General features: G+C 64.1%; 101 protein-coding genes and 1 riboswitch (1 of these 102 cut by a window edge). Of the genes, 49 read left to right on the forward strand and 52 right to left on the reverse strand.

Translation table 11 applies throughout. The annotated features are described in order from the left end of the window. Positions 1 to 83: 83 nt before the first annotated feature. The gene (locus tag ACX1DW_RS18665; RefSeq protein ID WP_458992115.1) at positions 84 to 488 is read left to right on the forward strand and encodes a ribonucleotide reductase subunit alpha; all 405 of its coding nucleotides are present in this window, start codon (positions 84 to 86) and stop codon (positions 486 to 488) included. A gap of 11 nt (positions 489 to 499) precedes the next feature. Here the strand turns inward: ACX1DW_RS18665 and rsmD are convergent, their stop codons facing one another. Genes rsmD through ACX1DW_RS18680 form a run of 3 tightly spaced genes read right to left on the reverse strand, consistent with a single transcriptional unit; the run spans position 500 to position 3,982 of the window. Continuing rightward, on the reverse strand, positions 500 to 1,102 hold the full coding sequence (rsmD, locus tag ACX1DW_RS18670) for a 16S rRNA (guanine(966)-N(2))-methyltransferase RsmD (protein ID WP_458992116.1): 603 nt from the start codon (positions 1,100 to 1,102) through the stop codon (positions 500 to 502). Then, entirely contained in the window at positions 1,102 to 2,634 is a 1,533-nt protein-coding gene (locus tag ACX1DW_RS18675; RefSeq protein WP_458992117.1) for a M16 family metallopeptidase, read from the reverse strand. The genes rsmD and ACX1DW_RS18675 overlap by 1 nt, the downstream gene beginning before the upstream one ends. Beyond that, a complete protein-coding gene (locus tag ACX1DW_RS18680; RefSeq protein WP_458992118.1) occupies positions 2,627 to 3,982 on the reverse strand; it encodes a M16 family metallopeptidase in 1,356 nt (451 codons plus the stop codon). Before ACX1DW_RS18680 ends, ACX1DW_RS18675 begins: the two co-directional genes overlap by 8 nt. 228 nt (positions 3,983 to 4,210) lie before the next feature. On the opposite strand from ACX1DW_RS18680, the gene ftsY reads away from it, so the two are divergent. The 4 genes from ftsY to rpoH all read left to right on the forward strand — a co-directional run bounded on the left by ftsY (position 4,211) and on the right by rpoH (position 8,117). Next, complete coding sequence (ftsY, locus tag ACX1DW_RS18685) at positions 4,211 to 5,467, forward strand: signal recognition particle-docking protein FtsY (RefSeq protein WP_458992119.1); 1,257 nt, start codon at positions 4,211 to 4,213, stop codon at positions 5,465 to 5,467. Then, a complete protein-coding gene (gene ftsE / locus ACX1DW_RS18690) occupies positions 5,464 to 6,135 on the forward strand; it encodes a cell division ATP-binding protein FtsE (RefSeq protein WP_045665759.1) in 672 nt (223 codons plus the stop codon). The genes ftsY and ftsE overlap by 4 nt, the downstream gene beginning before the upstream one ends. Then, a complete protein-coding gene (ftsX, locus tag ACX1DW_RS18695; RefSeq protein ID WP_102838920.1) occupies positions 6,132 to 7,151 on the forward strand; it encodes a permease-like cell division protein FtsX in 1,020 nt (339 codons plus the stop codon). Before ftsE ends, ftsX begins: the two co-directional genes overlap by 4 nt. A gap of 111 nt (positions 7,152 to 7,262) precedes the next feature. Continuing rightward, complete coding sequence (gene rpoH, locus ACX1DW_RS18700) at positions 7,263 to 8,117, forward strand: RNA polymerase sigma factor RpoH (protein WP_003297176.1); 855 nt, start codon at positions 7,263 to 7,265, stop codon at positions 8,115 to 8,117. 81 nt (positions 8,118 to 8,198) lie between these two features. Here rpoH and ACX1DW_RS18705 read toward each other — a convergent pair whose 3' ends face one another. The 3 genes from ACX1DW_RS18705 to mtgA form a co-directional block, all read right to left on the reverse strand. Further along, on the reverse strand, positions 8,199 to 10,769 hold the full coding sequence (locus ACX1DW_RS18705) for a hybrid sensor histidine kinase/response regulator (protein WP_458993418.1): 2,571 nt from the start codon (positions 10,767 to 10,769) through the stop codon (positions 8,199 to 8,201). 187 nt (positions 10,770 to 10,956) lie between these two features. Next, complete coding sequence (gene dibA / locus ACX1DW_RS18710; protein ID WP_458992120.1) at positions 10,957 to 12,885, reverse strand: phosphodiesterase DibA; 1,929 nt, start codon at positions 12,883 to 12,885, stop codon at positions 10,957 to 10,959. Positions 12,886 to 13,008: 123 nt separating this feature from the next. Continuing rightward, the gene (gene mtgA, locus ACX1DW_RS18715) at positions 13,009 to 13,737 is read right to left on the reverse strand and encodes a monofunctional biosynthetic peptidoglycan transglycosylase (RefSeq protein WP_458992121.1); all 729 of its coding nucleotides are present in this window, start codon (positions 13,735 to 13,737) and stop codon (positions 13,009 to 13,011) included. Positions 13,738 to 13,805: 68 nt separating this feature from the next. On the opposite strand from mtgA, the gene ACX1DW_RS18720 reads away from it, so the two are divergent. The 5 genes from ACX1DW_RS18720 to ACX1DW_RS18740 all read left to right on the forward strand — a co-directional run bounded on the left by ACX1DW_RS18720 (position 13,806) and on the right by ACX1DW_RS18740 (position 17,679). Further along, positions 13,806 to 14,180 (forward strand): DUF423 domain-containing protein, encoded by a 375-nt coding sequence (locus tag ACX1DW_RS18720; RefSeq protein ID WP_110778811.1) that lies wholly within the window; start codon positions 13,806 to 13,808, stop codon positions 14,178 to 14,180. An 87-nt stretch (positions 14,181 to 14,267) separates the two neighbouring features. Further along, positions 14,268 to 14,468 carry a sulfur carrier protein ThiS gene (thiS, locus tag ACX1DW_RS18725; RefSeq protein WP_063540920.1) on the forward strand — a complete coding sequence of 67 codons (201 nt, stop codon included), beginning with the start codon at positions 14,268 to 14,270 and terminating at the stop codon, positions 14,466 to 14,468. 76 nt (positions 14,469 to 14,544) lie between these two features. Further along, positions 14,545 to 15,339, forward strand: coding sequence for a thiazole synthase (locus ACX1DW_RS18730; protein WP_125867235.1), 795 nt, complete (start codon positions 14,545 to 14,547; stop codon positions 15,337 to 15,339). Positions 15,340 to 15,403: 64 nt separating this feature from the next. After that, complete coding sequence (gene trmB / locus ACX1DW_RS18735; RefSeq protein ID WP_102838915.1) at positions 15,404 to 16,120, forward strand: tRNA (guanosine(46)-N7)-methyltransferase TrmB; 717 nt, start codon at positions 15,404 to 15,406, stop codon at positions 16,118 to 16,120. A gap of 221 nt (positions 16,121 to 16,341) precedes the next feature. After that, on the forward strand, positions 16,342 to 17,679 hold the full coding sequence (locus ACX1DW_RS18740) for a DUF1329 domain-containing protein (RefSeq protein ID WP_200597321.1): 1,338 nt from the start codon (positions 16,342 to 16,344) through the stop codon (positions 17,677 to 17,679). A 39-nt stretch (positions 17,680 to 17,718) separates the two neighbouring features. On the opposite strand, the gene arcC is transcribed toward ACX1DW_RS18740, so the two are convergent. From arcC to arcD, 4 genes are all read right to left on the reverse strand, one after another. After that, positions 17,719 to 18,648, reverse strand: a complete 930-nt coding sequence (gene arcC, locus ACX1DW_RS18745; RefSeq protein WP_458992122.1) for a carbamate kinase — start codon at positions 18,646 to 18,648, stop codon at positions 17,719 to 17,721. A gap of 40 nt (positions 18,649 to 18,688) precedes the next feature. Beyond that, the gene (locus ACX1DW_RS18750; RefSeq protein WP_102838912.1) at positions 18,689 to 19,699 is read right to left on the reverse strand and encodes an ornithine carbamoyltransferase; all 1,011 of its coding nucleotides are present in this window, start codon (positions 19,697 to 19,699) and stop codon (positions 18,689 to 18,691) included. Positions 19,700 to 19,748: 49 nt separating this feature from the next. After that, complete coding sequence (gene arcA / locus ACX1DW_RS18755) at positions 19,749 to 21,005, reverse strand: arginine deiminase (protein WP_125867232.1); 1,257 nt, start codon at positions 21,003 to 21,005, stop codon at positions 19,749 to 19,751. Positions 21,006 to 21,095: 90 nt separating this feature from the next. Next, entirely contained in the window at positions 21,096 to 22,523 is a 1,428-nt protein-coding gene (arcD, locus tag ACX1DW_RS18760) for an arginine-ornithine antiporter (protein WP_458992123.1), read from the reverse strand. Between the two features lie 207 nt (positions 22,524 to 22,730). On the opposite strand from arcD, the gene ACX1DW_RS18765 reads away from it, so the two are divergent. Beyond that, complete coding sequence (locus tag ACX1DW_RS18765; RefSeq protein ID WP_102838910.1) at positions 22,731 to 23,075, forward strand: DUF5064 family protein; 345 nt, start codon at positions 22,731 to 22,733, stop codon at positions 23,073 to 23,075. 6 nt (positions 23,076 to 23,081) lie between these two features. On the opposite strand, the gene ACX1DW_RS18770 is transcribed toward ACX1DW_RS18765, so the two are convergent. From ACX1DW_RS18770 to ACX1DW_RS18815, 10 genes are all read right to left on the reverse strand, one after another. Beyond that, complete coding sequence (locus ACX1DW_RS18770) at positions 23,082 to 23,405, reverse strand: DUF3392 domain-containing protein (protein WP_003303164.1); 324 nt, start codon at positions 23,403 to 23,405, stop codon at positions 23,082 to 23,084. Between the two features lie 9 nt (positions 23,406 to 23,414). Next, positions 23,415 to 24,593, reverse strand: a complete 1,179-nt coding sequence (gene hemW, locus ACX1DW_RS18775) for a radical SAM family heme chaperone HemW (protein ID WP_458992124.1) — start codon at positions 24,591 to 24,593, stop codon at positions 23,415 to 23,417. Then, positions 24,590 to 25,183, reverse strand: a complete 594-nt coding sequence (rdgB, locus tag ACX1DW_RS18780; protein ID WP_458992125.1) for an RdgB/HAM1 family non-canonical purine NTP pyrophosphatase — start codon at positions 25,181 to 25,183, stop codon at positions 24,590 to 24,592. The genes hemW and rdgB overlap by 4 nt, the downstream gene beginning before the upstream one ends. Beyond that, positions 25,180 to 25,602 carry a DUF4426 domain-containing protein gene (locus ACX1DW_RS18785; RefSeq protein ID WP_102838907.1) on the reverse strand — a complete coding sequence of 141 codons (423 nt, stop codon included), beginning with the start codon at positions 25,600 to 25,602 and terminating at the stop codon, positions 25,180 to 25,182. Before ACX1DW_RS18785 ends, rdgB begins: the two co-directional genes overlap by 4 nt. 25 nt (positions 25,603 to 25,627) lie before the next feature. After that, positions 25,628 to 26,227 (reverse strand): methionine biosynthesis protein MetW, encoded by a 600-nt coding sequence (metW, locus tag ACX1DW_RS18790; protein ID WP_102838906.1) that lies wholly within the window; start codon positions 26,225 to 26,227, stop codon positions 25,628 to 25,630. Between the two features lie 9 nt (positions 26,228 to 26,236). Continuing rightward, positions 26,237 to 27,376, reverse strand: coding sequence for a homoserine O-succinyltransferase MetX (metX, locus tag ACX1DW_RS18795; protein WP_458992126.1), 1,140 nt, complete (start codon positions 27,374 to 27,376; stop codon positions 26,237 to 26,239). Between the two features lie 128 nt (positions 27,377 to 27,504). Then, a complete protein-coding gene (locus tag ACX1DW_RS18800) occupies positions 27,505 to 29,472 on the reverse strand; it encodes a dynamin-like GTPase family protein (RefSeq protein ID WP_133455380.1) in 1,968 nt (655 codons plus the stop codon). Positions 29,473 to 29,743: 271 nt separating this feature from the next. Continuing rightward, positions 29,744 to 30,334: a YggT family protein gene (locus tag ACX1DW_RS18805; protein ID WP_017245439.1), complete on the reverse strand. Its 591-nt coding sequence runs from the start codon at positions 30,332 to 30,334 to the stop codon at positions 29,744 to 29,746. 9 nt (positions 30,335 to 30,343) lie between these two features. After that, on the reverse strand, positions 30,344 to 31,168 hold the full coding sequence (gene proC / locus ACX1DW_RS18810) for a pyrroline-5-carboxylate reductase (protein ID WP_458992127.1): 825 nt from the start codon (positions 31,166 to 31,168) through the stop codon (positions 30,344 to 30,346). A gap of 10 nt (positions 31,169 to 31,178) precedes the next feature. Beyond that, positions 31,179 to 31,868, reverse strand: a complete 690-nt coding sequence (locus ACX1DW_RS18815) for a YggS family pyridoxal phosphate-dependent enzyme (RefSeq protein WP_458992128.1) — start codon at positions 31,866 to 31,868, stop codon at positions 31,179 to 31,181. A gap of 66 nt (positions 31,869 to 31,934) precedes the next feature. Here ACX1DW_RS18815 and pilT point away from each other — a divergent pair, with 66 nt between their 5' ends. Then, positions 31,935 to 32,969 (forward strand): type IV pilus twitching motility protein PilT, encoded by a 1,035-nt coding sequence (pilT, locus tag ACX1DW_RS18820; protein ID WP_017245436.1) that lies wholly within the window; start codon positions 31,935 to 31,937, stop codon positions 32,967 to 32,969. 60 nt (positions 32,970 to 33,029) lie between these two features. Continuing rightward, positions 33,030 to 34,175, forward strand: a complete 1,146-nt coding sequence (locus ACX1DW_RS18825) for a PilT/PilU family type 4a pilus ATPase (RefSeq protein WP_026006585.1) — start codon at positions 33,030 to 33,032, stop codon at positions 34,173 to 34,175. Positions 34,176 to 34,181: 6 nt separating this feature from the next. On the opposite strand, the gene ACX1DW_RS18830 is transcribed toward ACX1DW_RS18825, so the two are convergent. Together ACX1DW_RS18830 and ACX1DW_RS18835 are read right to left on the reverse strand one after the other, a co-directional pair. Further along, complete coding sequence (locus ACX1DW_RS18830) at positions 34,182 to 35,006, reverse strand: TIGR03915 family putative DNA repair protein (protein ID WP_133455383.1); 825 nt, start codon at positions 35,004 to 35,006, stop codon at positions 34,182 to 34,184. Further along, the gene (locus ACX1DW_RS18835; RefSeq protein ID WP_200597338.1) at positions 35,006 to 36,220 is read right to left on the reverse strand and encodes a putative DNA modification/repair radical SAM protein; all 1,215 of its coding nucleotides are present in this window, start codon (positions 36,218 to 36,220) and stop codon (positions 35,006 to 35,008) included. The genes ACX1DW_RS18830 and ACX1DW_RS18835 overlap by 1 nt, the downstream gene beginning before the upstream one ends. Positions 36,221 to 36,352: 132 nt before the next feature. Between ACX1DW_RS18835 and ACX1DW_RS18840 the strand changes: the two genes are divergently transcribed. Continuing rightward, positions 36,353 to 36,748: an NINE protein gene (locus ACX1DW_RS18840; RefSeq protein WP_017245432.1), complete on the forward strand. Its 396-nt coding sequence runs from the start codon at positions 36,353 to 36,355 to the stop codon at positions 36,746 to 36,748. A 57-nt stretch (positions 36,749 to 36,805) separates the two neighbouring features. On the opposite strand, the gene ACX1DW_RS18845 is transcribed toward ACX1DW_RS18840, so the two are convergent. From ACX1DW_RS18845 to gshB, 7 genes are all read right to left on the reverse strand, one after another. Beyond that, positions 36,806 to 38,080 (reverse strand): dihydroorotase, encoded by a 1,275-nt coding sequence (locus tag ACX1DW_RS18845; RefSeq protein ID WP_102838899.1) that lies wholly within the window; start codon positions 38,078 to 38,080, stop codon positions 36,806 to 36,808. After that, on the reverse strand, positions 38,080 to 39,096 hold the full coding sequence (locus ACX1DW_RS18850) for an aspartate carbamoyltransferase catalytic subunit (protein ID WP_458992129.1): 1,017 nt from the start codon (positions 39,094 to 39,096) through the stop codon (positions 38,080 to 38,082). The genes ACX1DW_RS18845 and ACX1DW_RS18850 overlap by 1 nt, the downstream gene beginning before the upstream one ends. A 58-nt stretch (positions 39,097 to 39,154) precedes the next feature. Continuing rightward, complete coding sequence (gene pyrR / locus ACX1DW_RS18855) at positions 39,155 to 39,670, reverse strand: bifunctional pyr operon transcriptional regulator/uracil phosphoribosyltransferase PyrR (protein WP_017245429.1); 516 nt, start codon at positions 39,668 to 39,670, stop codon at positions 39,155 to 39,157. Positions 39,671 to 39,691: 21 nt separating this feature from the next. Next, positions 39,692 to 40,120: a Holliday junction resolvase RuvX gene (ruvX, locus tag ACX1DW_RS18860; protein ID WP_017245428.1), complete on the reverse strand. Its 429-nt coding sequence runs from the start codon at positions 40,118 to 40,120 to the stop codon at positions 39,692 to 39,694. Further along, the gene (locus ACX1DW_RS18865) at positions 40,117 to 40,686 is read right to left on the reverse strand and encodes a YqgE/AlgH family protein (RefSeq protein WP_017245427.1); all 570 of its coding nucleotides are present in this window, start codon (positions 40,684 to 40,686) and stop codon (positions 40,117 to 40,119) included. Before ACX1DW_RS18865 ends, ruvX begins: the two co-directional genes overlap by 4 nt. Before the next feature lie 144 nt (positions 40,687 to 40,830). After that, entirely contained in the window at positions 40,831 to 41,724 is an 894-nt protein-coding gene (locus tag ACX1DW_RS18870; RefSeq protein ID WP_458992130.1) for an energy transducer TonB, read from the reverse strand. Between the two features lie 87 nt (positions 41,725 to 41,811). After that, the gene (gshB, locus tag ACX1DW_RS18875) at positions 41,812 to 42,762 is read right to left on the reverse strand and encodes a glutathione synthase (protein WP_017245425.1); all 951 of its coding nucleotides are present in this window, start codon (positions 42,760 to 42,762) and stop codon (positions 41,812 to 41,814) included. A gap of 235 nt (positions 42,763 to 42,997) precedes the next feature. On the opposite strand from gshB, the gene pilG reads away from it, so the two are divergent. From pilG to ACX1DW_RS18915, 8 genes are all read left to right on the forward strand, one after another. Continuing rightward, positions 42,998 to 43,405, forward strand: a complete 408-nt coding sequence (gene pilG, locus ACX1DW_RS18880; protein ID WP_003282729.1) for a twitching motility response regulator PilG — start codon at positions 42,998 to 43,000, stop codon at positions 43,403 to 43,405. Positions 43,406 to 43,448: 43 nt separating this feature from the next. After that, on the forward strand, positions 43,449 to 43,814 hold the full coding sequence (pilH, locus tag ACX1DW_RS18885; protein ID WP_003297216.1) for a twitching motility response regulator PilH: 366 nt from the start codon (positions 43,449 to 43,451) through the stop codon (positions 43,812 to 43,814). A gap of 41 nt (positions 43,815 to 43,855) precedes the next feature. Beyond that, positions 43,856 to 44,392, forward strand: coding sequence for a chemotaxis protein CheW (locus tag ACX1DW_RS18890; protein WP_017245424.1), 537 nt, complete (start codon positions 43,856 to 43,858; stop codon positions 44,390 to 44,392). 76 nt (positions 44,393 to 44,468) lie between these two features. Further along, positions 44,469 to 46,517 (forward strand): methyl-accepting chemotaxis protein, encoded by a 2,049-nt coding sequence (locus ACX1DW_RS18895; protein ID WP_063540694.1) that lies wholly within the window; start codon positions 44,469 to 44,471, stop codon positions 46,515 to 46,517. Between the two features lie 61 nt (positions 46,518 to 46,578). Continuing rightward, positions 46,579 to 47,445 (forward strand): CheR family methyltransferase, encoded by an 867-nt coding sequence (locus ACX1DW_RS18900; RefSeq protein WP_270054189.1) that lies wholly within the window; start codon positions 46,579 to 46,581, stop codon positions 47,443 to 47,445. Between the two features lie 11 nt (positions 47,446 to 47,456). Continuing rightward, on the forward strand, positions 47,457 to 54,638 hold the full coding sequence (locus ACX1DW_RS18905; RefSeq protein WP_458993419.1) for an Hpt domain-containing protein: 7,182 nt from the start codon (positions 47,457 to 47,459) through the stop codon (positions 54,636 to 54,638). Then, positions 54,631 to 55,683: a chemotaxis protein CheB gene (locus ACX1DW_RS18910; RefSeq protein WP_458992131.1), complete on the forward strand. Its 1,053-nt coding sequence runs from the start codon at positions 54,631 to 54,633 to the stop codon at positions 55,681 to 55,683. Before ACX1DW_RS18905 ends, ACX1DW_RS18910 begins: the two co-directional genes overlap by 8 nt. Then, the gene (locus ACX1DW_RS18915) at positions 55,680 to 56,150 is read left to right on the forward strand and encodes a chemotaxis protein CheW (RefSeq protein ID WP_110778840.1); all 471 of its coding nucleotides are present in this window, start codon (positions 55,680 to 55,682) and stop codon (positions 56,148 to 56,150) included. The genes ACX1DW_RS18910 and ACX1DW_RS18915 overlap by 4 nt, the downstream gene beginning before the upstream one ends. Positions 56,151 to 56,163: 13 nt before the next feature. Here ACX1DW_RS18915 and ACX1DW_RS18920 read toward each other — a convergent pair whose 3' ends face one another. Both ACX1DW_RS18920 and ACX1DW_RS18925 read right to left on the reverse strand, forming a co-directional pair. Beyond that, entirely contained in the window at positions 56,164 to 56,880 is a 717-nt protein-coding gene (locus ACX1DW_RS18920) for a 16S rRNA (uracil(1498)-N(3))-methyltransferase (RefSeq protein ID WP_458992132.1), read from the reverse strand. An 86-nt stretch (positions 56,881 to 56,966) separates the two neighbouring features. Beyond that, a complete protein-coding gene (locus ACX1DW_RS18925) occupies positions 56,967 to 58,373 on the reverse strand; it encodes an adenosylmethionine--8-amino-7-oxononanoate transaminase (RefSeq protein WP_458992133.1) in 1,407 nt (468 codons plus the stop codon). Positions 58,374 to 58,534: 161 nt separating this feature from the next. Between ACX1DW_RS18925 and ACX1DW_RS18930 the strand changes: the two genes are divergently transcribed. The 5 genes from ACX1DW_RS18930 to adeC all read left to right on the forward strand — a co-directional run bounded on the left by ACX1DW_RS18930 (position 58,535) and on the right by adeC (position 65,651). Next, positions 58,535 to 59,089, forward strand: a complete 555-nt coding sequence (locus ACX1DW_RS18930) for a cytochrome b (protein ID WP_458992134.1) — start codon at positions 58,535 to 58,537, stop codon at positions 59,087 to 59,089. 24 nt (positions 59,090 to 59,113) lie between these two features. Next, positions 59,114 to 59,689, forward strand: coding sequence for a YceI family protein (locus tag ACX1DW_RS18935; RefSeq protein ID WP_102838886.1), 576 nt, complete (start codon positions 59,114 to 59,116; stop codon positions 59,687 to 59,689). A gap of 249 nt (positions 59,690 to 59,938) precedes the next feature. Next, entirely contained in the window at positions 59,939 to 61,078 is a 1,140-nt protein-coding gene (locus ACX1DW_RS18940; RefSeq protein WP_102838885.1) for an efflux RND transporter periplasmic adaptor subunit, read from the forward strand. A gap of 14 nt (positions 61,079 to 61,092) precedes the next feature. Beyond that, positions 61,093 to 64,230, forward strand: a complete 3,138-nt coding sequence (locus ACX1DW_RS18945) for an efflux RND transporter permease subunit (protein ID WP_458992135.1) — start codon at positions 61,093 to 61,095, stop codon at positions 64,228 to 64,230. Then, complete coding sequence (gene adeC / locus ACX1DW_RS18950; RefSeq protein WP_458992136.1) at positions 64,227 to 65,651, forward strand: AdeC/AdeK/OprM family multidrug efflux complex outer membrane factor; 1,425 nt, start codon at positions 64,227 to 64,229, stop codon at positions 65,649 to 65,651. Before ACX1DW_RS18945 ends, adeC begins: the two co-directional genes overlap by 4 nt. An 82-nt stretch (positions 65,652 to 65,733) precedes the next feature. Here the strand turns inward: adeC and ACX1DW_RS18955 are convergent, their stop codons facing one another. From ACX1DW_RS18955 to ACX1DW_RS18970, 4 genes are all read right to left on the reverse strand, one after another. Continuing rightward, the gene (locus ACX1DW_RS18955; RefSeq protein WP_458992137.1) at positions 65,734 to 67,554 is read right to left on the reverse strand and encodes a DEAD/DEAH box helicase; all 1,821 of its coding nucleotides are present in this window, start codon (positions 67,552 to 67,554) and stop codon (positions 65,734 to 65,736) included. A 232-nt stretch (positions 67,555 to 67,786) separates the two neighbouring features. Beyond that, on the reverse strand, positions 67,787 to 68,638 hold the full coding sequence (gene metF / locus ACX1DW_RS18960; protein ID WP_458992138.1) for a methylenetetrahydrofolate reductase [NAD(P)H]: 852 nt from the start codon (positions 68,636 to 68,638) through the stop codon (positions 67,787 to 67,789). A gap of 69 nt (positions 68,639 to 68,707) precedes the next feature. Beyond that, positions 68,708 to 70,114 (reverse strand): adenosylhomocysteinase, encoded by a 1,407-nt coding sequence (ahcY, locus tag ACX1DW_RS18965; protein ID WP_458992139.1) that lies wholly within the window; start codon positions 70,112 to 70,114, stop codon positions 68,708 to 68,710. A gap of 24 nt (positions 70,115 to 70,138) precedes the next feature. Further along, positions 70,139 to 70,237, reverse strand: a riboswitch (S-adenosyl-L-homocysteine riboswitch). 82 nt (positions 70,238 to 70,319) lie between these two features. Further along, positions 70,320 to 71,573, reverse strand: a complete 1,254-nt coding sequence (locus ACX1DW_RS18970; RefSeq protein ID WP_270054183.1) for a cation:proton antiporter — start codon at positions 71,571 to 71,573, stop codon at positions 70,320 to 70,322. 174 nt (positions 71,574 to 71,747) lie between these two features. Between ACX1DW_RS18970 and ACX1DW_RS18975 the strand changes: the two genes are divergently transcribed. After that, entirely contained in the window at positions 71,748 to 72,185 is a 438-nt protein-coding gene (locus ACX1DW_RS18975) for a hypothetical protein (protein ID WP_102838879.1), read from the forward strand. A 103-nt stretch (positions 72,186 to 72,288) separates the two neighbouring features. Then, positions 72,289 to 72,735, forward strand: a complete 447-nt coding sequence (locus ACX1DW_RS18980) for a c-type cytochrome (RefSeq protein WP_200630340.1) — start codon at positions 72,289 to 72,291, stop codon at positions 72,733 to 72,735. Positions 72,736 to 72,741: 6 nt separating this feature from the next. Here ACX1DW_RS18980 and ACX1DW_RS18985 read toward each other — a convergent pair whose 3' ends face one another. From ACX1DW_RS18985 to ACX1DW_RS18995, 3 genes are all read right to left on the reverse strand, one after another. Further along, positions 72,742 to 73,122, reverse strand: a complete 381-nt coding sequence (locus ACX1DW_RS18985) for a DUF1090 domain-containing protein (RefSeq protein WP_200630341.1) — start codon at positions 73,120 to 73,122, stop codon at positions 72,742 to 72,744. A 59-nt stretch (positions 73,123 to 73,181) separates the two neighbouring features. Then, entirely contained in the window at positions 73,182 to 74,843 is a 1,662-nt protein-coding gene (ligB, locus tag ACX1DW_RS18990; RefSeq protein WP_458992140.1) for an NAD-dependent DNA ligase LigB, read from the reverse strand. Between the two features lie 95 nt (positions 74,844 to 74,938). Next, a complete protein-coding gene (locus ACX1DW_RS18995; protein WP_458992141.1) occupies positions 74,939 to 76,267 on the reverse strand; it encodes a ferredoxin reductase family protein in 1,329 nt (442 codons plus the stop codon). A 172-nt stretch (positions 76,268 to 76,439) separates the two neighbouring features. Here ACX1DW_RS18995 and ACX1DW_RS19000 point away from each other — a divergent pair, with 172 nt between their 5' ends. Both ACX1DW_RS19000 and ACX1DW_RS19005 read left to right on the forward strand, forming a co-directional pair. Then, positions 76,440 to 77,363 carry an ABC transporter ATP-binding protein gene (locus tag ACX1DW_RS19000; protein ID WP_102838874.1) on the forward strand — a complete coding sequence of 308 codons (924 nt, stop codon included), beginning with the start codon at positions 76,440 to 76,442 and terminating at the stop codon, positions 77,361 to 77,363. 12 nt (positions 77,364 to 77,375) lie between these two features. Beyond that, the gene (locus ACX1DW_RS19005) at positions 77,376 to 78,137 is read left to right on the forward strand and encodes an ABC transporter permease (RefSeq protein WP_102838873.1); all 762 of its coding nucleotides are present in this window, start codon (positions 77,376 to 77,378) and stop codon (positions 78,135 to 78,137) included. A gap of 90 nt (positions 78,138 to 78,227) precedes the next feature. Here the strand turns inward: ACX1DW_RS19005 and metK are convergent, their stop codons facing one another. From metK to ACX1DW_RS19025, 4 genes are all read right to left on the reverse strand, one after another. Continuing rightward, complete coding sequence (gene metK, locus ACX1DW_RS19010; protein WP_125872061.1) at positions 78,228 to 79,418, reverse strand: methionine adenosyltransferase; 1,191 nt, start codon at positions 79,416 to 79,418, stop codon at positions 78,228 to 78,230. Between the two features lie 14 nt (positions 79,419 to 79,432). Continuing rightward, positions 79,433 to 80,434 carry an ArsR/SmtB family transcription factor gene (locus tag ACX1DW_RS19015; protein WP_458992142.1) on the reverse strand — a complete coding sequence of 334 codons (1,002 nt, stop codon included), beginning with the start codon at positions 80,432 to 80,434 and terminating at the stop codon, positions 79,433 to 79,435. 82 nt (positions 80,435 to 80,516) lie between these two features. After that, positions 80,517 to 81,119 (reverse strand): LysE family translocator, encoded by a 603-nt coding sequence (locus ACX1DW_RS19020; protein ID WP_133455407.1) that lies wholly within the window; start codon positions 81,117 to 81,119, stop codon positions 80,517 to 80,519. After that, the gene (locus ACX1DW_RS19025; RefSeq protein WP_110778856.1) at positions 81,116 to 82,012 is read right to left on the reverse strand and encodes a TauD/TfdA family dioxygenase; all 897 of its coding nucleotides are present in this window, start codon (positions 82,010 to 82,012) and stop codon (positions 81,116 to 81,118) included. Before ACX1DW_RS19025 ends, ACX1DW_RS19020 begins: the two co-directional genes overlap by 4 nt. Positions 82,013 to 82,155: 143 nt before the next feature. Between ACX1DW_RS19025 and ACX1DW_RS19030 the strand changes: the two genes are divergently transcribed. The 7 genes from ACX1DW_RS19030 (at position 82,156) to fba (ending at position 89,453) form a co-directional block, all read left to right on the forward strand. After that, positions 82,156 to 83,094 carry a LysR substrate-binding domain-containing protein gene (locus ACX1DW_RS19030; RefSeq protein ID WP_011914928.1) on the forward strand — a complete coding sequence of 313 codons (939 nt, stop codon included), beginning with the start codon at positions 82,156 to 82,158 and terminating at the stop codon, positions 83,092 to 83,094. 96 nt (positions 83,095 to 83,190) lie between these two features. Beyond that, on the forward strand, positions 83,191 to 85,188 hold the full coding sequence (tkt, locus tag ACX1DW_RS19035) for a transketolase (RefSeq protein ID WP_208216937.1): 1,998 nt from the start codon (positions 83,191 to 83,193) through the stop codon (positions 85,186 to 85,188). A 106-nt stretch (positions 85,189 to 85,294) separates the two neighbouring features. Continuing rightward, on the forward strand, positions 85,295 to 86,341 hold the full coding sequence (gene epd, locus ACX1DW_RS19040; protein WP_133455409.1) for an erythrose-4-phosphate dehydrogenase: 1,047 nt from the start codon (positions 85,295 to 85,297) through the stop codon (positions 86,339 to 86,341). 49 nt (positions 86,342 to 86,390) lie between these two features. Beyond that, a complete protein-coding gene (locus ACX1DW_RS19045) occupies positions 86,391 to 87,551 on the forward strand; it encodes a phosphoglycerate kinase (protein ID WP_102838867.1) in 1,161 nt (386 codons plus the stop codon). A 115-nt stretch (positions 87,552 to 87,666) separates the two neighbouring features. Further along, on the forward strand, positions 87,667 to 87,861 hold the full coding sequence (locus ACX1DW_RS19050; RefSeq protein ID WP_458992143.1) for a hypothetical protein: 195 nt from the start codon (positions 87,667 to 87,669) through the stop codon (positions 87,859 to 87,861). 16 nt (positions 87,862 to 87,877) lie between these two features. After that, positions 87,878 to 88,213 carry an MliC family protein gene (locus ACX1DW_RS19055; protein WP_133455412.1) on the forward strand — a complete coding sequence of 112 codons (336 nt, stop codon included), beginning with the start codon at positions 87,878 to 87,880 and terminating at the stop codon, positions 88,211 to 88,213. A 175-nt stretch (positions 88,214 to 88,388) separates the two neighbouring features. After that, the gene (gene fba, locus ACX1DW_RS19060; protein ID WP_133455413.1) at positions 88,389 to 89,453 is read left to right on the forward strand and encodes a class II fructose-bisphosphate aldolase; all 1,065 of its coding nucleotides are present in this window, start codon (positions 88,389 to 88,391) and stop codon (positions 89,451 to 89,453) included. 61 nt (positions 89,454 to 89,514) lie between these two features. Here the strand turns inward: fba and ACX1DW_RS19065 are convergent, their stop codons facing one another. Beyond that, positions 89,515 to 89,895 carry a response regulator gene (locus ACX1DW_RS19065; protein WP_063540730.1) on the reverse strand — a complete coding sequence of 127 codons (381 nt, stop codon included), beginning with the start codon at positions 89,893 to 89,895 and terminating at the stop codon, positions 89,515 to 89,517. A 294-nt stretch (positions 89,896 to 90,189) separates the two neighbouring features. Here ACX1DW_RS19065 and ACX1DW_RS19070 point away from each other — a divergent pair, with 294 nt between their 5' ends. From ACX1DW_RS19070 to ACX1DW_RS19095, 6 genes are all read left to right on the forward strand, one after another. After that, entirely contained in the window at positions 90,190 to 90,804 is a 615-nt protein-coding gene (locus tag ACX1DW_RS19070) for a class I SAM-dependent methyltransferase (protein WP_458992144.1), read from the forward strand. Positions 90,805 to 90,981: 177 nt separating this feature from the next. Next, positions 90,982 to 91,260 (forward strand): DUF3509 domain-containing protein, encoded by a 279-nt coding sequence (locus ACX1DW_RS19075; protein ID WP_063540732.1) that lies wholly within the window; start codon positions 90,982 to 90,984, stop codon positions 91,258 to 91,260. A gap of 88 nt (positions 91,261 to 91,348) precedes the next feature. Next, entirely contained in the window at positions 91,349 to 91,822 is a 474-nt protein-coding gene (locus tag ACX1DW_RS19080; RefSeq protein WP_063540733.1) for a hemerythrin domain-containing protein, read from the forward strand. 215 nt (positions 91,823 to 92,037) lie between these two features. After that, complete coding sequence (locus tag ACX1DW_RS19085) at positions 92,038 to 94,284, forward strand: putative bifunctional diguanylate cyclase/phosphodiesterase (protein ID WP_458992145.1); 2,247 nt, start codon at positions 92,038 to 92,040, stop codon at positions 94,282 to 94,284. Positions 94,285 to 94,415: 131 nt separating this feature from the next. After that, entirely contained in the window at positions 94,416 to 94,733 is a 318-nt protein-coding gene (locus tag ACX1DW_RS19090; protein ID WP_125867196.1) for a hypothetical protein, read from the forward strand. Positions 94,734 to 94,795: 62 nt separating this feature from the next. Further along, on the forward strand, positions 94,796 to 94,978 hold the full coding sequence (locus ACX1DW_RS19095; RefSeq protein WP_102838861.1) for a hypothetical protein: 183 nt from the start codon (positions 94,796 to 94,798) through the stop codon (positions 94,976 to 94,978). A gap of 28 nt (positions 94,979 to 95,006) precedes the next feature. Here the strand turns inward: ACX1DW_RS19095 and ACX1DW_RS19100 are convergent, their stop codons facing one another. Then, positions 95,007 to 96,191, reverse strand: coding sequence for a BaiN/RdsA family NAD(P)/FAD-dependent oxidoreductase (locus tag ACX1DW_RS19100; RefSeq protein WP_458992146.1), 1,185 nt, complete (start codon positions 96,189 to 96,191; stop codon positions 95,007 to 95,009). Between the two features lie 135 nt (positions 96,192 to 96,326). Between ACX1DW_RS19100 and ACX1DW_RS19105 the strand changes: the two genes are divergently transcribed. Then, a complete protein-coding gene (locus tag ACX1DW_RS19105; protein ID WP_458992147.1) occupies positions 96,327 to 97,091 on the forward strand; it encodes a substrate-binding periplasmic protein in 765 nt (254 codons plus the stop codon). On the opposite strand, the gene yccS is transcribed toward ACX1DW_RS19105, so the two are convergent. Next, entirely contained in the window at positions 97,088 to 99,271 is a 2,184-nt protein-coding gene (gene yccS, locus ACX1DW_RS19110) for a YccS family putative transporter (RefSeq protein ID WP_458992148.1), read from the reverse strand. The two genes, ACX1DW_RS19105 and yccS, sit on opposite strands and share 4 nt — an antisense overlap. Before the next feature lie 137 nt (positions 99,272 to 99,408). Continuing rightward, on the reverse strand, positions 99,409 to 100,788 hold the full coding sequence (gene dbpA, locus ACX1DW_RS19115; RefSeq protein ID WP_458992149.1) for an ATP-dependent RNA helicase DbpA: 1,380 nt from the start codon (positions 100,786 to 100,788) through the stop codon (positions 99,409 to 99,411). Positions 100,789 to 100,931: 143 nt separating this feature from the next. Between dbpA and rloA2 the strand changes: the two genes are divergently transcribed. From rloA2 to ACX1DW_RS19135, 4 genes are all read left to right on the forward strand, one after another. Next, positions 100,932 to 101,441: a retropepsin-like aspartic peptidase RloA2 gene (rloA2, locus tag ACX1DW_RS19120; RefSeq protein ID WP_133455421.1), complete on the forward strand. Its 510-nt coding sequence runs from the start codon at positions 100,932 to 100,934 to the stop codon at positions 101,439 to 101,441. 660 nt (positions 101,442 to 102,101) lie between these two features. Further along, on the forward strand, positions 102,102 to 102,365 hold the full coding sequence (locus tag ACX1DW_RS19125; protein WP_063540741.1) for a DUF4212 domain-containing protein: 264 nt from the start codon (positions 102,102 to 102,104) through the stop codon (positions 102,363 to 102,365). A gap of 3 nt (positions 102,366 to 102,368) precedes the next feature. Further along, entirely contained in the window at positions 102,369 to 104,138 is a 1,770-nt protein-coding gene (locus ACX1DW_RS19130; protein ID WP_458992150.1) for a sodium:solute symporter family protein, read from the forward strand. 97 nt (positions 104,139 to 104,235) lie between these two features. Further along, positions 104,236 to 104,754, forward strand: a complete 519-nt coding sequence (locus tag ACX1DW_RS19135) for a hypothetical protein (RefSeq protein WP_200630351.1) — start codon at positions 104,236 to 104,238, stop codon at positions 104,752 to 104,754. 138 nt (positions 104,755 to 104,892) lie between these two features. Here the strand turns inward: ACX1DW_RS19135 and ACX1DW_RS19140 are convergent, their stop codons facing one another. The 6 genes from ACX1DW_RS19140 to ACX1DW_RS19165 all read right to left on the reverse strand — a co-directional run. Next, a complete protein-coding gene (locus ACX1DW_RS19140) occupies positions 104,893 to 105,600 on the reverse strand; it encodes a 3'-5' exonuclease (protein ID WP_200630352.1) in 708 nt (235 codons plus the stop codon). Beyond that, positions 105,597 to 107,531 carry a putative nucleotidyltransferase substrate binding domain-containing protein gene (locus tag ACX1DW_RS19145; RefSeq protein WP_063540745.1) on the reverse strand — a complete coding sequence of 645 codons (1,935 nt, stop codon included), beginning with the start codon at positions 107,529 to 107,531 and terminating at the stop codon, positions 105,597 to 105,599. Before ACX1DW_RS19145 ends, ACX1DW_RS19140 begins: the two co-directional genes overlap by 4 nt. Positions 107,532 to 107,716: 185 nt before the next feature. Beyond that, entirely contained in the window at positions 107,717 to 108,121 is a 405-nt protein-coding gene (locus ACX1DW_RS19150) for a phosphate ABC transporter substrate-binding protein (RefSeq protein WP_394375089.1), read from the reverse strand. 11 nt (positions 108,122 to 108,132) lie between these two features. After that, positions 108,133 to 109,302 (reverse strand): hypothetical protein, encoded by a 1,170-nt coding sequence (locus ACX1DW_RS19155; RefSeq protein WP_458992151.1) that lies wholly within the window; start codon positions 109,300 to 109,302, stop codon positions 108,133 to 108,135. 19 nt (positions 109,303 to 109,321) lie between these two features. Further along, positions 109,322 to 110,944 (reverse strand): methyl-accepting chemotaxis protein, encoded by a 1,623-nt coding sequence (locus tag ACX1DW_RS19160; protein ID WP_458992152.1) that lies wholly within the window; start codon positions 110,942 to 110,944, stop codon positions 109,322 to 109,324. Positions 110,945 to 111,148: 204 nt separating this feature from the next. Continuing rightward, positions 111,149 to 112,525, reverse strand: partial view of a malate synthase G gene (locus ACX1DW_RS19165; protein WP_458992153.1) — the 3' portion only. The gene runs 804 nt beyond the window's last position; 1,377 of the gene's 2,181 nt are visible here — the last part of the coding sequence; its start codon lies beyond the right edge, outside the window; its stop codon occupies positions 111,149 to 111,151.

The raw sequence follows: 112,525 nt of genomic DNA on the forward strand, positions 1-112,525 counted from the left end.
CGGCGACTTACGCCTTTGGGGATATGGTCAGCGCCGCCCAAGGGGTGGAGAGTGACGCGATAGTCTTATCCGGAACCCTGCCCATGACGCCTACCCCCTTCGACCAACTGCTCGGCGCCGCACGCCAGGAGCGCGAGCCCCAGCGCCTGCTGTTCGTCTTTGTCAGTGCTGAACTGCCCGAGGACGCCACCGAGGCCGAGCGCCAGCGCTTCGAGGAAAATGCCGGTGGCTCATTGAAACCGGTGCTCTGCGTCGACAAGCTGCCCGAGGAACTGAGCGACTTCGCCGCGCTGCGTGAAGAATCCGAGCGCACCGGCGTGGCCTGGCACCTGCTGTTCGCCGCGGCGCTGCCTGGCCAGGCCGGCATGACGCCGAACGCCGATGAGGCCGAGCAGCCACTGAAGATGATGGTCAGCGCCATCGAGACCGGCAACGTCGGCCGCTTCCTGGCCTTCGATCGCAACGGCCAGACCGTCGACTTCTACTGAAGTCGCCGACTTCAAGCGGCGGGTGCGTGGCGCTCCCAGAGCGCGTAGTGCACCTTGCCGGCCTGCTTCTCCCGATGCAGTCGCCAGTTCCCCGGCAGGCCGAGGCTGGACGGCAGTGCCTCGCTTTCGGTGTAGACCCAGGCGTGTTCGGCCAGCCAACCCTTGTTCTCCAGCAGCTCGCAGGCCGGTTGCAGCAGATTCTTGTTGAACGGCGGGTCGAGGAATACCAGGTCGAAGGCGGTCGGCGTCTGGGTTTCCAGATAGCGCAGGGCGTCGCTCTGCAGCAGCTGGCCGTGGCCGCAGTTGAGCGTGTCGAGATGCTTGCGCAGGCTGGCGATGGCGTTGGCGTTCACGTCCAGCGCCAGGGCCATGCTGGCGCCGCGCGACAGGGCTTCCAGATAGATCGCGCCGCTGCCGGTGAACGGATCGAGCACCCGCGCGCCGGACAGGTAGGGTGCCAGCCAGTTGAACAGGGTTTCGCGCACCCGGTCCGGCGTGGGGCGCAAGCCTTCGGCATCGGGGAAGCTGAAGCGGCGCGAGCGCCACTCGCCGCCGATGATGCGCAACTGGCCCTGGCCGCCGTGGGCGCTAGGGCGAATGGGTGGATTGGCCATCAGTGCTCCGGAACGCCGCTGGGCTGTTCGACTGGTTTATCGGTGGGCGGCGGCAGCGGTTGCTGCTCGACGCTGGGGCCGGCGGTGACGATGACGAAGGCGTCTTCCTGCAGATGCTTGTTCATCGCCGTCTTGACCTGTTCGACTGTCAGCGCCTGCACCTCGCCCATGAAATCCTCCAGGTAGGTCAGCGGCAGGTCGTAGAAGCCGATGCTGCCCAGCTGACCGACGATGTCGGCATTGCTTGCGGTAGACAGCGGGAAACTGCCGGCGATCTCGCGCTTGCTGCGCTCCAGCTCGGCCTCGGTCGGCCCTTCGGCGAGATAGTCGCGGACCAGCTGCTGCACCAGATCCAATGCGCCATCGGTGAGTTCGGCGCGGGTCTGCATGCTGATCATGAACGGCCCCTCGGCACGCATCGGGCTGAAGCCGGAATAGATGCCGTAGGTCAGGCCGCGCTTTTCGCGCACCTCTTCCATCAGCCGCGTGCCGAAACCGCCGCCGCCGAGGATTTGGTTGCCCAGATAGAGCGCCGCGTAGTCCGGATGGCCACGAGGGATGCCGAGTTGGGCCAGCATCAGGTGACTCTGGTTGGAGGGGAAGTCGATGTGGTGCTTGCCGGCAACCGGAGCCTTGGGTGTCGGCGTCGTTGGCAGCGCCGGGCCTTCCGGCAGGGCGGCGGAGACGTCGGCGGCCAAGGCTTCGGCCTCTTCGCGGGAGAGGTCGCCGACCAGCGCGATCACCGCATTGCCTGCCGCATAGGCGCGGGCGTGGAAGTCGCGCAGCTGCTCGACGCTGATAGCCGGAATCGACTCGGGGGTGCCTTCGCTGGGGTGGGCGTAGGGGTGATCGCCATAGAGCTGCTCGAACAGCTCGAGGCTGGCCAGCTTGCCGGGGTTCTGCTTCTGGAATTCGAAGCCGGCCAGCAGCTGATTCTTGATCCGTTGCAGCGAGTCCTCGGGGAAGGTCGGCTGGCCGATGACCTGGTTGAACAGCGCCAGGGCCGGCTCGCGCTTGTCCGGCGCACTGAGGCTGCGCAGGCTGACCACCGCCATGTCACGGTAGGAACCGTTGCCGAAATCCGCACCGAGGCCTTCGAAACCACGGGCGATGGCGCTGACGTCCTTGCCCGCGACGCCCTCGTTGAGCATGGCATTGGTCAGCAGCGCCAGGCCGGGTATGTCGCCGTCCTGGCTGCTGCCGGCGGAGAAGGTCAGGCGCAGGTCGAACATCGGCAACTCGCGGGCTTCGACGAACAGTACCTTGGCGCCTTCGGCGGTCTGCCAGCTCTGGATATCCAGCTTGCGCCGGGCCAGGGGTTGATCGCCCAGCTCGGTGAGGGACTCCAAGTGCGGCTTTTCGGGCGTTGCGGTCGTCACGGCAGGCTGGGTCGCCTCGCGGGCGACATCCTGCTCCGCCGGCTGGCCGGGCTGTGGCAGGGCGGAGGAGCCTTCGTCGCAGCCCGCCAGGCCGAAACCGGCTGCCAGCAGCAGGCCGAACAGGCCGTTGCGCAGCGCTTTGCAATCACTCATCACGGGCTTCCTCGGGCAGAACATGGGCGACGCTCAGGCGGGAGCGGGTGAAATAGGTGCTGGCGGCCTGCTGAATGTCCTCGGGCGTAACCGCTTCCAGCGCGCTCAGCTCCTCGTCCATCAGGCGCCAGGACAGGCCGACGGTTTCCAGCTTGCCGATGGTGGTGGCCTGCTGGGTGATGGAGTCGCGCTCGTAGACCAGGCCGGCGATGACCTGCGCACGCACGCGCTCGAGTTCGTCCGCCGAGGGTGGCGTCTCCTTGAGCGCGTCCAGCTCCCGCCAGAGCCCGGCTTCGACTTCTTCCAGGGTGCGGCCCTTCTGCAAGTTCGGCGCGGCGCTCAAGACGAACAGGCTGTCGCCACGGGCGTAGGCGTCGTACCAGGCCGAGGCGCTGGTCACCAGTTCCTCTCCGCGCTCCAGCCGTTCCGGCAGGCGCGCGCTGTAGCCGCCGTCGAGCAGGGCGGAGATCAACCGCAGGGCATGCACCTGGCGAGCGTTCTCCTCGGTCGCCAGGCTCGGTGCATTGAAGGCCATGAGCAGCGTCGGCAGCTGGGTCTTCACGTGTAGCTGGAGGCGGCGCTCGCCCGGTTCGTCCAGCTCAAGCGGCCGCTTGGCCGCCGGCACCTCGCGTTTCTCGATGCCGCCGAAGAAGCGTTCTGCCAGCCCGCGGACCTCGTCGGCGGTCACGTCGCCGACCACCACCAGGGTGGCGTTGTTCGGTGCGTACCACTGCTCGTACCAGGCACGCAGCTCGTCGGCCTGCATGCGGTTGAGATCGGCCATCCAGCCGATGGTCGGGTTGCGGTAGCCGCTGGCGGGATAGGTGATGGTCTTGAAGCGCTCGTAGGCCAGCGAGCTGGGCTTGTCGTCGGTGCGCAGGCGGCGTTCTTCCTTGATCACTTCGATCTCGCGGGCGAACTCCTCGGGCGGCAGCCTGAGGCTGGCCAGGCGGTCGGCTTCGAGTTCGAACGCAACGGCCAGGCGGTCGCGTGCCAGAACCTGGTAATAGGCCGTGTAGTCGTCGCTGGTGAAGGCGTTTTCCTCGGCGCCCAGCTCACGCAGGATGCGCGAGGCTTCGCCGGCATCGAGCTTGCGGCTGCCCTTGAACATCATGTGTTCGAGCGCGTGAGAGAGGCCGGTCTGGCCGGCTGTCTCGTAGCTGGAGCCAACCTTGTACCAGAGCTGGGAAACCACCACCGGCGCACGATGATCCTCGCGCACGATCACCTTCAGGCCGTTGTCGAGGAAGAACTCGTGGGTGGGCTGGCTGTCTGCTGCTGTTGCCAGCATGGGCAGATAGAACGCTCCGAGCAGCAGGGCGGCGGCGCGGCGTAACATCAGAGGCATAGTCGGGACTCGTCCAGGTTGGTGCCCGCCACGGCAGATGGCAGGACGGCGACACGGCAGCCATGGTAATGGCCCGCGCGGGTCAGGCAAAGCCGGGGTATCCGCACAGTCTGCTCGGCCGCAGTGCCCGCGCTTAGCGCACCTGCCTGGCGAGGTGCTAGGATAGGGCCCATTTTTGGGCCGGAAGCCAGGCTGCCGGCGTTTCGCATCCTTGAGAATACCTTCTCCATGTTTGGTTCCAACGACGACAAGAAGACGCCGGCCGAGCCCGGTGAAAAGAAAGGCCTGTTCGGCTGGCTGCGCAAGAAGCCGCAGCCCGCGCCGGCAGAGCAGCCCGCCGCCGAACAGCCGGACAGCGAATCGGTCGAGCAGACCGGGGCGCCTGTCGAATCGCCTGTCGCTACACCTCAGGAAGAGCAGCCGGCGCGCGTGGTCGAGGCCGATATGCAGCCGGCTGAGGAGATAGAGCCGGTGCTGCTGCACCCCGAACCCGAACCCGATCCGGAGCCGGTACCTGCCCCGGTCGTAGCGCCCGCGCCGGAGGCCCCAACCAAGCTCGGCTTCTTCGCTCGCCTGCGCCAGGGGCTGTCGAAAACCAGCGCCAGCATTGGCGAAGGCATGGCCAGCCTGTTCCTCGGCAAGAAGGCCATCGACGACGATCTGCTCGACGAACTGGAAACCCGCCTGCTGACCGCCGACGTCGGCGTCGAGGCGACCACCGCGATCATGCAGAATCTCACCCGGCGCGTCTCGCGCAAGGAGCTGGCCGACAGCGGCGCGCTCTACACCGCACTGCAGGAAGAACTCGTTGGCCTGCTCAAGCCGGTCGAGCAGCCGCTGGCGATCGATGCTGGCAAGCGCCCGTATGTGATCCTGGTGGTCGGCGTGAACGGCGTCGGCAAGACCACCACCATCGGCAAGCTGGCCAAGAAGCTGCAGCTCGACGGCAAGAAGGTCATGCTCGCCGCCGGCGACACCTTCCGCGCCGCGGCGGTGGAGCAGCTGCAGGTCTGGGGCGAGCGCAACGGCATCCCGGTGGTCGCCCAGCACACCGGCGCCGACTCCGCCTCGGTGATCTTCGATGCGGTGCAGGCGGCCAAGGCGCGCGGCATCGATGTGCTGATTGCCGACACCGCGGGCCGTCTTCATACCAAGGACAACCTGATGGAAGAGCTGAAGAAAGTCCGTCGGGTGATGGGCAAGCTCGACGAGTCGGCTCCCCACGAAGTCCTGCTGGTACTCGACGCCGGCACTGGCCAGAACGCCATCAACCAGACCAAGCAGTTCAACCAGGCGGTCGAGCTGACCGGGCTGGCACTGACCAAGCTTGACGGCACCGCCAAGGGCGGTGTGATCTTCGCCCTGGCCAAGCAGTTCGGCACGCCGATTCGTTACATCGGCGTCGGCGAAGGAATCGACGATCTGCGCACGTTCGAGGCCGATGCGTTCGTCAAGGCGCTTTTTGCCCAGCGGGACGGCGCATGATTCGTTTCGAACAGGTCGGCAAACGCTACCCCAACGGCCACGTCGGGTTGCACGAGCTTTCCTTTCAGGTGCGGCGTGGCGAGTTCCTCTTCGTTACCGGCCATTCTGGTGCTGGCAAGAGCACGCTGCTGCGCCTGCTTCTGGCGATGGAGCGCCCCACCAGCGGCAAGCTGCTGCTGGCCGGGCAGGACCTGTCGCGCATCACCAACGCGCAGATTCCTTTCCTGCGCCGACAGATCGGCGTGGTGTTCCAGAACCACCAGCTGCTGTTCGATCGCACCGTATTCGACAACGTCGCCCTGCCGTTACAGATCCTCGGGCTGAACAAGCGCGAGATCGGTCAGCGGGTAATGACCGCGCTGGAGCGCGTCAGCCTCAAGGACAAGGCGCTGCAGTATCCGGCGGACCTGTCCACCGGCCAGCAGCAGCGTGTCGGCATCGCCCGCGCAGTCGTGCATCGGCCGGCCCTGCTTCTCGCCGATGAACCGACCGGTAACCTCGACCCGCGACTCGCTGCGGAGATCATGGGCGTGTTCGAAGACATCAATCGCCTGGGGACCACCGTGCTGATCGCCAGCCACGACCTGGCGCTGATCGCGCGGATGCGCCATCGCATGCTGACCCTGCAACGTGGTCGCCTGATCGGCGATGGGGAGGCCAGCCGATGAGCAGCGAACGCAATCCCAAGACCAACCCGAGCACGGCCGAGCGCGTCGGCGGTTCGGTGAAGAAGCCGGAGCAGCCACGCGGCGACGAGCCGGACTTCAAGACGCTGTTCCACGCCTGGCTGGAAAGTCACCGCGCCAGCCTGGTGGACAGCGTCGGGCGCCTGATCAAGCAGCCGATCGGCAGCTTCTTCACCTGCCTGGTGATGGCCGTGGCGTTGAGCCTGCCCATGGGCCTGGCGCTGCTGCTGGACAACGTCGAGCGACTCGGTGGCTCCTGGCAGCGCGCCGCGCAGATCTCGCTGTTCATGGACCTCGAGGTGGATAGCGCCGCCGGTGAGCGCCTGCGTGACGAGGTTGCGGCCATGCCCGATGTGGCAGCGGCGGACTGGGTCAGCCGCGAGCAGGCGCTGGACGAGTTTCAGCAGTTGTCCGGGCTTGGCGAAGCGCTCAAGGAATTGCCGGAAAATCCGCTGCCCGGCGTGATCATCGTGACACCCGAAGAGGTGGACAAGGACAAGCTCGAAGCGCTGCGCCAGCAGCTGGCCGAGTTGCCGGGCGTACAGCTGGCGCAGCTGGATCTGCTCTGGGTCGAGCGGCTGACCGCCATCCTCAAGCTTGGCGACCGTTTCGTCTTTGGCCTGACATTGCTGCTGGTGGCGACGTTGCTGCTGGTGATTGGCAACACCATCCGCCTGCACATCGAGAACCGCCGCACCGAGATCGAGGTGGTCAAGCTGGTAGGCGGCACCGATGGCTACGTCCGCCGTCCGTTTCTCTACATGGGTGCCATCTACGGCCTGGGTGCCGGCCTGATCGCCTGGCTGCTGCTGGTCTACGGTCTGGGCTGGCTGAACGAAGCCGTGGTCAACCTCGCGGGCCTCTACGGCAGCGATTTCGGCCTGGGTGGCGTTCCGGCGGGCGATGCGTTATCGCTGGTGATCGGCGCGGTGCTGCTCGGCTACATCGGTGCCTGGCTGGCTGTCGCAAGGCATCTGAGCGAACTCGCTCCGCGTTAAAATTCCGTTTAAAAACAATGGCTTGATGGTTGTGTCAGGGAACTTTTCCACAGGCTTGCAGTCTCATGCGGCAATGCTAAACTGCTGCAGCTTCGTCATTGGAGGTACTGCATGACAACTACTCTGCAACCTGTTCAAGCGCTAGTCCCGGGAGCGAATCTCGAGGCCTACGTGCAGACCGTGAACAGCCTCCCGCTGCTCACCGTCGAGCAGGAGCGCGAGCTGGCCGGGCGCCTCTTCTATCATCAAGATCTCGAAGCGGCTCGGCAGATGGTGCTGGCGCACCTGCGTTTCGTCGTTCACATCGCCCGCAGCTATTCCGGCTACGGGCTGGCCCAGGCCGACCTGATCCAAGAAGGCAATGTCGGCCTGATGAAGGCGGTCAAGCGTTTCAATCCGGAAATGGGTGTGCGGTTGGTGTCCTTCGCCGTGCACTGGATTCGCGCCGAAATTCACGAGTTCATCCTGCGCAACTGGCGCATCGTCAAGGTCGCTACCACCAAGGCGCAGCGCAAGCTGTTCTTCAACCTGCGCAGCCAGAAGAAACGTCTGGCCTGGCTGAACAACGATGAAGTCACCGCCGTGGCCGACAGCCTGGGCGTCGAGCCGCATGAAGTGCGCGAGATGGAAAGCCGCCTGACCGGTCATGACATGGCCTTCGACCCGGCCGCCGATGCCGACGACGACAGCGCCTACCAGTCGCCTGCACATTACCTGGAAGATCATCGCTACGATCCGGCGCGTCAGCTGGAAGATGCCGACTGGAGTGACAGCTCCACCTCCAGCCTGCACGCCGCGCTCGAGGGGCTCGACGAGCGCAGCCGGGACATTCTCCAGCAGCGCTGGCTGAACGAGGACAAGGCGACCCTGCACGACCTGGCGGCCAAGTACAACGTGTCGGCCGAGCGCATTCGTCAGCTGGAAAAGAACGCGATGAACAAGCTGAAGGGCTCGATCCAGGCCTGACGCCCTTTAGCAGGAACGAATCGCGGGATGCCGATGGCCCCCGCGATTTTTTTTGCCGAACGTCCGGCTCTCAGGCATTAGTTATCGCTGTTCGTCGCCCTGATGAAGCGTGTTTCGTCGCGCCTGGTCTATCGCGGCCAACAGCTGCGCATTGGTGATCGGCTTGTGCAGCCAGACGATCCGGTCCGGGAATTTCGCCTCGTCGAACTGGTGCGCTGCGGAAATCACGACGATCGGCAATTCGTGTATGGCCGGCCGTGCGCGCAGTTCGTCAATCAACTGTGCCCCGCTGCCATCGGGTAGGTGCAGGTCCAGCGTCATGGCCTCGTAGCACCCGGTGGCGAGTTTCTCCCGTGCCTGATGCAGGCTCTGCACGCGATCCACCGCGTATCCTCCCTCGCGCAGCATCATGTGCAGCAGGCGCCCGGTATCCGGCTCGTCTTCGACGACCAGTATCCGCGGCAGGCCTTCCCGGTTGTCTGCCTCGCTTGTCGGCGTCTGGATCGGCAGCTCGCACCAGAAGGTGGTGCCAGCGCCGGGCTGGCAATCGAAGCCGACTGTGCCGCCCATGCGCTCGATGAGCTCCTTGGTGATCGCCAGGCCCAGGCCGGTGCCCGACTTCTGCCGACTGTCAGAGGCATCGGCTTGGGCGAACTTCTCGAATACCCGTGAGCGGAAGGCGTCCGGTATGCCCGGCCCCTGATCGGTCACGCTGATGCGTACCCGCGCGCCGCGAACGCTGGTGTGCAGGCTGATCTCTCCGCCTTCGGGAGTGAACTTCACGGCATTGGAAAGAAAATTGCCGAGCACCTGCTGTAGGCGCAGGCTGTCGACCCAGACCAGGACGTCCTGTGGATGGTGCAGCGTGCAGCGCACGCCATGCTGGCCGCACAGTGGCTGATTGCTTGCAAGCGATTCCTCCAGCAGCTTGCCAAGCGAATGCTCGCGCAGTTCAAAGGCCATCTTGCCGGCAGCGATCTTCTCCATGTCCAGTAGGTCGTTGATCAGATGACCCAGGCGCAGGCTGTTGCGGTAGGCGATCTCTAGCATCTGCTGCATGGCTGGCGGCGCCGCACCGAGCGCGCCGCCGACGATCAGGCCGAGCGCACCGCTGATGGAGGTCAAGGGCGTGCGCAGTTCATGGCTCACGGTCGAGACGAAGTCATTCTTCATCTGCTCGATGCGCTTGCGCTCGGTCAGGTCCATCAGGGTACCGCTGATGCGCTGGGCCATTCCTTGCGGGTCGCGCTGGATATAGCCACGCAGCAGAACGGGTACGACATGGCCGTGCTTGTGTTGCAGGCGCAGTTCGCTCGTAAAGTGATCGAGATTGGACAGCATGGTTTGCGCCAGCTTGGCTTTCTGCTGCGTCAGGTCCTCGGGTACGGTCAGGCGTTCCCATAGCTTGAGGTCGCAAGACAACTCGTCCGGCCGGTAGCCGAGCATTTCCCAGGCGCGTGGCGAGGCATACATGCTGCCTGCTTCCAAATCGAGATCCCAGAGGCCATCGTTGCTGCCCTTGAGCGCCAGCGAGAGCCGCTCCTCGCTCACCTTCAGGTCATTCTTGCTTTGGCGGATGCGCTGGGTCATCTCTTCCGCCAGGGCTTGGATGTGGCTATGGCGCAGGGCAAGCGAGGAGGTGAGGAAGAACACCAGCAGGCTCAGGCCGAGGCCCAGGGCGAGCATCAGGCTTTCGTTGCCATGGAAGCGCCCGTCGAACTCCGGCCGGCTATCCATGCGCAGGGTCCAGGTCTGGCCGTACAGGTGCAGTTGCTGCAATCGGCTGTAGCGAGCGTCGCCGGGCTGTGGCGCATCGGGCGAGGCATAGAGCAGTTGCTCTGGGTCTTCGTCGTCGCTGGCGTAGATATGCAGCGCCAGCGGCAGGTCGGCAGCGCGCAGGATGCCCTGCATCAGATCATCGAGGCGATAGGGGCTGTAGACGAAGCCGATGAGCGCCTGCATGCGCTGCGCGGGTGTGTCGGTCGGCTCGCCTTGCCGGTATACCGGCACGTAAAGCAGTACGCCGGCCTGGACCTTGCCGTGGGTCTCCTGCATCAGCGTCACCTTCGCCGTGATGCTGGTCTCGCCCAGGCGCGCAGCCCGCAGCATGGCCCGGCGGCGGGTCGGCTCGGAGTACATGTCGAAGCCGAAAGCGGCCAGGTTGCGCCCGACGAAGGGCTCGAGAAAAACGATCGAGGTATAGAGGTCGCGCTCACCAGGCGGATGGATGTCGTACTCCGGGAAGCCTTCGGCTCGAATCCGTGCGATATGCGCGTCCCGCTCGTCCGGCGCGATGGCCTGGCTGAAGCCTACGCCCTGGATGCCCGGATAGCGGTCTGGCAGCAGCAGGCGCTGAACATACAGACGCCATTGCGCGCGGCTGACGTGGTCGACGGCGTCGAACAGGCCGGCGCCCCCGAGGAGAATCTGCTCGTGGTCGCGTAGCCGCTTGCGGATGGCTTCGGTGACTTTCTCGCTGAGTAGCTGGAACTGCTGTTCGGCCGCCCGGTCCTCGTTGGCGCGCAGGTTCTGCCAGGCCGCCAGCTGTACCAGCAGGGTGAACAACAGCATCGCCCAGGCAATACCGTTCTGCCGGGTGAACAACTGTCGCAGGGCCTGGAACTGGCTGGCGGGTTGGGCTGGGTCGCTCATCATCTTCGCTGCAGTGCGCATGTCTGAATCGATTTGGATGCCCCGCGGGTCAGAATGTGCGTCAGCCCGCCGGTAGCCGATCGGTTCAGTATGCCGCAAGCGCTGAGGCGGAAACTGGAATGGATCGGCGACTCCGGGAACTCGGTCAGCTTACCCTTCGTACTGGCCGTTTGATATACGCGTCCGCTCAGGCGCGCGACGAGTGGCAGTGCTGCCCATAATCGAGTGCCGTAGGGCTCCACTCGATCGATTCTGCTGGCAGCGGCCGGGCGAAGCCGTAGCCCTGCCCGTAATCGCAGCTTTGTCCGAGCAGGAAGGCCGCCTGCTCCGCGGTTTCGATGCCCTCGGCCACCACTTTCAAACCGAGGTTGTGTGCCAGGCCGATGACGGATCGGGTAATGGCGGCGTCATCATGGTCGTTCGGCAGCCCGCGAACGAACCCTTGATCGATCTTGAGCTTGTGTACGTTCATCCGCTTGAGCCGCTGCAATGACGAGTAGCCGGTACCGAAATCGTCGATCGCCAGCTGCACCCCGAGTGCGCGCAGGCGCTGCAGTAGCTGGACGGCGGCATCCGGGTCCTGCATCACTGCGCTTTCGGTGATCTCCAGCTCGAGATGGCGCGCGTCGAGCCCGGATCTGGCGAGGATCGTGGCGACCTGCAGATCGAGTTCGCCGTTACCGAACAACCTGCTGGAAATATTCACGGCGATGAAGCCGAGCGGCCGATTCTGGGCCAGCCACTCCTGCGCCTGGTGGCAAGCCTGCTCCAGTACCCAGCGGTCGATGGCGCTGATCAAGCCGGTTTCTTCGGCGATGGGAATGAAAATGCCCGGTGCGATCAGCCCTTTCTCCGGATGGAGCCAGCGTACCAGCGCCTCGAAGCCGGTGATGGTGCCGTGGCGCAGATCGTAGATCGGTTGGTAATGCAGACGCAGCTGGCCCTGCTCCAGCGCCTGGCGCAGCGCGGTGACCAGTTCGACGCGCTGACGGGCCTGGCTGGTCAACTCCTGGGAATAGAAGGCGTAGGTGGAGCGGCCGCTGCTCTTGGCCTTGAACAGCGCCGAGTCGGCATTGCGCATCAGTTGCTCGACATTCTGTACGTCGGTGGGGTACGGGTAGAGCACGATGCCAATGCTGGCACTGCTGAACAGCTCGCGGTCGTCCAGGTGATAAGGCTCGTTCAGCCGATCCAGCAGGCGCAACGCCAGTGCGGTCGCCTTTTCCGCGCCGTGGTCCTCGCAGAGCAGGGCAAACTCATCGCCGCCCAGCCGGCCGAGGGTCATGCCGTTCTCCAGCTGTTCGCTCAGTCGGGCGCTGACGGCCTGGAGCAGGGCGTCGCCCAGGCTGTGCCCGAGGCTCTCGTTGATGTCCTTGAAGTGGTCCAGGTCGATCAGCAGCAACGCGCCGCTGCGTTTGTTCGCCCGGGCGCGCTCGAGGTCCTGCTTGGCACGCTCGGTGAACAGCAAGCGATTCGGCAGATTGACCAGCGGGTCATAGTGAGCGAGCTGATCGAGTTCTTCGCGTGAACGCTTCAGCGCCGAGAGATCGGAAAATACCGCGACATAATGGCTGAGCTGGCCCTGATCGTCGTAGATGCAGCGCAGATTCTGCCACTGTGGATAGACGTCGCCGTTCTTGCGCCGATTCCAGATCTCGCCGCTCCAGGACCCGTGCTCGCGCAGTGCATGCCACATCTCCTGATAGAAGGCTGCATCGTGCTTGCCGGAGGCGAACAGTTTCGGCGTCTGGCCGAGCACTTCCTCCGTGCTGTAGCCGGTGATGCGGCTGAATGCCGGGTTGACATGCACGATGTGCTGATGCGGATCGGTGACCAGTACGCCTTCCTGGGTGCTGTCGAAGACCGCAGCGGCCTGCTTCAGACTGGTCTTCTGCAGATGCTGGGCGCGCTGCTGCTCATCGAAGCGACGGAAGTGCTGTCGACCAAGCAGAAAGATCAGGCCGCTGGTGAGCGTCACGAACAGCGCGCCCTTGCCCATGTGCCAGGCCTGGTCGTCGCCTGCCACCAGACGGCTGACCAGGGTGTCGCCAAGAAGGATCCACAACATCGCCAGGCAGAAGTAGCCCAGACTCAGCCGGACGAGGTAGGTGTTCATCGTTGCTCTTGGGTCCGATCAAATACTGCATAGTCAAACCCCATCGCACTGGGCGAGCGGGAGATACGTCATAAAGCACCGGTGGTGCTGCTTCCTGCTGCGCCGGTTGTCTTGCATGCTGGCCTAAAGCCAGCTTGGCCACCAGTCCCGGCGGTCGGGTTTGATGCGCTGCAGGTAGTGGCTGCCGCCGAGCTGGCGCATCTGCTGCCGGATCCAGGCGGCCCGATTGTTCACATGGCCGCTGGGTTTGCCAGCGCTCCATTGTCGCGGGTTCGGCAACACGGCGGCCAGCAGGCTGGCCTGACGGCTCGACAGATAGGGCGCGCCAATGCCGAAGTGATGACGCGCGGCCGCCTCGGCACCGAAGATTCCGTCGGCCCATTCCACGCTGTTGAGGTACACCTCGAGAATGCGCTGCTTGGGCCACAGCAGCTCGATCAGCGCAGTGAACCAGGCCTCCAGTCCCTTGCGCGGCCAGCTGCGGCCGGACCATAGGAAAAGGTTCTTCGCCACCTGCTGACTCAATGTGCTGGCACCGCGCAGTGAGCCACCGCGTTCATTGTGGCTGAGGGCGGCGCGAATTGCAGCGATGTCGAAGCCCCAGTGGTCGGCGAACTTCTGGTCCTCGGCGGCGATCACTGCCACCTTCAGGTCGTCTGGCAGCTCTTTCCAGGGCCGCCACTTGCGGGTCAGGTCGATAGCTTCGCCTGTGTGCCAGGACTCGATCTTGCGCTCGATCATCAAAGCGGTGAACGGCGGGGGCACCCAGCGAAACAGCAGCACCAGCAGCACCGAGAGGCCGATCAGCCAGAGCAGCAGTTTGGACAGGCGCAGCAGGAGGTTCCGCAACATGGCACTTGGTCGTGGGCGAAAAGAGCGGGCATTATAGCGGCCGCTAAGGCTATCGACCGGAAATGGCAATGATTCGTGCTTATATCGTCCTTGCCGCGTTGTTCGGCTTTACCGGCGTTGCGCTGGGTGCCTTCGCTTCCCATGCCCTCAAAAGCCAGTTGAGCGCTGCCTATCTCGCGGTGTTTCAGACGGGCGTGCAGTACCAGATGCTCCATGCACTGGCGCTGCTGGGCGTCGCGCTGCTTTCACTGCATCGGCCCGGCCGCCTGCTGACTGTGGCAGGCGCCTTGTTCGTCGTCGGTATCCTGCTGTTCTCCGGCAGCCTCTACCTGCTCACCCTGAGCGGCGTCGGCAGGCTCGGCATGATCACGCCGATCGGGGGCATGTCATTCCTGGCCGGCTGGTTGTGCCTGGGACTGGCTGGTTGGCGCCTGCGCGGCTGAGCGGGACGAACGGCCGCGGCCTTCGCCTTGGTGCACCGGGTGGTTCGGGCTAGAATGCCGTCCCCTTTGCGCAATGCGGCGAACAGCATGCAGATTCAGTTGAACGGCGAACCCTACGAGCTGCCAGCCGGCGAGACGGTGGCTGACCTGCTGGCGCGTCTGGAACTGACCGGCCGCCGTCTGGCCGTCGAGCTCAACCGCGATATCGTGCCGCGCAGCGCGCACGCCAGCACCGCGCTCAGCGAAGGCGACCAGGTCGAAGTGGTGCACGCCATCGGTGGCGGCTAGCCGCCGCCCGCTCATTCGAATGACGCCGCCTCTGCGGCGCCCAGCCCGCAGCAACACGTCCGAACGAGGATTTCTCATGCCCCCAGTTCCGAACGACAAGCCTTTCACCCTGGCCGGTCGCACCTATCAATCGCGCCTGCTGGTCGGCACCGGCAAGTACAAGGATCTCGAGGAAACGCGCACGGCCATCGAGGCCTCGGGTGCCGAGATCGTCACCGTCGCGGTGCGCCGCACCAACATCGGCCAGAATCCGGGCGAGCCGAACCTGCTCGACGTGATCAGCCCCGAGCGCTACACCATCCTGCCGAACACCGCCGGCTGTTTTACCGCCGAGGACGCGGTACGTACCTGCCGCCTGGCACGTGAACTGCTCGATGGCCACAAGCTGGTCAAGCTGGAAGTACTGGCCGATCAGAAGACCCTGTTCCCCAACGTGATCGAGACCCTAAAAGCCGCCGAAGTGCTGATCAAGGACGGCTTCGACGTCATGGTTTACACCAGTGACGACCCGATCATTGCTCGCCAGCTGGCCGAAATGGGCTGCATCGCGGTGATGCCGCTGGCCGGCCTGATCGGCACCGGCCTGGGCATCTGCAACCCGTACAACCTGCGCATCATCCTCGAGGAAGCGACCGTGCCCGTGCTGGTCGACGCCGGTGTCGGCACCGCTTCGGATGCCACCATCGCCATGGAGTTGGGCTGCGAAGCGGTGCTGATGAACAGCGCCATCGCCCATGCGCAGAATCCGGTGCTGATGGCCGAGGCGATGAAGTACGCCATCGAGGCCGGGCGCCTGGCGTACCTGGCCGGGCGCATGCCGAAGAAGCTCTACGCCAGCGCCTCGTCGCCGCTGGATGGGCTGATTCGCTGAAACGATTCGTGGCCGGCCTCGACCGTGGTCGGGGCCGGCCTTTTTTATGTCTTGCAGGTAGACCATGACTGAGCAGAACCCCGCGGCCGAAGAGCAACAGAGCGCGCCTCGCCGCACCATCAAGAGTTTCGTCATGCGCGCCGGGCGCATGACCGAAGGCCAGCAGCGCGGCCTGGAGCAGGGCTGGCCACTGTTCGGTCTTGAGCTGGCGGATGGTCTGCGCGACTTCGACGCCGTCTTTGGCCGCAGTGCGCCGCGCACCTTCGAGATCGGCTTCGGCATGGGTCATTCGACCCTGGAGATGGCTGCTGCGGCGCCGGAGCAGGACTTCATCGGCGTCGAAGTGCATAAACCGGGCGTCGGCGCGCTGCTGAGCGGACTTGTGTCACAGAAATTGAGCAACGTCCGGGTCTACAGTTGCGACGCTCTGGAGGTGCTGCGCGATTGCGTACCCGACGCCAGCCTCGACCGCGTGCTGCTGTTCTTTCCAGACCCCTGGCACAAGAGCCGTCATCACAAGCGTCGCATCGTTCAGCCGGCCTTCGCCGAGCTGGTACGCAGCAAGCTGAAGATCGGCGGCGTGCTGCACATGGCCACCGACTGGGAGCCCTATGCCGAACACATGCTCGAGGTGATGAGCGTCGCCCCGGGCTACCGCAATCTGGCCGAGGATGGCCGCTATGTACCGCGACCCGCTGAGCGTCCGGTGACCAAGTTCGAACGCCGCGGTGAGCGGCTCGGGCATGGCGTCTGGGACTTGAAATTCCAGCGCGTCGACTGAGTGACAGCGTAATAACGGCAGCCTGTGCTGCTGCCGCCGTACCGCCCGCGGGCGGTGCCAGGCCAGCCACGCTGGCCGCATCCAATCGAAGAGCCGCAACAGCGGCCAGGGACGAATGCCGGCCAGGAAGGCATGCCTGCCCACACCGATAACAATGCAACGCCGATGATCGGGCATGCCTGGCAGCGCCCTGACATCGTGCGCAATTGGGGGAGTAGACGATGTACGCGAAGATTGGAGCCTTGATGCTGGCCACCTGTGCCGCACTGCCGGTACAGGCCAAGGTCGACAGTACGCAGGCCGCCCGGCTCGGGCAGGACCTGACGCCGCTGGGTGCCGAACGGTCGGCGAATGCGGCCGGCACCATTCCCGCCTGGACTGGAGGCGTCGCGCCGCCAGCCGGCTACGAACGTGGCATGCACCACCCGGATCCCTTTGCCGCCGACGCGATGCTCTATCGGGTCGATGGCACTAACCTGGCCGAGCACAGCGAACAGCTATCCGCGGGCATGAAGGCGTTGCTCGAGCGCAATCCTGACTATTACCTGCGCGTGTTCCCGACCCGCCGCAGCGCGGCGGTACCGCAGCGCATCTACGACGCCACTCGCTTCAACGCCGTCAGCGCCGAACTGATCGCCAACGGCAACGGCATCCAGGGCGCGGCGGCCGGGATTCCCTTCCCGATTCCGCAAAGCGGTATCGAGGTCATCTGGAACCACATCCTGCATTACAAGGGTGACCAGAGCCACATGATCAACAACCAGGCAGTGGTGATCGGCGGCCGGGCCAACTACATCAAGCGCGATCGCCACGTGTACTACGTCTATAACCGCGAAGGCATGACCTACGCGGATCTGGACAATACCGTGCTGTACTACAAGTACCGCGTCACCGCGCCGGCCAAGCTTTCCGGCACGGCGCTGGTGGTGCAGGACCCGATTGATCAGGTGCTCACCACCCGCAAGGCCTGGCGCTACAGTGCGGACGACCGCCGTGTGCGTCGTCTGCCCTCGCTGGCCTACGATTCGTTGCAACCGGACACCAGCGGCCTGGCCACGGCTGATGTGGTCGATTCGTTCAATGGCGCACCGGATCGTTACGAGTGGGAGCTGCTCGGCAAGCGCGAAATGCTGGTGCCCTACAACAGCTACGCCCTGCATCAGAAGGGCATTGCCTACGACACCATCGTCCAGCCGCGCACGCTCAATCCCGACCTGCTGCGCTACGAGCTGCACCGCGTGTGGGTGGTCGACGCCACGCTGCGCAAGGGCTTCAGCCATCTCTACGACAAGCGCCGCTTCTACATCGACGAGGACAGCTGGGCGATTCTGGCCGTCGATCTGTATGACGAGAACGGGCAGCTGATCGGCCTGCAGGAAAGCCATCCGATCAGCTACTACGAGGTGCCGATGTTCAACAGCACGCTGGAGACGCTCTACCACCTCAAGGACGGCAACTACTTCGTCGATGGCCTGGATAACAACGAGCCGATGTACGACTTCGACGTGAAACTCGGCCCGCGTGACTTCTCGCCGCAGGCGCTGCGTCGCGGCAATTGAGGTTCACCTGCTAAACGAAGGGCGCCGCTGGCGCCCTTTTTATGCGTGGTGCAGGCCAGTTGCCGCCAGGCTGACGTGTGTGCCGGCTTCGCCGCGGACGATGGCCTCGATCTGTTCGAGCGAGCCGATCACCGCGACCTTGCCGGTATGACGGGCGAACTGACAGGCTGCCTCGACCTTTGGGCCCATGGACCCCGCGGCGAAGCCAAGGCGTTCCAGTTGCTCGGGATGGGCTTCGACGATCCGCCGCTGCTGCGCGGTGCCCCAATCCAGGTAGGCGCCGTCTACATCGGTCGCGATCACCAGCAGATCGGCGCCGAGCTGCTCGGCCAGCAGCGCCGAACACAGGTCCTTGTCGATCACCGCCTCAACCCCTTGTAGCCGCCCCTGCTGGTCGTAGACGGTCGGAATGCCACCGCCGCCGGCGCAGATCACCACGCAGCCCTTCTCCAGGAGCCAGCTGATCGGCCTGATCTCGAAGATCCGCTTCGGCCGCGGGCTGGGCACCACGCGGCGGAAATGGTCGCCGTCGGGCGCAATGCTCCAGCCCCGTTGTTCGGCCAGACGCTGTGCCTCTTCGCGGCCGTAGACCGGGCCGATCGGTTTGCTCGGCGCCTGGAAGGCCGGATCCTGCGGATCCACTTCGACCTGGGTCAGCAGCGTCGCGAAGGGCACCTCGAATGGCAGCACATTGCCCAGCTCCTGCTCGATGATGTAGCCGATCATGCCCTCGGTTTCGGCCCCCAAGACGTCCAACGGATAGCTGGGTACCTCCTTGTAGGCGGCCCCCTGCAGGGCCAGCAGCCCGACCTGCGGGCCGTTGCCGTGCGCCACCACCAGTTCGTTGCCCGGTGCGACCCGCGCGATCTGTGCGCAGGCGCGGCGGATGTTCTCTCGCTGATTCTCGGCGCTCAGCGGCTCCCCTCGGCGAAGCAGGGCATTGCCGCCCAGCGCGATGACGATGCGCATGTCGGTTCCTCCAGCGCGCCCGTCACGGGCGCCGGTCACGTCAGATGTCGGCGAGGGTGGAGACCAGGATCGCCTTGATGGTGTGCATGCGGTTCTCCGCCTGCTCGAAGGCAATGCAGGCCGGGGATTCGAACACCTCCTCGGTGACCTCGATACCGTTGGCCAGGTGCGGATAGCGCGTGGCGATCTCCCTGCCGACCTTGGTCTCGCTGTTGTGGAACGCCGGCAGGCAGTGCATGAACTTCACCCGCGGATTGTTGCTCGCCTGCATCAGCGCCGCGTTCACCTGGTAGGGCAGCAGCTGCTGGATGCGCTCGGCCCAGGCGTCCATCGGCTCGCCCATCGAGACCCAGACGTCGGTGTGGATGAAGTCGACGCCCTGCACCGCCGCCTGCGTATCCTCGGTGAGCAGCAGGCGCGCACCGCTCTGCGCGGCGAATTCCTCGCAGGCCTTGACGTGCTGCTCGCTGGGCCAAAGGGCGCGCGGTGCGGCGATGCGGACGTCCATGCCCAGCTTGGCGCCGATCAGCAGCAGCGAGTTGCCCATGTTGTTGCGCGCATCGCCCACGTAGGCGTAGCTGATCTGGTGCAGTGGCTTGTCGCTGTGCTCGCGCATGGTCATGACGTCAGCGATCATCTGGGTCGGGTGGTACTCGTCGGTCAGGCCGTTGTAGACCGGCACGCCGGCGTACTGCGCCAGCTCCTCGACGATCTCCTGCCTGAACCCGCGGTACTCGATGGCGTCGTACAGCCGCCCGAGCACCCGAGCGGTGTCCTTCATGCTTTCCTTGTGGCCGATCTGCGAAGAGTTGGGGTCGATGTAGGTGACGTTGGCGCCCTGGTCGTAGGCGGCCACCTCGAAGGCGCAGCGGGTTCGCGTGGAGGTCTTCTCGAAGATCAGTGCGATGTTCTTGCCCTTGAGGTGCTGGCGTTCGGTGCCGCTGTACTTGGCGCGCTTGAGGTCGCGAGAGAGGTCGAGCAGATACTGCAGCTCGCGCTCGCTGTGGTGCATCAGGCTGAGCAGGCTGCGGTTGTGGATGTTGAAGGCCATGGCGCGTCCTCCGCAATGTGGGGTTGCCGGGCAAACCCCGGCGCGGTGATCAGTAGTCGAGCGCGTCGCGCACGATCGGGCAGGTCATGCAGTGACCGCCGCCGCGGCCACGACCCAGTTCGCTGGAGCTGATGGTGATGACTTCGACGCCAGCCTTGCGTAGCAGCGTGTTGGTGAAGGTGTTGCGGTCGTAGCCGATGACCACGCCGGGTTCGAGGGCGACCACGTTGTTACCATCGTCCCACTGCTCGCGTTCCACCTCGTAGCTGTCGCCACCGGTTTCCACCACACGCAGAGCCGGCAGGCCGAGAGCTTCGGCTACCACCTGGAGGAAGCTGGCCTTTTCCCGGCGCAGATCGATGCCGCCGGGCTTGCTCTCGTCAGGGCGCAGACTGAAGGCGACGATGCTTTGCACCACTTCCGGGAAAACGGTCACCAGATCGCGATCGCAGAAGCTGAACACCGTATCCAGGTGCATTGCCGAGCGGGAACGCGGCAGGCCGGCGACGATCACGCGCTCGGCCGCGCCGTGGCGGAACAGCGACTGCGCCAACTGGCCGATGGCCTGCCGCGAGCTGCGTTCGCCCATGCCGACCAGCACCACGCCTTTGCCGATCGGCATGACGTCGCCACCTTCGAGCGTGGCCAGACCGTGGTCGAGCTCGGGATCGCCATACCAGACCTTGAAGTCCTGGCCGGTGAACTGCGGATGGAAGCGGTAGATCGCGGCGGTGAGCAGGGTTTCCTGGCGGCGCGCGGTCCAGTGCATCGGGTTGAGCGACACGCCGCCGTAGATCCAGCAGCTGGTGTCGCGGGTGAACAGGGTGTTGGGCAGCGGCGGCAGGATGAAGCTCGAGTGGCCCAGGTAGTCGCGGAACAGGCTGACGATCTCGCCGCTCTGGGTGCCGGGGATGTCACTGCCCGACACACCGCCGATCAGGTACTCGGCAAGCTGCCGGGGTTGCTGTTCTTCGAGCCAGCTGCGCACCTCGTCTTGCAGGCCGATGCCGACCTGGTTGGCGGTGATCTTGCGGTCGAGAATCCACTTCAAGGCCTCTGGATTGCTCACCGTCTCGGTCAGCAGGTTGTGCATTTCCAGCACCTCGACGCCGCGCTCGCGCATCTTGGTGACGAAATCGAAATGGTCGCGCTTGGCCTGGTTGACCCAGAGCACGTCGTCGAACAGCAGCTCGTCGCAGTTGCTCGGCGTCAGGCGCTGGTGGGCCAGCCCGGGCGCGCAGACCATCACCTTGCGCAGCTTGCCAGCTTCGGAGTGAACACCCAGTTTCGCCGGTTGCTGAGTCATGGCATTGCCTCCGTCAATCGTTGCACCTGTGGGTGCAGAGTGGCTCGCCGCCGCTTGTGGCCTTGGCGAGAGGGCGCGTTGCTGCGCCGGTCAGAGGGACAGGAAACCGTCGTACAGACCATAGGCCGCGATCACCGCACCGACGAGCACGGCAGCGAAGATCAGCTTCTCGATGCCGCTGAATACCGGCTGTCCCAGTTCGCGCTTGGCCTTGGCGAAGAATAGTGCCCCCGGCGCATAGAGCAGCGCCGACAGCAGCAGGTACTGCATGCCACCGGCGTAGACCAGCCACACGGCATACAGCGTAGCGACGGCGGCGATCAGCGTGTCCTTGCGCCGTTCACCCGCGGCGTTCGCGTATCCCTCGCCGCGAACCCCGAGCAGCAATGCATAGGCCGCCGACCAGAAGTACGGCACCAAGATCATCGAGGTGGCGAGATAGAGCAGGCTGAGGTAGGTGGAGGCATTGAACAGGGTGATGATCAGGAACAGCTGGATCAGCCCGTTGGACAGCCACAGCGCGTTGACCGGAACGTGGCGGGCGTTTTCCTTGCGCAGGAAGCTCGGCATGGTGTGGTCACGGGCGGCGGCGAAGAGAATCTCGGCACACAGAAGGGTCCAGGACAACAGGGCACCGGCCAGCGAAACCACCAGGCCGACGCTGATCAGCACCGCGCCCCAGCGACCGACCACCTGCTCCAGCACGCCTGCCATGGAAGGGTTCTTCAGGCCCGCCAGCTCGGCCTGGCTCATGATGCCCATGGAGAGCACGTTAACCAGGACCAGCAGCGCGAGCACGCTGTAGAAACCGATGACCGTGGCGCGCCCGACATCGCTGCGGCGTTCGGCGCGGGCCGAGAACACGTTGGCGCCCTCGATGCCGATGAACACCCACACCGTCACCAGCATCATGTTGCGCACCTGCTGCATGACGCTGCCCAGCTCGAGGTTGCCGCGGCCCCAGAAGTCGGCGGTGAACACGTCCAGGCGGAAGGCCAGCGCGGTGATCACGATGAACAGGATCAACGGCACGATCTTGGCGATGGTGGTGACCAGATTGACGAACGCCGCCTCGCGGATACCGCGCAGGACGAGGAAATGCACGCCCCACAGCACCAGCGAGGCGCCGATCACCGCCGGCAGGGTGTTGCCCTCGCCGAACATCGGTACGAAGTAGCCGAGGGTGCTGAACAGCAACACGAAGTAGCTGACGTTGCCGATCCAGGCGCTGATCCAATAGCCCCAGGCGGACGAGAAGCCCATGTAGTCGCCGAAACCGGCCTTGGCATAGGCGTACACGCCGGCGTCGAGTTCCGGCTTGCGGTTGGCCAGGCTCTGGAAGACGAACGCCAGGGTCAGCATGCCCACCGCGGCGATCGCCCAGCCGATCAGGATGGCGCCGGCGCTGGCACTGGCCGCCATGTTCTGCGGCAGGGAGAAGATTCCGCCGCCAATCATCGAACCCATCACCAGCGCCACCAGTGCGCTGAGCTTCAGTTGCTTTGAGGTCGTGGCCATAACCCTGTCTCCTGCGAAGACCGTGCGAAGCGGGACCATTGAATGCCTGCCCGTGCGATGCGGTGATGACAGGCGTCAAGAAAGTATGGATGTAGCGGTGCAAGGATGCTCTGGGCCGGTTGCGCTGCGACGAATGCGGCCAGCCTCGGTGTCAGTTATCGAGCGCTCAGGCGCGACGAGGGGGAAACGGTGTTCAGACCCGGACATGTGGAAATCAGCCGGCTGCCGACCGATGTGCGGCCCGGCTATCGCCTGACTCTTGACTATCACGTCGAAGGCGCCGAGCCGAGACCGGAGTGGGCCTGCTTTCATCTCTGCGTCGAAGCCGGTCAGCTGCATATCGACGAGCGCTTCCGGATGCATCGGGATGTCGCCTGCAACTTCCTGCAACGGGTAAGGCAGTGCCTGCGCGCGCATGGCGTACAGGTCAGGCAGGATATCCTGTTCGGCTTTCATGGCCTGTATGACCCGCTGTATGCGGATCTGCGCGAGCAGCTGCATCTGCAGCCCGGCGAGGCGGTCGATCTCGACCGCTTCCTGCGCGAGGGCTGAGCGGCGTTAATTGCGGTCGGCGATCACACCGATGAGGAAGAAGATCAGCAGCAGTACCGGCGCCAGGCTGTAGTTGTTCAGGTGCGCCAGGCCCTGGGTCATCCACGGCGTGAGAAAGACGATGGCCAGGCCATAGCCGACCGCGCAGACAAGCACGAAGATCAGCGTGCGGAAAAAGAAATTCAGGCTGCTGACCGCGCCCTTTACCCAGGTATTGATTGCCGGCCCGAACAGCACGAAGAGGGTCGCCATCAGTGCCAGGGAAATATCGGACAGGTGGCTGCGGCTCCAGCGCGACAGCGTGACGATCAGGTCGAGTAGCAAATCCATGCAGGGTCCTTAAGGCAGGAAGCTTTGTAGCAGGTCGTTGAGAAACAGCTGGCCCTTCGGCGTTGCCACCAGGCGCGCTGGATCAGCCGAGAGCAGGCCGCGCGCTTCGGCGTCGCACCGTGGCTTGGCGATCGCATCCAGCGCCAGTCCGGTGCGCTGAGTGAACAGCATGGCCGGCACGCCGTCGGTGAGGCGCAGCACATTCATCAGGAATTCGAAGGGCAGCTCGTCCGCTGTCAGCTGTTTTTCGCCTGCGCAGAAGGCCTTGCCCGGATCCAGATAGTCCTTCGGCAGGCGGGTCTTCCAGCTGCGCAGGATGCGGCCGTCGGCATGGCTGAGCTTGGCATGGGCGCCGGCACCGATGCCGAGGAAGTCGCCGAAGGTCCAGTAGTTCAGGTTGTGCCGCGCCTGTCGGCCCGGCTGGGCATAGGCGGAGGTCTCGTACTGGCGATAGCCGTGCTCGCCGAGCAGCGTCTGGCCGGCTTCCTGGATGTCCCAGAGGATGTCGTCTTCGGGCAGCTGCGGTGGCTGGGTCCAGAATACCGTGTTCGGTTCCAGGGTCAGCTGGTACCAGGACAGGTGCGTCGGTTGCTGGGCGATGGCGATGCGCAGGTCGCTCAACGCATCTTCCAGGCTCTGGTCCGGCAGACCGTGCATGAGGTCCAGGTTGAAGTTTTCGAAGCCTGCGGCGCGGGCCATGTCGGCGGCGCGAATCGCTTCGTCGCCATCGTGGATGCGCCCCAGCGCCTTGAGCTTGTCGGCCTGGAAACTCTGCACGCCGATGGACAGCCGGTTGATGCCGAGCTGGCGGTAGTCGCGGAATTTGGCCTGCTCGAACGTCCCCGGGTTGGCCTCCAGGGTGATCTCGATGTCCTCGGCAAAGCCGACCAGCCGCTCCAGCCCGTCGACGATCTCCGCCAGTGCCTTGGCGGAAAACAGGCTTGGCGTACCGCCGCCGAAGAAGATCGAACTTAGCCGGCGTCCCTGGACGTGCTCGAGATCCGCGCGAAGATCGGCCAGCAGCGCGGCCACATAGGCCTCTTCTGGCAGCTCAGGGCCGGCCGTGTGGGAGTTGAAGTCACAGTACGGGCACTTGCGCACGCACCAGGGGATATGGACGTACGCCGCCAGCGGCGGCAGTTCGAAGCGGCCCTGGCCGGTTGCCGGCGCGGGGCTTGCGGCGATCATATCCCCAGCCGCTGCTTGAGCAGGGCCATGGCGCGTGCGCGGTGGCTGAGCTGGTTCTTCTGCTCGGCGGGTAACTCGGCGCTGGAGCAGTCGCACTCCGGCACCCAGAACAGCGGGTCGTAGCCGAAGCCGTGCTCGCCACGCGGCGCATGCAGGATGCGGCCGTGCCAGAGGCCTTCGCAGATGATCGGCAGCGGATCGTCGGCATGCCGCACCAGCGCCAGGGCGCAGACGAACTGCGCGCCGCGCTCGGCATCCGGCACGTCGCGCAGCACCTGCAGCAGCTTGGCATTGTTGGCAGCATCGCCCTGGCCATCGGCGTAGCGCGCCGAGTAGATGCCCGGTGCGCCGCCCAGGGCGTCGGCCGCCAGGCCGGAGTCATCGGCGAGCGCCGGCAGGCCGGAGATCCGTGCCGCATTGCGCGCCTTGAGAATGGCATTCTCGATGAACGACAGGCCGGTCTCTTCCGGCTCCACACTGCTGAACTCGGCCACCGAGCGTACGCGCACGGTGTCGCCGAGCATGGCCTGGAGTTCCTTGAGTTTGCCGGCATTGTGGCTGGCCAGCACCAGTTCGGAAAAAGGCATCATCGGTCGGGGAAGAATTCCTGGGTGAACTCGAAGCTGAACGGCTCGGCGCCGGTCGGCTGTACGGTGAGGGCGAAACGCAGGGTTTCCTGCGAGTCGAAGGGGAACTGCGCGAGGTAATAGATCGCCTCGTCGCCTTCCTTGAGTTGCTTGAAGCCCAGCGCGCGATCCTGTCCGAGCAGGTTCTTCACTACACCGCTGACCTGCGCCGCGACCGGCTTGCCGCCCTTGATCACCGAGACGTTGACCACGCCCTGGGTCTTGCTGCGCGTGAGTCCGGCGGCGGCGGCAATGTCCGGCTGCAGGAAGCCCGAATTGAAGGCGCTGTAGTGGATGTCGTACTCGCCGACGCTGTGCTTGCGCTCGGCCAGCGCCGGCAATGTGAGGAGTGCGGCCAACAGGCCGATCAGGACGCGTTTCATATGCTTACCTCCAGCGTTGAACCGCTCAGCGGGACGGCCCGGTGACGCGGTAGATGCCGATTTCACCCAGCAGATTCGGCCATAGTCGACTGGCCCAGCCATGCCTGTGATCGCGGTCGACGGCCAGGCGTTCGAGTACCCTGGCACCGCTTTCCAGACACAGCCGTTCGAAATCCTCGAACGTGCAGAAGTGAATGTTCGGCGTGTTGTACCAAGTGTAGGGGAGGAACTCCGACACCGGCATGCGGCCTTTGCTCGCAAGGTACCAGCGGCAACGCCAATGGCCGAAGTTGGGGAAGGTGATGATGCACTGGCGGCCGACGCGCAGCATTTCCTTCAACAGCTGGTCGGGGTAATGCACGGCCTGCAGCGCCTGGGTCATCACCACCATGTCAAAGCTGTCGCTGGCGAAGTTGCCCAGGCCCAGGTCGAGGTTCTGCTCGATGACGTTGACGCCCTTGTCGATGCAGGCGGCGATGTTGTCCGGGTCGATCTCCAGGCCATAGCCGCTGACCTGCTTGTGGTCACGCAGCCAGGCCAGCAGCTCGCCGTTGCCGCAGCCGAGGTCGAGAACTCGGCTGCCGGCCGGAATCCAGTCTTGGATGATGTCCAGATCGGCGCGCATCTTCGTTCCTTATACGGCTATGCGGTTCATATAACCGCGGAAGGCTTGCAGGTAGCGGGGGTTGGGGATCAGGAAGGCGTCGTGGCCCTGCGGCGCATCGATCTCCAGGTAGCAGACGTCCTTGCGCGCGGCGAGCAGCGCGTCGACGATTTCCCGCGAGCGTTCCGGCGAGAAGCGCCAGTCGGTGGTGAAGGACATCACGCAGAAGCGTGCTTGGGCGACTTCGAAGGTCTTGGCTAGGTCGTCATTGTGGGCTGCCGCCGGGTCGAAGTAGTCCAGCGCCTTAGTCATCAGCAGGTAGGTGTTGGCGTCGAAACGCCCGGAAAACTCCTCGCCCTGGTAGCGCAGGTAGCTTTCGACCTGGAATTCCACACTGTTGAAGTCGTAGTTCAGTTTCTCGCTCTTCAGTCCGCGGCCGAACTTGGTGCCCATGGCGTCATCGGACAGGTAGGTGATGTGGCCGACCATGCGCGCCAGCATCAGCCCGCGCTTGGGGATCACGCCCATTTCCTGGAAGTGCCCGCCGTGGAACTCGGGGTCGGAGAGGATCGCCTGGCGCGCCACTTCGTTGAAGGCGATGTTCTGCGCCGACAGCTTGGGCGCCGAGGCGATGGCCAGGCAGTGGCGTACCCGCTCTGGATAGCTGATGGTCCACTGCAGGGCCTGCATGCCGCCCAGGCTGCCGCCGACCACCGCGGCCCACTGGGCGATGCCGAGACGGTCGGCCAGACGCGCCTGGCTGTGCACCCAGTCTTCCACCGTGACCACCGGAAAGTCGGCGCCGTAGGGCTTGCCACTGGCCGGATTGGTGCTGCTGGGGCCGGTCGAACCGTTACAGCCGCCCAGATTGTTCAGGCTGACGACAAAGAAGCGGTCGGTATCGATGGCCTTGCCCGGACCGATGCACGAGTCCCACCAGCCGGGCTTGCGGTCGTCCGCGCTGTGGTAGCCGGCAGCATGGTGATGGCCGGACAGTGCGTGGCAGATGAGCACGGCATTGCTGCGCGCGGCATTCAGCTCGCCATAGGTTTCATAGATCAGCTGGTAATCAGCCAGCGTGCGGCCGCAGGCGAGTGTCAGTGGTTCGGCAAAATGCGCGACCTGCGGACTCACCAGGCCAACGGAATCGGCGGGAATTGCAGTGGGCATCGACCCTGGCTCTTGCTTGAAGAAGGCGGCAAAGTCTAAAGGTATGCGCGTTGCAATTCATCCTGAAATGCAACGGCGAGCGGGGCTCTCGCCATTTCCTCGCTGGCTGCGACGAAATGGCGGGAGCTTTAGCTGATCTGCGCGTTGGTCAGGCTGACGACCTTGCCCTGCCGCCGTAGCGGCGCCGGTCGGCGCAACGCACGGAGCATTTCCGTGGCCTGCGCCAGTTGTTGCTCCAGTTCGCCGCTGTAGCGCGTCAGCAGCTGGCCGCGCTGGCTGTTCTGCTGGCTTTCGCTGGCCAGCGACTTGAGCTTCAGAATGTGGGTTTCCAGCTGTTGCTTGTGTTCGAGCGAGTACTGCAGCAGTGGCATCAGGGCCTCGCCAGCCCACTGTTCGGCCTCCTGGCGCAAACGCTGGTGCAGACCGATGACTTCCTGGACCAGGGTGGCGAAAAAGCGCCGGGTCAGGGTGCGCTGCTCGGTGAGCAGGGTCTTGAGTTGCAGGCGGAACTGATCGGCCTTGGTTTGCAGGGTACGCAGCTCGCGCTGGTAAGGCTGCAACTGGAACAGAGGCGGGTCGATGCCGTGCAACGGATTTTCTTCGTTGTGCCGACGATAGATGGCCGAGACCATCTTGTTGGCACGTTCGGCCTCCTGCTCGAGGATTCCCAGGTCCTGCTCCACGGAGCGGAAGAAGTGCAGGATCGCCAGGTTGATGCCCAGCGTGGTCAGGCTGCCGGTCAGGCTGCGGCGCAGGCGGGTCAGATGCTCTTCGAGGCGCTCGGCACGTATCGCCGTACGCAACAGGTCCCCCTGACGTTGCAGCAGGCGCTGGTTGGTCTTCAGATCGAGCAGGCGCTTGTGGTGACGATTATGGTCGTGGCGGGTGCGCGCGGTGAGCTCGAGCAGCATCTGCCCGCTGCCCATCTGATGGCTGGCGAGCAGGTCGCGCTGCTCGATGACCTTTTCCAGGCGCAGGCGGAGCGTGTGCTGGCTGTTCTGCAGCAAGGCCAGCACCTGATGCACGACCTGTTCCTCGAGCAGCTGTTCCTTGTGCGTCAGAATTCGCTGGCTGAGCAGGCGTTCCAGCTGCTCCAGCTGGCTGCGCTCGAGCAGCGCCTGGTCGCCGCGGATCTTGGCCATCAGCGCCTGCTTGGCCGACAGCGGCATCACGTCAGCCGGGTCGATGCCCAGCTGCTGCGCGGTGCTCTGGCGGATCTGCTCGATGGCGTTCTGCACGAAGTCTTCGCCGGCGACGTCGTCCCAGAGCACGTCGATCTTGTTCAGCACGGCGAAAAGACTGTTCTGCGTGTCTTCGTCGAGCTGACGGATGTGCTGCTGCCAGATCTGCATGTCGCTGGCGGTGACACCGGCGTCAGCCGACAGCAGGAATATGATCGCCTGGGCATTGGGCAGCATCGACAGGGTGAGTTCCGGCTCGCTGCCCAGCGCATTGAGTCCGGGGGTATCGAGAATGCGCAGGCCCTGACGCAGCAGCGGGTGATCGAAGTTGACCATTGCATGTCGCCAGGCCGGCACCCGTACATGATCGCTGCCGTCTGCGCTTTCCAGGGTGGCGGGGTCGAAGCCGAGCTGGATCGCCTGCTCCGCCGGCATGGCCTTGGTCAGTGCGACCTGGGCAAAGGCTTCGGCCATGTTGTCCGGGTCCTGCGGGTCGAGGGGCAGGTGCAGCCACAATCGCGGGGTCCGCTTGAGTTGGGCGATGCTGGTGTCTTCCAGGCGCGACTCGATGGGCAGGAGGCGGATATAGGAGCGCTCCGAACGTGGGTCGAAGAACAGCTCGGTGGGGCACATGGTGGTGCGTCCGGCGCGCGAAGGCAGGATGCGTTGGCCGTAGTTGGAAAAGAATAGGCTGTTGATCAGCTCGGTCTTGCCGCGCGAGTACTCGCCGACGAAAGCCAGTGTGATGTGGTCGGTACGCAGGACCCGCAAGGCGCGTTCCAGGCGGGCATCGACCGCTTCGCTGTTGAGCCGGTTGTGTGCCAGCCAGCTGCGGTAGCGGGTGATTTCGCGAATCAGGTCGCGCTTCCAGGCGACGTAGGCATCCACTTGTCGATCGAGTCGTTCCATGCTCATCCAGCTCCTGGACGTATGTCCGGCGATTATCGGGCCCGCCGGCATGACGTCAATTCAGTCGGAGCCTGCTACGCCGGACGGGCGAGCAGGGCGCACGAACGGTCATCGCAGGGCTCGAAGGCGTGTCGATGTACTCGTTCACATCCCCGCATTCAGCAGGCGAGGCAGGATGGAAACAACCGAGCGAATGGAGTCTACGTGCAGCCAGGCGGCAAGCCGAGGCGCATTTCCGCCCCCGCTGCCGCTTTGACAGCAAATCTTGAACGGCGTCTCAGATGAGCATGCGCAGGATGTTCGGCATGTGGGTCATCGTCGCCAGGTTGTTCACCACCAGCATGTCCAGCAGCTTGATCGCCAGGAAGGCGAAGATCGGCGAAATATCCAGACCGCCGAGGTTCGGCAGCAGGCGGCGGAATGGCATCAGCACCGGTTCGCAGATCTGGCTGACCAGCTGAGCGCCGGGGTTGTGGCTGCCCGGTGCGACCCAGGAGAGGATCACGCTGATGATCAGCGCCCAGAAGAAAATATTGAGGAACAGCCCGGTGATGCCCACCAGCGCCCAGACCAGGAGCAGCAGCGGATTGCCGGTGGTGCCGTAGGCGATCAGCAGGATCAGCGCCATCAGCACCATTTGCACGATGATCGCGAGGACCAGCGAGGACAGGTCCAGCGAGCCCATGCTAGGAATGATTCGGCGCATCGGGCGCAGTAGCGGATGGGTGGCCTTGACGATGAACTGGCTGAGCGGGTTGTAGAAGTCGGCGCGTACCAGCTGAAGGATGAAGCGCAGCAGCACGATCAGCAGATAGAGGCTGCCCAGGGTCTGGATGACGAGGATCAGGGCTTGCGAGAGTTGGGACATGAATGCTCCTTATTGACCCAGTTGTTCGGCCAGCTCGGCCGAGCGCTGTGCGGCCGCGTTCAACGCCTGCTGCACCAATTGCTCGAAGCCGCCCGCCTGGAAGGCTTTGATCGCCGCTTCGGTGGTTCCGTTCGGCGAGGTGACGCGACGCCGCAGTTCGGCGGCATCGACATCGCTCTCGCAAGCCATGCGCGCAGCGCCCAGCGCGGTCTGCAGGGTCAATTGCGCGGCGGTTTCGCGAGGCAGGCCGAGCTGCTGGCCGGCCGCCGTCATCGCCTCGATCAGCAGGAAGAAATAGGCCGGACCACTGCCGGAAACGGCGGTCACCGCATCGATCAGGTGCTCCTCGTCGAGCCACAGCGCCATGCCGACGGCTGACAGCAGCTGTTCGGCCTGCAGCTTCTGCTCGGCACTGACCTGGGCGTTCGCGAACAGCCCGCTGACGCCCTGGCGCAACAGCGCGGGGGTGTTGGGCATGCAGCGCACGACCGCCTGCGGCCGCGGGCCGAGCCAGCGCTGCAGGCTGTCGCAGCTGATGCCGGCGGCGATGGACACAATCAGCGGCCCATGTTCGAGGTGGGCAGCCAGGTCGCGGCAGACGGCCTGCATCACCTGCGGCTTGACCGATAGCACCACCACATCAGCGTCAGCCAGTGCTTCGGCATTCTGCGCGAAGGTCTGGATGCCGTGTTCGGCGCTGATCTTCGCGCGCTGTTCGGCGCCGGGTTCGCTGGCGCGGATGGCGTCGGCGGGGAAGCCCTGGGCGCGCAGGCCGCCGATCAGGCTGGCGGCCATGTTGCCGGCGCCGATGAAGGCGATGCGGGGAGAGGTCATAGCGATTCCTTTATTGAGGGCGACCGTAGTCACGGGCGCCGAAGAGAGCAGTGCCGATGCGAACCCAGGTCGCACCTTCGGCAATGGCAGCTTCCAGATCCTGACTCATGCCCATGGACAGCGTATCCAGATCAAGTGCCAGCTCGTCGCGAAGCTGCCTCAGACGGGCGAAGGCGGCGCGCTGCTCGGCAGGGTCCTCAGTGGGTGCCGGGATGCACATCAGGCCGCGCAGACGCAGCTGAGGCATTGCAGCGACGGCCTCGGCCAGCGGCCTTAGCTCCTGCGGAGTACAACCCGATTTGCTGGCCTCGCCACTGACATTGACCTGCAGGCAGACGTTCAGCGGCGGCAGCGTGGCGGGGCGCTGGTCGGACAAGCGCTGGGCGATCTTCAAGCGGTCCACCGAATGCACCCAGTCGAAGTGCTCTGCGATGGCTTTGGTCTTGTTCGACTGGATGGGGCCGATGAAATGCCAGATCAATGGCAGGTCGTCCAGTTCGACCTGTTTATCCAGCGCTTCCTGTAGATAGTTTTCGCCGAAATCGCGCAGACCGGCAGCGAACGCCTCGCGAATGGCGGCGGCTGGCTGGGTCTTGCTCACGGCCAGCAGGCCGACCGTGGCAGCGTCGCGATGCACAGCTTGCGCCGCCTCACGGATGCGCGCTGCGACCTTTGCAATATTCTTCTCTATCGTGGACATTACTTGCGCCCGCTGCCTTGGGGTCTGCGCGGCATTCTACCTGCTTGCTTGTAATTGGGGAGTCCCATGGATATCACAGAACTGCTGGCCTTCAGCGCCAAGCAGGGTGCGTCGGATTTGCACCTTTCCGCCGGCCTGCCGCCGATGATCCGCGTCGATGGCGACGTGCGGCGCATCAACCTGCCGGCCATGGACCACAAGCAGGTGCATGCGCTGATCTACGACATCATGAACGACAAGCAGCGCAAGGATTACGAGGAATTCCTCGAAACCGACTTCTCGTTCGAGGTGCCGGGCGTGGCGCGTTTCCGCGTCAACGCGTTCAACCAGAACCGCGGATCGGGCGCGGTGTTCCGGACCATTCCTTCCAAGGTGCTGACCATGGAAGACCTCAACATGGGCGAGGTCTTCCGCAAGATCACCGACGTGCCGCGCGGATTGGTGCTGGTCACCGGGCCGACCGGTTCGGGTAAGTCGACTACCCTGGCGGCGATGCTCGACTATCTAAACAACACCAAATACCACCATATCCTTACCATCGAAGACCCCATCGAATTCGTTCACGAATCGAAGAAATGTCTGGTCAACCAGCGCGAGGTACACCGCGATACCCTCGGCTTCTCCGAAGCCCTGCGCTCGGCCCTGCGTGAGGACCCGGACATCATCCTGGTGGGCGAGATGCGCGACCTGGAAACCATCCGCCTGGCGCTGACGGCCGCGGAAACCGGTCACCTGGTGTTCGGCACCCTGCACACCACCTCGGCCGCCAAGACCATCGACCGTGTGGTCGACGTGTTTCCGGCCGAAGAGAAGTCCATGGTCCGCTCGATGCTCTCCGAATCCCTGCAGGCTGTGATCTCGCAGACGCTGCTGAAGAAGGTTGGTGGCGGTCGCGTGGCGGCCCACGAGATCATGATCGGTACGCCGGCGATCCGTAACCTGATCCGCGAGGACAAGGTGGCGCAGATGTACTCGGCGATCCAGACCGGCGGTTCGCTGGGCATGCAGACCCTGGACATGTGCCTCAAGGGGCTGCTGGCCAAGGGCCTGATCAGCCGCGACAGCGCGCGCGAGAAGGCCAAGCAGCCAGAGAATTTCTAGAACGCCTGACAACCCCGGACGCCGCTCGGTGCGGCGCTTGCCACGATTGCGAGTATGACGATGGAATTCGAGAAACTTCTGCGCCTGATGGTGGAAAAGGGCGGCTCCGATCTGTTCATCACGGCGGGCGTGCCGCCGTCGATGAAGGTCAACGGCAAGATCATGCCGGTGAGCAAGACCGCCATGTCACCGGAGATGACCCGGGAAACCGTGCACGGCGTGATGAACGAGCAGCAGCGTCGCGAGTTCACCGAAAATCACGAATGCAACTTCGCCATCAGTGCCCGTGGGATCGGTCGCTTCCGTGTCAGTGCGTTCTATCAGCGCAACCTGGCCGGCATGGTGCTGCGTCGCATCGAGACCAACATTCCGACAATCGAAGAGCTGAAGCTGCCTGACGTTCTCAAGAAGCTGTCGATGACCAAGCGTGGTCTGGTGCTGTTCGTCGGCGCCACCGGCACTGGCAAGTCGACCTCGCTGGCCTCGATGATCGGCTACCGCAACAAGAACTCCAGCGGCCACATCATCTCCATCGAAGACCCGATCGAATTCATCCACCAGCATCAGAACTGCATCGTTACCCAGCGCGAAGTCGGCATCGATACCAGCTCTTTCGAGGTGGCACTGAAGAACACGCTGCGCCAGGCGCCGGACGTGATTCTCATCGGCGAGATTCGTACCCGCGAGACAATGGACTATGCCGTAGCGTTCGCCGAAACCGGACACCTGTGCCTGGCCACGCTGCACGCCAACAACGCCAACCAGGCGCTGGACCGCATCATCAACTTCTTCCCACCGGATCGGCACAACCAGGTCTGGATGGATCTGTCGCTCAACCTCAAGGCCATCGTCGCCCAGCAGCTGGTGCCGACCCCGGACGGCAAGGGTCGTCGTGCGGTGATCGAGGTGCTGATCAATACGCCGCTGGCGGCCGACCTGATCCGCAAGGGCGAGGTGCACGAGCTGAAATCGCTGATGAAGCGCTCCACCGAGCTGGGCATGCAGACCTTCGACCAAGCGCTGTACAACCTCTATGTGCAGGGCGAGATCACCTACGAAGATGCGCTGTTGCACGCCGACTCGGCCAACGACCTGCGGCTGTTGATCAAGCTGGGTTCGGAAACCGACGGCGAGCACCTGACCACCGTTTCGCAGGGGTTGAGTCTGGAGGTCAGCGACGACGATCCGGGTCGGCGCTTCCGTTAATCGACCTTAGCCCGGTCGCCGGCCGATGCGCTTGCCATGCCGGCCAGCCACGCGCTCGGCCTGGCCGTCACGCTGCGCACCGGCGCGTGCGCGGCTCATCAACTCGGGAATCAGCATGCCTTCGGGCAGGTTCTTCCAGAACCGCACCGGCAGGTTGCTTTCCATCACGCTGCGGTTCAGTCGGGCCGGGTTGAAGGTGCTTTCGTAATACGTCTTCCAGAGGTCGCCGCCGGGATCGGCAGCGTTCTGCGCCAGCTGCTGCCACTGTAGTGGACAGGGTCGGGTGTAGTACAGCTCCTGGCCATCCCAGCAAACACCTTCTTCCGGCGTCGCGATCATCCAGCTGTTCTCACCCATGCGCTCGGCGAAATGCCCTGCCGCCCATGGCAGCACGTCGTGCGCCGGCTCGAACCAAGCCACATGCCGAGGCCCATCGCCGCTCTCCAGCGGGCTGAAGCGCAGGAAGGCATGTAGATGGTGCGCCTCCCGCCGAACCGCCTTGATCCGGCTATGCAGCTCGCTGCCATCGGCATCGCCTGCCATTCTGGCGCTGGCGTCACCTTGGGCAACCCGCCAGAGCACGCGATACAGCAGGCTCCAACGCTGATCGGTGCGAAAGCGGGCGGCCATCTCCAGCTCTTCGAGCAGCTGGCGGGGGATCCGAATGCGCGGCCCGTCCGTGGCCGCTGACGCGGACATTGGCTCATCGAACAAGCCGGCGTCACCGCCGCTTGCCCAGTTCAATTCATGCGGCGCGATCCGCTCCTGCAGCAGCGCCCGCGCTGCGTCTCGCCAGCCCTGGAAGCTGCCGTCGAAGTGCACCGTGCGCATCACCAGAGCGCCATCTGCGTCGGCGTGCCATCGCGCAGGTGCTGCCGTAATGCCGCCGATTCCTGCCCGGCGAGGCTGGGTCGATAGTCCTGGGTGACGATGAACGGCTTGGCCTTCTCCAGCGAGCAGCGCAGGCGGGTCAGGTCCTCGAAACGGATGCGCTTGTGTCGCCGCAGGTCCACCAGGCGCTTGGCACTGAGCACACCGATGCCGGGAACGCGGGCGATCATGGTCGGTTCGGCACGGTTGAGATCGATCGGGAAATGTTCCCGGTTAGCCAACGCCCAGGCCAGCTTCGGGTCCACATCGAGGGCCAGGTTGCCGGGCCCGCTGAGCAATTCGCCGGCCGAGAAGCCGTAGCCGCGCATGAGAAAGTCCGCCTGGTACAGCCGATGCTCGCGCAACAGGGGCGGCGCGGCGAACGGTACGGTCTTCGGACTGTGCGGGATGGGGCTGAACGCCGAGTAATAGACGCGCCGCAAGCGGTAGTCGCCATAGAGGGACTGCGCGGTATGCAGAATGGTGCGGTCGTCGGTGTCATCGGCGCCGACGATCATCTGCGTGCTCTGCCCGGCAGGCGCGAAGCGCGGCGCGCGCTTCTCCGTACTCGCCTCGGCCTCGCCCTGGTGAATGGTGTGCATGGCCTGCTTGATCGTCAGCACCTGCTTCTCCGGCGCCAGGCGGATCAGACTGGTCTCGGTCGGCAGTTCGATGTTAACGCTGAGCCGATCAGCGTAGCGGCCGGCCTCGGCGACCAGCAATGGGTCGGCATCGGGAATCGTCTTCAGGTGAATGTAGCCGCGAAACTCGTGCTCGTCGCGCAGCAGTCTGGCGACGCGCACCAGCTGCTCCATGGTGTAGTCGGCCGAGCGGATGATGCCTGAGCTGAGGAACAGGCCGCTGATGCAGTTGCGTCGGTAGAAATCCAGCGTCAGCTCGACCACCTCCTCCGGCGTGAAGCGCGCGCGCGGCACGTCGCTGGAGCGTCGATTGACGCAATATTGGCAGTCGTACAGGCAGAAGTTGGTCAACAGAATCTTCAACAGCGACACGCACCGACCGTCGGGGGTGAAGCTGTGGCAGATGCCCATGCCGTTGGTGGCGCCAAGCCCGCGCTTACCTTTGGAGGAGCGCTTCGGCGCGCCGCTGCTGGCGCACGAGACGTCGTACTTGGCGGCGTCGGCGAGTACGCTGAGTTTGTCGATCAGCTGCATGATCCGGCTCGTGATACTGTTTGCATATACAGTATCACGACGAATCGAACCGGCAAGAGCCATCTGGCGGGGCTCTTCGATGGGCTTTCGGATAAGCTGGAGACCACTCATCAATCGCACATCGAGGTTCGGATGCAGCAGAACACTCACAGCACGCTGATCGGCTATCTCCTATGGATCTTCGGCTTTCTCGGCTCCCATCGCTTCTACTATGGCAAGCCGATCACCGGCACCATCTGGTTCTTCACCCTTGGGCTGTTCTTCATCGGCTGGATCATCGACCTGTTCCTGATCCCGTCGATGGATCGTGAAGCGGATCTACGCTTTCAGCCGGGGCCTATCGATTACACGGTGGGCTGGATCCTGCTGACCTTCCTGGGCGTCTTCGGCGTGCACCGCATGTACCAAGGCAAGTGGATCACCGGCATCCTCTACCTGTTCACCGGCGGGCTGTTCTTCATCGGCGTGCTCTATGACTTCTGGACGCTGAACACACAGATATCGGAGCGTAATCGCGCGCGGGTCTGACGCCGGCCGAGAAGCTACGGGCCGGGGCGAGCGAGCCGCCGCCCCGGCCACCGGCGTTCAGGCCTGGTAGCTGATGTGGCCGTCGACGAGCGTGTAGCGCACCGAGCCCGGCAGGCAGTGGCCCATGAATGGGCAGTTGCGACCTTTCGAGTACCAGCTTTCGCCGACCAGGGTCGAGCGGTGCGGATCGAACAACACCAGGTCGGCGGCCTGACCGGCCTGCAGCGTGCCGGTTGACAGCTGCAGCGCGGCGGCGGGGCCGCTGCTGAGGCGCGCCAGCAGGGTCGGCAGGTCGAGCAGGCCATCGTCCACCAGCGTCATCGCCAGCGGCAGGAGTATCTCCGCGCTGCTGATGCCTGCTTCGGTCTCGCCGAACGGTGCCAGTTTGGCATCGGCTTCGTGCGGTTGATGGTGGCTCGAAATCGCCGAGATCACGCCCGCCCTGACCGCCTCGCGCAGGCCATCGCGATCCGCCGCGCTGCGCAGCGGCGGCTGCACGTGGTACAGGCTGGAGAAGCCGTGCAACGCTTCGTCGGTGAGTATCAGCTGATACATTGCCACGTCGGCCGTGACCGGCAACCCGCGGGCCTGGGCCTGGGCGATCATCTCCGCGCCACGCGCGCTGGTCAGCTGGGCGAAGTGCGCGCGCACACCGGAACGCTCCACCAATAGCAGGTTGCGCGCCAGCGCCACGGTTTCCGCGGTCTCGGGAATGCCGGAGAGGCCGAGGAAACTCGCGGCCGCGCCTTCATGAGCGAGGCCGCCTTCGGCGAGGTCGCTGTCCTGGGAATGGAGGATCACCGTCAGATCGAAGGTGGCGGCGTACTCCAGGGCGCGGCGCAGGTTGCGGTTGCTGGCGAATTCGGTGAGGCCGTTGCCGAAGGCGACGCAGCCGGCTTCACGCAATGCGACCAGTTCGGACAGCTGTTCCCCGGCCAGGCCGCGGGTCAGCGCGCCGATGGGAAAAACCTTGGCGTGCCCCGATTCGCGGGCGCGGTCGAGGATCAGTTCGGCCACCGCCGCGGTATCCAGTATCGGGCGTGTCTGCGGCGGGCAACACAGGCTGGTGATTCCGCCGGCTGCGGCGGCCAGGGTCTCGCTGGCGATGCTGCCCTTGCGGCTGTAGCCGGGTTCACGCAGTGCCACCGACAGATCGACCAGTCCCGGGGCGGCAATCAGCCCCTGCGCATCGATGCTGCGCTGGGCCTCGAAGCCGGCTGGCGCCTGGCCGATGGCCGTGATCCTGCCGTCCTGCAGGAAGATATCGGCGACTTCGTCGCGCCCGCTGCTGGGGTCGATAACGCGCGCGCCGAGGATTCTTGTTGCCACCATCACTGCTGCTCCTCGGAAACGGACTCGGAATCGATCTGACGCTGCGCGGTCTGGCCGCTCATCGCCATGGACAGCACGGCCATGCGGATGGCGATGCCGTAGGTAACCTGATTGAGAATGACCGACTGCGCCCCGTCGGCCACCGCGGACTCGATCTCCACGCCGCGGTTGATCGGCCCTGGGTGCATGACGATGGCATCCGGCTTGGCCAGTTCAAGACGTTGAGTGTTCAGGCCGTAGAGTTTGTAGAACTCGCCTTCGCTGGGCAGTAGGCCGCCCTGCATGCGCTCGCGCTGCAGGCGCAGCATGATCACCACGTCGACATCGCGCATCCCTTCGTTCATATCGGTGAATACGCGTACGCCGTATTGCTCGATGCCCTCGGGCAGCAGGGTTTTCGGCGCGATCACGCGGATATCGGGGCAGCCCAGGGTGCGCAGGGCCAGCATGTCCGAGCGGGCCACCCGCGAATGCAGGATGTCGCCGACGATGGCCACCGAGAGGTTCTCGAAACCGCCCTTGTGTCGGCGAATGGTGAGCATGTCGAGCATGCCCTGGGTCGGGTGGGCATGGCGCCCATCGCCGCCATTGATCACCGCCACCTCGGGGCAGACATGTTCGGCGATGAAATGCGCGGCCCCGGAATCGGCATGGCGCACCACGAACATGTCCGCGGCCATGGCCTCGAGATTGCGCAGGGTATCGGTCAGGGTCTCGCCCTTGCTGGTCGAGGAGGTGGAGACGTTGAGCGTAATGACGTCCGCCGAGAGTCGCTGTGCCGCCAGTTCGAACGTGGTGCGGGTACGCGTGGAATTCTCGAAGAACACGTTGCAGACGGTCTTGCCGCGCAGCAGCGGGACCTTTTTCACCGCCCGCGCGCCGACCTCGAGGAAGGAGTCGGCAGTGTCCAGGATCTCGGTGAGCAGCTCGCGGGGCAGGCCGTCGAGGGAGAGAAAGTGGCGCAGCTGGCCATGGTCGTTCAGCTGTAGCGGGCGCTTGGCGTCAGTGGGCGTCATCGCAGGTCTCGGTGGGCGGCGGGTGATGGACGATGGGTTCGGAGTTCGGCAGGCTCGCTCAGGACGGGTGGGCTTCCAGCAGCTGAGGTTCCAGTGCTAGCGGCGCTGGCCCGAGCAGCTTGATGCGCTGTTCCGGTGCCAGCGACAGGGTGGCACCGACCACGTCGGGGCGGATCGGCAGTTCGCGGGCGTTGAGGTCGAGCAGGCAGACGAGGGTCACGCTGGCCGGCCGTCCGTAGTCGAACAGCTCGTTGAGCGCCGCGCGGATGGTGCGGCCGGTCATCAGTACGTCATCGACCACCACCAGATGCTGGCCTTCGATCTCGAACGGCAGCTCGGAGGGCTGCACCTGCGGGTGTAGGCCTTTCTGGGTGAAGTCGTCGCGATAGAAGGACACGTCGAGGATGCCGAGCGGTTCGTGCAGCCCGCGGGCTTCGAGCAGCGCCTGGGCGACCCAGACGCCGCCGGTACGAATGCCGATGAAGCGCGGCTCCTGAATGTTGCGTTCGCTCAGATGCTGCGCCAATGCGGCGACCATCTCGGGTAGAAGCTGTTCGGGGTTCGGCAGGATCATGGGGTCTCCTTCAGGGCCGGCTCAGACGGCGGCGTGATCGTTCAGCCAGCCTTCCAGCAGTAGTGCGGCGGCCAGGGCATCGACCGGGCGTTCACGATAGCCGCCGTGCTGGCCCTGACGCAGGCGCTCGCCCTTGGCTTCGAATGTGGTCAGGCGTTCGTCGTGGGTGTGCACCGGCAGGCTGAAGCGACCGCTGAGGCGTCGGGCGAACTTCTCCGCCCGAGCACTCATGTCGCTGGGACTGCCGTCCATGTTCAGTGGCAGGCCGACCACCAGTGCGTCGGGCTGCCATTCGCGTAGCAATGCTTCGATCTGCTGCCAGTCCGGGACACCGTTCTGTGCCTTGAGTACGCATAGCTCGCGCGCCTGCCCGGTGATGGCCTGGCCAACGGCCACGCCGATCTGCTTGGTGCCGTAATCGAACCCGAGCAGCAGTCGCGGGGCGCTCATGCGTGGCCGACCTGGGTGCTGAGCAGGCGCAGATCGACCCCAAGGGACGCAGCGGCTGCGTTCAGGCGCTGATCGTAAGGCAGGTCGAACAGAATGTCCGGATCGGCGGCACAGCTCAGCCAGGTATTGTCTGCCAGCTCCGCTTCCAGCTGACCGGCCTCCCACCCTGCATAGCCCAGGGCGACGAAGTGACGCTGAGGTCCCTGGCCGTCGGCAATCGCGAAAAGCACGTCCTGTGATGTCGACATGCCAAGCGGACCGAGCGAAAGGGTGGCCTGGAACTGCTGCTCTGGCGAATGCAGGACGAAGCCGCGATCGGTCTGTACCGGGCCGCCAGAAAAGATCGGCAGGTTTTCACACAGGGGGGGTATCGGCTCGTCCGGGCGTAGCTGTTCGAGTACGTCGGCCAGGCTCAGTCCGCTTGGACGGTTGATGATCAGGCCCATGGCGCCTTCTGCGCCGTGCTCGATCAGGTAGATCAGCGTCTGGGCGAAGTTCGGATCGGCCATCTGTGGCATGGCGATCAGGAAGTGGTGCTTGAGGTAGCTGGGCGCGGTGCTTTTCATGCGCGTTAGCTTAAGCGTTGCACCGCATTCCGGCTACAGCTTCGAGGGTTACCAAGCGTGGCGATTCGCCCCTGTTGCAGGGCTGCGGCAAGCTCCGAACGGGACGCATCAGTGCTTGACGAGGCCTCCGGCGGGACGGGCGGCTCAGCGGCTAGAAAGCCTATCGCCCCGTTCGAAGCGCCAGGTGCGGATGATCTCGACCTGGTCGAATTTCTGCGCCAGTTCGCCGGTGAACGGCGCAAAGGGTGCCGCCAAGCGAACAATGCGCAGTGCTGCGTCGTCGAGTACCGGTTGACCGGACGATTCGATCACCCGCAATTCCTGAACGGTGCCGTCCCGGTTGATGGTCACCAGCATGCGCAGGCTGCCATATATCTGCTGGCGACGCGCCTCGTCCGGATAGTTGAGATTGCCGATGCGTTCGACCTTCTTGCGCCATTCGTCGCGGTACCAGGCGCTGATGTCGCGCATGGTGGCCGCACTGTTCTGCCGGCTGACGCGCGGTCGCTTGGCGTAGCGCTCCACATCCTGCGCCAGCTCTGCTTCGAGGCTGGCGATCTCGGCGCTCAGTTGCGAGCTGTCGAATGCCGGCGCCGGCTGGGCCTTGGGTTGTGGCTGGGTTTGCTGTTTGACCTCGGCTTTTTCCGGCTGGCGACTGCGAGTGGTTACCACGGTCTTGGCCGGCGCCGGGCTAGCGCTCTGCGGTGGCGCCGCTGGCGGCGTTACCTTGCGCACTTCGGTGTCCTGGAAAGGGGCCTGTTCAGTGGTCTTCGGCGAAGCCTTGTGCTCCAGCGTGCCGCTGCCCAGCTGATTATCCTGGGCGAGGAAGTCGGCATCCTTCGGCTTCTCTTCGCTCTTGAATGTCGACAGCGTGATCTCGAGCGTCTTGCTGATCTGCTTCGGCTCCGACAGCGTGAATCCAAGGCCGAGGATCAATGCCAGGTGCAAGGCTGCAGCGAGAAACAGCGTGAAGCCGAGCCTGTCCGCCGGACGGACACGGGTGGTTTCAGGCGCAGGTTGGCGAATAGCAGCGTTCATCGCAGGTCAGGTCGGCTCGAAGTGCCGCGCAGTCTGCCGGCTTTGAGCTTGGAGTCGCAAGCGCCAAGCTCAAAGCTGTTAGCTGGTTCAAGCTTGCAGCTTGCTCGCGATGGCATCCATCAAGCGCTCGCCGATGCGGGTGTCGAAGGCGTTGTCGATTTCCCGGATACAGGTCGGGCTGGTGATGTTGATTTCGGTGAGGTAATCGCCGATGACATCCAGGCCGACAAACAACAGGCCGCGCTCGCGCAGCTGCGGCCCGACGATCGCTGCGATTTCGCGATCGCGATCCGACAGCGGCTGCGCCACGCCGCGTCCGCCGGCGGCCAGATTGCCGCGGGTCTCGCCGGCGGCCGGGATCCGAGCGAGGCAGTACGGCACCGGCTCGCCGTCGATCATCAGGATGCGCTTGTCGCCGTCCTTGATCGCCGGGATATAGCGCTGAGCCATGATTTGCCGGCCACCATGCTCGGTCAGCACTTCGAGGATCACCGACAGGTTCGGATCGCCTTCACGATGGCGGAAGATCGAGGCACCGCCCATCTCGTCAAGGGGTTTGAGAATAATGTCACGGTGCTCCCGAGCGAACTCGCGGAGAATGTCGGCGCGCCGGCTGACCAGGGTCGGTGGCGTGCACTGAGGAAACTGCGTGGCGAAGAACTTCTCGTTGCAGTCGCGCAGGCTCTGCGGGCGGTTGACCACCAGCGTTCCGGCTTTCTCTGCCAGCTCCAGCAGATAGGTGGCGTAGACGTACTCGCTATTGAACGGCGGGTCCTTGCGCATGAGGATGACGTCGAGCTCGCCTAGCGCCGAGTCGAACTCATCGCCTGTTTCGAACCATTTCTGTGGGTCGTTGAACACTCGAAGCGGACACATGCGCGCGCGCGCCTGGTCGCCGAGCTGGTAAAGGTCTCGCTGTTCCATGTAGAACAGCGTCCAGCCTCGCGCCTGGGCAGCAAGCAGCATGGCGAGCGAGCTGTCCTTTTTGAAGGCGATCTGCGCGATAGGGTCCATGATGATCCCGACGCGAACGGTCATGAGGTTTCTCCGGCATGGGGCAGCGTCGCGCTGCTGGTGGCTCAATTGGTCGCTGCAGATTGGCCGCGGTTGTGCACTCGGTCAAGGAAAATTGGCATGCTTTTGCGGCTGATAGCATGGCCAGAAGGAGTGTGCTAAAAAGGTCCGGCGATTGGGTGCAGCCCATCGATGACAGGGCCTCCAGCGCACTGACATAACGATAAACTACGACTCACCGAGGCGATGGTAGGGCGAAATGGAACAGCACTCCGAGGGCTTGAAGGTCATGGTGATCGACGATTCGAAGACGATTCGTCGCACCGCTGAAACCCTGCTGAAGAAGGTAGGTTGCGATGTCATCACCGCTGTTGACGGTTTCGATGCGCTCGCCAAGATTGCAGATACTCATCCTCGTATCATCTTCGTCGATATTATGATGCCCAGGCTGGACGGCTATCAGACCTGTGCACTGATCAAGAACAACAGTTCCTTCAAGTCGACGCCGGTGATCATGCTGTCTTCCAAAGATGGCCTCTTCGACAAGGCGAAAGGGCGTATCGTCGGGTCCGATCAATACCTCACCAAGCCGTTCAGCAAAGAAGAGCTGCTAGGCGCAATCAAGGCGCACGTCCCTGATTTCGCGCCGGTGGAACAAGCATCCTGAAGTTCGGCATTGTTTGCCGCTGAAGCCTTCCTATGGAGAAATCATGGCTCGCGTTCTGATTGTTGATGATTCACCGACAGAAATGTACAAGCTCACCGCCATGCTGGAGAAGCACGGGCATGTGGTGCTCAAGGCCGAGAACGGGGCTGATGGTGTTGCTCTGGCTCGCCAGGAAAAACCGGATGCCGTGCTGATGGATATCGTCATGCCTGGGCTGAACGGATTCCAGGCCACGCGCCAGCTGACCAAAGATTCGGAAACCAGTCACATTCCGGTGATCATCGTTACCACCAAGGATCAGGAAACCGATAAGGTCTGGGGCAAGCGCCAGGGCGCCAAGGATTACCTGACCAAGCCAGTGGACGAGGCGACATTGCTGAAAACCCTGAATGCCGTTCTGGCGGGCTGACGCCGGGGTAGCCAACACTCGGACAAAGGGACGTGGCCAGCATGGCTGACATGCCAACGCCGTTTCAGCACCTGCTGGAGCTAGATAGACAATGCCGCATTCATGCGGCAGGCCTGCCTTCACAGCAGGAAGCCGTACAGACCTGGGGAGGGATCGGCTTCCGCATGGGTGGACGCTTGTTCGTCGCGCCGATGGGCGAGGTCAGCGAGATCCTGCACGAGCCGCGATATACCTTGTTGCCAGGCGTCAAGAGCTGGGTGAAGGGTGTGGCAAACGTTCGCGGCAGGCTGCTGCCGGTGATGGACCTGTGTGGCTATTTCGGGCTGGAGCTATCGGCCTTGCGCAAGCAGCGCAGGGTGCTGGTGGTAGACCATCAGGAAGTATTCGCCGGACTGACCGTCGACGAAGTGTTCGGCATGCAGCATTTTCCGGTAGAGGCCTTCTCGGAGGAGCTGCCACCGATCGAGGCGTCGATTCAACCGTTCATTCACGGTGTCTTCCAGCGCGAGCAACCCTGGCTGGTCTTCAGTCCGCACGCACTGGCTACGCATCAGGCGTTTCTAGACGTCGCTTATTAGTTGTAGGTGGGTCGACCTAGGTCGGCCTTTTGGTTCTTGGATGGAAGCGCACGGGGGTCCAGGCGGGGGCCGGATAATGAACAAGATGAATGCTAGTGCTTTGTTGAGCGGGGTGCGCAGCAATACGCTGATCACCGGCCTGTTTGTCGTGTTGATCGTATCGATCGTGTTGTTGTTCGCGAACTTCGCGTACGTCAATACGCAGGCTGATCATGACAACGAGTACATCGCTCACGCGGGAGAGCTACGCGTACTGTCCCAGCAGATCGCCAAGGATGCCGTGGAAGCGGCGACGGGTACCCAGGAGGCGTTCGCGTCCCTGAAGCAGGCTCGTAACGAGTTCGAGCGACGTTGGGGGTATCTCGCCCAGGGTAACGAAAGCATCGGGCTGCCTGCGGTGCCCGAATCGCTGCGCGCCGAGGTCAATGCGGTGGAGCAGGACTGGAACACTCTGCGCCGTGACACGGACGCGATTCTTTCCAGCGAGCAGACGGTACTGTCTCTGCATCAGGTGGCCAGCACTCTCGCCGAAACCATCCCGCAGCTGCAGGTAGAGTACGAGGAGGTCGTCGATATTCTGCTTGAAAGCGGCGCGCCGGCTGCCCAGGTTTCGGTGGCCCAGCGCCAATCGCTGCTGGCCGAACGTATTCTCGGCTCGGTGAACAAGGTACTTTCCGGTGATCAGGACTCGGTTCAGGCAGCTGATATGTTCGGCCGGGACGCCAGCCTGTTCGGGCGCGTACTGAACGCGATGATCGAAGGCAACGTCGCCATGGGCATCAGTGCGGTGGCTGACGAAGAGGCACTGGACCGTCTTGCGGAGATCTCCGAGCTGTTCCAGTTCGTATCGGGTTCCGTGGACGAAATTCTGGAAACCTCGCCAGAGCTGTTCCAGGTCCGCGAGTCGGCAAACAGCATCTTCGAGGTTTCGCAGACGCTGCTGGACAAGACCTCTGCCCTTTCCCAAGGTTTGCAGAACCGTGCCGATGCACGTTATCTGAACACCATTCTCGGTTACGTGCTGGGTGCGCTTGCACTGGCATCGATCATTCTGATCGGCTTGGTAATGGTTCAGGAAACGCGTCGCCGCTTGAGCGAAACCGCCGAGAAGAACGAGCGCAACCAGGCGGCGATTCTGCGACTGCTCGATGAGATCGGTGACCTTGCTGACGGTGACTTGACGGTAGCCGCAACCGTAACCGAAGACTTCACTGGTGCGATCGCGGACTCGATCAACTACTCCATCGACCAGCTGCGCGATCTGGTAGCAACCATCAACCAGACCGCGGTACAGGTATCGGGCGCGGCCCAGGAGACCCAGGCGACGGCGATGCATCTTGCCGAAGCGTCCGAACACCAGGCACAGGAGATTGCCGGTGCGTCGGCGGCAATCAACGAGATGGCCGTTTCCATTGACCAGGTATCGGCAAACGCTGCGGAATCGTCCGCGGTAGCAGAACGCTCGGTAGCCATCGCCAACAAGGGCAACGAGGTCGTACACAACACCATTACCGGCATGGACAACATCCGTGAGCAGATCCAGGACACGTCCAAGCGGATCAAACGTCTCGGTGAGTCTTCCCAAGAGATCGGCGACATCGTAAGCCTGATCAACGACATTGCCGACCAGACCAACATCCTTGCACTCAACGCGGCGATCCAGGCCTCCATGGCGGGTGACGCCGGGCGCGGCTTCGCGGTGGTTGCGGACGAAGTACAACGTCTGGCGGAACGTTCCTCCGCGGCAACCAAGCAGATCGAAGCGCTGGTCAAGACCATTCAGACCGACACCAACGAAGCGGTCATCTCGATGGAGCAGACCACTTCCGAGGTGGTCCGCGGTGCGCGCCTGGCACAGGATGCCGGGGTGGCACTGGAGGAGATCGAAAAGGTATCCAAGACCCTCGCGGCGCTCATCCAGAACATCTCCAACGCAGCTCGTCAGCAGGCTTCGTCTGCCGGTCATATTTCCAACACCATGAACGTGATCCAGGAGATCACCTCGCAGACCTCGTCGGGTACCACCGCTACGGCCAAGAGCATTGGTAATCTGGCCAAGATGGCCAACGAAATGCGCCATTCCGTTTCGGGCTTCACCCTGCCGGATACGCCGGATCAGGCCTGACTTGACGAGTGCGGCAGTCAAGTGATGGCTGCCGCCGAGGATCACGAGCGAGGGGCAGGGCATGCAGCCAAGGTTTGACTGGGCACTGGAGCCCTTGGCCGATATGTCGCCGGCGGAGTTCCATGACTGGCAGACGCTCCTCGAGGAGCGTTCCGGAATGGTCGTCAGCGAGCACAGACGCAGCTTCCTGCAGACCAATCTGAGCGCACGTATGCGTGAAGTCGGGGCGGCCGACTATGCCAGCTATTACCGGCAAGTCACTTCCGGCCCTCGCGGTGCAGTCGAGTGGTCGACCCTCATGGATCGCCTGACAGTGCAGGAGACGCGCTTCTTCCGCCATCCGGCTTCGTTCGCGCTGCTTGAGAGTCACCTGCGGCACCGGCTGGATGAAGGCTCCCTCGCTCGCCCACTGGCGCTTTGGAGCGTCGGCTGCGCAAGCGGAGAGGAGACCTATTCACTGGCGATGATCGCGGATCAGGTGCTGGCTGACGGCGACTCCGGACATGGCTTCGGTGTAACCGGAACCGATATCAGTCTGAATGCGCTAGCCAAGTGCCGTGCCGCAGTCTATGGCGCCCGCAGGCTGGAACAGGTGACGCCAGCGTTGCGCGAGCGCTACTTCCAGCCTTCGGTCGACGATCGCTTTCAAGTCATCCCTGCCCTGGCCGCGCGAGTGTGCTTTGCGCGGCTCAATGTGCTGGAACTGGCGAATTCGCCGCTTTCCGGCATGGACGTCATTTTCTGTCAGAACCTGTTGATCTATTTCCGCCGCTGGCGCCGCAGAGAGATCCTCAATCGCTTGGCCGAGTGCCTGGCGCCGGGGGGATTGCTGGTGATTGGGGTCGGGGAAATAGTCGGTTGGCAGCATCCGGATCTGGTTCCGGTTGCCAACGATCAGGTCCTGGCCTTTACCCGGAAAAGTTTATGAGCGGAGTCGCTATGGGTGATCGGCACGATTATGTCGCCCTGGAGTGGGTGAAAGGCGAGATTGCCGAAACGCTTAAGCAGGCGCGTCAGGCGCTGGAGGCGTTCGTCGAGAATCCGCAGGACTCGACTCGGATGCGCTTCTGCCTGACCTACGTGCATCAGGTCCATGGCACTCTGCAGATGGTCGAGTTCTTCGGCGCGGCGCTGCTTGCGGAAGAAATGGAGCAGCTGGCAAGGGCCCTGCTGGAAGAGCGGGTGGCCAACCAGGGTGAAGCGCTCGAGGTCATGATGCAGGCCATCCTGCAGCTGCCGGCCTATCTGGACCGTATCCAGAGCGCGCGCCGTGATCTGCCGATGGTGGTCCTGCCGCTGCTCAACGACCTTCGCGCCGCGCGTGGCGAGAAACTGCTGTCGGAGACCAGCCTGTTTTCTCCAGATCTGTCGGGGCGGACGCCCGCGCTTTCGCAGGAGTCGGTGGAGCGTTTGCGCACCCAGGAGCTGCCAGCGTTGCTACGCAAACTGCGGCAGATGCTGCAGGTCGCTCTGGTCGGCGTCATTCGCAATCAGGACCTGCCGACCAACCTCGGTTACATGGCTCGGGTGTTTGCCCGTCTGGAAACCTTGTGCCAGAACGCTCCGCTGGCTGCCCTGTGGCAGATTGCTTCGGGGATGGTCGAGGGGCTGGCCAGCGGCGGCGTGACCAACGGTACCTCGGTCCGCACCTTGCTGCGCCAGGTGGACAAGCAGCTAAAGCGGTTGGTTGAGGAGGGTGCCGATGGTTTCAATCAGGCTGCTCCGGACGAGCTGATCAAGAACCTGCTTTTCTACGTTGCCAAGGCACCGGGGCAGACGCCTCGCATTCAGGCACTCAAGCAGCATTACCGTCTGGATGAAGCGCTGCCTGACAGCGCTGTCGTCGATCAGGAGCGGGCCCAGCTTGCCGGTCCCGACCGCGGTGCAATGCGCTCGGTGGTCGCGGCCCTCTGCGAAGAGTTGGTAAGGGTCAAGGACAGCCTCGACCTGTTCGTGCGCAGCGATCGCAAGGTCATCGCCGATCTCGCCAGCCTCGAGGTGCCGCTCAAGCAGATCGCCGATACACTGGCCGTTCTCGGTTTCGCACAGCCGCGCAAGATCGTCCTCGATCAGATCGCCTTGGTCCAATCCATCGGCCAGGGGCTGCGTGCGCCGGATGACGCTGTGCTGATGGATATTGCCGGCGCGCTGTTGTACGTCGAGGCGACGCTGGCTGGCATGGTCGGGGGACCGGCCGAAGAGCGTGGCGAAGAAAGCCATCTGCCCACGACCGATGTGGCACAGATTCATCAGTTGGTCATTCGTGAAGCGCGCAACGGCCTGGAGCAGGCGAAGGACGCGATCATCGAATTCATTGCTTCGCAGTGGAACCATGAGCATCTGGCGCGGGTGCCAGAGCTGCTGACCCAGGTCCGCGGCGGCCTGGCAATGATTCCGCTCGAGCGTGCCGCGGCACTGTTGCAGGCCTGTAACAGCTATATCCAGGATCAGCTGCTGGCGCGCCAGGCCGTGCCTGATTGGCAGAGTCTGGACACCTTGGCCGATGCGATCACCAGCGTCGAATACTACCTGGAGCGTCTGACCGAGGATTGCGGTACTCAGGGAGACCTGATCCTCGACGTCGCTGAGGAAAGCCTGCAGAACCTCGGTTATTCACTGGGCCGCACACAGCAGCCGATGGCCGCTCTGTCGCAGGTCGAAGCCACGCCTGACGAGACCCTCGACGAGATCGAGGTACTGTTGGAGGAGCCCTCGTCGCTCGACGAGGCCTTTGAGCCGATGTTGGAGGACGGGGGCGTTGGGCACGAGTTGCAGACCGAGCGGTCGATGTCATCCGGCCAGGATTCGGTCCTGTCAGAAGACTTCGACTTGCTGGGCGGCGACACGCCTGCCGACGAGCAGATCGTTTTCAGCCTGCCCGAAGACGCCGGCGAGGTAATCTCCGACGATGTGCCTGATGCCGTCGACGACGAAACCGCTTTGCAGCAGTGGAGCCAGGCGCAGATGGCCGACCTCGATCTGCCCGAGGTTGCGCTCCCCGATTATGCCGAGCCCGAGCCTGTCGAGAGCGCCCAAGTTGAGCCGCCGCTGAGCATCGAACAGGTCATGGCGGCGCCTGTCGCGGCAATCAACCCACCTGCGCAGGACGTTCCCCCGACTTTGCTGCCGCCGCCGGCCGATGAGGAGCCGGTCGATGAAGACCTGCTCGAGGTCTTCATCGAGGAAGCCGCCGAAGTCCTGGAGACCATCGGCGAGTACCTGCCGCGCTGGCTCGGTGATAATCAGGACAAGGATGCGCTGACCGAAGTTCGCCGTGCATTCCATACCCTGAAAGGCAGTGGTCGGATGGTCAGGGCGCTGGTTATCGGGGAGCTCGCCTGGTCCGTGGAAAACCTGCTCAATCGGGTCCTGGACCGCAGCATCGAAGTCTCCGACTCGGTTGGCCATGTGGTAAACGAGGTCGTCGCCCTGATGCCGGCTCTGGTTGAGGAGTTCGCAGCCAAGAATCAGCGCCAGCGGGATGATGTCGACCGCCTGGCTGCCGCCGCGCACGCCTTGGCCAAGGGCCAACCCGTCGCGCTGTCACTTCCGTCGAACGAGCAGGCGCCTTCGACTGATGAGGTGCCACAGCAGGCTGCCCTGACGCAGCACGAAGATGCGCTGGATCCGCAGCTGCTGGAGATATTTCGTAACGAAGCAGAGTCGCACCTGACCACGCTGGTCAGTTTTCTGGCCGATTGCGCACAGCGTCTTCCGCAGCCGGTGACCGACGCCCTGCAGCGCGCGTTGCATACCCTCAAGGGTAGCGCTCATATGGCTGGCATCCTGCCTGTTGCGGAAATCGCGATGCCACTGGAAAAAATGGTCAAGGAGTTCAAGACCAACCTGATCCCCATGGATCTGGCAGAAGCTGAGCTGCTGCACGAGGCCGAGCTGCTATTGCGCCAGGGCCTGGCCAATCTCGACCACCAGCCGCTTGCTCCGATCGACGGTGCGGCCGAGTTTCTGGAAAAGGTGCATGCGCTGCACAAGGCGCGTCTGGCCGAAGCCGGCGCCCGTCAGCAGAACGATGCAGGCGAAGTGCGTGATCCCAACATGATCGCGCTGTTCCTGTCCGAGGGGATGGATATCCTGCTCGATGCCGAGGATTTGCTGCGCAGTTGGCGTAATCACCCCGCCGAGCGACAGGAGCTGACGGCACTGCTGGAAGAGCTGACGACGTTGGGTCAGGGCGCCAAGATGGCCGAGTTGCCGCAGATGGACGCGCTATGCCAGGTATTGCTACGGCTGTATGCCGTTGTCGAGGAAGGCCGGCTGGCGGTAAGTGAGCGCTTCTTCGACGATGTCGAGCAGGGCCACGAGGCACTGGTCGGCATGATGGATCAGGTCGCGGCTGCTTTGCAGGTAACGGAGCAGTCCGAGCTGGTGGCGCGACTCGAGGCGCTGCTCGCCGAGGCCGTCGATCCGTTGGCCATTGCGCGACTGCCGGACCCTGAAACAGATGATGCAGAAAAGGCGGTGGCCCCGGCAGACTCGCCAGCCGAAGCCGAAGCCGAAGCCGAAGCCGAAGCCGAAGCCGAAGCCGAAGCCGAAGCCGAAGCCGAAGCCGAAGCCGAAGCCTGGCCTGCAGATGATTTGACGCAGCCACAAGCGCAGGAAGATTTCGATCCGGAGATGGTGGATATCTTCCTCGACGAGGCTGTGGACCTGATGGAAAGCGCTGGGCAGGCGCTGGATCGCTGGCTCGCCGATCCGTCCAACCAGATGGCGCTGTCGGCGCTGTTGCGCGATTTGCATACCCTCAAGGGTGGCGCTCGGATGGCGGCCATTCGCCCGATTGGTGATCTGGCGCACGAACTCGAGTCGCTTTACGAGGGGCTTTCCGATGGACGTTACGTCCATTCGGCCGAGCTGGCCGCGCTGCTCCAGCGCAGTCACGACCATCTGGCGCTGCAGCTCGAGCAGCTGCAGCGCCAGCAGCCAATGAGCGGTGCCGAGGCGCTGATCGATGCGATGCGGGGGTTTCGCCAGGGAGGCAGCTTTCCAGTCGAGGAAATGACACCCGAGGCTCGGCCTGACAATGGCGATCTCGATCGCGGCCCCGACATATGCCCGAGCGCAACCGATGAGCTGTCCGGCCTGCCGGAGCAGGGCGAGCTTTCCGATACTGCCGAGCTGCCGTTGCCCGAGCTCGATGAGCTTACGGTAGAGCAGAGCGATGAGGATGCAGCTAGCACTGAACCGATGCCGGATCCGTTGACGTTCGTCGAGGAGGTCGAGCTGGACCTGCCTGAAACCGATGATCGTTCTGCCCCTATCGACCCGGCGGAGACCGAGGCAAGCACCCCGGCCAATGAGCGCGATCCGGAACTGGTCGAGATTTTCCTGGAGGAAGGCTTCGACCTGCTGGAGAGTGCTGCTGGCGGCCTGCAGCGCTGGATGACCGATGTCGACAACAGTTTCGAGCTCGAAGCGCTACAGCGTGACCTGCATACCCTCAAGGGCGGTGCGCGGATGGCCGATATCGGTGAGGTCGGCGACCTGGCGCACGAACTTGAATACCTGTACGAGGGGCTTTGTGCCGGCCGCTATCGGGCCAGCCCCGAGCTGTTCGGGCTGCTGCAAGCCTGTCAGGACCGACTGGCCGAGATGCTCGAGGCCGTGCGTGCTCATCAACCGTTGCCGAAAGGCGATGGGTTGATCGAAACCATCAAGGCTTTTCGCGACAGCCCCGCCGAACAGCTGAGTATGCCCAGCAGCGTGTCGCTGAAGGCCGCGCAAGACGATGCTCCACAGACTGCTGAGGCAGAAATTCTCGATATTTTCGTCGAGGAGGCCGATGATCTGCTTGAGGACATGGAGGCAGCCCTTGGTCGCTGGGATGCGTGCCGCGACGATGCTGCGCCGCTGGCTGACATGCTTCGCGTTCTGCATACACTCAAGGGCGGTGCGCGCCTTGCCGGGCAGGGTGCGCTGGGCAACCTGGCGCACGATCTGGAACAGCGCCTGAGCGAGGCCCAGCAGTCGGGGGCGCCCTGGCCGGACAGCCTGTTTCTCGATGTACAACAGGGATATGACGCACTGCTGAGGGATGTCGAGCAGCTGCGCGCCGGCCTAGCGGACGATGGCGCCGAGCAACCGCAGGAGGAGCCGGTCGAGGTTGATCAACCGCTCGGCCAGCCGGCGGCATTGCTACAGCCGATTGTCGCTGCCAGCGTCCAGCCGGCTGCAAGCCCCGCTCCGGCAAAGGTGCTGCCGTTCATTCGCCGCGCGCAGCAGGCGGCTCAGGAAGCTGCCGCACGGCGCGCACCACAGGAACTGGTGAAGGTACCGGCGGAGTTGCTGGAGGGGCTGGTCAACCTGGCCGGGGAAACCTCGATCTTCCGTGGCCGGGTGGAGCAGCAGGTCAGCGACGTCGGGTTCACGCTTGGCGAGATGGAAGCGACCATCGAGCGTGTCCGCGACCAGCTTCGCCGTCTGGACACGGAAACCCAGGCGCAGATTCTCAGCCGCTATCAGGCCGAAGCCGAGCGCGCTGGCTATGACGATTTCGATCCGCTGGAGATGGACCGCCATTCGCAGCTGCAGCAGCTTTCCCGTGCGCTGTTCGAGTCGGCCTCCGACTTGCTCGACCTGAAGGAAACCCTGGCGGCGCGCAACCGAGACGCTGAAACGCTGCTGCTGCAGCAGGCGCGGGTCAATACCGAGCTTCAGGAGGGCCTCATGCGCACCCGCATGGTGCCCTTCGAGCGCCTGGTGCCGCGTCTGCGCCGGATCGTTCGGCAGGTCGCTGGCGAGCTCGGAAAACAGGTCGAATTCATGGTCGGCAACGCCACCGGGGAGATGGATCGTAGCGTTCTTGAGCGCATCGTCGCGCCCCTCGAACACATGCTGCGCAACGCCGTCGACCACGGCATCGAGTCGGTCGAGCGGCGCCGGGCCGCTGGCAAGCCCGAGCAGGGCACGATCCGTCTGGACCTGGCGCGTGAAGGTGGCGATATCCTGCTGACCCTGGCGGATGACGGTGGCGGTATCAACCTGGAGGCGGTGCGGCGCAAGGCGATCGAGCGCGGCCTGATGTCCACTGGTAGCGATCTGTCCGAGCATGAGATTCTGCAGTTCATTCTCGAAGCTGGCTTCTCCACCGCCGAGCGCGTCACGCAGATTTCCGGCCGCGGCGTCGGCATGGACGTGGTGCACTCGGAGGTCAAGCAACTCGGCGGCTCGATGAGCATCGAATCGATCCTCGGCCAGGGCACACGCTTCCTGATTCGCCTGCCATTCACGGTGTCGGTCAACCGGGCGCTGATGGTCTATTCCGGTGAGGACCTCTATGCGATTCCGCTGAATACCATCGAGGGTATCGTACGGGTCTCGCCTTACGAGCTGGAGGCCTACTACCAGCCGGATGCACCGCGTTTCGAGTACGCCGGGCAGGCGTACGAACTGCGCTACCTCGGAGATCTGCTGAACAACGGGCAGAAGCCGAAGCTGGTCGGACAGAGTCTGCCGCTGCCGGTGATCCTGGTGCGCTCGAAAGAGCACAGCGTCGCGGTGCAGGTCGACAGCCTGGCCGGCTCCCGCGAAATCGTGGTGAAGAGCCTCGGCCCGCAGTTTGCTGGTGTCCATGGCATCTCAGGCGCGACCATCCTCGGGGACGGCCGCGTGGTGGTGATTCTCGACCTGCTGGCTACCATTCGCGTGCTGCATGCCCACCAGCTCACTCAACTGCATCAGCCTCGCCTGCTCGAGCTACCGCAGGAGCCCGTCGAGACGGAGAGCGAGCGGCCAACCCTGGTCATGGTCGTCGACGACTCGGTCACCGTGCGCAAGGTGACCAGCCGTCTGCTGGAGCGCAACGGCATGAACGTGCTGACCGCCAAGGACGGAGTGGACGCCATCACCCAGCTGCAGGAGCGCAAGCCGGACATCATGCTGCTCGATATTGAAATGCCGCGCATGGACGGTTTCGAGGTGGCCACGCTGGTGCGTCACGACGAGCGTCTGAAGGACCTGCCGATCATCATGATCACCTCGCGTACAGGCGAAAAACACCGCGATCGGGCGCTCGGCATCGGTGTCAACGAGTATCTGGGTAAGCCGTATCAGGAGTCTGTCCTGCTCGAAGCCATTCAGCGCCTGGTTCACGCCGATGTCTGACGTTCTCTCTGCACGCATAGCGGTACTAGCCGACACCTCGCTGCAGCGCCACGTGCTGCAGCAGGCGCTGACCGGAAGTGGCTATCAGGTCGTGCTGAACAACGACCCGGCACGCCTGGAGCCGGCTGACCTGGACGGTACCGAGGCCGATCTTTGGCTGGTAGACCTGGCGCAGACCGAGGATTCACCGCTGGTGGATGCACTCCTGGAGCGAGATACCACGCGCGTGCTGTTCGGCGAAGGGCATGCACCGGAACGGCACTCCGAGTTCTACCCGCGCTGGGAGCGCAGCCTGTTCAGCAAGCTCAAGCGCCTGGTGGGGGATCCGTCGCGTGCGGTGGGGCCACGCCTGGATGTGTTGCAGGGCGACGGGCAGGGGCTCGAGCGACTGACGCTGCCGGCGGTGCTCGCCGATTCGGCGCTGCATGTAGGCGAGCCAGCAACTCAGGTCTGGTTGCTGGCTGCCTCGCTTGGTGGACCTGAGGCTGTGAAGGCATTTCTCGACGCTTTGCCGGGCGGGCTGCCGGTGGGTTTCATCTATGCCCAGCACATCGAGGCCAGCTTCGAATCGGCGCTGTCCCAGGCCGTGGGCCGGCACAGCCAATGGCAGGTGCGCCAGGTCCGTCCGGGCGAGCGGGTTCGCTGCGGCGAAGTGATCATCGCGCCGATCGGCGAGGAGCTGGGGTTCGAGGCCGACGGCCGCACGCGGCTGACCGGTCGCTGCTGGCCGGAGCCGTATAGCCCGTCGATCGATCAGATGATGCTGAACCTGGCGCAGCAGTTCGGCGAACGTTGCGGCGTCATCGCCTTCAGCGGCATGGGCAGCGACGGCAGCGCTGCCGCCGCCTATGCCCTGCGCCAGGGCGCCAGGGTCTGGACGCAGCGGGCCGACTCCTGCGCCTGCTCGAGCATGCCGGACAATCTTCGCGAAGGTGGCTACAGCTCCTACAGTGGCGATCCTCGCGAACTGGCCCAGGCGCTGGTCAATCATTTGGTGAATCAGGTCGGTACGACCACCACGTCTTTACTACGGAATAACTCATGAGTCAGATGGTCGTTTCTCAGGACGCGGAAAGCCTCACCGGGCTGCTGATGCCGCTTGCCGACCGCATGTTGCTGGTACCCAACGTCGCGGTGGCCGAGCTGATTCCGTACCGCGCGCCGCAGGCCGCCGAGGGCATGCCGGCCTGGTTTCTCGGGCAGGTGCAGTGGCGCGACCTGAGCCTGCCGCTGCTGTCGTTCGAGGCTGCGTCTACCGGCCAACCGCCAGCGGTTGGCCAGACTGCCCGGGTAGCTGTGCTCAACGCGGTGGGTGGGCGCGAACACGTCAAGTTCATCGCATTGCTGGTGCAGGGTATTCCGCATTCGATAAAGGTGGATACCAGTCTGGCTCGAGCGGATGCGGCGCTTGCTCCGCTGGAGCTGGACGCTGTCGACCTGGGCGATATGCAGGCGCGCATTCCCGATCTGGTCGGCCTGGAGCAGCAGCTGGCGGATGCCGGGCTGATCTGAGCACACCCGGGCGCTAGAAGTCTCCCCATAGCTGCTGCGCCACGCTCAGCGCCACCACCGGCGCCGTTTCGGTGCGCAGAACCCGCGGCCCCAGCCGCGCCGGAAGAAAGCCCTGCCCGGCAGCCTGTTCGACTTCGCTCTGGCTCAGGCCACCCTCTGGACCGATCAGAAACGCCAGGCTTTGCGGCTTGGCATGGCTCGCCAGCGGCTCGGCTACCGGGTGCAGCACGAGCTTGAGGTCGGCCTCGACGGCCAGCCAGTCGCGCAGCGCAACCGGTGAATGGATGATCGGCAGGACCGAACGGCCACACTGCTCGCAGGCGCTGATGGCGATCTGCCGCCAGTGGGCCAGGCGCTTGTCGGCCCGCTCATCGTTGAGGCGCACTTCACACCGCTCGCTGATCAGCGGCGTGATCTCGCTGACGCCTAGCTCGGTGGCCTTCTGGATCGCCCAGTCCATGCGCTCTCCGCGCGACAGGCCCTGCCCGAGGTGTATCTGCAGTGGTGATTCCGTCATTCCTGCCAAGCGTTCATGCAACTCGACCCTAACGCGCTTCTTGCCGACCTCCGTCAGCTCGCCGCGATACTCCTGGCCGCTGCCATCAAACAGCTGCACCGCGCTGCCGGTCGACAGGCGCAGGACTCGCCCGATGTAGTGGGCCGCTGCCTCGGGGAGTGCATGCTGGCCGAGGGAAAGGGGAGCGTCGACGAAGAAGCGGGATAGGCGCATAGGGGAACGGCAGGGCGAGGTGGATGAGGCTGCAAGTCTAAAGCATCGGCGGTCCGGTCAGCAGACCGCCGCACGCTTGCGTGATTTCAGCCCGGATCGCGGAAATCCGGATACGGCCCCGCCGGCACCGATACCTGCGCACTGTCGCGCGTGGCGATGTCGATACCCTCGCTGGCCACGGTGGCGAGAAAATCGATCTGTTCTTCCGTAATGCAATACGGCGGCAGGAAATACACCACGCTACCGAGCGGTCGCAACAAGGCGCCGCGCTGCAGTGCGTGCTCATAGACCTTGAGGCCGCGACGCTCCTGCCACGGATAGGCCGCGCGAGTGGGCTTGTCCTGCACCATTTCAATGGCCAGTGCCATGCCGGTCTGGCGCACCTCGGCCACGTGCGGATGATCGGCCAGGTGCGCGGTGGCGCTGGCCATGCGCGTGGCCAGCGCCCTGTTCGCTTCGATGACATTGTCCTCGGCGAAAATGTCCAGCGTCGCCAGCGCGGCGGCACAGGCCAGCGGGTTGCCGGTGTAGGTGTGCGAATGGAGGAAGGCGCGCAGGGTCGAGTAGTCGTCGTAGAACGCCTGGTACAGCTTGTCTGTGGTGAGCACCGCGGCCATCGGCAGGTAGCCGCCGGTAAGGGCCTTGGACAGGCAGAGGAAATCCGGTGTGATGCCGGCCTGCTCGCAGGCGAACATGGTGCCGGTGCGACCGAAGCCGACGGCGATCTCGTCATGGATGAGGTGCACCTCGTAGCGGTCGCAGGCTTCGCGCAGCAGCTTGAGGTAGACCGGGTGATACATGCGCATGCCGCCGGCGCCTTGGATCAGCGGTTCGACGATGACCGCGGCGATGTCCTGATGATGCTCGGCCAGGGTCTGCTCCATATGCGCGAACATCTGCCGCGAATGCTCTTCCCAGCTCACGCCCTCGGGTCGCAGGTAGCAGTCCGGGCTCGGCACCTTGAAGGTGTCCAGCAGCAGCGGCTTGTAGGTATCGGTGAAGAGCGCGACGTCGCCCACCGACATGGCGGCAACGGTTTCGCCGTGATAGCTGTTGGTCAGCGTGACGAAGCGCTGTTTGCGCCCGCGGCCACTGTTGCGCCAGTAGTGGAAGCTCATCTTCAGCGCCACCTCGATGCCGGTGGAGCCGTTGTCGGTGTAGAACACGCGCTCCAGGCCGGCCGGCGTCAAGGCGACCAGGCGCTCCGACAGCTCCACCACCGGCTGGTGGCTGAAGCCGGCGAGCATCACGTGCTCGAGCTGGTCGACCTGGTCCTTGATGCGCTGATTGATGCGCGGATTGGCATGGCCGAAGACATTGACCCACCAGGAGCTCACCGCGTCCAGGTAGCGCTTGCCGTCGAAATCCTCCAGCCACACGCCGTCGCCGCGGCGGATGGGAATCAGCGGTAACTGCTCGTGGTCCTTCATCTGGGTGCAGGGATGCCAGAGCACGGCGAGGTCGCGTTGCATCCAGCTGTCGTTCAGGCTCATGTTGGTCCTCCGCAGTGAGTCGCGAAGCCTAGCAGAACTTGCAAGTGACACTCGACGCGATCAGTTATCGATTTGCTCGATGTTTCAAAGCGAAAAAATGCGCTCTATTCCGATAGGTAACCGGCTAGGCTTCTAACCCTCGAAATTGAAGGATGGATTCGATGCGCTGGCGCAACTCTTCCACGCACTTCGGACTGACCAGTATCGCGTTGCACTGGCTGGTGGCCGTCGCGGTCTTCGGATTATTCGCCCTGGGCTTCTGGATGGTCGGGCTTAACTACTACAGCAGCTGGTACCGCACCGCGCCGGACCTGCACAAGAGCATTGGCATCGTGCTGTTTCTGGTCATGCTGCTGCGGGTGCTCTGGCGCTTCATCAGTCCGGCACCGGGACCGTTGGCAAGCCAGGGCCGGCTAACCCAGAGGGCTGCCAAGCTCGGGCATGGGCTGCTCTACCTCGGCCTGTTCGTCGTCATGATCTCCGGCTACCTGATTTCCACTGCCGACGGCCGGCCGATCGGTGTGTTCGGCCTGTTCGACGTGCCGGCGCTCATCTCCTCCATTCCGGACCAGGCCGATCGTGCCGGGCTGGTTCACGAGTATGCCGCCTGGGCGCTGGTGATCTTTGCCGTCGTACATGCCCTGGCCGCGCTCAAGCACCATTTCATCGACCGCGATGCGACGCTCAGGCGCATGCTCGGTTTCAATGCCGATTAATCATCAAAGACAGGAGAATCACTGATGCTCAAGAAAACCCTCGCGGCACTGATCCTTGGGTCCGCACTGGTCGGCGGCCAGGCATTCGCGGCCGATTACGCCATCGACAAGGAAGGCCAGCATGCCTTCGTCAACTTCAAGATCAGCCACCTTGGTTACAGCTGGCTGTGGGGCACCTTCAACGACTTCGACGGCGACTTCAGCTTCGATGCGGCCAAGCCGGAGGAGAGCAAGGTCAACGTCACGCTGAAGACCGCCAGCGTCGACACCAATCATGCCGAGCGTGACAAGCATCTGCGCAGCGATGACTTCCTCAATGTCGCCAAGCACCCGACGGCCACCTTCGAGTCGACGTCGGTGAAGTCCACCGGCGAGGGCACCGCCGACATCACCGGCAACCTGACCCTCAACGGCGTGACCAAGCCGGTGGTGATCGCCGCCAGGTTCATTGGCGAAGGCAAGGACCCGTGGGGTGGCTATCGTGCCGGCTTCGAAGGCAGCACGACGCTGACCCTCAAGGACTTCGACATCAAGATGGATCTCGGCCCTGCCTCGCAGACGGTCGACCTGATCATCTCCGTCGAAGGTGTGCGCAAGTAAGCCCTGTTTCGGGTTGACGAACGCCGGCACCACGCCGGCGTTCTGCTTTGCGAAGGTCGCTCACCGCTGACTGGACAGGACACACCGCAATGTCTGGAATGCACGTTTCGCAACATTTAACCGGGTCAGTGGGAGGTTTTGGCGGTTTACAGACAGTGATGGATGTAAGTATATTCCGGTCCATTCTGCTATCCGCATCTGCGGCGTGCTTTGCTCATTCCCGCCTGCCGGTTTTCAAGAGGTCTATCCATGTCGATCAAGTCAGCCAGTGCTGCCCTGATGTCCATTCTCGCCGTGGCTGTTTTCCTGGCCGGCTGCCAGGAGGAAACCGCGCCACCGGCGCAGCAGAAGCCCAAGGTAGGCATCGTGACCGTGCAGACGGAACCGTTCGCGGTGACCACTGATCTGCCTGGCCGCACGCGCGCCTACCGCATTGCCGAAGTTCGGCCGCAGGTCAATGGCATCATCCAGAAGCGTCTGTTCACCGAAGGCAGTGACGTCAAGGCCGGGCAGCAGCTGTACCAGATCGATGCCTCGGTCTATGAAGCTACCCTGAAAAGCGCTCAGGCCAGCCTGGCTTCCAGCAAGTCGCTGGCTGACCGCTATGCCGAGCTGGTCAAGGATCAGGCTGTCAGCAAGCAGGCCTATGACGAGGCCCGCGCAGCCAGCCTGCAGGCCGAAGCGGAGCTGGAGCGCGCGCGCATCGACCTGCGCTACACCAAGGTGCTGGCGCCCATCTCCGGGCGCATTGGCCGTTCCGCCGTCACCGAAGGTGCGCTGGTCAGCAATGGCCAGGCGCAGGAGCTGGCGACCATTCAGCAGCTCGATCCGATCTATGTCGATGTCACCCAGCCTGCCCGTGATCTCTTGGCGCTGCGCCGCGATCTGGCCGAAGGCCGGCTGCAGAAGTCCGGCGAGAACGCCGCGCGGGTCAGCCTGAAACTGGAAGATGGCAGCGATTACGGCCATGAGGGCAAGCTCGAATTCAGCGAAGTGACGGTCGACCCTGGTACCGGCTCGGTGACCCTGCGCGCCGTCTTCCCCAATCCGGACAAGATTCTGTTGCCGGGCATGTTCGTCCATGCGCAGCTGGTGGCAGGCCTCAAGAGCGAGGCGATGCTGGTGCCGCAGCAAGGCGTGACACGCAACGCCAAGGGTGAACCGACCGCGATGGTGGTCAACGCGGAGAACAAGGTCGAGCTGCGCACGATCAAGACCGAGCGCGCGGTCGGCAACCGCTGGCTGGTCGGCGATGGCTTGCAGCCCGGTGATCGCGTGATCACCGAGGGGTTGCAGTTCATCCAGCCAGGTGTGGAGGTCGAGGTGGCGCCGGCGACCAACGTCGATAACCGGGGGGTGAGCGCACAGCCCCAAGGCCAAGAAGGCTGAGGGGTTACTAGTTCATGTCCAGATTCTTCATCGACCGGCCGATCTTCGCCTGGGTAATCGCCCTGGTGATCATGCTCGCCGGCGGCCTGTCCATCCTCAAGCTGCCGGTCAACCAGTACCCGAGCATCGCCGCGCCTGCCGTCGGCATCTCCGTCAGCTATCCGGGCGCCTCGGCGCAGACGGTGCAGGACACCGTGGTGCAGGTCATCGAGCAGCAGCTCAACGGCATCGACGGGCTGCGCTACATCTCCTCGGAAAGCAACTCCGACGGCAGCATGTCGATCACCGTGACCTTCGATCAGGGCACCAATCCCGATATCGCCCAGGTCCAGGTGCAGAACAAGCTGCAGCTGGCGACCCCGTTGCTGCCGCAGGAAGTCCAGCAGCAGGGCATCCGTGTGACCAAGGCGGTGCGCAACTTCCTCATCGTCATCGGTCTGGTCTCCACCGACGGCAGCCTCGACCAGCGTGACCTGGCGAACTACATCGTCGCCAACATGCAGGACCCGATTTCGCGGACCAAGGGCGTGGGCGACTTCCAGGTGTTCGGTGCCCAGTACGCGATGCGCATCTGGCTCGACCCGGCCAAGCTCAACAACTTCAGCCTGACGCCGGTGGATGTCAGCGCGGCGATCCAGGCACAGAACGTCCAGGTCTCGTCCGGCCAGCTCGGTGGTTTGCCGGCGCTGCCGGGCCAGCAGCTCAATGCCACGGTTATCGGCAAGACTCGTCTGCAGACTCCTGAGCAGTTCCGCAACATCCTGCTCAAGGTCAACGCCGACGGCTCGCAGGTGCGCCTGGGTGATGTCGCCAAGGTCGAGCTGGGCGGTGAGAACTACTCGGTCAGCGCGCATTTCAACGGCAAGCCGGCTGCCGGCCTGGCGTTGAAACTGGCCACCGGCGCCAACGCGCTGGATACCGTCGAAGGCGTGCGCAAGACCATCGACGAGCTCAAGCCGTTCTTCCCGCCGGGCGTCGAGGTGGTCTATCCGTACGACACCACACCGGTCATTTCCGCATCCATCACCGGGGTCATGCACACGCTGCTCGAGGCGTTCGTGCTGGTGTTCCTGGTGATGTACCTGTTCCTGCAGAACTTCCGCGCGACGCTGGTGCCGACGCTGGCGGTGCCGGTGGTGCTGCTGGGTACCTTCGGCGTGCTGGCGGTGTTCGGCTTCAGCATCAACACGCTGACCATGTTCGCCATGATCCTGGCGATCGGCCTGCTAGTGGACGACGCCATCGTGGTGGTGGAAAACGTCGAGCGGGTGATGCGCGAGGAGGGCCTCTCGCCGCTGGAAGCCACGCGCAAGTCCATGGGCCAGATCCAGGGCGCGCTGATCGGCATTGGCGTGGTGCTGTCGGCGGTACTGCTGCCGATGGCCTTCTTCGGCGGATCGACCGGGGTGATCTACCGGCAGTTCTCGATCACCATCGTATCGGCGATGGTGCTCTCGGTGCTGATGGCACTGATCTTCACTCCGGCCCTCTGCGCGACGCTGCTCAAGCCGATCGACAAGGATGACCATCACGAGAAGCGCGGTTTCTTCGGCTGGTTCAATCGCACCTTCGATCGTAGCGTCAACGGCTACGAGCGGGGCGTACGGGGCGTGCTCAAGCGCAAGGCGCCATTCCTGCTGCTCTACGTGCTGATCGTCGGCGTGATGGTGGTGCTGTTCAGCCGCATCCCGACCGCGTTCCTGCCCGAAGAGGATCAGGGCGTACTGTTCGCCCAGGTGATGACACCGTCGGGCTCGACTGCCGAACGCACCCAGCAGAGCATCGACGCCATGCGTCGCTACCTCTTGGAAGAAGAAGGCGACATCGTCCGTTCGGTGTTCACCGTGACCGGCTTCAGCTTTGCCGGCCGGGGCCAGAGTTCGGGTATCGCCTTCATCGGCCTCAAGCCGTGGAGCGAGCGCACCGACAAAGAAGACAGCGTATTCGCCCTGGCGCAGCGGGCGCAGCAGCATTTCGCCAGTTTCCGCGACGCCCAGGTGTTCGCCTTCGCGCCGCCGGCGGTGATGGAGCTGGGTAACGCCACCGGCTTCAACCTGTACCTGCAGGATCGTGCCGGTGTCGGCCAGCAGGTGCTGCAGCAGGCGCGGGACAAGTTCCTGCAGCTGGCCAGCCAGAGTCCGGTGCTGACCCGCGTGCGGCCAAACACCCTGCGCGACGAGCCGCAGTATCAGATCCTCATCGACGACGAGAAGGCGCGTGTGTTGGGCATTTCCCTGGCCGATATCAACAGCACGCTGTCGATCGCTTGGGGTGGTCGCTACGTCAACGACTTCATCGACCGCGGTCGGGTGAAGAAGGTCTACCTGCAGGGCATCCCCAGTGCGCGGATGAATCCCGAGGACCTGGAGAAGTGGTACGTGCGCAACGATGCTGGCGAGATGGTGCCGTTCAGTGCCTTCGCCACGGGCGAGTGGACCTACGGCTCGCCGAAGCTGTCGCGTTTCAACGGCGTCAGTGCGATCGAGATGCTCGGCGAGCCGGCGCCTGGCTACAGTTCCGGTGATGCCATGGCCGAGGTGGAGCGCATTGCTGCTCAGCTGCCGCCAGGCGTGGGCTATTCCTGGACCGGGCAGTCCTACGAGGAGCGGCTGGCCGGCTCGCAGACGCTGGCGCTCTACGCCTTGTCGCTGCTGGTGGTGTTCCTCTGCCTGGCGGCCCTGTACGAGAGCTGGTCGATTCCGTTCTCGGTCATGCTGGTGGTGCCGCTGGGTATTGTTGGGGCGCTTGCCTTCACGCTGGCGCGTGGATTGTCCAACGAGGTGTTCTTCCAGGTCGGTCTGGTCACCACTATCGGCCTGTCGGCGCGTAACGCGATCCTCATCGTCGAGTTCGCCAAGGCGCTGCACGAGCAGGGCATGAGCTATGCGGACGCCGCCTTGCGTGCCTGCCGTATGCGTCTGCGCCCGATCATCATGACCTCCCTGGCGTTCATTCTCGGCGTGGTTCCGCTCGCCATCGCCTCCGGCGCGGGTGCCGGCAGCAAGCACGCCATCGGTACCGGGGTGATCGGCGGCATGCTCACCGCGGCGGTGCTGGCAATCTTCTGGATTCCGTTGTTCTACGTGATGATCTGCTCGTTCTTCGACCGCACGACGTCCGCCAATCAGGCAGCCAAGGAGGATTCGTTGTGAACAAGTCTCTGTTGAGTCTCGCGCTCGTGGCGGCGCTGAGCGGCTGCTCGCTGATCCCCGAGTACCAGCGTCCGGATGCGCCGGTCCCGGCCGACTGGCCGCAGGGCGAAGCCTATTCGAAGGCATCCCCCGAGGCTCGGGCGCAGGCGCTTGGCTGGCGCGAGTTCTTCCGTGATCCGGCGCTGCAGCAGCTGATCGAGGTCGCGCTGGAGAACAACCGCGACCTGCGCGTCGCCGCGCTGAACGTCGATGCCTACCGTGCGCTGTACCGCGTGCAGCGCGCCGATGTGCTGCCGGCGGTGAGCGCCGATGGCGCTGGCACCCGCAGCCGTACACCGGGCGATCTGAACATGAGCGGCGAGCCGGCCATCAGCAGTCAGTACAGCGCCACCTTCGGCGTGTCCTGGGAGCTGGACCTGTTCGGCCGCCTGCGCAGCCTGCGCGACCAGGCCCTGGAAGAGTTCTTCGCCAGCGAGGCCGCGCAGCGCAGCACGCAGATCAGCCTGATCGCCAGTGTCGCCAATGCCTGGCTGACGCTGCAGGCCGATCAGGCGCTGCTCCAGGTAACCCGCGATACGCTCAAGACCTACGAGGAAAGCCTGGGCCTGACTCAGCGCAGCTTCGATGTCGGTGTCGCCTCGGCGCTGGAGCTGCGCCAGGCGCGCAGTGCAGTGGACAGTGCGCGGGTGAGTATCGAGCAGTACACCCGTCTGGTGGCGCAGGATCGCAACGCACTGACGTTGTTGCTGGGGCAGGCATTACCGACCGGCCTGCCGGCAAACGATCGGCTGGAGCGGACCCAGCTGGCACCGTTGCCGGTCGGACTGCCCTCGGATCTGCTGCAGCAGCGCCCTGATATCCTGCAGGCGGAGTATCAGCTGCGCGCGGCCAACGCCAGCATCGGCGCGGCGCGCGCGGCCTTCTTCCCGCGCATCAGCCTGACCGGTGCGGCAGGGACCGCCAGCAGCGAGCTGTCCGGTCTGTTCGACGGCGGTTCCGGCTACTGGAGCTTCTCGCCGAGCATCAGCGTGCCGATCTTCAACGCCGGCCAGCTTCGGGCCAACCTGGACTACGCGCAGATCAGCAAGAACATCCAGGTGGCACAATACGAACAGGCCATCCAGACGGCGTTCCGCGAGGTGGCCGACGGGCTCGCCGCCCAGGCCACTTATGTGCGCCAGGTGCAGGCCCAGCGTGATCTGCTGCAGACCAGCGAGGATTACTACAACCTCGCCGAGCGCCGCTATCGCACCGGCGTGGACAGCTATCTGACCGTGCTCGATGCGCAGCGCCAGTTGTTTAGCGTGCAGCAGCAGCTGATCAGCGATCGCCTCGCGCAGATGACCAGTGAGGTCAATCTGTTCAAGGCCTTGGGCGGTGGCTGGCAGGAAACGCTGCAGGCGGTGCCTGCCGAGGGCTAAGTGACATCGACGGCTGGCGAGCGGTCGTCGAGTGGATACAAAAACGCCGCCCGATGGGCGGCGTTTTCGTTTCGGGCGCGGCTCAGGCCTCGCGGTTGCGCGTCAGCAGGGCCGGCTTCTCGCCACGCGGCCGAGACGGCAGCTGCTCGAGCTGCTCGAGGCTCGGCAGGCGGTCGATCTTCGATTCCTTGTGGATGATCACCGGCTGCTTCTCGCGCGGCTTGGCCGCTTCCTGGCGCGTAACGACCGGTTCATCGATGCGGCGACCTTCGTTCTTGCGCCGTGGCTGACCGTTGCGTGGCTGGCCATTGCGCGCAGTCTGGCCCTGGCCCGCAGCCGAACGCTTGCCCTTGCCGCCCGCTGCGCCGCCGCCATTGCGGGCAGCTCCGGCTCCGGCTGCGCGCGGTGCGGAGCCCGGCTGGGCCTGGCCGCCGGAGCGACGTCCGCGGTTCTGCTTGTTCTGATAGGGGCTCACGTAGTCCACCCGGTTGCCGAAGTTGTCCACCTCGTCATCGAGGAACTCGTCCGGCGCCCGGTCCGGTGGCAGCTGGGGCGGCCCGGCGACGACCGGGCCCTGGGCGGCCGCGCCATCACGGGCGGGCTTGCGCGCCTTGCTCTTGCTGCGGCGGTTGCGCTCCTTCTGCTCGCCGCCCTTTTCTGCCGGCTTGTCGCGTTCGCCGCGTGCCTTGCGCTCGCCACGCTGTGGGCGCGGTTGGCGGGGTTCGCGTATTTCCGGCTTTTCGGCTTCGATGCTGCTGGCGTCGAAGCCCTGCAGATCGCCATCCGGGATGCGCTGCTTGGTCATGCGCTCGATGCCTTTGAGCAACTTTTCCTCGTCCGGCGCCACCAGCGAGATGGCTTCACCGCTGCGCCCGGCACGGCCGGTGCGGCCGATGCGGTGCACATAGTCTTCCTCGACGTTGGGCAGCTCGAAGTTGACCACATGCGGCAGCTGGTCGATGTCCAGGCCGCGGGCAGCGATATCGGTGGCCACCAGGATGCGCACCTGGTTGGCCTTGAAGTCGGCCAGGGCCTTGGTGCGCGCGTTCTGGCTCTTGTTGCCATGGATCGCGGCAGCCGGCAGGCCGTGCTTCTCCAAGTACTCGGCCAGGCGATTGGCACCGTGCTTGGTACGGGTGAAGACCAGCACCTGCTCCCAGGCACCCTGGGTGATCAGGTGGGCAAGCAGGGCCCGCTTGTGGCTGGAGGCGACGCGGAACACGCGCTGCTCGATGCGCTCGACGGTGGTGTTCGGCGGGGTAACCTCGATGCGCTCCGGGTTTTGCAGCAGCTTGGCGGCGAGGTCGGTGATGTCCTTGGAGAAGGTGGCCGAGAACAGCAGGTTCTGGCGCTTGGCCGGCAGCTTGGCCAGAACCTTCTTGACGTCATGGATGAAGCCCATGTCGAGCATGCGGTCGGCTTCGTCGAGGACGAGGATTTCCACGTGCGACAGGTCGATGGCCTTCTGGTTGGCCAGATCGAGCAGGCGACCGGGGCAGGCGACCAGCACGTCGAGGCCCTTGGCTACGGCCTGGATCTGCGGGTTCATGCCGACGCCGCCGAAGATCACCGCGCTTTTCAGCGGCAGGTCGCGGGCATAGATCTTGAAGCTGTCGTGAACCTGGGCGGCGAGTTCGCGGGTCGGTGTCAGCACCAGCACGCGCGGCTGTTTCGGGCCGTAGCGGTGTTCACGATCCGGGTGACCACCCGGAAACAGCAGTTCGAGTACCGGCAGGGCGAAGCCGCCTGTCTTGCCGGTTCCGGTCTGGGCGGCGACCATCAGGTCACGGCCTTGCAACACGGCGGGAATGGCCCGCTGTTGCACGGGAGTAGGCTGGGTGTAACCGGCGGCCTCGACGGCACCGGCCAAAGCCTCGGAGAGACCGAGGGAAGCAAAGGACATGAGTAATCCTGTCTTGTAAGGGGCGATGCCCTGGGATGATCATGCCTGGCCCGAATCGCGACTGGCGTGCGATCCCGTCCGGTCCTGCCGCGCATGGTGATGGCGACATCCGGGCGTAAGCCTGGCGGAAGCGCGGAGTATAACAGAGCCTGTCAACGCCGCATTGCTCTGACAGTGTCGCAGGTCACGGGTTCATTAGCCAGCTCCGTATTTCCCCGGAGCTGGCCGGAACTCAGCGCGACAGCCCGAGGTTGTTCCAGATCGCCAGGCTCGGTTCGGCCTGGTTCAGCGTGTAGAAGTGCAGGCCCGGCGCACCGCCGGCCAGCAGCTTCTGGCACATTTCGGTGATCACCTGCTCGCCGAAGGCCTGGATGCTCTGCATGCCGTCGCCATAGGCTTCGAGCTGCTTGCGCACCCAGCGTGGAATCTCCGCGCCACAGGCATCGGAGAAGCGGGCCAGCTTGCTGTAGTTGGTGATCGGCATGATGCCCGGCACCACCGGCGTCTGAACCCCGAGCTTGCGCACGCGCTCGACGAAGTAGAAGTAGCAGTCGGCATTGAAGAAGTACTGGGTAATCGCACTGTCGGCGCCGGCGTTGGCCTTGCGCACGAAGTTCGCCAGGTCGTCCTCGAAGTTGCGCGCCTGGGGATGCATTTCCGGGTAGGCGGCGATCTCGATATGGAAGTGGTCACCGGTCTCGGCACGGATGAACTCCACCAGCTCATTGGCGTAGCGCAGCTCGCCGCTGGCCATGCCCATGCCGGACGGCAGATCGCCGCGCAGGGCGACGATGCGCTTGATGCCGGCATTCTTGTAGAGGTTCAGCAGCTCGCGCAGCTCGGCTTTGGTGTCGCCGACACAGGACAGGTGCGGTGCGGTGGGGATCTTCACCTCACCGTCGAGTTGCAGCACAGTGTTCAGGGTGCGGTCGCGTGTCGAGCCACCGGCACCGTAGGTGCAGGAGAAGAAGTCGGGCTGATAGCCTGCCAGCTGGCGGGCCACGTTCAGCAGTTTTTCATGCCCGGCTTCGGTCTTGGTGGGGAAGAACTCGAAGCTGATGGACGGGCGGTTCGAAGAGGTCATACAGAAATTCCTTGAGCTGCACGTCGCCGACCCCGAGCGCCAGGCTCGGTGGTCAGCGGCATGACCTGCTTAGTAGCGGTAGCTGTCCGGCTTGAACGGACCTTCGACGGCAACGCCGATGTACTCGGCCTGCTTGCTGGTCAGCTGGGTGACCACGCCACCGAAGCCCTTGACCATCTCCAGCGCCACTTCCTCGTCGAGCTTCTTCGGCAAGACCATGACGGTGACGTTCTGGGTCTTCTCGGCCACCGGCAGGTCGGCGAACTTCTCGTTGTAGAGGTGGATCTGCGCCAGCACCTGGTTGGCGAACGAACCGTCCATGATCCGGCTCGGGTGACCGGTGGCGTTGCCCAGGTTCACCAGACGGCCTTCGGCGAGCAGGATCAGATAGTCATCATTGGCCGGATCGACGCTCTTGCCGGTGCGGTGGATCTTGTGCACCTGCGGCTTGACCTCTTCCCAGCCCCAGTTCTGGCGCATGAAGGCGGTGTCGATCTCGTTGTCGAAGTGGCCGATGTTGCACACCACGGCGCGCTTCTTCAGCGCCTTGAGCATGCCGGCGTCGCACACATTGACGTTACCGGTGGTGGTGACGATCAGGTCGATCTTGCCCAGCAGCGCGGCGTCGACGCTGGCTTCGGTGCCGTCGTTGATGCCGTTCTTGTAGGGGGAAACCAGCTCGAAGCCGTCCATGCAGGCCTGCATGGCGCAGATCGGGTCGACCTCGGAGACCTTGACGATCATGCCTTCCTGGCGCAGCGACTGTGCCGAGCCCTTGCCTACGTCGCCGTAGCCGATGACCAGCGCCTGCTTGCCGGAGAGCAGGTGATCGGTGGCGCGCTTGATGGCGTCGTTCAGGCTGTGGCGGCAGCCGTATTTGTTGTCGTTCTTGCTCTTGGTGACCGAGTCGTTGACGTTGATCGCCGGCACTTTCAGGGTGCCGCCCTTGAGCATGTCGAGCAGGCGGTGCACACCGGTGGTGGTTTCCTCGGTGATGCCGTGCACGCGCTCGAGCACCTGCGGATACTTGTCATGCAGGATCTGGGTCAGGTCGCCACCATCATCGAGCACCATGTTGGCGTCCCACGGCTGACCGTCCTTGAGGATGGTCTGCTCGATGCACCACTCGTATTCCTCCTCGGTCTCGCCCTTCCAGGCGAATACCGGGATGCCAGCGGCGGCGATGGCGGCAGCGGCCTGATCCTGGGTGGAGAAGATGTTGCAGGACGACCAGCGCACTTCGGCGCCGAGGGCGATCAGCGTCTCGATCAGCACCGCGGTCTGGATGGTCATGTGGATACAGCCCAGGATCTTCGCGCCCTTGAGCGGTTGCTCGGCGGCGTACTTGCGGCGCAGGCCCATCAGGGCGGGCATTTCCGATTCGGCGATGATGATCTCGCGGCGGCCCCAGGCGGCCAGGGAAATGTCGGCGACCTTGAAGTCGGTGAAACCGGCAGGCGTCATGACAGCACTCATCGAAGAGTTCTCCATTCGTATAGATGCGAATGGGCGCCGTTGATGCGTTCTAGGAAACGCCCCATCCGAGCCTGACAGGCCCGCTCTGTGACAGAGCAACCTGCTGCAGCGCCCCTCGGACGGGTGGCGGGCACGATCGAAGCGGAGTCGATCGCGTGAAGCCCGGCGATTATAGCGATGACCGCCGGCAATCCCAAGCTGTCCGTCAGTAAGTGCTGGCCGAGCTGCCGCGGCAGATTCGTCGGACCAGCCGGCCGATGCTCAGCCCTTGCACCAGGATCGAGAACAGGACGACCAGGTAGGTGATGTTGAGCAGCAGGTTGCGCTCTTCGCTGGCCGGCAGTGCCAGGACCAGCGCGACCGAGATGCCGCCGCGCAATCCGCCCCAGGTCAGGATGCGTACGGTGCCGGCAGGCAAAGCGCGGCCTGCAGCACGCAACGCCAGCGCTGCCGGGCCGACTGCGGCGAGGCGTGTGGTCAGTATCAACAGCGTCACGCAGAGGGCGATCAGTAGGTACTGGGCACTGAACGGTAGCAGCACCAGTTCCATGCCGATCAGCACGAACAGCACGGCATTGAGGATTTCGTCCAGCAGCTCCCAGAAATTGTCCAGGTTTTCCCGCGTATGCCTGGACATTGCATGGCGTCGGCCCTGATTGCCGATGATCAGCCCGGCTACGACCATGGCGATCGGGCCGGATACGTGCAGATGTGTCGCCAGCGTGTAACCGCCCAGCACCAACGCGAGCGTCAGCAGGACCTCGACCTGATACTGGTCGATGCTCTTGAGCAGGGCGAAGGTCAGCGCCCCGAGCAGGGCGCCGAGCAGAATACCGCCTCCGGCTTCCTCGACGAACAGCCAGAGCGCCTCGCCAGCCCCCGGCGCCTCTCCGCGCGCCAGCACGCCGAGCAGCACGGTGAACACCACCACCGCGACGCCGTCATTGAACAGCGACTCCCCGACAATGGTTGTCTCCAGCGCCTTGGGTGCGCCCGCCGAACGCATGATGCCGAGCACGGCAATCGGGTCGGTCGGCGAGATCAGTGCGCCGAACAGCAGGCAGAAGATCAGCGGCGGCTGCAGCCCGAACAGCCCGAAGATCCACCAGCTGCCCAGGCCGATCACAGTGGTGGAGAACAACACGCCGACCGTCGCCAGCAGGCCGATGGCCCAGCGCCGGGCGCGCAGATCGGCCAGATTGATGTGCAGTGCGCCGGCGAACAGCAGAAACGACAGCATGCCGTCCATCAGCAGGTGATTGAAGTCGATCCGCCCGACCAGCGCCTCGATGCGTTGCTCGAGCAGTGGCAGGCCGAGCATGGCCAGACCGTGTAACAACAAGGAGAACAGCAGGGCGGTAGCCATCACGCCGATGGTCGGGGGCAGGCCGATGAAGCGGTAATTGACGTAGGCGAGCAGCGCCGTGAGGCTGATGAATATTGCGGCGAGTTCGAGCATGAAACCCTCGCATGAGGTCGGTGATGCAAGGGTGGACTCGCCAGGTGCGCGATTGGTGCCGGCTGCGCCCGGCTTTGGCGGCCAGGCGGTGGGTGACGAACTCAGCGCAGGGCGCGGCGTCGAACCAGAAGGTTCGGTGAACCTTGCCGGGCGAAACCGTTTTAGGAGACCGCCATGAACCCCATGCTTCGCTTAGCGCCCGTGTTACTTGTCGGCGCTTTCAGCCTGCCCGCCGCTGCCAAATCCTGCTATGTGCACAGCGAAACCTCCGGTGCGGTACCCGCACCAGTCGTGACCGAGCAGTGTTTCGAATTCCACGGCGTGGACAAGGACGACGCCATCGACTGGGTCTGCCAAGACAACGAGGCCGTGAGAAATTCGCGCCGCGAGCTTCGCGACAGTTGTCCCGACGGCCACTTCGGTGTCTGCACCGCGCCGATGACGGCGGAGACGCTGGCCAACGAGCGTGCCACCGGCTCCCAGGCGAAGAACGGTACCTTGCCCAGCCAGGTGGGCGGTGATGCGACGATCGTCACCTATCACTATCACGCCAGTGATCGGGCCCAGGCCAAGATCGATTGCGAAAGCGCTGGCGGCAGCTGGTCGCAATAGCCTGCCGGGCAATCTTTGCTGACGAAGTCGAAATCCGACTGATTTGTTCAGCCGCGCATGGACGGGGATAATCCCGCGCTTTGCATCGACGAGTGGTTGAACCATGAAGCTGAGTTTGCTGAGCCTGCCCCTGCTTGCTGTCCTGGCGCTGACGGGCTGCGATCGGGTCGATCCCAATTCGCCGCTGGGCAAGCGCAAGGCGATCTATCAGGCAATGCTCGATACCAAGGAAGACCTAGGCGGGATGTTGCGCGGGCGCATTCCCTTCGATGGCGACGCCTTTCGCTCCGGTGCGGTCAAGCTGGACAAGCTTTCGCGGCAGCCGTGGCAGCATTATCCCGAGGTGAAGGAAGAACAGAGCGATGCGCGCGACGACGTTTGGCAGCGTCAGGAACGCTTCAACGAGCTGGCACGTGCGCTGGAGGCCGAAACGGCCGCGCTGGTCGAAGTGACGACGGCTGCGCCGGTCACGGCCGAGGGTGTGGCACCGGCGTTCCAGCGCGTCGAGGACGCCTGCGAGACCTGCCACAAGGAATTTCGTGCCTATTGAGGTGAGTCATTGGCGCAGCGCCTCGAGCTTTTCCCGGGACTTGGCCAGCTGATTGCGGCGCAGCTCGATCAGCTGCGCATCGCCGGTACTCAGCGCCTGGCGTAACAGCGTTTCGCGCCGCTCCACCTCACCAAAGACGCGCTCGTACTCGACCTGCCGCGGATGCAGCGCGACCAGGCCCTGGCATTGCTCGGTCAGGGTCTGCAGCTCGTGGTTGAGCTGCGTCTGTTGCAGCTTGTCGCCCTGCAGGCGTGCCTGCTGCAGCTGCTCGCCCAGCGCCTGACGCTCGGTCTGGCACTGGCTCTCGACGGTCGAAGGGGCTGCCAGCAGCGGGCTGATGACGGCCGTACCGATCAGCAGGGCAAATGGCCAATGTCGCAAAGACATGCCTCGCCTCCATGATTGTTATTCAGCCTCTATCGACAGCTGGGTGGGGCGAAAGTCCCTCAGGTACCCGGAATGCCGACGACCCGTAGCCTTTCACGCAGCGCTTGCAGTTCGGGTTCGCGAAAGAATGCCTGAAGCTGTTTCGCTCGCGCCGGTCCCACGCCGGCTTCGACCTGCCATTGCGCCGGGTCCCGCGCTGACAGTGCGTCCCAGTCCAGAGTCGCCTGCAATGCTTTGCCGGGCATGCCCAGCGCCTTCAGCCACTGCGCCAGCGGTCGTTTGCGGGCCTGGGCGAAGGTGGTCGCCAGTTTGCTCGCGCGCGCTTCGCCGATGCCCGGCACCTTCTGCAGCGTGACGGCATCCAGCGTCAGCCAGGCGAGCAGGTCGGGCAGCAATCCGGCGTCGAGCAGCGCCTGCCAGCTGCCGGCTCCGATGCCGTCGAGGGCGAGGCCCTGCTTGCCGCCGAGCCAGACAAGTCGGGAAAGAAACTGCTGCTCGCAGCCGGGCAGTGGCCGCCAGCAACTGTGCGGGTGATAACGGTTCGGCTCAGGCACGGCCACTGCGGCCCGCTCCGTGGCGCGCCAGGCCACTGAGTCCAGCTGCGGAATGCTGTGCCCGGCGAGCGCAACCGCGACCCGATCGCCGGGGCGCACATCCAGCGCCCGCCAGCGCTCCAGCGAGCCGAGGCTCAGCGTGCGAATGCGTCGGCCGTCCAGCTGGACCGGGGCGAGCTGCAGCAGCGGCGTGATGCGCCCGGTGCGACCGATGCGAAACTCCACCTCGCGCACCTCGGTCAACGCCTTGCGCAGCGGGTACTTCCAGGCGGCGGCCCAGTAGGGTTCCGCCTGCCAGCGCTCGGCCGGTGGACGCTGGCCCTGGCGCAGCACCACGCCATCGCTGGCGAACGGCAACGCTTGGCGGTACCAGTGCTCGCGCCAATGTTGCGCTTGTTTGAAGCGCTGAACCGGTAGCGTAAGCGCCTGGCTGTCGGCGAAACCAAGCTCAGCCAAGTGCGCGAGGCGGGTTTGCATCGGCGCAGGGCCGTTTGGCCAGTCCCAGACGAACAGGCCGATCCGCGCTGCGGTGCTGGCGCCCAGACTGTTGCTGGCCATGGCGCCAGCGACGCGCCCGCGAGCCCCCGCGCTGCTGTGGGTGGCCTGGACATGCTGGTCCATTCGCCAATACAGCTCCCCCTGCAGAATGACCTCGCCGGCCAGCGCCAGGCGCGCCGGGATCGCCGCCAGTTTGCGGGCGTTGGCCGTCCAGTCCTGCCCGGTGAGGCCGTCGCCGCGGCTGATGGCCTGCTGCAGGACGCCGTCTCGATAGACCAGGGTGACCGCGACACCGTCTATCTTGGGCTGGATCCACAGGTCCTCGCGCCGCGCGATCCAGGCGGCGACCGCCTGCTCATCGGCGAGCTTGGCCAGGCCGGTCTGGCGGATCGGATGGCGCAGCGGGCCGCCGGCGCCGGCCAACGGGTCCGGAGTCGCGAGGGTACTGGGGAAACAACGCTGCCAGTCGTGCAGGCGCGCACGGCTCTGGTCGTAGATTTCGTCATCCACCAGCGACTGGCCGCGGCGGTGATAGGCGTCGTCCCACTCGGCGAGCTGCGTTTGCAGCTGGTGGATCTCCCGCTGTGCTCGGGCGTCGTCCCAGGTCGGGCAGGTGGCGAGGCAGACAGGGGTAAACAGGCACAGCGATAGTGCGATCAGGCGTGGCATGACGAGCATCCTTGCTCTGGTGACAGGAGCGTGGCCCGCCGTCGCTGGCGGGCCGATGCCGGATTGTCGCCTGCCTGGCGCGTGCCGACCGTGCGTCAGCGCATGTTGAACAGCTCCTGATGGAAATCTCGCGGCGGCAGGCCGTGGCGGTGCAGGTCCTTGCTCAGATCCTGACCAAAGCCGGCCGGGCCGCAGAACCAGACGTCACTGTTCTGCCACTGCGGCGCCAGCTGGCGCAGGCGCTCGGGTGTCAGCCGGCCGCCCTCGCTGGCGACCAGCACGTGCAGGCGCACCCGGGCGCGTTCGGCCAGCTCGCGGATGCGCTCGATGAAGCCCTGATCCGGCGCGCTGGTGCAGTAGAACAGATCGACGTTGTCGCCCGTGCCGCTGTCGGCCAGCGCCTGCAGGCGGCCAATGAACGGCGCGATGCCGATGCCGCCGGCCACCCAGACCTGACGCGGCTTGCGGCTGTGGAAATCGAAGCAGCCATAGGGCCCTTCGACCTTCACCGCGTCGCCCACCTTCAGGGTGTCCGGCAGGGTACGGGTGTAGTCACCGAGACCCTTGATGGAGAAGGCCAGCTTGCCGTCGTTGCACCAGGCCGAGGAGAGGCTGAAGGGGTGCGGCCCTTCCTCGTCGTCGAAGGTAACGAAGGCGAACTGCCCGGCCTTGTGCCCCGGCCAGGCACCGTCGAGCTTGATATCGACGCGCAGCACGCGGTTGTCGCGGTGATGGGTCAGGCTTTCGATGCGGCCGACCACCTGATGCTTGCGGCCGATGCGGCGCAGCAGCGAGATGCAGGCAGCGACAGAGCCCGACGCCATCATCACGGCGAGAACCAGGCCCAGCGGCGAGGTCCAGTAGTCGGGCGGGGTCAGCACGATCGAGTGCGCCACCAGGGCCAGGTAGACCAGCGCCAGCCAGCGGTGCGTCTTGAAGAACCAGCGATAGGGGAAGCGCTTGACCAATGCCAGCACGATGAGGATGACGGCGGCATAGAAGGCCCATTCACCGATGTCCTCGGCCAGGCCGCGGAAACGCTGCAGCAGGGCGAAGATGCCTTCGTGAACTTGCCCGCCGCCACGTCGTGCCGGTTTCTCCAGCCAGCCGAAGCCGACCAGCCATTTCGGGATCTGCCCCCAGCCCCAGTGGAAGATGGCGATCACCAGCGCGCTGATGCCCAGCCACTTGTGCAGCCGATAGGTCTTGTCCAGGCCGTCGAAGAAGCGTTCGAAGCGCCGCGGCCGAACCGCCAGTATCATCGCCACGCTCATCGCGACGATGCCGAGCACCCCGCTGTAGTGCACTATAACCTTGCGCAGCGGCCAGATCTGATAGCGCGCCATGATGAAGTCATCTACCAACAACCAGAGCAACGTCAGTCCGACGAACAGCGCGACGTAGGTGAGTTTTATCTGTCTCATCTCGGGAAAGCCTCCTTGCTGGCGACCCGTGTGCCAGCGCTTCCAAGCATCTATGCAGCGCCGCGACGCCGCCATGATCACGGTCACTACGAAGCGTGACTGGGAGACGGCGGCGCTCTGCGTTGCGTTTTTATCTACAATTCCGCCCCTGATTCCTCGAAGAGACGAGCCCGTGCAACCAGTGATCGCCATCGAGCAGCTCACCAAGACCTACGCTTCCGGCCACCCGGCGCTCAAGCGCATCGACCTCGAGATCCGCAAGGGCGAGATCTTCGCCCTGCTCGGGCCGAACGGCGCCGGCAAGACCACGCTGATCAGCATCATCTGCGGCATCGTCAACCCCGGCAGCGGGCGGGTGCTGGTCGACGGCCACGACATCGTTCAGGACTACCGCGCCGCCCGCTCGAAGATCGGCTTGGTGCCGCAGGAGCTGTTCAACGAGGGCTTCGAAAGCGTCTGGGCGACGGTGCGTTTTTCGCGCGGGCTATTTGGCAAGGCGCCTGACGATTCGTTCCTGGAGAAACTGTTGCGCGATTTGTCGCTATGGGACAAGCGCCATGCCCGAATCCTGGAGCTTTCCGGCGGCATGAAGCGCCGCGTGATGATCGCCAAGGCGCTGTCCCACGAGCCATCGATCCTGTTCCTCGACGAGCCCACCGCCGGCGTCGACGTCGAGCTGCGTCGCGACATGTGGGAGATGGTCCGCGGCCTGCGCGAGCGCGGCGTGACCATCATCCTCACCACGCACTACATCGAGGAGGCCGAGGAGATGGCCGACCGCATCGGGGTGATCAGCAAGGGCGAGATCATCCTCGTCGAGGACAAGCATGTGCTGATGCACAAGCTCGGCAAGAAGCAGCTGACCTTGCACTTGCAGCGTCCGCTGGCGGCGATCCCGGGCGAGCTGGCCGACTATCCGCTGGAGCTGACTGATGCCGGCAATCAGCTGGTGTTCACCTTCGATGCCCAACACGAGGACACCGGTATCGCCGAGCTGCTCAGGCGGCTGGCCGCCCACGGCATCGATTTCAAGGACCTGCAGTCGAGCCAGAGCTCGCTGGAAGAAATCTTCGTCAACCTTGTTCACGGTCGCTGAGGAAAAGCCCGCATGAATTTCTACGCGATCCGCGCGATCTACCTGTTCGAACTGGCGCGCACCTGGCGCACCCTGCTGCAGAGCATCGCCACCCCGGTGATCTCGACGTCGCTTTACTTCGTGGTATTCGGCTCGGCCATCGGCGCGCGCATGGAGGCGATGCACGGCATCCCCTACGGCGCGTTCATCATTCCCGGCCTGATCATGATGGCGCTGCTCACCGAGAGCATTTCCAATGCCTCGTTCGGCATCTACATGCCGCGCTACTCGGGGACGATCTACGAGGTGCTGTCGGCGCCGGTGTCCTACATCGAGATCGTCATCGGCTATGTCGGTGCGGCGGCGACCAAGTCGCTGGTGCTCGGCGTGATCATCCTCATCACCGCACGGCTGTTCGTCGACTACGAGATCCAGCATCCGCTGATGATGGCGCTGTTTCTGGTGCTGACGGCGATTACCTTCTGCCTGTTCGGCTTCATCATCGGCATCTGGGCCGACGGCTGGGAGAAGCTGCAGATCGTCCCGGCGCTGATCGTCACGCCGCTGGCCTTTCTCGGTGGCAGCTTCTATTCCATCGAGATGCTGCCGCCGCTGTGGCAGAAGGTCACCCTGTTCAACCCGGTTGTCTACCTGATCAGCGGCTTCCGCTGGAGCTTCTACGGTGTCTCGGACATCAGCGTCGGCATCAGCCTGGCGATGATTCTCGGCTTCCTCGCCGCCTGCCTGCTGGCGGTGTGGTGGATCTTCAAGACCGGCTATCGCTTGAAGAACTGAGATGTCGGCGCCGGCGGTCGAAGTTCGGCAATGAAAAAAGCCCCGCACGGCATGGCCGGCGGGGCTTTGGCTGCTGCGTGGGTTGGTTAGTTACAACCCCGCTGCAGCACGCAGTGCGTCGGCCTTGTCGGTGCGCTCCCAGGTGAAGGCGGTGAAGGTGTCGGCACCCACCGTCATTTCGTAGGGATTGCGGCCGAAGTGGCCGTAGGCGGCGGTGGCGCGATACATCGGATGCAGCAGGTCGAGCATGCGAGTGATCGCGTAGGGGCGCAGGTCGAAGTGCTCGCGCACCAGGGCGATGATCTTCTCGTCGCTGAGCTTGCCGGTGCCGAAGGTGTTCAGCGAGATGGAGGTCGGCTGGGCCACGCCGATAGCGTAGGACACCTGGATCTCGCAGCGATCGGCGAGGCCGGCGGCGACGATGTTCTTCGCCACGTAGCGGCCGGCATAGGCGGCGCTGCGGTCGACCTTGGACGGGTCCTTGCCGGAGAAGGCGCCGCCGCCGTGGCGGGCCATGCCGCCGTAGGTATCGACGATGATCTTGCGACCGGTCAGGCCGCAGTCGCCGACCGGGCCGCCGATGACGAATTGGCCGGTCGGGTTGATGTGGTACTGGGTGTCCTTGTGCAGCAACTCTGCCGGCAGGCTGTGCTTGATGATCAGCTCCATCACCGCTTCGCGCAGGTCGCTCTGCTTGACGTCGGGGTTGTGCTGGGTCGACAGCACCACGGCATCGATACCGGCGACCTTGCCGTTCTCGTAGCGGCAGGTGACCTGGCTCTTGGCGTCCGGACGCAGCCACGGCAGCAGGCCGTTCTTGCGTGCCTCGGCCTGGCGCTCGACCAGGGCATGGGAGAAGCGGATCGGCGCCGGCATCAGCACGTCGGTCTCGTTGCTGGCGTAGCCGAACATCAGGCCCTGGTCGCCGGCACCCTGGTCTTCCGGCTTGGTGCGGTCGACGCCCTGGGCGATATCCACCGACTGCTTGCCGATGATGTTGATGATGCCGCAGGTGGCGCCGTCGAAACCGACTTCCGAGCTGTTGTAGCCGATGTCGACGATGACGTCGCGGACCAGCTGCTCCAGATCGACCCAGGCGCTGGTGGTCACTTCACCGGCGACGATGGCTACACCGGTCTTGACCAGGGTTTCGCAGGCCACGCGGGCGTGCTTGTCCTCGGCGATGATGGCGTCGAGCACCGCATCGGAGATCTGATCGGCGATCTTGTCCGGATGCCCTTCGGACACGGACTCGGAGGTGAAAATCGAGTATTCGCTCATCTATCGGTTTCCTATTACCGGTGGGTGAGTCGGTCGTCAGGAGCGGACCGGGAGAAGCACCGGGCCTGGATCTGAAAACCGTTTTTCAAGCCAATGTAGAGGCTCTCGCCGGGCGTGAGCCCCGCGGCATCGGCCCAACGGGCCAGATCGTCCTGTTCGAAGCCCAACCAGAGATCGCCGCAGGCCTCCCTGGCCCAACTCTGGTTGTGGCTGCACAGCTCCGTGACCAGCAGACTACCGCCTGCGTTCACCAGCCGTGCCAGTTGTTTCATCGCTTCGCCCGGCGCTGCCAGGTGATGCAGCACCATGTTCAACACCACACAGTCGGCTGGCCGGCAGTCGTCGTGCAGTGCGTCGGCGAGCTTCAGCTCGACGTTGTCGAGCCCCTCCTGTTCGCAGCGGGCACGCGCCAGGTCGAGCATGGCCGGGCTGTTGTCCAGCGCCACGACGCGGGCGAAGCGGCCGGCCAGTTCCGGCAGGAAGCTGCCGTCGCCGGGGCCGACTTCCAGCGCCGTGGCGCCGGCAGTGAAGTTCAGCGCGTCGAGCAGGGCCACCACGCTGTCGCGGTACTGCGGCAGGCCGGCGATCAGATCCTGGCGGGCCTGGAAGCTGTCGGCCATGCGCGCGAAGAAATCCTCGCTGGCGGCACTGCGCTGGGCGTGCACGGCGGCGATGCGCGCCTCGATCTCGCGCGGCAGCTCCAGGCGGTCCGCTTCTTCCAGCAGCGCCGCATGCAGCCTGCCGCCGAGGCTGTCGAGCTGCGGCAGGCTGCGCCGGTAGAACACGGCATTGCCTTCGCGGCGGGTCGCCAGCAGCCCGGCCTGGGTCAGCACCTTGAGGTGATGGCTCATTCCCGACTGGCCGGTGGCGAAGATCTGCGCCAGCTCCAGCACGCCGAACGAATCGCTGGCCAACGCGCGCAGCACGTTCAGCCGCAGCGCATCGCCGCCGGCCTTGCACAGGGCGGCGAGCTGGTCACTGGCGTCGTAACGGATCTGGGGAAAGCGCAGGCTCATAGGCCGCGAAGTCTAGTCGGACCGTTTTCACCCAGCAAGGGCAATATCAAAAAGTTTTGATATTGCCCTTGCTGGCGCAGGGTCAATGCAGCAGGCGGGACAGTCCGAGGGTGCAGGAAACCAGACCCAGGCCGATGAGGAAGTAGTTGGGCAGGATATCCAGCAGACGCTGGATCAGCCCTTCGCCTGCCAGGCGACGCGACAGCAGGCTATAGGTGAGCAGGATGCTCAGGTCGATGATTGCCCAGATCAGGATGAGCACTGTCGCCTGCGGCGCGAACGGCTGCGCGGGCAGGATGAAGCCGGGCAGAAAGGCGAGGAAAAACAGGATGTCCTTCGGGTTGGACAGGCCCACCGCCATGGCCCGCCAGAAATAGTGCGCTTCACTGCGGGTTGGCGTGGCGGTGTCGCTGCGGCCGCCGCACAGGCCGTCGCAGCCGAGCCAGATAAGGTAGAGCCCGCCAAGGATCTGGCCGGCCTCGAGCACGATCGGTTGCAGGTCCAGCGCCAGGTAGATCATCACCAGCGCGGCGATCATCAGTACCTGGGCCGATACCACGCCACCGAGAATCGTCCACAGCGGCCAGCGGCGGCGGGCGTCGGCCACCACCAGGGCGACGACGGGGCCGGGCGAGGCGATCAGCAGGGCAACGGCGGCGGCAAAGGCGAGGTAGGTGGCGTTCATAGTTCGGTCACCAGGCCGAAGACCCGGCTGCGGTTGCCCAGGCGCTCGGTGTAGAAGTTCGGATTGGAAATGGCGAATGCCCGCTGTATCCAGCGGTCGCTGCCGTCGAAGCGGGCGCTGAACGGGCTGCGCGCATGGGCGGTGCGGCGATTGTCGATGATCAGCAGGTCGCCACGATTCAGCCGTACCGGCTCGACCACGTCCCAGGCGATGCTGCGCAGTTTGTCCAGCAGCTGCTGGGCACGGTTGCTGAAGGCCTGCATGAAGTGTGGGTCGAAGCGGAAGAACGGCGCATCCGGATCACCGTAGAGCACCGTCTGATGGCGATTGATGTCGATGCGCTGGTTCTTCGAAGTCGGTCCGTAGTCGGAGAGGAAGTTGTATGGCTCGGTGAGAAAGAATGCCTGCTCCTCGAAGGTCAGGCGCTGCAGGATGCGCTCGATCGAGGCGATGTAGGTCACCGCTTCGGCTGCCGGGTCCTGGCGCAGGCAGAGCAGAACCAGATGATCGGGCAGGACGGCATGGAAGGCGTTTTCCGTGTGCAGGTCCAGTTCGGTGTCGAAACTGTCGGAGGTGGCCGCCCGCGACAGCGCCTGTTGCGGGAAGAAATTGTTGACGATGCAGCCGTCGGACTCCTGGGTGTAGCCGATCGGCTCGCCGAGCAGGGCGGTCGCCTGCAGCAGCAGGCGTTCGCTGCTGTCGTCCGGTTTGCGAATGTCCTCGCGGCTGACGGGCGTGGGCGGGATATCGCCGATCGGCAGGTTTTCCAGCAGCAGGAAGCCTTGCTTGTTGCCGAACAGGCGGAAGTTGATGATCTGACCGATCTGCTCATGGCGCAGTGCCCCTTGTGCCACCGCGTTGGCCAGAAGCCGCTCGTAATGATCGTTTTGCATGCGTCGTTCCCTGAGTTTTATTGTTGCTGGGCGATGACAGGCGGTGGCCCGGTATTGGCCTTGAGCCTTGTGCTGGCGCAGTATTGGCGGCGGCGAATGCGATGAAAAACGGAAAAAACGAGGAGGAAGCATGAGTGAAAGTCATGCATGACGGAGCGGCTGAATCGCTGCGCATGCCGCCGCTCTATGCCCTACGGGCCTTCGAGGCGGCGGCGCGTTTCGGCTCCTTCACCCAGGCGGCGCAGAGCCTGTTCATCACGCAGAGCGCGATCAGTCGGCATGTGAAGACGTTGGAAGAGCACCTCGGCTGCCAGTTGTTCGAACGCCACGGTCCGCGGCTGCTCCTGACCGATGCCGGTCGTTTGCTGGCGCAGGAGCTGAGGGTCGGGTTTCGGACCATCGAGAATGCCTGCGTCGCGGTTACCCGACAGCGCGGCGCGTTGCGTCTCAAGGCGCCCTCGACGCTGACCATGCGCTGGCTGCTCGCCACGCTGGAAGGCTTCCAGGTGGCCAACCCGCAGAACCGCGTGCAGCTGACCAGCGCCTGGATGGACCTGGACGCCGTGGACTTCCACAGCGAGCCGTTCGACTGCGCGATCCTGCTCGGCAATGGCGGCTTTCCCGCCGACTGGCGCCGGGTCAAGCTATTCGATGAGTGGCTGGTGCCGGTCTGTGCGCCCGAGCTGCTCGGGGCCGCGCCGTGGAGCACACAGCAGCTGGCGCAGGCCGAGCTGATCCATCCGTCGCGCGACTGCCGTGACTGGCGGCGCTGGCTGCAGCGCACCGGGCGGGCGGATGAGGTCGCCTGGCAGCAGGGCAAGCTGTTCGACACCCTGGAGCTGGGCATCTCCGCCGCTGCCCAGGGGCATGGCGTGTCGATCGGTGATCTGGCGTTGGTCGGCGCCGAGCTGCAACGCGGCAGCCTGGTGCTGCCGTTCGGGCAGGCGGTCAAATCCGGCGACAGCTACTACCTGGTCTGGCCGGCCGGCGACAACGAGTCTTCCACCTTGACGCGCATGCGCGACTATCTGCTCGAGCACCTGCCGGATGTCACCGGGCAGGGCATCGAGCTGTTGGATTGACGGTGCTTGCCAGGCCATTCAGTCATTGCCCCGGCCACCCTCGGTAGGGGAAAATGGCCGCCTTTTTCCAGGTACACCCCCGCAGGAGATTCAGCGATGCCCAGCCGTCGTGAGCGAGCCAATGCCATCCGCGCACTCAGCATGGATGCCGTGCAGAAAGCCAACAGCGGCCATCCCGGTGCCCCCATGGGCATGGCGGACATCGCCGAAGTGCTCTGGCGCGACCACCTGAAGCACAGCCCGACCAACCCGCAGTGGGCCGACCGCGACCGCTTCGTGCTGTCCAACGGCCATGGCTCGATGCTGATCTACTCGCTGCTGCACCTGACCGGCTACGATCTGTCCATCGATGACCTGAAGAACTTCCGCCAGCTGCACAGCAAGACCCCGGGCCACCCGGAGTTCGGCTACACCGCCGGCGTCGAGACCACCACCGGCCCGCTGGGTCAGGGTCTGGCCAACGCGGTCGGCTTCGCCCTGGCGGAGAAGGTCATGGCCGCGCAGTTCAACCGCCCCGGCCACGAGATCGTCGACCACAACACCTACGTGTTCCTCGGCGACGGCTGCATGATGGAAGGCATCAGCCACGAGGTCTGCTCGCTGGCCGGTACCTTGGCGCTGAACAAGCTGATCGCCTTCTACGATGACAACGGCATCTCCATCGATGGCGAGGTGCATGGCTGGTTCACCGACGACACCCCGCGCCGCTTCGAGGCCTACGGCTGGCAGGTGATCCGCAATGTCGACGGCCATGACGCCGACGAGATTCAGATGGCGCTGGAAACCGCGCGCAAGAGCGACCAGCCGACACTGATCTGCTGCAAGACCATCATCGGCTTCGGCTCTCCGAACAAGCAGGGCAAGGAAGAGTCCCACGGCGCTGCCCTGGGCGATGCCGAAATCGCCCTGACCCGCGAAGCGCTGGGCTGGAACCACCCGCCGTTCGAAATCCCCGCCGAGATCTACGCCGAGTGGGATGCCAAGCAGAAGGGCGCCGATGCGGAAAACGAGTGGAACAAGCGCTTCGCTGCCTACGAGACCGAATTCCCAGCACTGGCCGCTGAATTCAAACGCCGCATGGCCGGCGAGCTGCCGGCCGACTTCGCCGAGAAGGCCAGCGAGTTCATCCGTGAAGTCGCCACCAAGGGCGAGACCATCGCCAGCCGCAAGGCCAGCCAGAACTGCCTGAACGCCTTCGGCCCGCTGCTGCCGGAGCTGCTTGGCGGCTCGGCGGACCTGGCCGGCTCCAACCTGACCCTGTGGAAGGGCTGCAAGCCGGTGGTGGCCGAGGATGCTTCGGGCAACTACATGTATTACGGCGTGCGCGAGTTCGGCATGGCCGCGATCATGAACGGCGTCGCCCTGCACGGCGGCCTGATCCCCTACGGCGCGACCTTCCTGATGTTCATGGAATACGCACGCAACGCCGTGCGCATGTCGGCGCTGATGAAGCAGCGGGTGATCTACGTGTTCACCCACGACTCCATCGGCCTCGGCGAAGACGGCCCGACCCACCAGCCGGTCGAGCAGCTGGTCGCCCTGCGCACCACGCCGAACCTGGATACCTGGCGTCCGGCCGACACGGTCGAGTCCGCGGTGGCCTGGAAGCACGCGGTCGAGCGCAAGGACGGTCCGAGCGCGCTGATCTTCTCGCGGCAGAACCTGCCGTTCCATGTGCGCGACAATGAAACCGAAGCGGCCATCGCCCGCGGCGGCTACATCCTGAAGAACTGCGCCGGCGAGCCGGAGCTGATCCTGATCGCCACCGGTTCGGAAGTCAGCCTGGCGGTGCAGGCTGCCGACAAGCTGACCGAGCAGGGCCGCAAGGTGCGCGTCGTCTCGATGCCCTGCACCAGCGTGTTCGACGCCCAGGACGCGGCCTACAAGCAGCAGGTACTGCCGGTGGAAGTCGGTGCGCGCATCGCCATCGAGGCGGCCCATGCGGACTACTGGTACAAGTACGTCGGTCTCGACGGCCGCATCATCGGCATGACCACCTACGGCGAGTCGGCTCCGGCCGGTCAGCTGTTCGAGGAATTCGGCTTCACCGTCGACAACATCCTCTCGGTGGCCGAAGAGCTGCTGGAAGACTGAATCGAGCGGCGGTGGATGACTCTGGTCATCCACCCTACGTCACGCCACCTTGCGTAGGGTGGAAAACCCGCGCAGCGGTTTTCCACCGCCAGGACCGACGACTCCCATGGCCAATGCCCGTCCCTATCGCGTCGCCCTCAACGGTTACGGCCGCATCGGTCGCTGCGTGCTGCGTGCCTTCTATGAGCGCGGCGCTGCCTTCGATTTCCAGTTCGTTGCCCTCAACGACCTGGCCGACATGGCCAGCCTGGAATACCTCACCCGCTTCGATTCCACTCATGGTCGTTTCCCCGGCGAAGTGGGCGTGGACGGCGATTGCCTGCATCTGAACGGGCACTGCGTGAAGGTGCTGCGCGAGTCGACCCCGGAAGCTATCGATTGGCGCGCGCTCGACGTCGATCTGGTGCTGGAGTGCTCCGGCGCGTATACCAGCCGTGCCGATGGCGAGCGCTTCATTGCGGCGGGTGTGCCGCGGGTACTGTTTTCCCAACCGATGGCCAGTGCGGCGGATGTCGACGCCACGGTGGTCATGGGCATCAATCAGGGGCAGCTGACGGGTTCCGAGCGGCTGGTGTCCAACGCTTCCTGCACCACCAACTGCGGTGTGCCGTTGCTCAAGCTGCTCAACGATGCGGTGGGCATCGAGTTCGCCTCGATCACCACCATCCACTCGGCGATGAACGACCAGCCGGTGATCGACGCCTACCATCACGATGACCTGCGCCGCACCCGCTCGGCCTTCCAGTCGGTGATTCCGGTGTCCACCGGCCTGGCAAAAGGCATCGAACGCCTGCTGCCGGAACTCTCCGGGCGGATTCAGGCCAAAGCCGTGCGGGTGCCGACGGTGAACGTCTCCTGCCTGGACATCACGCTGCAGACGGCGCGCGATACCGATGCGCAGACCATCAACAAGGTGCTGCGCGAGGCTGCCGAAAGCGGCCCGTTGCAGGGGTTGCTGGCCTACACGGAGTTGCCGCATGCCAGTTGCGACTTCAACCACGACCCGCATTCGGCGATCGTCGACGGCAGCCTGACCCGTGCCTCCGGCCCGCGCCTGGTGAACCTGCTGGCCTGGTTCGACAACGAATGGGGGTTCGCCAACCGCATGCTCGACGTCACCGACCATTACCTGCGCGTGGCCCATCGCCCGTAGCGGCACGCGCTTGCAACATCGCTGCTTCTCGACCTTAAGGAAGACCAACATGACCGTTTTGAAGATGACCGATCTCGACCTCCAGGGTAAGCGCGTGCTGATCCGCGAGGACCTCAACGTGCCGGTGAAGGATGGCGCGGTGAAGAGCGATGCGCGCATCCTGGCTTCGTTGCCGACCATCAAGCTGGCGCTGGAAAAAGGCGCCGCGGTGCTGGTCTGCTCGCACCTGGGCCGTCCGGAAGAGGGCGTCTACAGTGAGGAAGACAGCCTCAAGCCGGTCGCCGACTACCTCTCCAAGGCCCTCGGCCGTGAGGTGCCGCTGGTCAAGGATTACCTGGACGGTGTCGAGGTCAAGCCGGGTGAGCTGGTCCTGCTGGAGAACGTGCGCTTCAACAAGGGCGAGAAGAAGAACACCGACGAGCTGGCGCAGCAGTACGCTGCCCTCTGCGACGTCTTCGTCATGGACGCCTTCGGCACCGCCCACCGTGCCCAAGGCTCGACTCATGGCGTGGCCAAGTTCGCCAAGGTCGCCTGTGCCGGCCCGCTGCTGGCCGCCGAGCTGGACGCGCTGGGCAAGGCGCTGGACAAGCCGCAGCGGCCGATGGTGGCCATCGTCGCCGGCTCCAAGGTATCGACCAAGCTCGACGTGTTGACCTCGCTGGCCGACATCTGCGACCAGCTGATCGTCGGCGGCGGCATCGCCAACACCTTCCTCGCCGCGGCCGGCTACAAGGTCGGCAAGTCGCTGCACGAGGCCGATTTGATCGACACCGCCAAGGCCATCGCGGCCAAGGTCGCCGTGCCGCTGCCAGTGGATGTGGTGGTCGCCAAGGAGTTCGCCGAGAGCGCCGAGGCCACGGTCAAGGCCATCGCCGACGTCGCCGACGACGACATGATCCTGGACATCGGGCCGAAGACCGCAGCCATGTTCGGCGAGATGCTCAAGGCTTCGCAGACCATTCTGTGGAACGGTCCGGTGGGCGTGTTCGAGTTCGACCAGTTCGGCAACGGCACCAAGGTGCTGGCCCAGGCCATCGCCCAGAGCCCGGCGTTCTCCATCGCCGGCGGTGGCGACACCCTGGCGGCCATCGACAAGTACGGTGTGGCCGAGCAGATCTCCTACATTTCCACCGGTGGCGGCGCTTTCCTCGAGTTCGTCGAGGGCAAGGTGCTGCCGGCGGTCGAGGTGCTGGAACAGCGCGCCAGCTGATACCGATCGGGCAGCCAGTGTCGTCCTCGGTACTGGCTGCCCGCTGATGCAAGCGGCAACCCCGGCGGCTCGCCGTGGTCTTTGTTCTTATCGGAACAAGGAAAGGGGATTCGCCATGCGCTACATCGCTGTTGCCGTTTGTTTCCTGGGCCTGGCCGGTTGCGCCGGCAATTCACCGGATACCGCCTGTCAGGTGCTCGACCCGCCGCCGGTGCTTGGCCCGACCGCCGAACACGACCAGCGCGTTGAGATGCAGGCCACCGGCGATCCGACTGTCGCCCAGGGTGGTCTGCAGGACTGCCCCGACTGACTCCCAAGGAGATGGAATGAACAAAGGCTTGCCCATGCTGCTCGCCGGGCTGCTGCTCGGCGGCTGCGGGCACTGGCAGTCCGGCCCGGACGCACCGTTCGTGCGCTGGAAGTGCCAGAGCCAGCAGCACATCGCCTGGCGCTATGCCAATGCCGAACGCAACGTCATCGATCTGAAGATCGGCGACAGCGAGCGGATTCATACATTGCGCAAGGAACCTGCAACGCATGGCACTTTCTATAGCGATGGCGTAGTTGCCTTCCATGACAAGGGCAACCAGGCGCTGGTGTATCGCGTCGCCGATGACAAGGTGCTGGCCCACGGCTGCAGCGCATCGCTCATCAGCCTCTAGGCGACACGTTGCGAACGCCTCGCGGCTGCGAGGCACCAATTGAAAGCTGGCGGGACGCTGGCATTTGTCGCTCCCGCCTCTACAATGCCGCGCCCAGCGTGCGGCGCTTGAACAGCGTCGGCCACTGCGGCAGGCTCTACACGATCAAACGACCCAGACCGGGAGAAAGGAAAACATGGCACTCATCAGCATGCGCCAGATGCTCGACCACGCCGCCGAGTTCGGCTACGGCGTGCCGGCCTTCAACGTCAACAACCTCGAGCAGATGCGCGCCATCATGGAAGCGGCCGACAAGACCGATTCCCCGGTGATCGTCCAGGCTTCCGCCGGTGCGCGCAAATACGCCGGTGCGCCGTTCCTGCGTCATCTGATCCTGGCGGCGATCGAAGAATTCCCGCACATCCCGGTGTGCATGCACCAGGACCACGGCACCAGCCCGGACGTCTGCCAGCGTTCGATCCAGCTCGGCTTCTCCTCGGTGATGATGGACGGCTCGCTGCGCGAAGACGGCAAGACCCCGGCCGACTATGACTACAACGTGCGCGTCACCCAGCAGACCGTGGCTTTCGCCCATGCCTGCGGCGTTTCCGTGGAAGGTGAGCTGGGTTGCCTGGGCAGCCTGGAAACCGGCATGGCCGGTGAGGAAGATGGCGTTGGCGCCGAGGGCGTTCTCGATCACAGCCAGCTGCTGACCGATCCGGAAGAGGCTGCCGACTTCGTCGCCAAGACCAAGGTCGACGCCCTGGCCATCGCCATCGGCACCAGCCACGGCGCCTACAAGTTCACCAAGCCGCCGACCGGCGACACGCTGTCGATCCAGCGCATCAAGGAAATCCATGCGCGCATCCCGGACACCCATCTGGTGATGCACGGTTCCTCGTCGGTGCCGCAGGAGTGGCTGAAGATCATCAACGAGTACGGCGGCGAGATCGGCGAAACCTACGGCGTACCGGTCGAGGAGATCGTCGAGGGCATCAAGTACGGCGTGCGCAAGGTCAACATCGATACCGACCTGCGTCTGGCCTCCACCGGCGCGATCCGCGAGTTCCTGGCGAAGAACCCCAGCGAGTTCGACCCGCGCAAGTACCTGGCCAAGACCGTCGCCGCCATGCGCGACATCTGCATCGCCCGCTACGAAGCCTTCGGCACTGCCGGCAATGCCAGCAAGATCAAGCCGATCTCGCTGGAAGGCATGTTCCAGCGCTATGCCAATGGCGAGCTGGATCCGAAGATCAACTGATCGCTCGGACATGAAAAAGCCCGCTGATGCGGGCTTTTTCGTTTCTGCGCGCCGGCAGTACTCAGCTGGCGAGCAGCTCCTGGATCTGGCAGCGCAGCGTATCCAGCGCGAAGGGCTTGGCCAGCACTGGCGCCGAGCGGGCGATGGGGCTGCCGGATTCGTAGATCTCGATGGGGTAGCCGCTGATGAAGATCACCTTGAGCTCTGGTCGCAGCTTGAGCGCGGGCTCGGCGATCATTACCCCCGAGACGTTGCCCGGCAGGCGGAAGTCGGTGACCAGCAGATCCAGATGTGGCTTGGTCGCCAGGATTTCGAAAGCCTTGGGCGCACTGTCCGCTTCCAGCACCTGATAGCCCTCTCCGGCCAGATAATCCGAGAGCAGGCTGAGGATATGCGGCTCGTCTTCGACGAGCAGTACGATTTTTGGCAGGGCGTGATTCATGGTGGGTCTCGATGTTGCGTTACGTGCTGCATGCCCGCCCGTAGCAAGGAGCCGGACAGGGTTTCGACAGGTTACGCGCTGCAAGTTTCAGTCCTGCGGCTGAACGGTCGTCGTGTCGGCTGCCGCTGTGCGCTGGTGCACGCTTGCGATCATACTCGACGCTTTCAGCACTGCGCTCAATGTCGACCTTAGCCGGGGGCGCCTAGCCGGGGGCGCCCAGCTGGGAGCGTGTGGGCTGGCTCGCGGCGCCCAGCCGCGCTAGGGTTGCCCTTGATCATTCTTGCAGGAGAGACCATGAGCGACCCGTGGAGCGCGGCACAGCGCACGCTCGATCATTACCGAAGCAATGCACAGGCCTTTCGAGAGGGCACGCGCGAACATGACGTCAGCCAGAACATTGATGCCCTTCTGCGTCACATTCGGGCCGAGCCTCCCCTGCGCATCCTTGATCTCGGTTGCGGTCCTGGGCGCGATCTCAGGGCTTTCAAGGCGCGAGGGCATGTAGCCGTAGGACTGGATGGCACAGAGGCATTCGTCGACATGGCCCGCGCCGAGAGCGGCTGTGAGGTCTGGCAGCAAGACCTCTTGCAGCTGCAGCTGCCGTCAACGTCGTTCGACGGTGTATTCGCCAACGCGGTGCTGTTTCATGTGCCCAGCAGTGAGCTACCTCGGGTGCTGGCGCAGCTGCACGACACCCTGAGGCCGGACGGGGTGTTGTTCTGTTCCAATCCGCGCGGTCACAACGAGGAAGGATGGAGCGGCGACCGCTACGGCGTCTGGTACGACTGGCCTGCCTGGCGCCAGCGGGTGCTGGCTGCCGGTTTCACCGAGCTGGAACACTACTATCGTCCGGCCGGCTTGCCGCGTGCCCAGCAGCCCTGGCTGGCGAGCGTCTGGCGCAAGGCTTAGCGGTAGCGCAGGCCGCAGAATGCAAGCTGCGTCACACTTCATGTTGCGTTTTGCACGGTCGGATGAAATGTGAGTTTTACTTAACTCATTGTTTTATAAGAATAAAAATAATAACCCGCGATTGGCACGAACGCTGCTCCCGTAATGTTCGCTGGAACTTTACTGGAGTACAGAACAATGACCGCTGCACAACAATTCCTCACTGCCGCTTTCCCTGAGTTCGAAGTACTCACCGAGCCACGCCCGGATGGCGGCTTGCTGCTGACCCTGCGCAACGATGACCGCACGCTGGTCAAGCGAGCGCTGTCGAAGGGGCAGACCCAGACGAAGATTCAACTGGAGTGGGTCGTCAGCTCGGTTCGCCGGGATCTGGCACTGGAGGCCGGGATGTCTCCATCCATCGCGCATCTGCAGAGCCAGAGCCGTACCGCACTGCCGACATACGAGTACGCCTGAGCCGTTACCGGCTGCCGCCCACGCCGCAGCCCTGCGAGCCGAACGTCGCGGTTCGGCTCCTTTGCCGTGAAGCTGAAGAGGACAACACATGAACGCCATTGACCTGCTGATTGAGGACCATGAGCGCGTGAAGGACCTGCTGACGCGCTTGACCGAGTCCACCGAGCGCGCCGTGAAGACGCGCACCGATCTGCTGAGCAAGCTGGAAATGGAAGTGACCATTCACACCCAGCTCGAAGAGCAGATCCTCTATCCGGCCTACAAGGAAGCGGGCGGCAAGGAAGAACTGAAGATGTTCCACGAGGCCAAGGAAGAGCATCGCGCCGTCGATTCGCTGGTGCTACCGGATCTCAAGGCCACCGACCCCGGAAGTGTGGAATTCTCCGGGCGCGCCAAGGTATGCAAGGAACTGCTCGAGCACCATATCGAGGAGGAGGAGTCGGAGATGTTCCCGCAGGCGCGAGAACTGTTCGATGCCAAGCGACTTGAGGAAATGGGTGAGCAGATGAGCCAGTTGCGCACCCGCTTGAAGAAGGAGATGGCTGGCAAGCAGGCCGCCTGATCCGTTCGCCTGGATACCGGGATCGCTCGGCCCGGTATCCCCGACCTCCTAGGTTCCGAGCGGACCTTCGTCTTTGCTGACGTGTATCAATAATGCGACGAAGCGTCGCTGCGACCCTTGATGGCTTTATGGCATCACTTGGCGCGCTCACCACACTCAGCTGGCTGTAAGCCTGGTGTGGAAGTGTGGTTGCGCCAGCATCGACAGGGGCGGGCATGGAAGACGAGCTGAGGTCACTGCTGCATCGGGTTGGTCTGGGACTCGATCAGATCCTGACGCGCAAGCGTTTTCTACAATGGCAGACCGCTGATGCGCTACGCCTGAATCGGCTCGCCGCGGAGCTTGAGCCGGCTCATCACGCCTTCATCGAGCGGCTCTATACGCATCTCGCCACGTTCGGCCAGCCAACGGTCATGCAGAACGATGGGGTCGGCCTGGCACGTCTCAAGCAGCGTCAGCAGGAGTACTACCGGCGACTCTGGAACGGCCCGTACGAACGTGACTACGTTCGCGACCGCCTGTTGGTCGGCCTGGTGCACCAGCGCGTCGGTGTCGATCTGGAATGGTATCTCGGTGCTTACCGGCTGTACCTGTCGGACATGCTGCGGGCCCTGCTGGGCGAAGGCGAGCAGCAGGCGGCCTATGACAGCCTGCTGAAGATCGTCTTCTTCGACATGATTCTGGCCATCGACACCTACAGCGCCGCTCAGCGGCACGCGGTGGAAGACAGCGAGGCGCGTCTGACCCGCGCCTTGCGTGGCTCCGAAGACGGCATCTGGGAATGGGACATCGAGCATGACCAGCTGCACCTGTCCGAGCGCTGGACCGCCATGCTGGAAATGCCGTCGCAGCCCGACTACACCAGCCGCGACTGGTTCGGACGGGTGCATCCAGACGACTTGCCGGGCCTGCGCGAGGCCATCGCCGATCATCTCAACGGACACGCCGCCTCGCTGACCCACGAGTACCGGGTGCGCACCGAACGCGGTGAGTACCTCTGGGTGCTGCTGCGCGGCGTCGCCGAGCGCTGCGAGCTGGGCACGCTGCGCCTGGCCGGTTCGCAGACTGACATCAGCGCACGCAAGGCGGCAGAGGAATGCCTGCGGCATGCGGCGCGCCATGATTCGCTGACCGGGCTGGCCAACCGCCTGCACCTGGAAGAGCTGCTCAAGGAGGTTCAGCAACGCCCGCATGGGCGTGCCGCCGCATTGCTCTTCGTCGATCTGGACCGTTTCAAGCTGATCAATGACAGCCTCGGACATGGCGCCGGCGACAAGGTGCTGGTCGAAGTGGCGCAGCGGTTGCTGCGCTGCCTGCGGCCGGGCGATCACCTGGCGCGTTTCGGCGGTGACGAATTTGTCGCCCTGCTCGGCGACCTGGCCTGCGAAGCCGACGCCGAGCGGGTTGCCCAGCGCATGCTGATTGCCCTGCGCGAGCCGCTGCAGCTGGGCGAGCGCACCCTGTCGGTCAGCGCCAGCATCGGCATCGCGCCGTTGCAGCGCGACGGGCAGGCACTCAATGCTTTGCAGGCGGCGGATCTGGCGCTGTACCGGGCCAAGAGCGCCGGCAAGGACCAGTTCGCCCTGTTCTGCGATGGTCTGCACAGCAAGGCGGCTCGCCAGCTGGAACTCGAAAGCGCATTGGCGCAGGCGCTGACCCGCGGCGAATTCACCTTGCACTTTCAGCCGATCTGCCGGGTGGTGGGCGATCAACCCTATCTGCTTGGCGTCGAGGCACTGTTGCGCTGGCGCTTCAATGACAAGGCGGTGGCGCCCAACGAATTCATTCCGGTACTGGAGGAGTCGCGCGAGATCGTCCGGGTCGGAGAGTGGGTGCTGCGCGAAGCCTGCCGGCAGGTCCGCCGCTGGCAGCAGGCGGGACAGCCTCTGCTCTACTGCGCGGTCAATCTGTCGATACGTCAGCTGCAGCAGGTTGATTTCGCCGAGCTGCTGGCGCGCGTACTGCAAGAAACCGGGCTGCCGCCGCAGAGTCTGCTGCTGGAGATCACCGAAACGCTGCTGATGCACGACAGCGAGATGATGCTCAGTTGTCTGCGCGAGATCGCGGCGCTGGGCGTGCGTCTGGCGCTGGACGATTTCGGCACCGGCTACTGTTCGCTCGGCTACCTGAAGCGCTACCCCCTGCATGTTCTGAAAGTCGATCGCAGCTTCATTGCCGCGGCGCCGGCAGATACCGATTCGGTGGCGATCAGCCGGGCGATCATCGGGCTCGGCCAGAGCCTGGGCCTTGCGGTGGTCGCCGAGGGCGTGGAGCGGTGCGAGCAGGTGGTCTTTCTCGGCGCCGAGGGTTGTCCGACGATCCAGGGCTACTGGCTCAGCCCGCCGCGCCCGGCGGCGGAGTTGCAGCGGCTGTTCGACGGCGAGCGGTGTCTGGACGGCCTGTGGAGCCTGCGGCGTCCGGCAGCAGCGGAGCGCCTGTCAACTGAGGTCCTGCCGGGCTGATCGAGCTGCGCTGCGGATAACCGACCAGGCGGGCAGGGCACTCTTGCGCCAAGACAGGGTCAACCTTCTGTGAATCTGACGATTCAAGCGATTGCCGGCCACCCGCCGGTTCACCCTGAAGGAGGTTAATCATGCGTCTTAGCTATCTGCTGCCCCCCGTGCTCGGACTTCTGCTGGTAGGTTGCGGTCCGGATGAAGACCGCGAGCGCGAGCCGACTCCGCCGCCGGCGACTACCGAGCAGCCTGCCGCGCCTTCCACCAACACCACCACGCCGCCCGCGGACACCGGCACTGGTACCGGTACTGGCACCGCACCAAGCACCGGAACTGGCACCGGCACCGGCACTTCCGGCGGCATGGCAACCCCGCCGGCCGACAACGGCAGCGGGCTGGGCACCGAGTCCGGTTCGGGCACCGCACCGAGCACTGGCACCGGCACTTCCCAGTAACCGCCGCGCATCTGATCCAGGCGCCTCCGCATATGCGGGGGTGCCCTCAACCGGAGACGAAGATGAAGCCGATACATGCGTTGGCCGGCGCGCTGGCTGCCCTCACATTGCTGGGCTGCTCGCCGGACGATGAAAGATCTGCCTATGACAACAACACCCGCAACCAGCAGGAATATCAGAACACCGCGACCGACCCGGCGGGGCCGCGGGAGATTTCGCCACCCTCCAACCGGACCAACGAGTAATCCGGGCGGCCTGCTCCGGCAGCGTCCGCTAGACGAACTGGCCGGCGGCGTGGCCGGATGCCCAGGCCCACTGGAAGTTGAACCCGCCCAAGTGACCGGTAACGTCCAGTACCTCGCCGACGAAGTACAGCCCCGGCGACTTCTGCGATTCCATGGTCTTGGACGACACTTCGCGGGTATCCACCCCGCCCAGCGTGACTTCTGCCGTCCGGTAACCCTCAGTCCCCGCGGGTACCACCTGCCAGTCCACCAGTTTGTTCGCGATCGCCTCCAGCTCACTGAGCCCGTACTGCTTCAACGGTCGGGAGTCAAACCAGTGCTCGCACAGCAGCCCGGCCATCTTGCGCGTGAAGACTTCGCCGAGCAGCGTTTTCAGTTCGATGTTCGGCCGTTCCTGCTTCTGCGTCACCAGCCATTCGCCGAGCTCGAGATGCGGCAGCAGGTCGATATGCACCACGTCGCCTGGCTGCCAGAACGACGAGATCTGCAGGATCGCCGGGCCGGACAGGCCGCGATGGGTGAACAGGATGTTCTCGCGAAAGCTCTGCCCATTGCAGCTGACCAGACAGTCCTCCACCGAGGTGCCGGACAGTTCGCTACAGATGGTCTTGAGTTGCGGGTCGGTGATGGTGAATGGCACCAGCCCTGCGCGGGTCGGCAGCACGTTGTGGCCGAACTGGCGGGCGATCTGGTAGCCGAAGCCGCTGGCGCCGAGGGTCGGGATCGACAGCCCGCCAGTGGCGATCACCAGCGACTGGCAGCGCACCGCGCCGATGCCGGTCTGCAGCGCATACCCCTGATCGAGCCGCTCGATCGCCGTCACAGCGGTGTCCAGGCGCAGATCCACGCCGGCCTGCGCGCATTCGTCCAGCAGCATCTCGAGGATGTCGCTGGACTTGTTATCGCAGAACAGCTGGCCGAGCTTCTTCTCGTGATAAGGCACGCCGTGACGGCTGACCATCTCGATGAAGTCCCATTGGGTGTAGCGCGCCAGGGCAGACTTGCAGAAGTGCGGGTTGCTGGAAAGGAAGTTGGCCGGCTCGGTATAGAGGTTGGTGAAGTTGCAGCGCCCGCCGCCGGACATGAGGATCTTCTTGCCCGCCTTATTGGCGTGGTCCAGCAGCAGCACCTGGCGGCCGCGCGCGGCGGCGGTGAATGCACACATCAGGCCGGCGGCGCCGGCGCCGATTACCACCACGTCAGTCTGCACCACTGTGTTACCTCGCCGGAAAACGCGCGATGGTACTCCGCTCGCGGTTTCGCTGCAGCCAGGCATCCGACGAGGCGCCGACGTCAATCGACCTGCGTTGTGTTCTGATGAGCTGATAGCGCTTTGCCAGAGGGGCGGGTGGGCGTGATGGCCATGCGACGATTGATCGGACTGATGCTGCTGCTGGCAAGCGCTTCGCTGCCGGCCGAAGTGCTTCGTCTGGCCGGCAACGTCTGGCCGCCCTATACGGACAAGAGCCTGCCCGGCGAAGGGCTGTCCGTCGAGCTGATCCGTACCGCGCTGGAACGCGGGGGCTACCGGGTCGAGTACATCGAGGTGCCCTGGGAGCGCGCCCTGTTCGGCCTGCGCAGCGGCAGCTACGACATGGTCAATGGCTGGCCGACGCTCAAGCGCGTCGACTACACGCTGAGCTCCCGCCCCTTTCTGATCAACCGGATGCGCTGGGTCCAGCGACGCGGAAGCGACTTTCGCTATGACGGCCTCGATAGTCTGATCGGCCACCCGATCGCCTTGAGCCGGGGCTACATGTACAGCGACGAGCTGGACGACAACGCGCGGTTGCAAAAGGGCTACGCTGCCAGTTTCGTCCAGGCGGCGGCGATGGTGCTTGCCGGCCGTGTCGACCTGACGCTGGAGGACGAGCGCACCGTGCTGTTCCATCTCGAGCGCGAGCTGGGCCATGAGCGGGATGAACTCTCCTTCGTCCCCGGTGAGTTCAGGCGGGCCGGGCTGTCCTTGGTGGTGCGCAGCGACCACCCGCAGGCGACCGACATCGTGGCGACCTTCGAGCGCGAGATCGCCGCGATGGTCGAGGACGGCAGCTACGCGGCGATCTTTCGCCGCCACGGCATGCCCGCCCCGGAAGCTTTGCCCCGGTACTAGCGCTGCGCCGGCTGCTGCTTGATCAGGTGCGCGGCCATGCTGCGCAGCGGCGCCAGCTGACGGCAGATCAGCCCGAGCTGGGTCTGCACCAGGCGATGGGCATCGTCCATCTCCTCCGGAGTCTGTTCGAGCTGCTGCGCCAGCGCTTCTTCCTCTTCGCTGTAGATGGCCACCGGCTTGTTCTGTGCCAGCGCCGTGGCCAGGTCGTCGAGGCTCGCCGCCAGCTGCTCCGCGGCGCGCTCGAGCAGCGCATCGCTGGCATCGTCAGGCAGGCTTTCGCGATGGGCGCCGAGGCCGGACAGGTAGTTCAGCAGGGTGTGCGAGAGGATCAGAAAGCGAAAGCCGGTCTCGGCATCCTTGCGGAAGTGCCCGGGCTCCAGAAGCATGTTGGAGAGGGTGGTCGACAGCGCGGCATCGGCGTTGTGGGCGTTGCGTCGGGCCAGGCGGTAGGCCAGGTCGTCGTGCTTGCCGCTGTCGTACTGGCGCATGATCTGGCGCAGGTAGTCGCTGTTGCAGCTGAGGGTGTTGGCGACCACCTGGTTCAGACGTCGGCCCTGCCAGTCCGGCAGGATCAGGAATACCGCAGCGGCGGCGATCAGGCTGCCGAGCAGGGTATCGAACAGCCGCGGCCAGATCAGCCCGTAGCCATCGCCGACCTGGTTGAAGCAGAACAGCACCATCAGCGTGATCGCGGCCGTGGCCAGGGTGTAGCGCGTGCTGCGGGTGGCGAAGAACACCACTCCGGCGACCACGGCGAACAGTGCCTGCACCGGCTGGCTGGGGAACAGATCGAACAGCGCCCAGCCGACCACCAGGCCGAGCACGGTGCCGCTGATCCGCTGCACCAGCTTGATCCGGGTGGCGCCATAGTTGGGTTGGCAGACGAATACGGTGGTCAGCAGCACCCAGTAGCCCTGCTCGGGGTGGATGGCGTGCAGCGCGGCGTAACCCGCGACCAGGGCGATGGCCATGCGCAAGGCGTGGCGGAACAGCAGGGACGTCGGCGTCAGCTGCAGGCGGATGCGGTTGAATGCCTCGCGCAGCGTCTGCGGCTGGCGATCCAGCAGGCTGCTGTCCTGCGTGCCTTCCAGCGCGGCGGGGTCGCTGGCACTGGCGAGCTGGCGCTGCAGGGTGGAGAGGTTGCTCGACAGCGCACGCAGCGAGCGCAGCAGGCCGCGCCAGGCCGGGTTGTTCTGCTCGCGCAGGTGCTCCAACGACGCTTGCAGGTCCTCCAGTGCCTGCCCATTGGCCTCGCTGTAGCGAAACGTCTGGCGCAGCTGGATGGCCTCGCCGAGTTCGCTGCAGGCGCTGGCCTGCAGACGCAGCAGGCGCTGACAGCGAAACAGCACGTCGCTGTGGAAGAAGGCTTCGGCGAGGGCCTGGTAAGGGTAGTGCGAAGAGCTGACTCGCTCGTGCAGGTCCTGGGCGAGGAAGTAAAGCTTCAGGTAGTGATTGATCTTGCTGCCGGGGCGGCCACTGCCCAGGCGGTGCAGCAGGGTTTCCTTGGCCGCATTCAGGGCGCTGACCACCCGGCCGTTCTGCTGCGCCAGCTCGAGCCGGCGCTGTTCGACGTCCAGCTGGCGCACCGGCTCGAACAGCGCGGCCTTGTAGCGGAAGTACAGGCCCAGCTCGCGATACAACCGCGCCAGGCTCTGCTGCACCGGCTGGTGCGCGAACAGCGCGTTCCAGCATACCGACAGCAGGCCATACCAGGCGGCGCCGGCCACCAGCAGCAGTGGGTCGCGCCAGAACTGCTGCAGCTCGCCGTTGCGCTGGTCGGCGGCGATCATGCTGTAGATGGAGAGGATCAGCGTGGCCTGGGCGATCGCGCCGTAGCGTTCGCCAAGCGCACCGAGCATGACCAGGGCGAAGGTGGACAACGCCAGGCCGGCGACGAACAGCCACGGATAGGGAAACAGCAACTCGACGGCGATCGCGGCGATGCTGAAGCACAGCAGGGTCACCAGCAGCGCGCTGAGCCGGCCCAGCCAGCTGTCGTCGGTCTCCGCCAGGGCGCTGGCGATGATGCCGAGGAACAGCGGGATGATCAGCGACGGCTGTCCGAGGTACCAGCTCAGGCCCATGCTGCCCGCCATGGCGATCAGCACGCGCAGGCTGTAGCCGAACTTCTCCAGCGCCCAGAGGCGCCGCAGTGACTGGCTGAACGAGGGTTGCGGCATCTATCGGTCCATCAAGGTGGCAGCGGATTGGACGGTCGCGCTCTTGCGGCTGTCACGGTAGCGATCTTGCTTTGCAAGTCCCGTTCCCTTGATGGCCGTATGCGTGTCTCGTCTTCGCCGTGCACTGCGGTACGGTTCTACAGTTGTCTCACCTTCAGCGAGCGGCCCTTGATCTTGCCATCGTTCAGGCGCTTGAGGGCCTGCCTGGCGACAGTTCGTTCCACTGCGACAAAGGCCTGGAAATCGAAGATGGCGATCTTGCCCACCTGGCTGCCCGGGATGCCGGCGTCGCCGGTCAGGGCGCCGAGGATGTCGCCGGGGCGCAGCTTATCCTTGCGCCCCGCGGCGATGCACAGGGTCACCATGGGTGGCTGCAACGGTTCCCCGGACTGCGACTTGAGCGCATCCAGTGGCTGCCAGTTGAGTGGTGCTTGCTGCAGATTTTCGATGGCCTGTGCACGATGGGCTTCGGCCGGCGCCACGAGGCTGACCGCCAGGCCCTGCTTGCCCGCCCGTCCGGTACGGCCGATGCGATGCACATGGATCTCCGGATCGCGTGCCAGCTCGACGTTGATCACCAGGTCCAGCGCCTCGACATCCAGGCCGCGCGCGGCAACATCGGTCGCCACCAGCACCGACAGGCTGCGGTTGGCGAACATCGCCAGCACCTGGTCGCGGTCGCGCTGTTCCAGATCGCCGTTGAGCGCTGCCGCGGAAATGCCTTTGCAGGTCAGCTGCTCGACCAGCTCCTGGCATTGCTGTTTGGTAAAGCAGAACGCTACGCAGCTCTGCGGTCGAAAGGCGCTCAGCACGCGCACCACGGCAGTCATGCGCTGCTGCGGATCGATTTCATAGAAGCGCTGTTCGATCTGGGTGTCGTCATGCAGCGCCTCGACCCGTACCTGCTGCGGGTCGCGCATGAAGGTGGCCGACAGTTGCTTGATTCCGGCCGGGTAGGTGGCCGAGAACAGCAGCGTCTGCCGCCTGGCCGGCGTCTGTCCGATGATTTCGGCGATGGCGTCGTAGAAGCCCATGTCCAGCATGCGGTCGGCTTCGTCGAGGACCAGTGTGTTCAGGCCGTCGAGCTTGACTGTGCCTTTCTTCAGGTGCTCCTGCACGCGTCCTGGCGTGCCGACGATCACGTGGGCGCCATGCTCGAGCGAAGCGATCTGTGGGCCGATGGAGACCCCGCCGCAGAGGGTGAGGATCTTGATGTTGTCCGCCGCCCGTGCCAGCCGGCGCAGTTCCTTGGCCACCTGGTCGGCCAGCTCGCGGGTCGGGCACAGGACCAGCGCCTGACAGCCGAAGTAGCGCGGGTTGATCGGGTCGAGCAGGGCGATGCCGAAGGCGGCGGTCTTGCCGCTGCCGGTCTTGGCCTGTGCGATCAGGTCCTGGCGCTTGAGCATGATGGGCAGACTCTGCGCCTGGATCGGGGTCATCGCCGTGTAACCGAGCGCTTCGAGATTGGCCAGCATGGCCGCGGAGAGGGGCAGCGAAGAAAAGGCGGTACTGGTCACGGAAAGAATCTTCGGAAAGGAATCGACCGGCAGTCTAACAGGCGCGACTGAAACGCGCGGCGCGCATGGGCGCTTCGGTAGACGGAACCCTGGAGGTGACACCTGATCGAAAACTACCCAATCGCTCTAAGCAGGAGGTTGTTTTGTCTCGTGTGCTTTTCCTCGCCGGGTTGCTGGCGCTGCCCGCTGTTGCAGCCGAGCCCACGCTCTATGGACGTTACGAACGAATCAAGATCGAAGAGATCGGCAAGATCCTTCCGGCCAAGATGGACACCGGCGCAATGACGGCCTCGCTGTCGGCCCGCGATATCGAGCAGTTCCAGCGCGACGGTGAGGACTGGGTGCGGTTCCGCCTGGCCGTGGACGGCGCCGATGACACGCTCTATGAGCAGCGCATGCTGGGCATCAGTCGGATCAAGACCCGTGCCGAGGAAGCCGGCGACATCGATCCGGGAAGCGAGCCACCGCGCGCCGAGCGTCCCATCGTTGGCATGCAGCTGTGCATTGGCGACCAGCTGCGCGAGGTCGAGGTCAACCTCACCGACCGCAGCCATTTCAGCTACCCGCTGCTCATCGGCGCGGAAACCATTCGCGACCTGAACGCGGCGATCTACCCGACCGAACGTTACACGGCGGGCCAGCCGACCTGCTGAGCGCCGCCGTGTGTCAGCCTTAGTCCTGCGCCTCGCCTTGCAGTGCTACGGCGGGCCCAGGCCGTACCGGGCCAGGGTCCGCCCCTCCATTCACGGACCGTCTGCCGCTCACTGCCGGCGGTGCGCATGACTAGCTAGCAGTCGTCCCATGGTGCGCTGCGGATTGTCTTGACCCGACTCGAACAAGTGCAATGAACTGGCAATACATTAGTGCTAATTAATGGCGTGATCTGGCGTGGAGTTAATTAATTTATTTAAGTGGAATCGCTATAAGTTAATCGCTGTGTTTTTTTGTATTGCATTGCCCAAGTATTTTTCTACTCTGCCGTTGTCGTTCACATATATATAACGGTTGGTAGTTTGGTGACCGGTTAGTCGCGTTCAAACCGGCTGTTGCCGGCCGCCAACCTCATCCATACGGGCTGATGGCGGACCGCTGGCAAGGAGATGGGCGGCGGTCTGGATCGAAGGTTAGCGCCCGCCTGATGGCAAAATGCTGGTGGCGAGCTCGGCGTCTTCGCAGGCTCTGGCGCAGTGCCCGGTCGCCGCTCGAGGTTGATTGTCAGACTAAAGTCGGGGCTTTCATTCTATAAGGCACCTTTGTTAGATTCAGCATGTGGTTTTCTCTCACTCGCAATAACAATAAGGCGGAGAACGTCAATGGCCGACAACGATAAAGAAAATGCTGCTGCGTACTGGAAGGCGAATGTTCGCCTCATAACATGGAGCCTCGTGGTCTGGGCTCTGGTCTCTTATGGCTTTGCCATTCTCTTGCGTCCCCTGCTTTCCGGGATCCCCGTCGGGGGTACGGATCTAGGCTTCTGGTTTGCTCAACAGGGTTCCATCATCACGTTCATTGCGATCATCTTCCACTACGCGTGGCGGCTGAACAAACTGGACAAGGAATTTGGGGTTGAGGAATAAGCCATGAGCCAATATTGGATCAACATGCTGTTCGTGGGCGCCTCGTTCCTGCTCTATATCGGGATCGCGGTCTGGGCTCGCGCCGGGTCAACTAAAGAGTTCTATGTCGCTGGTGGTGGTGTTCACCCGGTAACCAACGGTATGGCAACGGCGGCAGACTGGATGTCTGCGGCTTCCTTCATTTCCATGGCCGGTCTGATCGCTTCTGGCGGTTATGCCACTTCCGTGTACCTGATGGGCTGGACCGGTGGTTACGTGCTGCTGGCGATGCTGCTGGCGCCGTACCTGCGCAAGTTCGGCAAGTTCACCGTGCCGGACTTCATCGGTGACCGTTTCTACAGCCGTGGCGCTCGTCTGGTAGCTGTCGTCTGCCTCATCCTCATCTCCGTTACCTATGTAATCGGTCAGATGGCTGGTGCTGGTGTGGCGTTCTCCCGCTTCCTGGAAGTGAGCAACTCCGCCGGTATCTGGATCGCTGCTGCCATCGTTTTCGCCTACGCGGTATTCGGCGGCATGAAGGGCATCACCTATACCCAGGTGGCGCAGTACGTGGTTCTGATCATTGCCTACACCATCCCGGCCGTGTTCATCGCCATGCAGCTGACTGGCAACCCGATCCCGATGCTCGGGATGTTCGGCACTCATACCGAGTCCGGTATGCCGCTGCTCGAGAAGCTGAACCAGGTCGTTACTGACCTCGGCTTCGCCGCGTATACCGCTGACGTCGACAACAAGCTGAACATGTTCCTGTTCACCCTGTCGCTGATGATCGGTACCGCTGGTCTGCCGCACGTCATCATCCGCTTCTTCACCGTACCGAAGGTGGCTGATGCCCGCTGGTCCGCTGGCTGGACCCTGGTCTTCATCGCCCTGCTGTATCTCACCGCTCCGGCCGTTGCCTCCATGGCACGCCTGAACCTGGTCAACACCATCTATCCGGAAGGCCCGCAGGCCGAAGCGATCCGTTATGAAGATCGTCCGCAGTGGGTGCAGACCTGGGAACAGACTGGTCTGATCAAGTGGGAAGACAAGAACGCCGACGGTCGTGTGCAGATGTACAACGACGCCAACGCCGCCTTCACTCCGACCGCTACCGAGCGTGGCTGGAACGGCAACGAGCTGACCGTGAACAATGACATCATCGTTCTGGCCAACCCGGAAATCGCCAACCTGCCGGGCTGGGTCATCGGTCTGATCGCTGCGGGTGCTATCGCTGCTGCGCTCTCGACCGCTGCGGGTCTGCTGCTGGCGATCTCGTCTGCGATCAGTCATGACCTGATCAAGACACTCATCAATCCGAAGATCAGCGAGAAGAACGAAATGCTGGCAGCTCGTCTGTCCATGACGGCAGCGATTCTGCTGGCTACCTGGCTGGGTCTGAATCCACCGGGCTTCGCCGCGCAGGTGGTGGCACTGGCGTTCGGTCTGGCGGCAGCGAGCCTGTTCCCGGCGCTGATGATGGGTATCTTCTCCAAGCGCGTGAACAGCAAGGGTGCGGTCGCCGGTATGCTGGTTGGTGTGATCTCCACTGCCGTGTACATCTTCCTGTACCTCGGCTGGTTCTTCATCCCTGGCACCGCAAGCATCCCGAACACTCCTGATCAGTGGTGGATGGGCATCTCCCCGCAGGCCTTCGGTGCCGTAGGTGCGATTCTGAACTTCGCTGTTGCCTACGCCGTTTCGATGGCTACCGAGGCTCCGCCGCAGGAGATTCAGGATCTGGTCGAGAGCGTTCGTACCCCGAAGGGTGCTGGCGTTGCACTTGATCACTAACTGATAATGCAGCCGGACGTCAGACCTGCTCTGACACAAGGTTGAGGTAGAAGTCGGGCTTCCAGTTGGAAGCCCGATTTTTTTAGGGGAGTCGTATATGTTCTGGCATCTAATCGCGGCAATCGTCGCAGGTGTGGCGGGAGCCGGTATCGGCCTGCTGCTGCGCTCACTGACGCGTAAGCGACTGCCGAAATGGATCATTCCCGTCTGCGCCGGTCTGGGAATGCTGAGTTACACCATCCATTACGAGTACACCTGGTTCGAAACCACACAAGCGCGCCTGCCGGAAGGATCGCTGGTGGTCAGGAGCGAAGAGGGCGAAATGCTCTGGCGTCCATGGACGATGATCTATCCGATGCCGTTGGCCTATACCGTGCTGGACGGTGCGAATGCCCAGGTACAGGACACCACTCAAGGCCGTCTCGGCCGCTTCGTGCTGTACCGTTTCGAGAAGCAACACCTGACGTCGGTCGTGAAGAGCGCCAGCTACCAGCTGATCTGCAGCGAGAGGGCCATGTTCAGGCTCAACGATGCCGGAGAGGCCAAGGTCGAGACGCTGACCGAGCTGGAAAGCGATTCACCGCTGTACCAGGCCATCTGTGAACCTGACCGTTGACGGGATATACCAGCAGCGCCAGGCACCACGCACCGGCCGCCGGTGTTCGGTGCCTGCCACGGCGTGGCGCGAATCGGAGCGGGCCGAAGTCCGCGTGACCGAGGCCACCTGCCGCCATGTCGCGGCGCGGTCGTGGCATCAGATCGAGTTGAACGCCGCCTTGCGCGCGCGCTGCCAGCATCTGAGTCGCTGAGCCAGTTCGTCGAAACGCTGTAGTCCGGTGCGCTGCGCGCGATTCAGCAGGATCAGGGCGATCTCAGCTGTAGCCATGGCGTCGGCTGCGGCATTGTGGCGTTGCGGAATGTGGATGTTGAAGTAATCGAGCCAGTGGTCCAGCCCGCCGCGATGAATCATCGCTTCCGGAAACAGCATGGGCGCCAGATCGGCTACATCGAGAAAGCTGTGTTCCAGGTTATAGCCAAGCTCCTGTTTCAACGCGCGGGCCAGCATGCGCTGATCGAACGGGGAGTGAAAGGCCAGGATGACGCTGTCGCCAGCGAACTCCATGAAGCTCAGCAAAGCCTCCGCCGGCGGCAGGCCGCTGGCCAGTTCGCTGGGCGCGATGCCATGGATCAGTACGCTTTCGTTTACCTTGACCTGGCGGCACAGGGTGCATTCGAACTGCTGGGAATAGGCGATGGCGCCGTTCTCGATTACCACTGCGCCGATGGCGATCACCAGGTCGCGCTTGAGATGCAAGCCGGTGGTTTCCAGATCCAGGACGACCAGCCGTTGCTCGCGCAGAGGCACGGCTTTGGGAGGAGACGGCCGCTGCAGCTCGGCAACGCGCTGTTGCTGCTCCAGGGATAGTTTCGGCCCGCGTGGGTTGAACCAGAACATACTCATAGCTGATAGCGCACCGCGAGACTGGCCTGTAGACGCTGGGCCTGGCGGAACGACTCCCGCAGGATCCGGCGATCGAGCACGTTGAGCGTATCCGGGTCCAGGCGGTTGGAATAGGGCAGTCCGTCGCGTGCCTGCTGCTGGTGGTGCTGCATGCGGGTCTGCTGAATGAAATGATAGGCCTCTTCGTAGGCCGCACCGTCCTTCTTTTCGATCACGCCCTTTTCGACCAGTTTGCGCAATCGTTCGAGCGTGTTGCAGTTGCCGATGCCATTGCTCAGCGCCAGTAGTCGTGCACCATCGACGAACGGCGTCAGGCCCTGCACCTTGAGGTCCAGCGTGTCCTTGCCGTCGCCTTTGCGGGCCACCACGAAGTCACGGAAGCGGCCCACCGGTGGACGGTGGCGCAGGGCGTTTTCGGCCATCATGCGCTGGAACAGGCTGTTGTCGCCGATCTCCTCGAGCAGGTCCTGACGCAGTTGCTCGCAGCCCTCGGAAGGGCCCCAGATGCTGCGCAGATCGAAATAGATGGTGCTACCGAGCAGGTTTTCCGGCGTCGCCTCACGAACGAACGAGCTGAAGCGCCGACTCCATTCCTGTCGCGACAGGCACAGCTGCGGGTTGCTGGCCATGATGTTGCCTTTGCACAGGGTAAAGCCGCAGGTATCCAGGTCGCGGTTGATCCGCTCGGCCAGCGGCAGCAGCCGGCCGCGGATATGCGCAGCCTCGGCGGCATCGGCGGCCTCGAAAAGCATGCCGTTGTCCTGGTCGGTGTGCAGCGTCTGCTCCTGTCGACCCTCGCTGCCGAAGCACAGCCAGGTGAACGGAACGCCTGGATCGCCCATGTGCTTGATCGCCAGCTCGATGACGCGGCAGACGGTGTGATCATTGAGCAGGGTGACGATGCGGGTGATCTGCGTCGACGACGCGCCATGGGCGAGCATGTTGTCGACCAGCTGGCGAATGCGGCTGCGGATGACCACCAGTGCATCGACATGGTCGGCATGCCGAATCGTCTGTGCAAGGTGCACCAGGTCGACCCGCTGCAGGGAGAACAGGTCGCGCTCGGAGATCACGCCGCGCAGCAGCCCGTTATCGACGACGCAGACATGGGCGATATGCCGCTCGGTCATGGCGATCGCCGCGTCGAAGGCGGTGGCGTCGGGTGGCAGATAGAATGGATCGTGCGTCATGAACTGCGAGATCGGCTGGCTCAGATCGGTGGTGCCGGTGCCGATGGCGCGACGCAGGTCGCGCAGGGTGAAGATGCCCTGTGGGTGCAGCGCTTCATCGACGATGACGATGCTGCCGACGTTCTCCTCCTGCATCATCGCCACCGCTTCGTTGAGCGGCCGGCTCGGCAGGCAGGACACCGGGTGATGCAGGGCCAGCTCGCCAATGCTGGTTTCCAGCGAGAAGTTCTCACCGAGGCTTTCCACCGCACGCATCTGCGCCTGCTGGTTGACCAGGTCGAGCAGGCTGCTGACGCCGCGTATGGCGAAGTCGCGAAACACGTCGGAGCTGGAGACCAGCTTGACGAAGGCAGGCTTGTTCAGCAGGAAACAGAAAGTGTCCTCGGCCGCCAGATGCGCGGTACGGGTCGCTCGCTCGCCCATCAGCGCGGCCATCGGGAAGCATTCGCCGACGATGACCTCGAAGGTTGTGTCGGTGCCGCGTTTGGCGGTGTGCGGGCGCTGACCGTGAACGCGGCCCTGCTTGACGATATAGAAATGCTGTACCACACCGTCCTCGGGCGAAATGATGCAGTCGCCCTCGGCGTAGAAGCGCAGCTCGCAGTTCTCCACCAGGTAAGCCAGATGGGCCGGCTCCATCTGGTTGAACGGGGCGTACTTGCGCAGAAACTCCATGGTTCCATGGATGTTCTGCAGTACAGCCGTCTTCCCTGCCTGGGAGAAGGCGTCGGGTGTGCTCATGTTTGGCTTCCACTTTTTATTAATGGTGGGCTGCGGGTCGGCCAGACCCAATTGGACGTAAGTCTAGTCAGCGCGGACGCTAGGAAAGCTGATCGGGATCAGCCTCGTGTTTCGAGCTGTTGCGATGAACTTCAGGCATAAAAAAGCCGGCCACTGGGGCCGGCTCCTTTGCTTCGTCATCGAGCTCAGGGCAGGGTGAACAGCACCTTGACCGAGCCGTTTACTGCCGAGGCGTCGACGTAGCCAATGGCGTCGGCTTCGGCGGCTACCTTGGCCACCACCGCCGCGTCGTCAGCGACGCTGGGCAGGGGCTGGCCCTTGCCGGTGAAGATCAGACCCGACCAGTAGGATTTGAGCTGCGACTCGTTCTTGCTGGTCACGCCGGCGTAGAAGGCTTCCTTGGCTGGGTTCCAGCCCGCCTGGTCGACGCCCTTCATGGACTTGTCCTTGCCCAGGAAGATGTTGGCTACTTCCGACTGCGACGGTGCCTTGGCCGCGGCCGGATTGACGATCACGGCCACTTCGGCCTGCGCCAGGGAAGCCAGGCCGAGCAGCATGGCAGCGCCGAGGATGCGAATGGATGCTTTCATCTGGACGCTCCTCAGAATACGAAATCGACGCCGACGGAGACGATGTCGCCGTCGTAGTTGCGGGCCGGGGCGCCAACCGCACCACCGCTCAGGTCGTAAGCGGCGTTGTCGAACACTTCCTGAGCATTGCGGGTGAACACGCCGTCATAGCCATTCTTGGTGTCGACGCGCTTGTATTCTCCCTTGATCACTACGGTCGGCGCGGCCTGGTAGTTCAGGCCCAGGGTCCAGGAACTCTGGCGACCGCCGTTGTCATCCAGCTGTGCGTAGGTGACGTGGGGCAGGAAGTCACCGAAACGACGGCCGCCCATCAGGTAGAACGAGTCGATCGCTTCCATGCCGTCGTTCTCGATCAGGCGCGAGGTCCACTCGTTGCTGCTGATCCAGGTGCCGTTGTCGTACTGGTAGCCGATCGAAGTGAACTTGCCTTTTTCTTTGTCCAGATTCAGCAGTGACAGGGGCTCGCTGGCGCTCAGGCCCAGGTCGGACGCGTCAACGGTTCCGGTGATGTCGGTCTTGATATCCGCTTCCACATAGCCGATGCGCAGCGTGCCGAAGTCATTGCTGGCCAGGCTGACGCTGGCGCCGAACAGCTTGCCGTAGTCGATATCGAACTGCTCGTCGTAGGCGTAGTAGTCACGGTTTTTCGCCTGGCCGCCGGCGAGCTGGAAGGTGACCGAACCGTACGACAGCGGCATGGTGTAGACCGCATCGACGCCTTCGTAGTTGGTCACCTGAACCTGGCTGTAGACCTCGTCGGGCAGGCGCAGCCAGGGGTAGCTGTAGCCAACGTCGAGGCTTTCGGAGTACATGTAGACCGGGCTGCGCAGGCGGCCGGCGCGGAGCATCAGGCGGTCGTTGGCCTGCAGCGACAGGTAGGCCCATTCCAGGTTGGCCTTCCACTCGTCCTGCTGCGCCTTGGCCGTGGCCTGCACGGTTACGCCGAGGGTATCGGTGATGCCGTAGCTCAGCTGCGCACCGAACTTGGACAGCTGATCGCCGCGCCAGGAATCGTTGGTCTGACCCTGGACGCCATAGCTGCGACCGTCATCTTCGCCGCCGAGATGGGTGAAACCGACGGTACCGAAACCGTTGAAGCGATGTTCACCCTGTTCCAGGGCAAACGCAGGGGTGGCGGCCAGGCAGACAGCTGCCAGACCGGCGACACGAAGTGCAGTCATTGGATGCTCCAAAAAATCGTTAAACACGGAATTGGCTCGTAGCCGCGCGCAGGTGGTCTCCGGTACTCACCAGTTGTTCGCCAAGGCGGGCGGTGGCTTCGGCGCCGTTTGCGGTTGCTTGTGCGTCCTGCTGCAACACTTGGGTTTCTTGTCTGATGGAACTCGACAGGCCGATCTGCTCCTGTGTGAACTGGGCGATGCCGGCGTTGAGTTCGTCGATCTGGTTGACCGTGCCGGCGATGGCTTCCAGCAGCTGTGTGGCTTCGATGGAACGCTCGATGCTGGCGCGGGATTTCTCGCCGTTGCTGGTCATCACGTTGAGTACGGTGTTGGCGCTGTTCTGCAGGCGCTGGATGATCTGCTGGATCTCGGCGGTGGAGGCAGCAGTCTTCTGCGCCAGATTGCGCACTTCGTCGGCGACCACGGCGAAGCCGCGACCCTGCTCGCCGGCGCGGGCGGCCTCGATGGCGGCGTTCAGGGCCAGCAGGTTGGTCTGTTCGGCAATGCTGCGGATCACGGTCAGTACCGAGCCGACTTCCTGGGTTTCTTCCTCCAGCTGTTCCATGGCCTTGACCGCGCCCATCACGCTGTCGCCCAGGTCGTTGATGCCGGTCGACAGACTGCCGATGTGCTCGCGTGCGGTCGCCGCCTGGCGCGCTGCGGAATTGGCCTCGTCGGACGCCTGCTGCGAGCGCTGCGCGACTTCCTGAATGCTGCCGGTCATGGTCAGGATGTCGCGGCTGATCGAATCGGTATGGTGCTGCTGCGACTTGGCGTTTTCCTCCGAGCCCTGGGTGAGCTGGTAGAGGTCCTTGGAGACCTGGCCCAGCGGGGCGGCGGCATCGATGATCTGGCGGATGGTGCGCTGCAGCTTGTCGAGAAAGCTGTTGAACAGCTCGATCATGGCGCCGATCTCGTCGTTGGACTCGACATTGACGCGCTGGGTCAGGTCGCCGTCGCCACGGGCGATCGACTGCAACGAGGCGATCACGCCGCGGATGTTGACCATCACGCTGCGAATCACCAGCCAGGCGCCGAGGCTGACCAGCACCACCAGCACCAGGCTGAGAATGATGCCCAGGCGGGTGGTCGCCGCATTGGCTTCGCGGGTCTGCACCAGGGTCTGCTGAAAATCGTCGTAAGCCTGCGCACGGAAATCGCTGCCCAGCTTCTGCGCCTGCGCCAGGTCACTGGCCATGCGGTCCAGGCTGGGGCGCAGGTCGTCGAACGAGGCGCTGCCGTCGATCAGCTTGGAAGAGGCGGCGAGGGCATTGTCGGCGTAGTCGCGCACGGCCTTGCGCCAGTCGCTCAGGGCCTGATGCTGCTGGCGTTGCTCGCTCAGCAGCGACGCCAAGGCCTGCTGCTGGGTGTCGATCTGCTGCAGCACGTCGTGCGCTTCGTCGAGAATGCCCGGCTCGCCCGCCGCCACTGCATTGTTCAGCAACGCCGGCACGCGGGAGAACTGGAAGATCACCGCGTCGGCCTTTTCCAGGGTCGGGTAGCTGCGGGTCTCCAGCAGGACCAGGCGCGAGTCGGTCGCCGAAAGCTGCAGCGAGGTGTAGACCACATACAGCACGAGCCCGAGCAGGGCGACGGCCGGGACCAGGGAAAGCTTGGCGGTCAGCGAGAGGTTCTTCAGCATGCAGCGAACTCCAGTGCAGGGGCTACGGGTACCAGGAAGAGTACGTTGATGGCCAAATGCTACTTTGGTGGCGCAAGTGTGACCGAAAACGATGTTCGGGTCACGTTATCGGTTGTAACAGGCCTAACTTGAGGACCGTCGGACGGATTACGGGCATAAAAAAACCGCCCCGAAGGGCGGTTCTTTCTGCAGCGGCTTGGCGGGTTACAGACCGTTCTTGGCCTTGAACTCGCGGCGGCGGCGGTGCAGCACCGGCTCGGTGTAGCCGTTGGGCTGCTTGGTGCCTTCGAGGACCAGCTCCAGCGCGGCCTGGAAGGCCACGCTGTTGTCGAAGTCCGGCGCCATCGGGCGGTACAGCGGGTCGCCCTGGTTCTGACGGTCAACCACCGGCGCCATGCGCTTGAGGCTCTCGACCACCTGATCCTTGGTCACCACGCCGTGGCGCATCCAGTTGGCCACGTGCTGGCTGGAGATGCGCAGGGTGGCGCGGTCTTCCATCAGCGCGATGTCGTTGATGTCCGGTACCTTGGAACAGCCGACGCCCTGCTCGACCCAGCGCACCATATAGCCGAGGATGCCCTGCGAGTTGTTGTCCAGCTCGTTGCGCTTTTCTTCCTCGCTCCAGTTGGTGTCTTTCGCCAGCGGGATGGTGAGAATGTCGTCAATGGACGCCTTCTCGCGCTTGGCCAGTTCGACCTGACGCGCCTGCACGTCGATCTTGTGGTAGTGCATGGCGTGCAGGGTGGCAGCGGTCGGCGACGGTACCCAGGCGGTGTTGGCGCCGGCCATGGGGTGGCCGACCTTCTGCTCGAGCATCGCGGCCATCAGGTCAGGCATGGCCCACATGCCCTTGCCGATCTGCGCCTTGCCCTGCAGGCCGCAGGCCAGACCGACGTCGACGTTGTTGTTCTCGTAGGCGCTGATCCACTTCTCGGCTTTCATGGCCGCCTTGCGCACCATCGGGCCGGCTTCCATGGAGGTGTGGATCTCGTCACCGGTGCGGTCGAGGAAGCCGGTGTTGATGAACACCACGCGCTCGCGCGCTTCCTTGATGCAGGCCTTGAGGTTGATCGTGGTACGACGCTCCTCGTCCATGATGCCGACCTTGAGGGTGTTGCGCGGCAGGCCGAGAACGTCCTCGACGCGGCCGAACAGTTCGGTGGCGAAGGCGACTTCTTCCGGGCCGTGCATCTTCGGCTTGACGATGTACATCGAGCCGGTGCGGCTGTTGGCGCGGGTGGTGTTGCCCTTGAGGTTGTGGATGGCGATCAGGCTGGTGAACAGGCCGTCCATGATGCCTTCCGGCACCTCGTTGCCTTCCTTGTCGAGGATGGCATCGTTGGTCATCAGGTGACCGACGTTACGGATGAACAGCAGCGAGCGGCCATGCAGGGTCAGCTCGCCACTGCCGTCGGCCTTGGTGTAGACGCGGTCCGGGTTCATCGCGCGGGTGATGCGCTTGCCGCCCTTTTCCAGCTCCTCGACCAGGTCGCCCTTCATCAGGCCGAGCCAGTTGCGGTAGACGATGGTCTTGTCGTCGGCGTCGACGGCGGCGATGGAGTCTTCGCAGTCCATGATGGT

This window comes from Stutzerimonas sp. KH-1, from assembly GCF_054483855.1.

Coding starts and splice junctions, on each gene's coding strand:
- ACX1DW_RS18770 (WP_003303164.1), bottom strand. CDS start 23,405: ATGGATTTGCTACTCGACCTGATCGTCACGCTGTCGCGCTGGAGCCGC.
- ACX1DW_RS19080 (WP_063540733.1), top strand. CDS start 91,349: ATGAACGCCATTGACCTGCTGATTGAGGACCATGAGCGCGTGAAGGAC.
- ACX1DW_RS19015 (WP_458992142.1), bottom strand. CDS start 80,434: ATGAGCCTGCGCTTTCCCCAGATCCGTTACGACGCCAGTGACCAGCTC.
- arcA (WP_125867232.1), bottom strand. CDS start 21,005: ATGACTCAGCAACCGGCGAAACTGGGTGTTCACTCCGAAGCTGGCAAG.
- ACX1DW_RS18845 (WP_102838899.1), bottom strand. CDS start 38,080: ATGGTGGCAACAAGAATCCTCGGCGCGCGCGTTATCGACCCCAGCAGC.
- ACX1DW_RS19055 (WP_133455412.1), top strand. CDS start 87,878: ATGAACAAAGGCTTGCCCATGCTGCTCGCCGGGCTGCTGCTCGGCGGC.
- tkt (WP_208216937.1), top strand. CDS start 83,191: ATGCCCAGCCGTCGTGAGCGAGCCAATGCCATCCGCGCACTCAGCATG.
- hemW (WP_458992124.1), bottom strand. CDS start 24,593: ATGATCGCCGCAAGCCCCGCGCCGGCAACCGGCCAGGGCCGCTTCGAA.
- ACX1DW_RS18975 (WP_102838879.1), top strand. CDS start 71,748: ATGAACCCCATGCTTCGCTTAGCGCCCGTGTTACTTGTCGGCGCTTTC.
- ACX1DW_RS18910 (WP_458992131.1), top strand. CDS start 54,631: ATGTCTGACGTTCTCTCTGCACGCATAGCGGTACTAGCCGACACCTCG.
- ACX1DW_RS18940 (WP_102838885.1), top strand. CDS start 59,939: ATGTCGATCAAGTCAGCCAGTGCTGCCCTGATGTCCATTCTCGCCGTG.
- trmB (WP_102838915.1), top strand. CDS start 15,404: ATGACTGAGCAGAACCCCGCGGCCGAAGAGCAACAGAGCGCGCCTCGC.
- ACX1DW_RS18935 (WP_102838886.1), top strand. CDS start 59,114: ATGCTCAAGAAAACCCTCGCGGCACTGATCCTTGGGTCCGCACTGGTC.
- ACX1DW_RS18930 (WP_458992134.1), top strand. CDS start 58,535: ATGCGCTGGCGCAACTCTTCCACGCACTTCGGACTGACCAGTATCGCG.
- ACX1DW_RS18785 (WP_102838907.1), bottom strand. CDS start 25,602: ATGAAACGCGTCCTGATCGGCCTGTTGGCCGCACTCCTCACATTGCCG.
- ACX1DW_RS18835 (WP_200597338.1), bottom strand. CDS start 36,220: ATGCAGCTGATCGACAAACTCAGCGTACTCGCCGACGCCGCCAAGTAC.
- proC (WP_458992127.1), bottom strand. CDS start 31,168: ATGACCTCTCCCCGCATCGCCTTCATCGGCGCCGGCAACATGGCCGCC.
- ACX1DW_RS19145 (WP_063540745.1), bottom strand. CDS start 107,531: ATGAGCACACCCGACGCCTTCTCCCAGGCAGGGAAGACGGCTGTACTG.
- ACX1DW_RS19070 (WP_458992144.1), top strand. CDS start 90,190: ATGAGCGACCCGTGGAGCGCGGCACAGCGCACGCTCGATCATTACCGA.
- epd (WP_133455409.1), top strand. CDS start 85,295: ATGGCCAATGCCCGTCCCTATCGCGTCGCCCTCAACGGTTACGGCCGC.
- ACX1DW_RS18840 (WP_017245432.1), top strand. CDS start 36,353: ATGCAGCAGAACACTCACAGCACGCTGATCGGCTATCTCCTATGGATC.
- ACX1DW_RS18920 (WP_458992132.1), bottom strand. CDS start 56,880: ATGCGCCTATCCCGCTTCTTCGTCGACGCTCCCCTTTCCCTCGGCCAG.
- ACX1DW_RS18850 (WP_458992129.1), bottom strand. CDS start 39,096: ATGACGCCCACTGACGCCAAGCGCCCGCTACAGCTGAACGACCATGGC.
- ACX1DW_RS18815 (WP_458992128.1), bottom strand. CDS start 31,868: ATGTCCACGATAGAGAAGAATATTGCAAAGGTCGCAGCGCGCATCCGT.
- ruvX (WP_017245428.1), bottom strand. CDS start 40,120: ATGAGCGCCCCGCGACTGCTGCTCGGGTTCGATTACGGCACCAAGCAG.
- ACX1DW_RS18680 (WP_458992118.1), bottom strand. CDS start 3,982: ATGCCTCTGATGTTACGCCGCGCCGCCGCCCTGCTGCTCGGAGCGTTC.
- ACX1DW_RS18985 (WP_200630341.1), bottom strand. CDS start 73,122: ATGTCTTTGCGACATTGGCCATTTGCCCTGCTGATCGGTACGGCCGTC.
- ACX1DW_RS18900 (WP_270054189.1), top strand. CDS start 46,579: ATGCAGCCAAGGTTTGACTGGGCACTGGAGCCCTTGGCCGATATGTCG.
- pilG (WP_003282729.1), top strand. CDS start 42,998: ATGGAACAGCACTCCGAGGGCTTGAAGGTCATGGTGATCGACGATTCG.
- ACX1DW_RS18995 (WP_458992141.1), bottom strand. CDS start 76,267: ATGAGACAGATAAAACTCACCTACGTCGCGCTGTTCGTCGGACTGACG.
- ACX1DW_RS18750 (WP_102838912.1), bottom strand. CDS start 19,699: ATGGCCTTCAACATCCACAACCGCAGCCTGCTCAGCCTGATGCACCAC.
- fba (WP_133455413.1), top strand. CDS start 88,389: ATGGCACTCATCAGCATGCGCCAGATGCTCGACCACGCCGCCGAGTTC.
- ACX1DW_RS19030 (WP_011914928.1), top strand. CDS start 82,156: ATGCATGACGGAGCGGCTGAATCGCTGCGCATGCCGCCGCTCTATGCC.
- ACX1DW_RS19065 (WP_063540730.1), bottom strand. CDS start 89,895: ATGAATCACGCCCTGCCAAAAATCGTACTGCTCGTCGAAGACGAGCCG.
- ACX1DW_RS18800 (WP_133455380.1), bottom strand. CDS start 29,472: ATGAGCATGGAACGACTCGATCGACAAGTGGATGCCTACGTCGCCTGG.
- ACX1DW_RS19135 (WP_200630351.1), top strand. CDS start 104,236: ATGTTCTGGCATCTAATCGCGGCAATCGTCGCAGGTGTGGCGGGAGCC.
- arcD (WP_458992123.1), bottom strand. CDS start 22,523: ATGGCCACGACCTCAAAGCAACTGAAGCTCAGCGCACTGGTGGCGCTG.
- ACX1DW_RS18970 (WP_270054183.1), bottom strand. CDS start 71,573: ATGCTCGAACTCGCCGCAATATTCATCAGCCTCACGGCGCTGCTCGCC.
- ACX1DW_RS18825 (WP_026006585.1), top strand. CDS start 33,030: ATGGAATTCGAGAAACTTCTGCGCCTGATGGTGGAAAAGGGCGGCTCC.
- pyrR (WP_017245429.1), bottom strand. CDS start 39,670: ATGATCCTGCCGAACCCCGAACAGCTTCTACCCGAGATGGTCGCCGCA.
- ACX1DW_RS19075 (WP_063540732.1), top strand. CDS start 90,982: ATGACCGCTGCACAACAATTCCTCACTGCCGCTTTCCCTGAGTTCGAA.
- ACX1DW_RS19090 (WP_125867196.1), top strand. CDS start 94,416: ATGCGTCTTAGCTATCTGCTGCCCCCCGTGCTCGGACTTCTGCTGGTA.
- ACX1DW_RS18740 (WP_200597321.1), top strand. CDS start 16,342: ATGTACGCGAAGATTGGAGCCTTGATGCTGGCCACCTGTGCCGCACTG.
- ligB (WP_458992140.1), bottom strand. CDS start 74,843: ATGCCACGCCTGATCGCACTATCGCTGTGCCTGTTTACCCCTGTCTGC.
- metK (WP_125872061.1), bottom strand. CDS start 79,418: ATGAGCGAATACTCGATTTTCACCTCCGAGTCCGTGTCCGAAGGGCAT.
- ftsE (WP_045665759.1), top strand. CDS start 5,464: ATGATTCGTTTCGAACAGGTCGGCAAACGCTACCCCAACGGCCACGTC.
- ACX1DW_RS19160 (WP_458992152.1), bottom strand. CDS start 110,944: ATGCTGAAGAACCTCTCGCTGACCGCCAAGCTTTCCCTGGTCCCGGCC.
- ftsY (WP_458992119.1), top strand. CDS start 4,211: ATGTTTGGTTCCAACGACGACAAGAAGACGCCGGCCGAGCCCGGTGAA.
- mtgA (WP_458992121.1), bottom strand. CDS start 13,737: ATGTTGCGGAACCTCCTGCTGCGCCTGTCCAAACTGCTGCTCTGGCTG.
- ACX1DW_RS18705 (WP_458993418.1), bottom strand. CDS start 10,769: ATGAGCGACCCAGCCCAACCCGCCAGCCAGTTCCAGGCCCTGCGACAG.
- ACX1DW_RS18915 (WP_110778840.1), top strand. CDS start 55,680: ATGAGTCAGATGGTCGTTTCTCAGGACGCGGAAAGCCTCACCGGGCTG.
- ACX1DW_RS18720 (WP_110778811.1), top strand. CDS start 13,806: ATGATTCGTGCTTATATCGTCCTTGCCGCGTTGTTCGGCTTTACCGGC.
- rdgB (WP_458992125.1), bottom strand. CDS start 25,183: ATGATGCCTTTTTCCGAACTGGTGCTGGCCAGCCACAATGCCGGCAAA.
- ACX1DW_RS19020 (WP_133455407.1), bottom strand. CDS start 81,119: ATGAACGCCACCTACCTCGCCTTTGCCGCCGCCGTTGCCCTGCTGATC.
- thiS (WP_063540920.1), top strand. CDS start 14,268: ATGCAGATTCAGTTGAACGGCGAACCCTACGAGCTGCCAGCCGGCGAG.
- ahcY (WP_458992139.1), bottom strand. CDS start 70,114: ATGAGTGCTGTCATGACGCCTGCCGGTTTCACCGACTTCAAGGTCGCC.
- ACX1DW_RS18805 (WP_017245439.1), bottom strand. CDS start 30,334: ATGTCCCAACTCTCGCAAGCCCTGATCCTCGTCATCCAGACCCTGGGC.
- metW (WP_102838906.1), bottom strand. CDS start 26,227: ATGCGCGCCGATCTGGACATCATCCAAGACTGGATTCCGGCCGGCAGC.
- ACX1DW_RS19130 (WP_458992150.1), top strand. CDS start 102,369: ATGAGCCAATATTGGATCAACATGCTGTTCGTGGGCGCCTCGTTCCTG.
- ACX1DW_RS18925 (WP_458992133.1), bottom strand. CDS start 58,373: ATGAGCCTGAACGACAGCTGGATGCAACGCGACCTCGCCGTGCTCTGG.
- dibA (WP_458992120.1), bottom strand. CDS start 12,885: ATGAACACCTACCTCGTCCGGCTGAGTCTGGGCTACTTCTGCCTGGCG.
- ACX1DW_RS19125 (WP_063540741.1), top strand. CDS start 102,102: ATGGCCGACAACGATAAAGAAAATGCTGCTGCGTACTGGAAGGCGAAT.
- ACX1DW_RS18905 (WP_458993419.1), top strand. CDS start 47,457: ATGGGTGATCGGCACGATTATGTCGCCCTGGAGTGGGTGAAAGGCGAG.
- pilH (WP_003297216.1), top strand. CDS start 43,449: ATGGCTCGCGTTCTGATTGTTGATGATTCACCGACAGAAATGTACAAG.
- gshB (WP_017245425.1), bottom strand. CDS start 42,762: ATGACCGTTCGCGTCGGGATCATCATGGACCCTATCGCGCAGATCGCC.
- ACX1DW_RS18890 (WP_017245424.1), top strand. CDS start 43,856: ATGGCTGACATGCCAACGCCGTTTCAGCACCTGCTGGAGCTAGATAGA.
- ACX1DW_RS19025 (WP_110778856.1), bottom strand. CDS start 82,012: ATGCAAAACGATCATTACGAGCGGCTTCTGGCCAACGCGGTGGCACAA.
- ACX1DW_RS19140 (WP_200630352.1), bottom strand. CDS start 105,600: ATGAGTATGTTCTGGTTCAACCCACGCGGGCCGAAACTATCCCTGGAG.
- arcC (WP_458992122.1), bottom strand. CDS start 18,648: ATGCGCATCGTCATCGCGCTGGGCGGCAATGCCCTGCTTCGCCGAGGG.
- ACX1DW_RS19095 (WP_102838861.1), top strand. CDS start 94,796: ATGAAGCCGATACATGCGTTGGCCGGCGCGCTGGCTGCCCTCACATTG.
- metX (WP_458992126.1), bottom strand. CDS start 27,376: ATGCCCACTGCAATTCCCGCCGATTCCGTTGGCCTGGTGAGTCCGCAG.
- ACX1DW_RS19005 (WP_102838873.1), top strand. CDS start 77,376: ATGAATTTCTACGCGATCCGCGCGATCTACCTGTTCGAACTGGCGCGC.
- metF (WP_458992138.1), bottom strand. CDS start 68,638: ATGACCTCTTCGAACCGCCCGTCCATCAGCTTCGAGTTCTTCCCCACC.
- ACX1DW_RS18895 (WP_063540694.1), top strand. CDS start 44,469: ATGAACAAGATGAATGCTAGTGCTTTGTTGAGCGGGGTGCGCAGCAAT.
- ACX1DW_RS19045 (WP_102838867.1), top strand. CDS start 86,391: ATGACCGTTTTGAAGATGACCGATCTCGACCTCCAGGGTAAGCGCGTG.
- ACX1DW_RS19150 (WP_394375089.1), bottom strand. CDS start 108,121: ATGAAAGCATCCATTCGCATCCTCGGCGCTGCCATGCTGCTCGGCCTG.
- pilT (WP_017245436.1), top strand. CDS start 31,935: ATGGATATCACAGAACTGCTGGCCTTCAGCGCCAAGCAGGGTGCGTCG.
- ACX1DW_RS18870 (WP_458992130.1), bottom strand. CDS start 41,724: ATGAACGCTGCTATTCGCCAACCTGCGCCTGAAACCACCCGTGTCCGT.
- ftsX (WP_102838920.1), top strand. CDS start 6,132: ATGAGCAGCGAACGCAATCCCAAGACCAACCCGAGCACGGCCGAGCGC.
- rpoH (WP_003297176.1), top strand. CDS start 7,263: ATGACAACTACTCTGCAACCTGTTCAAGCGCTAGTCCCGGGAGCGAAT.
- ACX1DW_RS18730 (WP_125867235.1), top strand. CDS start 14,545: ATGCCCCCAGTTCCGAACGACAAGCCTTTCACCCTGGCCGGTCGCACC.
- rsmD (WP_458992116.1), bottom strand. CDS start 1,102: ATGGCCAATCCACCCATTCGCCCTAGCGCCCACGGCGGCCAGGGCCAG.
- ACX1DW_RS19155 (WP_458992151.1), bottom strand. CDS start 109,302: ATGACTGCACTTCGTGTCGCCGGTCTGGCAGCTGTCTGCCTGGCCGCC.
- ACX1DW_RS18865 (WP_017245427.1), bottom strand. CDS start 40,686: ATGAAAAGCACCGCGCCCAGCTACCTCAAGCACCACTTCCTGATCGCC.
- ACX1DW_RS18665 (WP_458992115.1), top strand. CDS start 84: ATGACGCCTACCCCCTTCGACCAACTGCTCGGCGCCGCACGCCAGGAG.
- ACX1DW_RS19050 (WP_458992143.1), top strand. CDS start 87,667: ATGCGCTACATCGCTGTTGCCGTTTGTTTCCTGGGCCTGGCCGGTTGC.
- yccS (WP_458992148.1), bottom strand. CDS start 99,271: ATGCCGCAACCCTCGTTCAGCCAGTCACTGCGGCGCCTCTGGGCGCTG.
- ACX1DW_RS18955 (WP_458992137.1), bottom strand. CDS start 67,554: ATGTCCTTTGCTTCCCTCGGTCTCTCCGAGGCTTTGGCCGGTGCCGTC.
- ACX1DW_RS19085 (WP_458992145.1), top strand. CDS start 92,038: ATGGAAGACGAGCTGAGGTCACTGCTGCATCGGGTTGGTCTGGGACTC.
- ACX1DW_RS18830 (WP_133455383.1), bottom strand. CDS start 35,006: ATGCGCACGGTGCACTTCGACGGCAGCTTCCAGGGCTGGCGAGACGCA.
- ACX1DW_RS18980 (WP_200630340.1), top strand. CDS start 72,289: ATGAAGCTGAGTTTGCTGAGCCTGCCCCTGCTTGCTGTCCTGGCGCTG.
- ACX1DW_RS18675 (WP_458992117.1), bottom strand. CDS start 2,634: ATGAGTGATTGCAAAGCGCTGCGCAACGGCCTGTTCGGCCTGCTGCTG.
- ACX1DW_RS18945 (WP_458992135.1), top strand. CDS start 61,093: ATGTCCAGATTCTTCATCGACCGGCCGATCTTCGCCTGGGTAATCGCC.